Genomic DNA, 104226 nt, shown 5'->3' with positions numbered 1-104226 from the left:
CGACAGCGACCTGGCCGCGCTCGCCGAAGCCGCGCTCGCCGCCGCCCAGGCCCAGCACGTCACCGTGCCCGGCGAAGCCGTCGCGGCCGATCTCGCCCGCGGCCTGGCCCGCGAGATGCTCGCCGGCCGCGACCAGCTCACCCAGATCGACAAGAACATCGCCGCGGTCCTCGACCGCCACCCTGACGCGGCCCTCATCCGCAGCCTGCCCGGCATGGGGGCCACCCTGACCGCCGAGTTCCTCGCCGTCACCGGAGGCATCGGCCGGTTCCCCAGCGGCGACCARCTCGCCGCCGCAGCAGGCCTCGCTCCCGTCCTGCGCCAGTCCGGCAGGGTCCGCTACCTGCGCCGACCCACCGCCGGCGACAAGGCACTCAAACGCGTCTTCTACCAGTCCGCGTTCGTCGCCGTCAGCTGTGACCCCACCAGCAAGGCCTACTACCGGCGGAAACGAGACGAGGGCAAGACCCACCACCAGGCCGTCCTCGCGCTCGCCCGCCGACGCGTCAACGTCCTGCACGCGATCATCCGCAACCGGACCCCCTACCAGGCACCCAACGCAGCCGTCGCCGCTTGACAGACGCATTAGGAAGCCACCACCGCCAGCACCCCCAACACCGCCGTCACCAGTAGAGCAGCCAGTGGTCGGCGTTCCAGATGCCGTGGCCCTGCAGGGTGAGCCGCTCGTCGCCCTCGCTCACCGACGGGCTGGGCGCCACCTGGTGCAGCAGATGGCCGGAGTGGACCACCAGCTCGCCGGCGGTGTAGGGGACGTAACGCAGCGGGTGGAAGCGGCGCAGGTCGCCGGCGCCGTCGATCCAGCCGCGCCGCTGCGCGTCGAGGAACGACTCGTAGCCGACGTCCCAGGTGTTCAGCCCGCCGCCCGCGACCGGCATCCGCAGCGGCAGGGTGAAGGACAGCACCCTGGCCCGGTCGACGGTGCCCGGCCAGTCGAAGAACTGGTACTGCAGGTCGAAGTGCACCGGCGCGCGAGGCCTCAGGAAGATCGCCTCGGTGCGCCAGAGGTGGAAGCCGGGCAGCGCGAACGTGTCGGTGTAGCGGACCGGGGCGGCGAGCAGCTCGGTGAGCGTCGCGCCGAGCCGGTCGTAGAGCCGGCCGAACCGGTTTCGCAGCAGCGGCCGATGCAGCGCCGCGAGCCGGTCGTACTCGCCGGGGCGGGCCTCCGGGGCGAGGTCCAGGTAGCTCGGCGTGCCAAGCGTGTGGAAGGCGTGGCCGCGGTCGAGCCAGGCGGGCCGTTCCCGGTACACGTCCGCGCGGACCTCGTCCGCCTCCTCGGTCGACAGCAGGCGGGCCGTCGCGAGCGAGGTCTCGCCCAGCTCGGCGGCGTCCGTTCCCGCGTCCGTTCCCGCGTCCGTCTCCGTGACTCTCGCGCCGGTCGCGGCCGTCTGGAGAAGTCTCGCGGCGGTCACGCGCGGACCGCCTCGCGTGACTCGGCCGGCACGAGGGCGCCGAGGAGGGCCGCGGTGATCTCGTCGCCGGCGCGGCGGTCGTACCAGTCGTAGCCCGGCATGGGGTTCGCCTCCAGCACCCAGTAGGCGCCGGTCTCCTCGTCGGCCCTGAGGTCCCAGCCGGCGAACAGCAGGCCCGACTCGGCCGTCGCGGCGACGAGGCGTCGACTCAGGCCGGCCGGCAGGTCGACGGTGGCGAAGTCGAGGCCGGTGGCGTCGAGCTCGCGGTAGTCGACCACCGGCGGCGTGTCCGCGCCGTGCGCCGCCTCCGCGTCCGGCCGCGCGGTGATCCGCTGGGCGTACGCCGCGTCGCCGCAGACGTGGACGCGCAGGTCGACGCCGGCGACCCGCCGTTGCAGGTGCACCGGGCCCTGGGCCGGCGTGAAGCCGGCCGCCGCGGTGAACTCCGCGGGGCTCGCGGCGCGCGCGGTCGCCCGCACCCCGGACAGCGCCTTGACCACGGTCGGGCCGGCGGCGGCGAACGCCCGCAACGCCTCCGGGTCCGAGCTGGTCAGGCTCGCCGGGACGGCGAACCCGGCGCGGGCGAGGCGGGCCTCGTGCAGCGGCTTCGTGCCGTTGTCGGCCCAGGCGGTGGGGCGGTTCGCGACCGCGCCGGGGACGTGGTCCAGCCACGCGGCGAGCGCGCTCGTGAGCGCGCGCCAGCGAGCGGCGAGACGCGGGTCCGGCTCGACGGCCGACAGGTCGACGAGCCGCGCGAAGTAGCCGGCAGCCGGGTCGAGGTCGACCGCCCCCCGGGCCGTGACCAGCCGGCTCGCGCCGTCGTCGGGAATCGCGAGCCGCCAGTCCCCCTCCTCGGCGACCTCGGCGAGGTCGACCGCGACGACGTCCGCGGCCAGCCGCGCCCCGGCGGCGCAGAAGTGCCGGAACGTCCCGTCCGTGCCGATGCCGAGCGCGACGACGCGCGCGGCGGCCAGGTCCGGCCCGTCGCGGCGGACGTCATGGGCCTCAGGACTCATGTCGGATCACCTCCGTCACCGAACACCTCGGTCACCGAACAGCTCCGTCGCCGAACAGCAGGGCGAGCAGCCGCGGGCCAAGGCCCAGCCAGACCATGCGCAGCAGCTGGACGCCGGGGAACGGGTCGACCTCGACGAGCCGTGCCCGGCCGCCGTCGGCGTCGACCCGCCAGACGACAACCGCGAGGGTGAGCCCGAGCCGGCCGGCGAGCGCGACGCTGCGCGCGGTCAGCTCCAGGTCGTCGATCTCGGCGGTGGTGCACCGCCACGCGTCGGCGCCGAGGACGACGACGACCTCGAACGCCGGGTCGGCGGCCGACCAGCGGGCGCGGTACGGGCCGCCACCCGACGGGCGGCCCGGCCAGACGGCGGTGTGCCCGGTGACGGCGTCGCGCACCCACCAGCTCTCGTCGACCTGCTCGGCCGGGTCGGGAAAGGTCGCGGCGAACACCTCGACCGAGCCGGCCGGTTCCCCGGCACGCCGCTCCGTGAGCGCGGCCGACTCGGACAGCGCGCCGCCGAACGCGCGGGACGTCGGCCGGTTCACGACCGGAGCGTCCGTCAGCGCCGCGGCGGCCCACAGCTGCGCGACGCATTCCTGGTACTGGAACCGCGCGTCGAAGCTCGCCGCCGCGTCGGCCAGCTCCGGCACCCGCAGGAACATCGGAACCGGCGGGACGACGCTGACCATGACCTGGGCGCCGACCTGGGCGTCCGCCTGGTCGGGTCGCTCGTCGGCCGTTCCGCCGTCGGCCGCTCGGCTGCGGACCTCGACGGTGAACAGCTGGGCCGCGTCGAACGGGTCGAGCGTGACCGCCCGCCGGCCGTGTTCGGCGAGGTAGGCGGCGACCTCGGCGGCGACGGGGTCCGCGGGGTCGGCGACGATCAGGAGGTCGTCGGCGGTGAGGGGGGCGGCGGCGGTCGGTGCGTCGCCGGCGGTCCGCGGGGCACCGGCGTTGAGGTCCGGCCGCGCCGGCGGCGCGTGCTGCTCGGTGGGCATCGCTGTCCTGTCTCGTCCGCTGGCGCGACGGTCAGATCACGATGCCGGCGTCGCGCAGGTACCGGTTGACGCGGGAGGCGCGCAGCACTGCGCCGATGTCGTCCTCGTCGACCGCGGCGGGCCGGAGCGGATCACCGCCGGTGGCCGGGCTGGCGCCCATCCCGGCAGCCGCCGGGTCGACGGCGCTCTCCGGTCCGGGACCGGCCGCCCGGTCGCGGGGAGCGCGCCCCGCCGAGGTTCCGGCCTGCGCGCCGTCGATGCCGTCCTTGAAGTCTTTGAAATCCTTGCTGTCCTTGGTGTCCTTGAAGTCCTTGCTGTCTTTTCGGTCCTTCGTGTCCTTGAGATCTTTCCAGTCCTTGAAGTCCTTGTTGTCTTTGTGGTCCTTGAAGTCCTTCCCGTCCTTGAAGTCCTTCCATTTCGGCGCCTGCGCGCCCGGGCCGCCCGGCAACCCGTTGGCCGGGCTCGCGCCGGTGAGACCGCCGCGGCCAGGCGCGATGCCGCCGGCGCCGTCGCCGAACGTCTCACCGCCTCCGAACGTCTCGCCGCCGGCGCCAGCCGGGCGCCGTAGCAGGGCCAGCAGGTCCCGGCGGTCAGCGGCGGCCAGGAACGGCCGGACGCGGGCCTCGTCGATCATCCACGACATCGGCGGCGCTCCTCGGTGTGTCTCGGGTGTCCAGGCGGCGGTCGGTCGGGCTCCCCGCCGGGGCGGCGGCGGCGGCCGTGGGCGGCGGGAGGGCGGGTTCGCGAGCGGGGCCGGCGTTGTCGTCGGCGCGGTACAGGGACAGCGCGGTGGCGAGCAGGCGCTGCGCCTGCGGGTGGTGCGGGTTGAGGTTGCAGATCACGTGGTCGACACCGAGCGCCTCGTAGCGGCGCAGGCCAGCGGCGATCACGTCCGGCGGGCCGGCGAGCATCGGGTAGTCGGGCGGCGGGTGCGGCGACGGGTGGCCGGGGGTGAGCGGCGTGACGTTGACGCCGACGGTGACACCGAGGGTCGCCGGGTCGCGGGCCTCGGCGGCGCAGGCGGAACGCGCGGCGGCGAGCACGCGGACCAGGTCGCCCGCCCATGGGCTGGCGGCGGCGCTGGCCTCCTCGGCGCTTCCCGACGGGTCATCCAGCGGGCCGTCCAGGGGCGGCGGGCCGACCGGGGGCGGCGCGCCGTACCAGCAGGTGTTCCACAGGTCGGCGTACCGGGCGGTCAGCCGCAGGAGCCGGGGGCCACCCCCGCCGACGAGCACGGGGATCCGCCGGCGCGGCCCGGGCCGCAGCTCGGCGTCGCGCATCTGGTGGAAGCGCCCGTCATGGTCGGCGTGGCCGGTGCGCAGCAGCGCGGTGATGATCTGGAGCTGCTCGGCGAGCCGTTCGGCGCGGTGGTCGAACGGCAGGCCGAAGGCGTCGAACTCGGGGCGGTGCCAGCCGGCGCCGAGGCCCAGGACCAGTCGCCCGCGGGAAATCTCGTCAAGCGTCACCGCCATCTTCGCGAGGACGGCGGGGTGGCGGAACGCCGCGCACAGCACGAACGTGCCGAGCGTCACCCGCGAGGTCGCCTCCGCGAGCGCCGACAGCGTCGTCCACGACTCCCAGGCGCCCTCGGTCTGCTCACCCGGCCCGCGGAACAGAAGATGGTCGAACACCCAGACCGAGTCGAAACCGGCGATTTCTGCCTGGATGGCCAGGTCACGTATTTCGAGGTAAGAGGGTTGTTTCCAGGGATACTCGGTAAGCGGGAGTACGACGCCGACCCGCATAGCGCCAGTGCGCACTCACGCCTCCCCCCAAAACGGGCGGACCTGAGCGTACGCCGGCGTCCCCGGCCACCGGTACCTTTTCGGCCGAGATTACGTGGCAGCACTGAGCCCGCCATTCATCCGGCGGTACCGGAGGCGGCGGGCATGGGCATGGCGTCGCCTTCACGGCTGGACGGTGACGCCTCGCCCCGCCTACTGGTGGGAGCGTGTCGCGGGGCCGGACGGATGCCGGCCGGGCGGGGCACGGAGGCCCGTCACGAGCGACGGGGTCCCCGCGGAATCGGCGAAGCCGATTCCGCGGGGCGTGACGTGAACCCGCCGAGGGTGCTGCTTCGCATCGGCGACGGCAAAGCGGTCCGCAACCATGCTGGCGCGAAGGCGCGCCTCCGCGGAGGCCCGGCCCACGAGCGAAGCGACGTGGGTTGGGCCGCAGCGGAGGTCGCCGGAGCGCCCGTGAGCGGAGGAGGACACGGCGCGGAGGTCCCTTGGGAGCGAAGCGAGCAAGGGGCCGGAGTGCCGTGCCCGGACGGAGCGAACCAGAAACAGAGCCTAAATCAGGCCGAGGGAACGGATCGCGTCGCGCTCCTCGACGAGCTCGGCGACCGAGGCGTCGATGCGGGTGCGCGAGAACGCGTTGAGCTCCAGGCCCTGGACGATCTCGTACTTGCCGTCCTTGACGGTCACCGGGAACGACGAGATCAGGCCGGCGGGCACGCCGTAGGAGCCGTCCGACGGGATGGCCATCGAGGCCCAGTCGCCGTCGGCCGTGCCGTTCACCCAGGTGTACACGTGGTCGATGGCGGCGGAGGCGGCGGAGGCGGCGGAGGACGCGCCCCGCGCGGCGATGATCGCGGCGCCGCGCTTGGCGACGGTCGGGATGAACTCGTCGGCCAGCCACGCCTCGTCGACCTGGTCGGCGACGGGCTTCCCCGCGACCTCGGCGTGGAAGACGTCCGGGTACTGGGTGGCCGAGTGGTTGCCCCAGATCGTGATCTTCTTGATGTCCGCGACCCCGACGCCGAGCTTCGCGGACAGCTGCGAGATGGCGCGGTTGTGGTCCAGGCGGGTCATCGCGGTGAAGCGCTCGGCCGGGACGTCCGGGGCGTGGGTCTGGGCGATGAGGGCGTTGGTGTTCGCCGGGTTGCCGACGACGAGGACCCTGATGTCGCTCGCCGCGCCGGCGTTGATGGCGGCGCCCTGCGGCTTGAAGATGCCGCCGTTGGCCTCCAGCAGATCACCGCGCTCCATGCCGGCGGTGCGCGGCCGGGCACCCACCAGCAGGGCGACGTTCGCGCCCTCGAACGCCTTCACCGGGTTGTCGAAGATGTCGACGCCGGAAAGCAGCGGGAAAGCGGCGTCGGCGAGTTCCATCGCCGTTCCCTCGGCCGCCTTGACCGCCTGCGGGATTTCCAGCAGGCGCAGCTTGACCGGGGTGTCCGCGCCGAGGAGCTGCCCGGACGCGATCCGAAAAAGGAGCGCATATCCGATCTGCCCGGCGGCGCCGGTTACCGTCACATTAACAGGTGTACGTGCCATGGCCCGGATGCTATCCTTCCGCGCCCGTCCTCGCCCCTCCCACGGGCCCTCGCGCGTCCGCGCCACGGCGTGGCACCGCCCACACTCCCCTCGCGGCGGCCGCCGCCGCGCACCGGCCTGTCGCGCGCCGCGCGGGCTCCCCTCCGGCCCCGGAACCGCGTCCGGCTTCGAGGAGGGGCCGACCGGCCTGAAAGCGCGGAAACGGGACGGCGACGGCTTTAGCATGCGGAAGCGGCGGTGCCGCCCGGTGACGCCGCGATCGCCGGCGGTGCCGGTGGCCGGCTCTGACCCCGCCTGGAGGTTCGTTGACCGGCGTCGTCGAGACCAGGGTTGTCGAGACCACAGTCGGAAAGGTGCGCGGGCGGGTCGAGGAGAACGGGACGCTCGCGTTCCTCGGGATTCCCTACGGCGGGCCGACGTCCGGAGCGGGACGGTTCCGCCCGCCGGCACCGGCCGAGCCGTGGGCGGGCGTGCGGGACCGCGTCGACTGGGGACCGCGGTGCAAACAGTCGATGCTGCGGCTGGGTKCCCGGTACGGCGCGGACGAGCCCGGCCTCGACCGGGCCGCCGCGATCGCCCGCGGCATCGCGCTGGTCACCCTGTCCGGCGGCGGCGACCGCGGGCGGGTCAGCGAGGACTGCCTGAACCTCAACCTCTGGACCCCGGCCAGCGACGATGCCCGCCGCCCGGTCATGGTCTGGCTGCATGGCGGCGGCTTCTCCAGCGGCAGCGCGAACAACGCCGCCTACCTCGGCGACCGGCTGGCCCGCCGCGGCGACGTCGTCGTGGTCACCGTCAACCACCGGCTCGGCGTACTCGGCCACCTGCACCTGGCCGAGCTGGGTGGCCAGCGGTGGGCCGGGTCGGGAAACGCGGGGATGCTCGACGTGGCCCTGGCCCTCGCCTGGGTCCGCGACAACGCGGCGGCCTTCGGCGGGGACCCGGGCCGGGTGACGGTGTTCGGCCAGTCCGGCGGAGGGGCGAAGGTCTGCACCCTGCTCGCCATGCCGGCCGCCGCCGGTCTGGTGCACCGCGCGGCGATCCAGAGCGGCCCCAGCATCGGAGCCGTCACCGCCGAGACCGCCGACCGCGCGGCGCGCGCGCTGCTGCGTGCCCTCGAGCTCGACGCCACCCGCCTCGACCGGCTTCAGGAGATCCCCGCGGGCGTGCTCCTGACGGCGGCCGCCGCCGTGGCCAGGGCGGGGGAGAGCGCCGGTTCGCCGGGCTTCGCCCCCGTCCTCGACGGCGTCGCGCTGCCGGCCCATCCGTTCGACCCGGTCCCGGCGGCGACCCAGCGGGACGTACCGCTGCTGGTCGGCGCCACCGCGGACGAGGCGACGTTCATGTCCGCCTTCGACCCCCGGTTCGGCGCGCTCACCATGGCGGACGTCGCTCCCGGCCTCGCCGGGGCCTGGGGCGAGCGCGCCGACCTGCGTGTCGAGCTGCTGCGGGACCTGCGCCCGTACTGGACGCCGTCGTTCCTGCGGGCCTGGAGCAAGGGCATCGGCTTCCAGGTCGCCACGTCGCTGCTCGCCGAGCGCAAGGCCGCGGCGGGCGGCGCACCCGTGTTCGGATACCTGCTCGCCTGGCGTTCCTCGGCGCTGGGCGGGATCCTCGGCGCCCCGCACTGCCTGGACCTGCCGCTCGTCTTCGACAACCCGGACCGGGCCCGGATCGGCGGGGACGCCGCCGACCTGGGCCGCCTCATCGACGAGGTGGCCGGCGCCTGGATCGCCTTCGCCCGATCCGGCGACCCGAACCATTCCGGCCTGCCCGCCTGGCCGGCGTACGGCACCGGTGACCGGGCCACGATGGTGTTCGACCGTCCCACCCGGGTGGTGCGCGACCCGGAGCCCGAGATCCGCGCCGAGTTCGCCCCGTCGCCCCTGTTCTTCTGACCTTCTCTCGTCTGGCTTCCTTCGGCGGAGACCACGTCGTCCGGGGTGGCGGGGTGGGGAGCCGCGCGAACGTGGCGAACGGGGTGTCCAGGCTCGGCTACACTCGGCCGCAGGCCGTACGAACGTGCCTGAGAACGCGCCCGAGACGGGCCAAGGTGTTCGCCGGCCAGTGATGTGGCTGGCTTCCCCCGGCCCGCGATGTCTGCCCGGGGGGATGACGTCCCCGCCCGGTCTGCCGGTCCCGACGGAGCGGTGCGGCCCGGGTTCTCCCCGAGGACCGCCGGCTTGGCCGCCCTGCCGGCCGTTGACCGTGTGACGCCTCTCATGCACCGTGATGCGGTCGTGGTTCGGGCTTATCGGTGTTTTCGGGGTGATGTGTGCGCACAGGCAGGGTCCTGAGGTTTGATCAGGTGCGAGGCTACGGCTTCATCGCACCGACCGGGGGCGGCGAGGACATCTTCCTCCATGCCAATGATCTGCTGGTAGACAAGCACCTGGTGACCGCTGGCGTGACGATGGAGTTCGAGGTCGAGCAGGGCGACCGGGGACCGAAGGCGACCGGCGCGCGGCTGGTGCGCGCGGCGCAGGCCAGCCCGTCACCGGCCGCCGGCGCGGACGCCGCCGAGGGGCCGACGCGCGAGGCGGGGGACGACACCGAGGACTTCTTCTACGTCCCGTCGGCGAAGGAGTTCACCCGTGAGATCACCGAGCTCCTGCTGCAGGCCGAGCCGACGCTGACCGGCGCGCAGATCCTGGCCGTCCGCCGTGGTCTGACCAGGCTCGCCGAGAAGAACGGCTGGATCGACGGCTGACCAGCCGCCGGCGGCGACGGCTCCCGGCTAGGTCAGCGAGCGCGGGTCCGCCGGCACGTCGACGGCATGCTCCCGCAGGGCCTCGATCGGGACGATCTCCAACGCGCGGGCGTTCGTCGAGGCGAGCACCACGGGCGCCGCGGCGCCCGCCCGGTAGGCCTGCAGCCAGCGGGCCGCGACCACGCACCACCGGTCGCCGGGGCGCAGGCCGGGGAAGGCCCACTCGGGGCGCGGGGTGGACAGGTCGTTGCCGACAGCGCGTTGATGGTCGAGGAACTCCTTGGTGACCACGGCGCAGACGGTGTGGTTGCCGAGATCCTCCGACCCGGTGCTGCAGCAGCCGTCCCGGAAGAAACCGGTCATCGGGTCGGTGCCACACGGCTCCAGCGGGTCACCGAGAACGTTGCGCTCGTCCGTCACGCCCCCAGTGTGCAGGTTCCTCGCGTAGGAGCGCAGCATGGTCCCCTTACCCCGGAGGGGTGACGCGCCGAGCTCGCGGGCGCGAGGACCAGAGGTACGCCAGGGGTACGAAGGTGGTAGTCGCCGCAACGACGGCGACCGCAACGCTCACAATCTGACGAGGTTGTAAGGTATTCAGCGGTCGACTACTGACGACGACCGCCGTCAGACGGGCGAGGCGACCGCGTAGGCCCCGAGACAGCCGGCTATGGCCGGTTGGTACCGAGCGGTCGACGCGGACGTGCTGGCAGCGTCGAGCGGCCGGCATCGATGGTCGCCCGGGCTAGGGGAGCCTGGGCGCCCGGGTGATGCCGGCGTGCGGGGCGGCGGCGTGGGCGGGTTGGCCATCGGTGTCGTCGACGTTTCACAGGCGACAGGTACGGGCGACGAGCACGTGCGCGGCGGCGGGAGCCCCGGCGTCGCGGAAGGGAGTCGGGCCATGGGGCGGGGTCGGGCCAAGGCAAAGCAGACGAGGGTCGCTCGAGACCTCAAGTACCACTCGCCGAACATCGATCTCGACCGGCTGCGGGCCGACCTTGGCGGCGCACCGGACGACGATCTTGACGGCGAGGCCGAGGCGACGGCGGGTTCCGGCGGCTGGGCCGATCTTTACGAGCAGGACGACGAGGAGGACGAGGCGCGAGCCTCGTCCTACTGATCGCCACTGATCGCTAGAGGCGGCGCATCGATCTGACCGGTCGGTGCCGAGCAGGAGCGGCGGGCGTCCTGGACGCCCGCCGCTCCTGCCGGTGCCTCGGTGTCTCGATCTCTTGCTGTCTCGGTGTCTCGGTGTATGTGTGGCTCGGTGTCTGATCGTGACTGGTTCGCGGCGGTGCGTGTCAGGGTTGGGCGGCGAGAAGGTCCCGCAGGATTTCCGCCTGCTCGTTGAGGACGCCGGTGAGGATCAGCCGCGTCTGGTCGAGCAGCCCGGCGATCAGCGGCGTCGCCAGCGCGTAGTAGACGGTCGTGCCCTGCTTGCGGGTGGTCACCAGGCCGGCGCGGCGCAGTACGCCGAGCTGCTGGGACAGGTGGGAGGCCTCGAGGCCGACCTCGCCCACGAGCTCGCCGACCGAGCGCTCGCCTGTGCGAAGCAGCTCGAGAACGCGGATACGGGCCGGATGTGCCAGGGAACGAAAGAACTGGGCTTGGAGCTCGTAGAGCTGGGTCGCCATCGGACTAGCCACCTCGCCGGCATACCCGGACCGCCAGTCCTAGCCCGGCCGTGGGGGCTCGCCCCCCGGCCCAGATCGATCGCAAAAAAAGTGGTCGACGGGAAGGCAACACCTGCGAATCTTACGACATTGTCAGGTAGCCGGCCCTGACCTCCTCGAACGCGCACACCGCACGTCAGCCCAGCCCGCCTGAAGCGTCGAGAGAAGACCCGCTGCCGCGGCGTTAGTCGCGGCGAGCGCGGTGGCGCGACAGGACACTCGCGCCGGCGGTCTCGCGGCGCGTACGGCGCAGGCGCGCCGTGCCGGTCGCCGCGGACGGGCCAAACCCGCTCGCCTCGCCCCTGGTCGGTAGTGGCTCGCCGGTCGTCGGCATCCGAATCGGCCGAAGTGACGCGAGATATCGCGAGGTACGCCGATAGCCGTGCGTCCACCGGTAGTGATCGTCGAGGTCCCCTGACGACTCGAACAACGCCTTGCAGTGCAGGTCAGCTCGTGGGCACCGATACAGCGTCATGAGCCATCCCTTCCAGCCACCCCGACTAACTGCGCCGGCCAGCGGCCTGTCCGCGGCGTGTTCCAGACGCCACCGCACCACCGCGTACCGCGTGGTGCCGCTGCGGGGTCGGCCGGTGTGTACCCGAAAGCCAGGCGTCCGAAGCCGCGTGGATCCGCGCCCCGTGGCTCGCCAGACCGACCCGCTGCCGGGACACCGCTCGGCCCGTACGGTCGAGTGACGTTCGTCTCAGTGTTGCCGGCAGATTGCCGAGATCGGGTTGTTTCCATGGCCGATCCGGCGTACGTGGGAAGCCAGGGGCAGACTGTCAGGCATGGCGAGCGACTCGACAACCTACCCGGGGACACCGGCCGGATCCGGGCCCCTGACCACCGTGACCGCGGCGGAAGTGCCGAGCACGGGCGCGCAGGACGAGGTCGTCGAACTGTGTAGGGACCTGTTGCGGATCGACTCGACCAACCGTGGCAACGGCGACGGGTTCGAGCGCACGATCGCCGAGTTCGTCGCCGCCAAGCTCGCCGAGGTCGGCCTCGAACCGACGCTGCTGGAGTCGGAGCCTGGCCGCACCAGCGTCATCACCCGGGTCGAGGGTGCCGACCCGAGCCGCCCGCCGCTGCTGATCCACGGCCATCTGGACGTGGTCGCGGCCGACCCGACCGAGTGGACCCATCACCCGTTCGGCGGCGAGGAGGCCGACGGCTGCCTGTGGGGCCGCGGCGCGATCGACATGAAGGACATGGACGCGATGACGCTCGCCGTCGTCCGCGACCTGATGAGGACCGGCCGGAAGCCGCCGCGCGACCTGGTCGTCGCGTTCGTCGCCGACGAGGAGGCCGGTGGGCCGCTCGGCGCGAGCTGGCTGGTGAACAACCACCCCGGCCTGTTCGCCGACTGCACGGAGGCGATCAGCGAGGTCGGCGGCTTCTCCTACACGATCAACGACGACCTGCGGCTCTACCTCATCCAGACCGCCGAGAAGGGCATGGCCTGGATGAAGCTGACCGCGCGCGGCCGCGCCGGCCACGGCTCCATGCTCGCCTCGGACAACGCGGTGACGGCGCTCGCGGAGGCGGTCACCCGGGTCGGCCGGCACCGGTTCCCGATCGTGCTGACGCCGACCGTGCACCAGTTCCTCGACGAGGTCGGCGAAGCACTGGGCATCGAGATCGACACCGACGACCTGGAGACGACCGTCGCGAAACTCGGCGCGCTCGCGCGGATGATCGGCGCCACCATCAGCAACACCGCCAACCCCACCCAGCTGAACGCCGGCTTCAAGGTGAACGTGATCCCCGGCGAGGCGACGGCCGGCATCGACGGCCGGTTCCTGCCGGGCCACGAGGAGGAGTTCATCGAGCAGATCGACGAGCTGATCGGGCTGGACATCCGCCGCGAATGGGTGGTGCTCGACCGGGCCGTCGAGACGCCGTTCGAGGGGCCGATGGTCGACGCGATGGCCGCCGCGCTGCGCGCCGAGGACCCCGGCGCCCGCGCCGTGCCCTACATGCTCTCCGGCGGCACCGACGCCAAGTCGTTCTCCCGCCTCGGCATCCGCTGCTTCGGCTTCTCCCCGCTGCGTCTCCCGCCCGACCTGGACTTCTCCGGCATGTTCCACGGCGTCGACGAGCGCGTTCCCACCGACGCCCTCCGGTTCGGCGTCCGCGTCCTGGACCGCTTCCTCGCCGCCAGCTGACCCCGTCCGCGCGGGGCCTTCCTTGTGGCCTGGCCGTGGCATGCGAGAGTCCGGCTGAGCGGCATGCGGACCTGGTGCCTGGGGCATCCTTTGCGTAGCCGCCGCGTGTTTGAGCCTGAATCGCGCGGCCTCGCGTGGCCGGTGGCCGCACGGTAGAGCAGGGGGGCGAGGGCTGGGGTGGCGGCGCGACGGCCGGGGCCGATCGGGTGGCTGTTCATCGGGGCGGTGCTGTTGGGACTGGTCGCGGTCGTCAGCAGGCCGGACGGGGGCGGCGACGGCGGAGGCCGGAAGGTGGCGCTGTGGGGGGACTCGCTGGCCTGGGAGGCCCAGGGGTCGTTCAAGGCGGCGGTGACCGCGGCCGGCGGCACGTCCCTGCTGGTCCACACGTACGGCGGCACGGCTCCCTGCGACTGGCTCGACGACATGCGCAAGCAGTCGCGCAAGTGGCACCCGACCGTGGCGGTACTGTCCTTCTCGGGTAACACCGGGTCGCGGTGCATGAAGAACCGCGACCTCGTCGAGGCCTACCGGGAGGACGTCACCAAGGCGGTCGCGCGGCTGACCCGGGGTGGCTCCCACGTCCTGCTGGTCGAGGCCCCGCCGCGGCTCGACCAGCAGGTCAGCGACGGCGGGTTCACCCCGCTCGACCAGGTCTGGCGCGACATCGCCCACGACCTGCCGGACACGAGCGTCGTGCCCGCGGGCAGCGAGGTGACCCTGCCGGACGGGCGGTTCACCTGGACGCTGCCGTGCCGCCCGGGCGAACAGTGCGGGCCCGACGGAATGGTGACGGTGCGCAGCCCCGACGGGGTGCACTTCTGCCCGCGCCAGATGGCGCCGGTGACACCCTGCCCGCTCCCGTCGGCCGGCGCGGATCGTTACGGGCGGGCGATGGCGGCGGCGGCCGTCGCCGCCATCGGCCCGGCTCCGTCGCCGTCGGGCACGCCGCCAGCCTCCGCCCACCGGTCCACGCTGGGCGTGCCGTCGAGGCCGGTCAGGGTGACGCGCCTGCGCCCGGCCCCGCGGCGTGCGGGCACGCGGCGCGGGCACCGGTCAGCGCGGGCGACCGCCGACGGATAGCCGCCGACGGATAGCTGTGCCGCGAGCACCATGCCGACGCGGGTGGGTCCGAGCAGGCTCATGGACGGGCACGCTCGCCGTACCGGTGGTCCGCGTCCGACCAGGAAGCGACGGCCTGCCCAGGCCCCACCGAGACCTTTCCGCCGACCGCCTCATCGAACAGGAGAACGATGGCCACCGTACGTGTACTTGCCATCCCGGCCGTGGGCGCGAACGTCGAGCCTGCCACCGTCGAGCGCCGCGACCCGCGCCCGGACGACGTCGTCATCGACATCAGGTACGCGGGGATCTGCCACAGCGACATCCACCAGGCCAACGAGGACTGGGGCCCGGTGATCTTCCCGATGGTGCCCGGCCACGAGATCACCGGCGTCGTCGCGGCAGTCGGCGACGAGGTCACGGCGTTCGCGGTCGGTGACCGGGTGGGTGTCGGCTGTTTCGTCGACTCCTGCGGGACCTGTGAGCCGTGCGTGGCGGGCCTGGAGCAGTACTGCGTCGCCCATCCGGTGGCGACGTACAACGGCAGGGAGCGCGACGGCACGCCCACCTATGGCGGCTACAGCGAGCGGATCGTCGTGCGTGAGTCGTTCGTGCTGCGCATTCCGGACGCGCTGGCGCTGGACGCCGCCGCGCCGCTGCTGTGCGCGGGGATCACGACCTACTCGCCGCTGCGGCACTGGAAGGTCGGACCCGGCTCTCGGGTGGCCGTCGTCGGCCTGGGCGGGCTCGGGCACATGGGCGTGCAGCTCGCGCACGCGCTGGGCGCCGACGTCACCGTGCTGAGCCAGACGCTGGCCAAGGAGAAGGACGGCCTGCGCCTGGGCGCCGACCGCTACCGGGCGACCGGCGACCCGGCGACGTTCGACGAGCTGCGGGGAAGCCTCGACTTCATCCTGAACACGGTGTCGGCCAGCCTCGACCTGGACGCGTACCTGTCGCTGCTGCGCCTGGACGGGACGATGTGCAACGTCGGCGGCCCGGATGAGCCGCAGAACCACTTCGCCTACTCGCTGATCCAGACGCGGCGCAACCTCGCCGGCTCGAACGTCGGCGGCATCCGCGAGACCCAGGAGATGCTCGACTTCTGCGCCGAGCACGGCATCGCCGCCGAGATCGAGCTGATCGGCGCCGGCGACGTCAACATCGCCTACGAGCGGGTCCTGGCCAGCGACGTCCGCTACCGCTTCGTCATCGACATCGCCACGCTCACCTGAGTCGCCCGCCCGTCGGGCGCGCCTCCGCGGCCGACGGGCGAGCCATGGTGTCATCTCCCGAGCAGGCGGCGCAGCCAGAGCAGCCGGGCGTCCTTGGCCTCGCGGGCGAGGGCCGTCTGGGGGGCGAGCATGTCGAAGCCGTGGAAGCCGCCGGGCCAGACGTGCAGCTCGGCCTGCCCACCGGCCCGCCAGATGCCGCTCGCATAGGCGACGTCCTCGTCGCGGAAGGTCTCGGCCGAGCCGACGTCGACGTAGGCCGGCGGCAGCCCGGACAGGTCCGCCGCCCGGGCCGGCGCGGCATAGGGGGAGACGCCGGGCCCGCCGCGTGCGGAGCCGAGAAGCGCGCCCCACCCGGTCTCGTTGGCGGAGCGGTCCCAGACGCCGCGGCCGGTCATCTGGAACGCGGACGGGGTGTCGTTGCGGTCGTCGAGCATCGGGGACATGAGCACCTGGCCGGCGAGCGCGGGGCCGCCCCGGTCGCGGGCGAGCAGCGCCAGCGCGGCGGACAACCCGCCGCCGGCGGACAGGCCGGCGAGGACGAGGCGGTCGGGGTCGCCGCCGATCTCGCCGGCGTGGTCGGCGGTCCAGCGCAGGCCCGCGTAGCAGTCCTCGACCGGCGCCGGGTGCGGGTGCTCGGGCGCGAGCCGGTACTCGACCGAGACGGCCACCAGGCCCAACTGCTGGGCCCAGTCCAGGATGTTCGCCAGTCCCGTCCGGAAGTCCCCGACGATCATCCCGCCGCCGTGGGAGTGGTAGATCACGGGCTGGGCGGCCTCCGGGTCGGCGCCGGCCGCCTCGATGGTCGCCGGCGTCGGGCGGCAGACGAGCAACGCCACGTCCGGCGCCCCGGACGGGCCGGGCACGGACACCTCGCTGACCTCGAACGCCCCGTCCCTGGCCAGGTCCTCGTTCGTCAGGCCAGGGCCGACCCCGCCGTTGCCCCGTAGCCGCGGGATCATGTCCGGGGTGATCGCCGCGGGTAAGAACTCGGCGATCGACTCCACGATGGCGGCCATCTCCGCGTCGAACGGCGGCGGCGGGCCGACTGGCGCGGGCTCCGCGCCAGGCGCGGGGACGGGCGGCGTTGCGGTCGTCATGGCTGCTCCTCGGCTCCTCTGCTGCTCGCCGACACGGGTCGCGGCTGGTCTAGCAGCATCCATCCGCCGGCGCCGGGGCGCGACAAAACCAGGCAAGTGCCTTCGGCTGGGTCCGGACTGGCCCGCGGCTGTCTGTTCGGTCTGGGCGAACAGGCGGGGCGGGTCGACGAGGAACAATGGCGGGCTCCAGTGCCTTGAGTCGGTCAGTGTCAAGTTCCTTGGTCTTGGCGATGACTGGTCTGTTGACCGTGAGGGATGTGCTTCGTGACCCAGACTCGTGTGCTGCCTGTTCTGCCGCTCGACGACGCGGTCGTGCTGCCCGGCATGGTCGTTCCGCTCGCGCTCTCCGACGTCGAGACACGCGCCGCGGTGGACGCGGCCAGGGCGTCCGCCCAGTCGCGCTCTCCCGACAACGCCGGCTCCGCCGCCTCCGTGGGCTCCACCGCCTCGGCTGACGGCCGCAAGGCGCAGGTCCTGCTGACCCCGCGGCTGGACGGCAGGTACGCGCCGGTGGCCGCGCTCGGCGTCATCGAGCAGGTCGGCCGGCTTCCCGGTGGCGAGCCCGCCGTGGTCGTCCGCGCGGTGGCCCGCGCCCGGATCGGCACCGGCAGCACCGGTCCCGGCGCCGCGCTGTGGGTCGAGGCGACCGTTCTCGACGACGTCACGCCGGTGAACGGCAAGATCACCGACCTTGCCCGCGAGTACAAGGCGCTCGTCACCACCCTGCTGCAGCAGCGCGGCGCGTGGCAGGTCGTCGACTCGGTGACCTCGATCGAGGACCCGTCGGCGCTCGCCGACACCGCCGGCTACGCCCCGTACCTCACCGCGGCGCAGAAGCTGGAGCTGCTGGAGGCCGCCGACGTCGCCGCCCGGCTGGAGAAGGTCCTGGGCTGGACCAGGGAGCACCTGGCCGAGCTCGACGTCGCCGAGACCATCCGCAAGGACGTCCAGGAGGGCATGGACCGCCAGCAGCGCGAGTTCCTGCTGCGCCGCCAGCTGGAGGCCGTCCGCAAGGAGCTGCGCGAGCTGTCCGGCAAGGGCGGTGAAGGCGCCGCCGACGGCGACGAGCAGGACGACTACCGGGCCCGCGTCGAGGCGGCCGATCTGCCGGAGAAGGTCCGTGAGGCGGCCCTCAAGGAGGTCGACAAGCTGGAGCGGACCTCCGACCAGTCACCCGAGGGCGGCTGGATCCGGACCTGGCTGGACACCGTGCTCGACATCCCGTGGAACGAGCGCACCGAGGACTCCTTCGACATCGCCGGCGCCCGCGCGGTACTGGACGCCGACCACGCCGGCCTTGACGACGTCAAGGACCGGATCGTGGAGTACCTGGCCGTGCGCCGCCGGCGCGCGGACGCGGGGCTCGGGGTCGTCGGCGGGCGGCGCAGCGGCGCGGTGCTGGCACTGGCCGGCCCGCCAGGCGTCGGCAAGACCTCGCTCGGCGAGTCGGTCGCCCGCGCGATGGGGCGCAAGTTCGTCCGGGTCGCGCTCGGCGGCGTCCGCGACGAGGCCGAGATCCGCGGCCACCGGCGCACCTACGTCGGCGCGCTGCCCGGCCGGATCGTCCGGGCGATCCGCGAGGCCGGCACGATGAACCCGGTCGTGCTGCTCGACGAGGTCGACAAGCTGGGCGCCGACTACCGGGGCGACCCGACGGCCGCCCTGCTGGAGGTGCTCGACCCGGCGCAGAACCACACGTTCCGCGACCACTACCTCGAGGTCGAGCTGGACCTGTCCGACGTGCTGTTCCTCGCGACCGCCAACGTCGTCGAGGCGATTCCCGAGCCGCTGCTGGACCGCATGGAGCTGGTCCGGCTCGACGGGTACACCGAGGACGAGAAGGTCGTCATAGCCCGCGACCACCTGCTGCCGCGCCAGCTCGAGCGGGCCGGCTTCGCCGCCGCGGACGTGACGATCGACGACGGGGCGCTGCGGCTGCTCGCGGGGGAGTACACCCGCGAGGCGGGCGTGCGTGACCTGGAGCGCTCCATCGCCCGGGTGCTGCGCAAGATCGCCGCGAAGGTCGCGCTGGAGACGGCGCGCTCCGCCAGCCCCAGCCCCAGCGTCGGCGCCACCGTCGGCGCTGACGCCGCCGATGGTGGCGAGCCCGCGACGACGGACGTGCCGTCCGGGGGCGCGGCGGCGACGCCGGTGACGGTCGGTGCCGGCGACCTGGTCGACTACCTCGGCAGGCCGCGGCACACGCCCGAGTCGGCCGAGCGCACCGCGCTGCCCGGGGTGGCGACCGGGCTCGCGGTCACCGGCGCCGGGGGCGACGTGCTGTTCATCGAGGCGTCGCTGGCCGACAAGGAGACCGGCGCGACCGGCCTGACGCTTACCGGCCAGCTGGGCGACGTGATGAAGGAGTCGGCGCAGATCGCGCTGTCCTACCTGCGCTCGCGCGGCGCCGAGCTGGAGCTCCCGGTCGGGGATCTGGCGGAGCGGGGCATCCACGTCCACGTTCCGGCGGGCGCGGTGCCCAAGGACGGGCCGAGCGCCGGCGTCACGATGACCACGGCGCTGGCGTCCCTGCTCTCCGGCCGCCCGGTGCGCGCCGAGGTGGCGATGACCGGCGAGGTGTCGCTGACCGGCCGGGTGCTGCCGATCGGTGGCGTCAAGCAGAAGCTGCTGGCGGCCCACCGGGCCGGCCTCACCACCGTCCTGCTGCCGAGCCGCAACGGCCCGGACCTGGACGACGTGCCGGCGGCGGTGCGCGACGCGCTCACCGTCCACCTGGTGTCCGACGTCCGCGAGGTCCTCGACCTGGCCCTCGAGCCGGCCGCGGCGTTCGAGCGGGGCCGCGGCGCGATGGCCGCCGCCTAGCCGGCGCCGGCACCCGGTAGCTGACGGTCGGTAGCTGACGGCCGGTCGACGGACTCCTCGTCCGCCGACCGGCCGTTGGCGATGTGTTCGCCACCATGGTCCCGGCGCGTTCGCCTCGCGTCACGTCTCGTTCGCCAACGTCGCTTTTGGTGGACGGAAAATCACAGTGAGATGATGGGGCTATATTGGTGTCGGCAACATGGGACGGTGGGGGAGTGCTCGCTGACGCTGAGATGATCGCCTTTGTGCCGACGGTCGATCTCGACCGGGCGCTGGACTTCTATCAGGGGGTCCTCGGCCTCCGGCTGGTCGAGGAGACGCCGTCGGCGGTCGTGTTCCAGGCGGACGGCACGATGCTGCGGGTCAGCGCGGTGCGCGAGGTCGTGCCCCAGCCGTTCACGGCGCTCGGCTGGCGGGTTGACGATCTCGCCGACGCCGTGCGCTGGCTCACCGGCCGAGGTGTGCGGGTCAACCGCTATGACGGCCTCGATCAGGACCGCCTCGGCATCTGGACATCGCCGGACGGTGATCGAATCGTGTGGTTCAACGATCCCGACGGTCACACATTGTCGGTAACCCAGTTCTCCAGTTAACCCGGTTCTCCAGTTGTATGGAGCTGTCCGCCGGCGGCGACCGTCCAGAAGCAATTCTGTCGCCTCGGCGTCTTTGCCGGCCAGAATGGTCGAAGATCGCGCGGCGGGGCACCTGGACGAGTATTCGCCCCACCCGTTCAGCGGACGGAACGCGCGTATCCCGTGCGGGGCGCGGCGCCCGGCGGGCTCATCGGGACCGGCGGGGGGCCCACGGACGGGCGTAGCAGCTGCGCCGGCACGCCCGCCCAGACCTCGCTGTCGCCGATCCCGCGGATCACGGCCGCGCCCATGCCGATCATCGACCAGGAGCCGACCGTCAGCCCCTCGCGGATCGCGCAGCTCTGCCCCAGGTAGGCCCCGGCCCGCACCCGGACGGCGCCGGCGAGGGTCACCGACGCGCAGACGCTCACGTAGTCCTCGACGACGACGTCGTGGGCGAGCACCGCGTTCGGCATGATGGCGACGTGCCGGCCGACGGTCACGTCCGCGGTGAGCACGGCACCCGCGAGCAGCACCGACCCGGCCCCGACCGAGCAGGAGGGCGGCACCACGGCACGCGGGTGGATCACGTTGGTGTAGCGGTCGTCGCCGACGCCCATCTCCTCGAGCCGGTGCCGCAGCACGGCGCGCGAGCGCCCACGGCCAGGCCCGAGCAGCAGGCGGGCCCGCGGGTACTGGGCCACCCGGTCCAGGCCGCCGAGCACCTGGGCGCCGCCGATCGGTGCGCCCCACAGCGCCGGGTTGTCGTCGAGGAAGCCCACGACGTGGTGCTCACCGGACGCGCGAGCCGCCTCCGCCGCCTCCCGAGCCAGGCCACCGGCACCGACGATGAGCAGCGGGACTGGCCCGGCGGCGGTCATGCTGTCCTTTATACGGCCTTTCTCACCCGAAGGCGCCCCGGGGTATTCCGGCTGGGCATGGTGGACCGTCGTTCATCCCGGTCGAAGACCGTACGAACGTCACGGGGCGCCCCGGTATGGCTGCGCACGGAACATCCTCGTCGCCGGCCCACGCCCCGCCGGCGGTGAACCGGCGGGGGTGAGCTGGTGGCGGTGAAGCGGTGGCGGTGAAGCGGTGGGGTTCCGAAACGATCTCCCGCCGTTTTCCGCCTCTTTCCGCGCGGCCGCGGTCAGCTCGAGAACAACGTGTTGAAGAAGCCGCCGTGACCGCGGCGGCCGTGGCTGGACCCATGGCCGAACATGCCGTGCCCACCCTGACCGCTGTGGCCCCAGGCGGGCTGGCCGTAGGGCTGGGCGGGGTAGGGCTGCGCGGGCTGGCCGTAGGGCTGCGCGGCCGGCGGAGCGGGCGGGATCGGCGGGGCGGGCTGCGCCCACTGCGCCTCCAGTCGGGTCAGCGCCTCCAGCTCGCCGTAGTCGAGGAAGATGCCGCGGCAACCGTCGCACTGCTCGATCTGGACGCCGTTGCGGCTGTAGGTCCGCATCGCCGAGTGACACTTGGGGCACTGCATCGTCGGGTGGTTCACGTGTACCTACCCATCCTTGGGGCGGACTCGTCGGGCCCGTAGCCTACTGAGCCTTCATCCTCTACAGCGCTGTCAGATGTACGACTCGGGGGGTACAGCCTGGGCCGCGCCTCGTGCGGCGCCGCGCCGCACAGCGAGGTGCGTTGCGGTGCGGTGACCACGGCTACGACAGCATCCGGCGGCAGCAGGTGACGAACGCCTGGCCCAGCGGGTCCAGCCCGTCCGGATCGTCCGGCCCCGCAAGGGCGTCGGACCCGTCAGGGCCGACCCGCTCGTCACTGTCTGGCCCGATCTCACCGCCGCTCCCGCCGCTTCCGCCGGGGGATGTCGGCAGCGACGCGGTCAGGGCCCGGGCGGCGTACTCGACGACGAAGGTCCGCGCTGGCAGGTCGACGGCCGACCAGGGATCGCCGCTGGGCGGCAGCGCCGGGCCGCCGGCGGCCCGGTAGGCGTCGACGAACCGCGTCCACACCGCCGGCGGCAGCAGCCCGGCGGCGAACCAGGCCGCGGGCCTGGCCAGATCCCAGGCCGGGTCGCCGATCCCGAGGTCGTCGACGTCCACCAGCCGCCATCCGTCGGCGTCGGTCCTGACCAGCTGCCCGAGGTGCCAGTCGCCGTGGATCAGCGTGACCGGCCGGCCCGGCCGCGCGGTCATGACCACGTCCCGGTCCGGCAGCGCGCGGTAGGCAGCCAGCACCGCCGTCCGGGCCGAGCCGCCAGCGCCCGGGTCGCTTCCCGCCACGGCCGCGCCCCCGGTCGTGTCCGTGGCGTCGGCCTCGGGCTCCTTCGCTGGACGGCGGGTCGGCGCCTGACGCTCCAGTGCCCCGATCGCGGGCGCGAGCCGTCGGCGCGGGTGCGCGGCGAGGCCCGAGATGCCCGCGGGGCAGGGCGCGGTGTGCAGCCGGGCCAGCAGCGTGGCGGCCTGTTCCCACGGCGCGGCATCGGCGTCGGCGGGCCCCAGCGCCAGGCCGAACGGCCAGGCGCTCACCCAGCGCCCGGCCACCTGGGCCGCGTAGCCGGCGAGCTCGGCGTCCGGGATGGGCAGCGGCGCGAGCAGGGCGGTGGTGAGGCACGGGTCGGCGGCGGCGAGCAGGCGGGCCGCGAGCGCGGCCGGGTCGACATTCGCCTGATGCGCCTTCAGCACCGCGCCCCCGCGCCGCACGACCAGCCGGTCGTGCCGCTCCGAGAGCACCTCGACCGCGCCGCCGTCTCCTGCCGCCGCCAGGCGCGCCGTGAGCGCGGCCATGCCGTCCAGAAGCGCCCCGGTACCAGTTCTCGGCTCCTGCGCGCCGACGGTCGTGGCAGCTCCCGTCCGTACCGGAACCGCCCGGGGCAACGCGTCATCCACCTGGCGATTCAACCAACCGCGATCGAACCAACCGTGAGTGCGGCGCGAATGTCCTCCCGGCGGGTGATCCCGAGCTTCCGGTTGACGCGGCCCAGGTGGTACTCGACGGTCCGTACCGACACGGCCAGCTGGTCGGCGATCTCCCGGTTCGTCAGGCCGTCGACGGCGAGCAGGGCGACCTGCCGCTCGCGCCCGCTCAGCGAGGCGGCGCCAGCGGGCCACGGCCGGGATCCGGCCTCGTCCGCCGGGCCGGAGCCCTCGCGACGGCCTCGCCGGTGCCCGCCTGGCGCGCCGCGGCGCCCACCGGCCGGGCCGTCGACGGGTGGACGGCGCGTCGGGCCGAGGGCGCCCGGCCGCTCGGGAAGGCCGATGCCTCCCGGGCTGGGCGTGGCGGGGACGCGGGCGCCGGCCGGGAGCAGCCCGGCGTGCTGGGCGCGCAGGACGGCGGTGAGCCGGTCGGAGGCGCCGAGCTTGCGGTGGATCGGCTTGGCGCCTCCGACCGGAGTGCCCGGAGTGCCCGAGTGCGTGAGCGCCCGGAGTGCCTGGAGCGATCGCGGCGGACTTCGTCGGCAACCGGGGCTTGCCAAGCGTCCTAACGCGATATATCGTGAGCGTGTCACTGAAACACTGGCCCGCTCCAGACAGGCAAACGCCGGGAGCGAGCTCGGTGCCCGTGGCACTCGCGGGAGGCGCCGGGCTCGGCCGGTGCGCCTGGTCGCGCCGATCGGACACCCGACGGACGCCCCCGCACCCCTACCTCCATCAGCGCGTATGCGCACACATTCCGCAAGGAGAAACACCATGAAGTTCGATCATCGTGATTGGCCCGAGCCTCGCTCGGAGGAGCACGGTCCGCGCGGCGGTGGCCGACGGCACCACGGCCCGTTCCGTCGCCACCACCACCAGGGGTTCGCCCACCACCCCGGTCCCGGCATGGGCCCGTTCCCCGGTCCCGGCATGGGTCCGTTCCCTGGCCCCGGCCTCGGAGTGTTCGGGGGCCCGCCGCCCCTGGGCCCGGTTCCCCCGGGCGGTCCGGTCCCCCCGGGCGGCCCGGGGCCGTGGGGACGACGGGGGCGCCCAGGCGGTGGCCGCGGCCGCGCCGGCCGCGGCGACGTCCGCGCCGCCGTGCTGCTGCTGCTCGCCGAGGCGGACGGCCCGATGCACGGTTACCAGCTGATGCAGGCGATCGCCGAACGCACCGGCGGTGCCTGGCAGCCCAGCCCCGGCGCCGTCTACCCGACGATCAGCCAGCTTGAGGACGAGGGCCTGGTCACCGTCACGGCCGAGGGCGGCCGGCGCCTGGTCACCCTCACCGAGGCCGGCCGGGAGCACGTCACCGCGAACCGCGGCACGCTCGGTGATCCGTTCGCCGGGTTCACTGCCCGCGCCGGCAGCGGCGCCAGCCTGCTCGGCCCGGCCCAGGAACTGCACGCCGCCATCTGGCAGGTCGCCAGGACCGGCGACGCGGACCAGGTCGCGGCCGCCAACAAGGTCCTCACCGAGGCCCGGCGCGCGCTGTACCTGATCCTCGCTGGCGAGCCCGCCGCCGAATCGACTGCCGAGTCGACCGACTCGGCCGCCGAGCCGGCGCCGCCGGCGGCATCCGCCCCGGATGACGCCACGCCCGCCGCCGAGTAGCTCGCGGCCGTCCAGCCCGCGCCCCTCTCCCGTCCGGCGAAGCCACGGAGGAGGGGCGCGGCCAGCTCAGCTCGCCGTCCGCGGCCGGGTCTGGCCGTTTAGCCAGCCCAGCGGCTAGGGTGGCCGGCGGCCGGCGGCCGGCGGCCAGTCGCCGGTGGCGTGCCGGCGCGGCCGGCGTGGACTCGGCCGCTCGTCAGCAGCTCTACAGCTTTTCTTAAGGCGCAGCCAAGACTCCGCCTCCATGCTGCATGGCGAGGCCCTTCTCACACCCGGTCGGTCGTCGCGTAGAGCTCCCTCCACGCGACGCCCGGCCGGGTCCCCCCACCAGCCCAGCCCGGCGCCAGCCCATCGAGGCTCGCGCGGCCGGTCTGCTACGCCGGGGGGCGGGCCGGACTTACCCCCGCGGACCCGCCTGAAGCGTGGACACATCCGGTAGTGACCGCCGTTTCGGCGGCACCGCGGTCCACACCGACGCCTTCACCGAGACTCGCCGGGCCATCCCGCGTCGAGCCATCCCGCGCCGGTCCCCGACCTAACCCGTTCTGACCGGCGGACCGCTCGGCGATCGGAGCGGGCGATCTCTCTAACGATTTACGAATTCTCCGGTTGTCGCGCCGTTCGACGGCCGCATGATCGAACAGGCCGGCGCCCGGAATCTTCCCGTTGGGGTCCCGTCGCGGCGTCCGGTTCGGCGGCGCGGTTTTCGAGATCGTGTGGCTGATTTGTCGCCCGGCTCCATCCTGGCCGCGCGATGGTCCACGGGTGGCCGCGGACGGTTTTGGCCGCGACGGGTGTGTAGACGGCCCACAACAAAGCAGCGCGCGACCGCCGGGCCGCGCGCTGCTCTGTCTGAGGTCGAGGGGTCGTCAGACGGGCTGAACCTTGTCAGCCTGCGGACCCTTCTGGCCCTGCACGATCTCGAACTGCACGTTCTGTCCCTCGTCAAGCGACTTGTAGCCGTCCGACTGAATCGCCGAGAAGTGGACGAACACGTCCGGACCGCCACCGTCCACGGAGATGAATCCGAAGCCCTTCTCCGCGTTGAACCACTTGACGGTACCCTGAGCCACGAGCGTTCTCCTTGCTACTTTCCCGGTAGACGTCCTTCGTCTCCCGGTCTCGCGCCAGCCGCGGACCGCTCCACGGCCGGCCGTTCCCGTTCGACGATGCATGACGTTCATACAGCGGAGAACCGGTAACACCACCACCCTACCCGCCGTCGGCGCTGGCAGTCTCACCACGGCGGAACCACGGTCCCTCTGTTTGCGCGGCCAGGACGCACGAAAACGGGGCAATCGGCTGTGCCCGTGGCCTACTTGGCGTCTCTGGGCAGGGCCGGTCGGACGGGGCTCAGAGCGGGGCGAGGACCACGACGGGGATTTCGCGGTCGGTCCACCCCTGGTACCGCGCGAAGTCGGCGTAGAGATCGACCAGCCGCGGCCACAGATCGGCGCGCTCCTCGGGCGAGGCGACCCGGGCGCGGACGGGGATGTCGCGCCAACCCTTCATGTGCACCCGCGTCTCCGGGTGGGCGACGAGGTTCAGGTACCACTGCGGGTTCCTCGGCAGCCCGCCCTGGGAGGCCACGACGACCAGGTCGTCACCGGATCTCAGGTACAGCAGGGGCGTGGTGAACATCTTTCCGGACCTGCGGCCGCGGTGCTGGAGAAGCAGCGTCGGCACCGGCCGGCGGAAACCTGCCCCGACCCGCCACTTGCCGCCGATGCGCCCATTGGTCATCCTGAAGATCTTCACCTGGGTCCTGGCCAGGTACTTGATGGCCTTGGCCGTCGTGGGGGAGTCCAGGCCGCTGGGGGCCTTCTCTGGCAGGGAGAAACGTGCCACCGAAGCTCCTGAAAGTGCCCGATCTACCGACCCGCTGATCTATCGGGGCTGAGGACCGGGGTAGTGGGCGGCTGTGGACCCTCCGAGGGGCATCGGGCTCATGCCGAGCTTGCGATGATCCCAGGAGCGAACGCGCTCGACATCGACGCGCACGGCTACACGCTTGTGGAGCATGAATTCCACCAGCGGCCGCGCCTCGTCGCTGTATGGGCCGTGGTACCGCTCCCAGACATTCACGCCCACGGCCCACAGCGCCTCGGGGTCGTCCACGATCTCGGCCCGCCCCTCCATCGAGACCCCACGCAGTGTGTCGTAGGTCAGGCCGTCCTCCAGCAGGACGGTGACCCGTGGGTCGCGGCGGATGTTGAGCGCCTTCTGCGCCTTGGCCTTGGTCTCGAACCACAGCACCCCGTCGAGGACGGCGAACCACATCGCGACGGCGTGCGGGTGGCCGGTCGGCCCGAGCGACACCAGCGTGGCCGTGCGCCGTGTCGCCACGTAGGCCGAGATCTCCTCGGCCGTCATCTCGATCTGGGATCGCTGGTTGGTGCCCACCCGTCCCTCTCCTGGTCCGCTGTCCGCTGTCGGCGGTGGGAAGTCGGGGGTCCGACCCAGGCCGGTCCGTCCGGCGTCGCCAGAGAATGCCACAGAGTGTGCTCAAGCCGCGCGACTATCCCGGATATCCCTGAATCGCGAGCACCACGGCGGCTTTGCGCGGAAAGGGAGAGTCGAGCAGATCACCACTCCCGATCCCGCCGCCATCGACTGGACCGGGCCTGTCTCAGGAGACGTAACGCAGCCGGAGCGCCTGGCGCGGGCAGGTGTCGGCGGCGCGGCGGGCGTGCGCGGCCAGCGGCGGTGGGACCGGGATGTCGCGGCTGGGACGCCCCGGGGGGCGCTCGCCGTCGCGGGCGGCGGCCGCGCGGGCGGCCTCCTCGCGCGAGATCGGATAGCCCCACCGGTCCTGGGCGAGCACCTCGGGCAGCAGCTCGGCGCACCAGCCGCGGCCGTCGCACGCCGTCCAGTCGACGGTGAGCAGCCAGCTCGACGGCGGCTTCACCGCCGGTCGCGGGCCATCGCCGTGCGCCTGCCTGTCGGGTGCCGAGTGCGTGGGCGCCTGCGAACCGGCTGACGGTTGTGGCAGTCGACTGGTCATCGCTGTGCCCTCCCTGCTGGTCGGGTGGATGTGGTGGCTCGAGACGGTGTCGGCGGTGGGGGGGGGGGAGCGCGGCCATGCCAGGAACTACCCGTTTCGCGGCGCCGCAGCCCTTTCGATGACGACGATCACGCGGCCGAACCCGCGCAGCGGCCGGCGGCGTGGGCGGCCAGGTCGACGGCGAAGGCTCGCAGCGCCGTGCGGACGAGGCGGGCGGCGCCGTCGGGATGGCGACAGGCGCCCCGCCCGTCGACCAGTTCGGCGAGCTCGGCCGCCTGCCACGCCCAGTGGCCAGTCAGGCCGCCCGTGGCCGGCAGGCTGGGCATCGCGGCCATCGCTCCCATCGCGGCCAGGCCGGACATCGCGGCCGCCAGCTCCGGCAGGCCGTCACGGCACGGCCCGCACTGCCCCGCGCTCTGCCCGGCCAGGTAGCCGACGATCCTGGCCGTCTCCGCCAGCCCGCAGAGCCGCCCGGGCAACAGGTGGACGAGACCAGGCCCGGGACCGGCGCCCCAGGCCGCGAGCCCGGCCCGTGACATCGGGACCGCGTGCGCCCGGCCCGCCGGCAGCCAGCCGCCGCCGTAGCCGCCGACGCGGACCGCCCCCGGCTCCTCGGCCGGGCCGCCCGCGAGCCCGACGATCTCCCTGAGGGTGGCGCCGACCGGCACCTCGACCAGCCCCGGGGAGACGACCGCGCCGCTGACGGTGACGAGCATGGTGCCCGGGTCGTCGGGCGCGCCGGTGCTCCGGAACCAGGCCGCGCCGTACCGGGCGACGAGTGCCACGTGGGCGAGCGTCTCGGCGTTGAGCACGACGACCGGACGACGCAGCCGCCCGGATCGCCCGGACTGCCCGGACTGCCCCGCCCGGCCGGCGCCGCGTGGCGCGGGCGCGGCGAGCGGGACCCACTGGGGGAACGGCCTGGCCGCCTTCCCGCCGACCACGGCCGCCGCGGCGGCGGTCGCCTCGCCCGCGACGAACACCCCCGCCGGGGCCGCTCGGACGACGGGTGGGACACGGTCGAGTCGGGCGGCCCGCCGTTCGGCCAGAGCGCGGGTCACGGCATCGGCGGCTGGGCCTGGCTTGACGTAGACCCGGGTGTCGGCCGCCGCGACGGCCTCGGCGACCAGCGCCAGACCGTCCAGCACCAGATGGGGCGCCGCGGTCAGCAGCCAGGCGTCCTTGCGACTCTCCGGCTCGCCCTCGGCGGCGTTGGCGATCACCGTCACCGATCCACCCACCGCCTGCCCACCGCCTCCTCGCCCGGTGGCCGTCCCACCGTCGCGCGCGGCGGCCAGCTTGCGCCAGACGGGAAAGCCCGCGCCACCACGCCCGGTCAGGCCGGCGGCGCGTAGCTCATCGACGAGCGGGCCGGGACCGCCGCGCAACGGGACGGGGCCCAGCCGGGCAAGGTGCTCCTCGAGGCTCGCGGCGGCGGAGCCGAACAGGCGGGGCTCGTGACCCGGCCGCGCGGGAGATTCCGGCCCCGTGCAGGGCGGCGACCCGGCTGGGCGCGCCGCCCCTTCGGCCGCTCGCCCCGCCGCGGCGGCTCCCGGGCCCGAGGACGAGGCGGACATGACGTCCCCGTTCCGGCCGCGTCGCGGCAGTTGGGCGTCGTTCACGGGCGCCGCGGTCATCGGACCCCCTCCGCGCTGGCGGGGTGGCTCGGGCCTGGGCGCGGTGACGATCTGGCGACGTCCGGGGGAGCCGGTCTCTGGCTCGCCCTCCTGGCCGAAAGGCTCGCCCTGCCGGCCATCGGGAAGGACGTCGAGCATCGCCAGCCGACCGCGAGCAGTACGGCGGCGGCRCAGAGCACGGCGACGAGCAACTGCCAGCGGGTGCCGACGTCGCTGCCCGAGCCGAGCGAGTGCGCGAACGCCAGCGGCCAGGTGGCGTAGGCGGCCCAGTGCAGGGCCCGCCAGGCGCGCGCGCCGATCCGGTGGCGCAGCAGGCTCGTCACGACGAGCGCCACGAGCAGGTCGAGCGCGACCGTCCCGAGCCCCACCCACAGCGACCGGTAGTTGGCGCGGAACGGCAACACCACGTCAAGGGCGCCGATGTGGGCGTACGGGTCGGCGACCAGCGTCGTCACGTGGACGGCGAGCAGCGCCACTGCGAGCAGGCTCGCGTCGCGGTGCACCGTGGCCAGCGCGAACCCCGGCAGCCCGGCGGCCGGTCGCCCCGAGCGGGCCGTGATCCCCAGGACGACCGTCAGCGTCAGGACCAGCAGCAACGTCATCCCGGTGCCGCGGGCGGCGTACCAGAGCGCGTCGTTCGTCACCGCGCGTCGCCTTCCCACGCCGTTGCCGCCAGCGCCGCCGCTGCCAGCGCCGTGTCCGCCGTGTCCGCCGTGTCCGCCGTGTCCGCCGCGGTCGCCGTGACGGCGGCGATGGCGGTGGAGGTGCGATCGGGGGCGGAGGTGGGAGTGGGAGCCGGTGGGGCGGGTGGCCAGCCGGCGACGGCGTGGACGGAGCCGGCCGCGTCGACCAGCCGGGCGGGCAGGCCGGTCCGGCGCAGCCAGCCCACGGCCAGCTCGGCGCGGACGAGGGCGGCGGTGCTCGCGGTGTTCGCGGCGAGGCAGCTGCGCGCGGCGACGGTCACCGTCCGCCAGGTCACCGGGGCAGGCTGGCAGGTGCGCGGGTCCAGGATGTGGTGGAGCATCCGGCCGTCGCGTCGCCAGCGCCGGCCGATCGTGCTCGACGTGGCCAGCGCGCCGCCGGCGGCAAGCGTCACGGCGCAGGCCGGCTCGCCAGGGCGGTCCCGCACCTGGACGCGCCACCCGCCTGGCGGCGCGGCGCCGGCCGTCGCGATGTCGCCGCCGAGGCTGACGAGCGTGCCCACGCCGAGCCGACTCGCGACCAGAGCCGCGCACCGGTCCGCCGCGTGCGCCTTCGCGGTTGCGCCCAGGTCGAGCTGGACGCCGGCTGGCACCGTCAGGACGTCGCCGTCGAGAACGATCCGCCGCCACGCGGGCGCGAGCCGCATGACAGTGGCCGGCGTGCCGTCGACGCCGAGCGCGGCCGTGGCGATGGCGAGCGCGGCGCCCGAACTGCCCGAACTGCCCGAACTGCCCGAAGCGTGCGCGGCGCCGGCGCGCGAGGCCCCGGCGGGGCTGGGCATGACCGCGCCGCCGGGGGCGATCAGGGCGATGTCGCGGTCGTAGCCGAGCGCGGCGAGCGGGCCGCCGAGCGTCGGGTCGACGTCGCCGCCGCTGGCCTCGGCCGCCTTGAGCGCGGCCGCGACCAGCTCGGCGAACAGCGGGCTGACCCTGTGCGGCCGCCCACCGGCGGTCGCGACCTGGCTGAGTTCGGAGTCGTCGCGGAACCGGCTCGCCGCCGCGTCCACGGCCGCGAGCTCCTCCACGACGAGCAGCCGCGCCTCGTCGATCGCCGCGGGGTCGGTGACGACCACCCGTGCCGTCGTGCTCCACACCGCCCACTCGGCGGCGGCGTCCTCGGCGCGCATGTCAGCTCCCGCCCGAGCTGGCGTGGGAACCGCCCGTACCGCCGCCGGAGACCAGGCCGCCGCTGGACCCGTCGTCGAACGACCAGGTCGAGTCGCCGCTCCCGGACGAGGACCCGTCGTCCTGTGTGCCGCCGGTGGTCGTGTTGCCGTCCGTCTCGCTGCCGCCCGAACCGGCCGATGCGGCGGAGTGATCACGCGCCAGGACGCCGAACCCGATGACGGCGGCGGCGCTGACGGCGAACAGGCTTCTGGTCGCCCTCGCCGTGCGCCGGATCCCGTCGTCGCGGGATGGTCGGACACCGTTGTCACGGGTTGGCATGGTCCTGTCCCTCCGTCGGCCCTCGCCGCGATCGCCACCGTGAGCGACCGGCCTCGCCATGGTTGGCGTGGTCGGTGCGGGTGCAACGATCGCTGCATCACCGTCAGAGTGACCGCGAACCCTTGGAGCGGACTGAACGGACGCTGTGCGCAGGCCCGGAGGATGTGTCAGCGACCCGACTCCTCGACCAGGCTTTTCGTACACCGGTCGGCCATCCCACTAGCCGACGAGGATGACCTCCAGCGTGCGGGGCCCGTGCACCCCTTCGACCCGGTGGAGCTCGATGTCGCTGGTGGCGCTCGGCCCGCTGACCCAGGTCAGCGGGCGGGCCGCGGCGCCGGCGGCGCGCAGGCGGGCCAGGGCGTCCGGCACACCTGCGACCACCTGGTCGGCGCGCACGACCACCAGGTGGTAGTCGGGCACCAGGGACAGCGCCCGCCGGCCCTGCCCCGGGCCGCCGTCCAGCACGATCGTCCCGGTCTCGGCGATCGCGAGCGCGCAGCCGGTGAGCACCCCGTCGGTCGCGTCCAGCTCGGCGGCGGTCAGTGGCGGCTCGTCGTCGACCATCTCGATCCCGCGCGCCGCGGCGAGCCAGCCGGGTGGCAGACCCGGCGGGCGGACCAGTCGACGCGCGCCGCGCCCGGTCAGCGCGGCGGCGACGGCGGACGCGATGTTCCCGTCGGATGCGCCGTCCCCGTTGGGTATGCCGTCTCCGTCGAGGGCGCCGTCCCCGCCGGTCGCCGGGCCACCGGGCGAGACCTGCCCGGCCGAGACCCCACGGACGAGTGCGTGGTAGTCGGTGAGTCGGCTGGCCAGCAGCTCGAACAGCGCAGCTGGCGGCGCGTCCGCCGCCAGGCTCGGAGATCCTGCGCCAGCGGTCCGGTAGTCCCGGGTGACGGGAGGCGGGGCCGGCCGGTCGGCGAGCGCCGCGCGCACCCGGGCCAGGACCTCCGCCCGCGCGTCACCGGACGGCCGCGGCGGCAGCGGGTTCGTCGGACTCATCGCGGCGTCCCTTCGTCCAGCGTCCCCTCGTCCGCCGCGTCGGTCGCGTCCGGCGCTTTCGGACGGTCGGAGCCGGGCCGCTGACGCGACCAGCGGTCGCGGAAGCTCTCGGCCGGGGGGAGCGGCAGGTCGCGACTGACGGTCCAGGCGGCCAGCGGCGGTGGCAGCCGGCCGATCGCGCCGCGGCGGCGCCCGAGCAGCCGGCCGAGGCGGGCGGCGCGTAGGGCGCGTGCCCAGCGGTCCGGTTTCGCCATCGTCCAGGCGGCCGCGGCCATGACGGCCCGTTCGGGCTTCGGCGGGTGGCCGGCGCCTCGTCCGGTATCCACGACTTTGGCGCGCAGGTGGACCAGCATCGACGGTATGTCGATCGCGACGGGGCAGGCGTCCAGGCAGGCCCCACACAGCGTCGACGCGTAGGGCAGCGACGGGTTGTCGGCGACGCCGGCGAGCTGCGGCGACAGCACCGCGCCGATCGGGCCGGGGTAGACCGACCCATAGGCGTGGCCGCCGGTCCGCTCGTAGACCGGGCAGACGTTCAGGCAGGCCGCGCACCGGATGCAGCGCAGCGCCGCCCGCCCGGCCGGGTCCGCGAGCGTCGCCGTCCGGCCGTTGTCCAGCAGCACCAGATGGAACGCCTGCGGCCCGTCGCCGGGTGCCACCCCCGTCCACATCGAGGTGTAGGGATTCATCCGCTCGCCGGTCGCCGAGCGGGGCAGCAGCTGGAGGAAGACCTCCAGGTCGCGCCAGGTCGGGACGATCTTCTCCAGGCCCATCACGGTGATGAGCGTGTCGGGCAGCGTCAGGCACATCCGGCCGTTGCCCTCCGACTCGACGACCGCGAGCGTGCCCGTCTCGGCGACGGCGAAGTTCGCCCCGCTGATCGCGACCCGGGCGGACAGGAAACGCTCCCGCAGATGCCGGCGGGCGGCCTCGGCGAGCGCCCGGGGCTCGTCGGTCAGGCCGGGCGGCGCGGGGACGCCGCCGGAGGCGCCCATCTCCCGGACGAAGATGTCGCGGATCTCGGCGCGGTTGCGGTGGATCGCCGGGACGACGATGTGGCTGGGCCGGTCGTGGCCGAGCTGGACGATCAGCTCGGCGAGGTCGGTCTCCCAGGCGGCGACGCCGGCGTCGGCGAGCGCCTCGTTCAGGCCGATCTCCTGGGTCGCCATCGACTTGACCTTGACGACCTCGGTGGCGCCCGCCGCGTGGACGAGGTCGACGACGATCCGGTTGGCCTCGTTGGCGTCGCGCGCCCAGTGGACGACGCCGCCGCGCGCGGTGACCTGCTCCTCCAGCTGGACCAGGTAGTCGCCCAGGTTCGCGAGCACGTCGTCCTTGATCGCGGCACCGGCGGCCCGCAGTTGGTCCCAGTCGTCGAGCTCGGCGACGACGCGCGCCCGGCGCCCGCGGATCGTGCCCGTCGCCTTCCCCAGGTTGCGACGTAGCTGCGCGTCGCCGAGCGCCCGGCGGGCGGCCACCGGGAACGGCTCGTCGCCGCGCAGCATCCCGACCCCACGCGGCGCCGTCGGCGGCACCACCGCCGGCAGCCCCAGAAACGTCGCCGCGGATGCCCCCGTCGCCCCGCCCGACGCCGTCACGACATCCTCCCGCCAGCGAAGTGTGGCATCTCAGCGTGCCTATGGACCCGCTGAGATGCCACAGTCCCAACCTCAGGCGGCGAACTGTGGTGGATGAGCATGCCTATAGACACCTCCAGATGCCACACTTCGACGTTCGAACCTGGCGGGGATGGGAGGTCACCAGTCGGAGGACGGGCCGGGGTGTGCCCGGCCTACCAGCCCGCCCCGGTTCGCCTGTCCACGGCCCGCTCAGCCGTACACATTTGATCGCTGTGCGTGTCCAGCCCGGCCGGTGACCGCCCCGGCGGCCCCGAGGAGGCCGGTCGGCACCCGGCCGGATCATCGCGCGGCCCGCGTGGCGGATGACGCGGCCGGCGCGGCGACCCGCGACCCGGGGGTGGACGCAAGGATCTCGGCCAGGTGGACGGGGCGGACGCCGGCCCGGAGCCGGGACAGACCGCCACCGATGTGCATGAGGCACGACGAGTCGCCGGCGGTCACGACCTCCGCGCCGGTGGACAGCACATCCCGCATCTTGTCGGCGAGCATCGCCGTCGACGTGTCCGCGTTCTTCAGCGCGAACGTGCCGCCGAAGCCGCAGCACGCCTCGGCGGCGGGCAGCTCCACCAGCTCCAGGCCGGCGACGGCACGCAACAGCCGCGTCGGCGCGTCGCCGACCCGCAGCAGCCGCAGCGAGTGGCAGGTCGGGTGGTAGGTGACCCGGTGCGGGTAGTAGGCCCCGACGTCGGTCACGCCGAGCACGCCGACGAGGAACTCGGACAGCTCATAGGTGCGCGCCGCGAGGTCGGCGGCGGCCTCGGCCAGCGCCTCGTCGCCGGCGGCGGCCGCGAGTGTCGCGTACTGGTGGCGTACCGAGCCGACGCAGGACCCGCTCGGCGCGACGACCGCCTCGTATCCGTCGAACGCGCCGACGTGCCGCCGCACCAACGGCAGCGCCTCGCGGGCGTAGCCGGTGTTGATGTGCATCTGGCCGCAGCAGGTCTGCGCCAGCGGCAGGTCGACCTCGTGGCCGAGACGCTCCAGCACCCGCACGGTCGCGTCGCCGACGTCCGGGAACATCCCGTCGACGAGGCAGGTGACGAACAGGCCGATCCGCATCCGCTCAGCTCCCTCCGGTCGCTCCGGCGCCGCCGCGCCACGGCGTGCCTGGCACGAGGACCGTCCCGCTCCTCGTCGGTTCGTACCGCGTCGGCGGGGCCGTCGCACGGACCAGCGCGCGTAGCGCCGCCAGACTGACGTCATCGCCGCCCGCGCGCTGCCCGCCGAGGGCCCCGTGCGCGCGGGCCTGGACCAGCACGTTGCCGAGCGCGGTCGCCTCCGCCGGGCCGGCGAGCACCGGCAGGCCGAGCGCGTCCGCGGTCAGCTGGCACAGCGGCGCGTTGCGTGCCCCGCCGCCGACGAGGTGCACGACGTCGATGCGCCGGCCGGACAGGCGCTCGGCGGCGCGCACCGCCTGGGCGTATGCGGCGGCGAGGCTGTCCAGGACGCAGCGGACGATCTCGGCGGGGCCCCGCGGCTCGCGCTGCCCGGCGGCCCGGGCGGCGGCGGCGACCCGGGCAGGCATGTCGCCGGGTGGCAGGAACTCCGGGGCGTCGGGGTCGACCACAGGCCCGCCGGGCGGCAGAGCCGCGGCCTGGCCCAGCAGGTCGGCCAGCGCCCAGCGGTGCCCGGCCCGTTCCCACGTGCGTAGGCACTCCTGCAGGATCCACAGGCCCATCACGTTGTGCAGGTAGCGGGTCCGGCCGTCGACGCCCGCCTCGTTGGTGAACCGGGCGGCGCGGCTGTCCTCGGTGAGCACCGGCGCGTCCAGCTCGACGCCGACGAGCGACCAGGTGCCGCAGGAGATGTACGCCCAGTTCTCACCCTCGGCGGGGACGCCGACGACCGCGGAGGCGGTGTCGTGCGAGCCGACCGCCGTGACCGGCGTCCCGGCGGCGAGCCCGGTCTCCTCGGCCACCTCGGGGCGCAGCCCGCCAACGACGGTGCCCGGGGTGACCAGCGGGGGCAGGATCTCGGGCTGGATGCGGGCGAGCCGGGCGAGCGACGCCCACCACGTCCGGTCGCGCGCGCCGAGCAGGCCGGTGGTCGACGCGTTCGTCACCTCCGCGGCGCGCTGCCCGGTCAGCCAGTAGGCCAGCAGGTCGGGGATGAGCAGCAGTGTGGCCGCGGCGCCCAGCGGGCCCCGGCCGCCCGCGGACTCGACGGACTCGACGGACTCGGAGGCGAGCTGGTAGAGGGTGGTGAACGGCAGGAACTGCAGTCCGTTCGCCTGGTAGAGCGCCGCGGGGGAGGCCGCGGCGTGCACCGTGTCGAGAACCGTCTCGCCGGTCCGGGTGTCGCGGTAATGGTAGGGGAGGCCGAGCAGCCGGCCGGCGCCGTCGAGCAGCCCGTAGTCGACGGCCCAGGAGTCGACGCCGATGCTGCGCGGTTGGCCGTGCGCCTCGCCGAGGGCCCGCAGCCCGGTGAGCACCTCGAGGTAGAGGTGCCCGACGTCCCAGTGCAGGCCGTCGGGCAGCCGCAGCGGCGTGTTCGGGAACCGGTGTACCTCGGTCGCCTCCAGCCGGCCGGGGCCGACGTGCGCGGCGAGTACCCGCCCGCTGGAGGCCCCGAGATCGACGGCGGCGAAGAGGGTCATCGCAGGAAGGCGGCGGCGACGCCGGCGTCGACCGGGATGTGCAGGCCGGTGGTGTGGGACAGGTCGCCGGCGGTGAGGGCGAGGACGGCGTTCGCGACGTGCTCGGGCAGCACCTCGCGCTTGAGCAGGGTGCGCTGCGCGTAGTACGCGCCGAGCTCGGACTCCGGGACGCCGTAGACGGCGGCCCGCTTCGCGCCCCAGCCGCCGGCGAAGATGCCGGAGCCGCGGACGACGCCGTCGGGGTTGACGCCGTTGACGCGGATGCCGTGCTCGCCGAGCTCGGCGGCCAGCAGCCGGACCTGGTGGGCCTGGTCCGCCTTGGCCGCGCCGTAGGCGATGTTGTTCGGGCCGGCGAACACGCCGTTCTTGCTGGCGATGTAGACGATGTCGCCGCCCAGGCCCTGGCCGGTCATGATCCGGGCCGCCTCCCGGGCGACGAGGAACGACCCGCGGGCCATCACGTCGTGCTGCAGGTCCCAGTCGGCGGCGGTCGTCTCCAGCAGCGGCTTGGAGATCGACAGGCCGGCGTTGTTGACGACCAGGTCGACCCCGCCGAACGCGAGCGCCGCGGCGGCGAGCCCGGCGGCGACCTGCTGCTCGTCGGTCACGTCCGCGGCCACCGCGACCGCCCGGTCGGCGGGCCGCGCCGCCGCGGCGCCGATCTCGGCGGCGACCTTCTCGGCCGCGGCTCCGTCCCGGTCGGCCACCACCACGCAGGCGCCCTCGGCGGCCAGCCGCAGCGCGATCGCCCGGCCGATGCCGGAGCCGCCGCCGGTGACGAACGCGACCCGGCCGGCGAGCGGGCGCGGCTTCGGCATCCGGGCGAGCTTGGCCTCCTCCAGCGCCCAGTACTCGATCCGGAACTTCTCCGCCTCGTCGATCGGCGCGTAGGTCGAGACGGCCTCGGCGCCGCGCATCACGTTGATCGCGTTGACGTAGAACTCGCCGGCGACGCGGGCGGTCTGCTTGTCGGCGCCGAACGAGAACATGCCGACGCCGGGGACGAGCACGATCGCCGGGTCGGCGCCGCGCATCGGCGGGCTGTCGGGTGTGGCGTGCCGCTCGTAGTAGGCGCGGTAGTCGTCCCGGTAGGTGGCGTGCAGCGTGCGCAGGCGGTCGACGACGTCGTCGAGGGGCGCGTCGGGGGGCAGGTCGAGCACCAGTGGGCGGACCTTGGTGCGCAGGAAGTGGTCCGGGCAGGAGGTGCCGAGGGCGGCGAGGCGCGGGTGTTCGGCGTGCGCGAGGAAGTCGAGCACGGCGTCGTCGTCGGTGAAGTGCCCGACCATCCGCCGGTCCGTGGACGCGAGCCCCCGGATGACCGGGGCGAGGGCGGCCGCCCTGGCGTGCCGCTCGGCCGGCGGCAGTGGGCCGAAGCCGGCCAGCGGCGGGCCGAACGGCTCGGCCTTGCCGCGCTCGGCGAGGAACCGCGCCGCCGTCTGGATGATCTCCAGCGCGTTCGCCTCGGACTGGGCCGAGGTCGCGCCCCAGGCGGTGATGCCGTGCCCGCCGAGGATCACGCCGATGGCGTTCGGGTGCTCGCGGGCGACGGCGGCGATGTCGAGGCCGAGCTGGAAGCCAGGCCGCCGCCACGGTACCCACACGACCCGGTCGCCGAAGCACTCGGCGGTCAGCCGCTCCCCGTCGGCCGCGGTCGCGAGCGCGATCCCGGCGTCGGGGTGCAGGTGGTCGACGTGGGCGGCCTCGACCAGACCGTGCATGGCGGTGTCGATGGACGGGGCGGCGCCGCCGCGGCCGTGCAGGCAGAAGTCGAAGGCGGCGACCATCTCGTCCTCGCGGTCCTCGCCCGGGTAGACGTCGACGAGCGCGCGCAGCCGGTCCAGCCGCAGGACGGCGAGGCCGGCGGCGGTGAGGGTGCCGAGGTCACCGCCGGAGCCCTTGACCCAGAGCAGCTCGACGGGGCCGCCGGTGACCGGGTCGGTCGCCGTGCCCTTCGCCGACGTGTTGCCGCCGGCGTAGTTGGTGTTGCGGGGGTCCGCACCCAGCCGGTTCGACCGGCCGAGCAGCTCGCCGACCACCGTGGTGGCGTCCGTCCCGGCCGCGTGGCTGGCCGCGTGGCCGGTCCCGCTGGCCGCGGCCGGTCGTGCTGGCTGCTCGCTCATCGTTCCCCAAGTCCCTTCGTCTTCTGGCGGTTCTGGGTCTGGTTCTGGCGGGCCTGGATTCCGCGCCTCGGGCCGGTCACGTGCCGCCGCCGGGGCCGACGACGACGAGCTCGATGCCGAGCAGGTCGGCGACGGCGGCGAGGTCGGCGACGCGGTGGCCGGTGCCGAGCGCCCAGTGGTGGTCGACGCCGGTGGCCGACCAGGCGTCGACCCACTCGCCGGGGTCGCGCCCGAAGTCGACGCGCGACGTCGTGTTGCCGATCCGCAGCAGCGGCCCGTCGACGACCGTGCCCTCGGCGGCGACGAACCGGAACGTGCCGTCGCGCAGTTGGCCGAGGCCGAAGGCGGTCACCGGGCCGTGGGCGACGTCGAACTCGACGGACACGCCCCAGCCACGCTTGCCGTGGTAGGTCCCGAGCCCGCGCAGCAGTGGCCGCCGCGCGCTGATCGCCAGGTGCGCCGGGCCGTCGTGGCCCATCTCGACCACGCCGTCGCGGAAGTTCAGCGCCTGGATCTCGGTGAACGAGCCGCCGGCGCCGAGCCGGTCGAACATCAGCATGGCGAGGCTGGCGCGCAGCTCGTACTCGCCGCAGGCCGGGATGCCGCGGGCGGTGAGCAGCGACGCGCCGAGGATCAGCCCGGCGCCGACCCGCTCGTGCTTCTCGCCGTCGAGGCCGCGGTGGTAGTAGGCGAGCGAGTCGAGCGCGAAGTCGTCGACCAGCCGGTCGAGCGCGACGGAGACCCGGGCGCCCCAGCGCAGGTCGTCGCCCGCGACCGACTCGTCGAGGGTGAACACCTCGCGGGCGAGCGCGAGCCGGGCGTCGGTCTCGGCGTCGGTCACCTTCTCGACGCGGACGCGCAGATCGTCGATCTCCAGGATCTCGACGTGCCCGCCGAGCTGGGCGGAGACGAGCGTCGGGTCGGTGGCGACGTCCATCATCCCGGGGTAGAGGTGGCCGAGCAGGCCATGCCGGCCCGTGCGCAGCGCGGCCCGGACCCCGGCGGCGCGTACCCAGCGCTCGATCCGGCGCCAGGCCCGCTCGTCGGCGAGGTAGCCCGAGACGGACCGGAACTCGACGCCGCAGCGGCGGAACGCGTTCGCCATCTCGGGCAGCGGGCAGGCGCCGCAGTAGGCCAGCCAGTCGCCGGTGTCGAAGGTGTCGTGGTCCATCGCCTCGGTCGGCTGCAGGTTGAGCAGGAGGACCGGGGCCCCGGCGCGCTGCGCGATCGGGACCAGCATGCTCGCGGTCATGTAGGTGGTGAGGAAGCCGACGATCAGGTCGCAGTCCGCGGCCCGCAGCCGGTCGGCGGCGCGGGCGCCCTCCTGCGCGTCGGAGATGAAGCCGACGTCGACGACCTCGCAGTCGAGCGCGGACAGCCGGGCCGAGACCTCGCGCGCCGACTCCTGGAGCCTGGGCAGCAGCGCCGGGAACTGCGGCCAGTAGGCGCCGAGCCCGCCGGCCACCAGGCCCACCCTGGTCGGGCGGGGCGTGACCCGCGCCAGCCCCGCGTCCGTGGATGACATGGTCAGGCACCCCAGCCGGCCTGCTGGCCGCCCGCGCGCTCGGCGATGATCCGCTCGGCGTAGCCGGAGCGGCGGTAGGCGGCGGTCGGGTCGGGGTCGAGGCCCGCGTCGGCGCGCAGCTCGGCGAGCAGCGGGCGGACGTCGGTGTTGTAGGCGTCCATCAGGATGGCGTTCGAGCCGAGGACGTCACCGGCCCGCTGGGCGGCGCGCAGCGCGTCCCGGTCGACGAGCAGCGCCTTAGCGGTCGCCTCCTGGACGTTCATCACCGAGCGGAGCACCGCGGGAATCTTCGGCTCGATGTTGTGGCACTGGTCGAGCATGAACGCGATGCCACCCGCGAGGGCGTCGGCGCGGACGATCTCGTACATGATGCGGAACAGCTGGAACGGGTCCGCCGAGCCGACCATCAGGTCGTCGTCGGCGTAGAACCGCGAGTTGAAGTCGAACGCGCCAAGCCGGCCGGCGCGCAGCAGGAACGCGACGATGAACTCGATGTTGGTGCCCGGCGCGTGGTGGCCCGTGTCGATGCAGACGGCCGCCTTCGGCCCGAGCTCGACGCAGTGCGCGTAGGAGGTGCCCCAGTCGGGGACGTCGGTGGCGTAGAACGCGGGCTCGAACAGCTTGTACTCGAGCAGCATCCGCTGCCCCGCGCCGAGCCGGTCGTAGACCTCGCGCAGCGCCTCGGCGAGCCGGTCCTGGCGGTCGCGCAGGTCGTCCTGGCCGGGGTAGTTCAGACCGTCGGAGAACCACAGCTTCAGGTCGTTCGAGCCGGTGGCGTCCATGATGTCGACGCATTCCAGCAGGTGCTTGACCGCCTTGCGGCGGATGCGCGGCTCCGGGTTGGTGACGCTGCCCAGCATGAAGTCCGGGTCCTGGAAGACGTTGGAGTTGATGGCGCCGATCCGGACGCCCTGGTCGCGGGCATAGGCGGCGAGCCCGGCGTAGTCGTCGACCCGGTCCCAGGGGATGTGCAGGGCCACGCTGGGCGCGGTCCCGGTGAACCGGTGCACCTGCGCGGCGTCCGAGATCTTCTCGAACGGGGTCCTGGGCACGCCCTGCTGCGGGAACACCTTGAACCTGGTCCCGGAGTTGCCGTAGGCCCATGACGGGGTCTCGATCTGCAGCGAACGCAGGCCTGTCTTCACGACATCCGTCGGGTTCGCCATCGTCATCACGCTCCTTGAGGTCCGGCGCCGCCGGGGCGCTGTGGGTGGCGCCGCGGACGTCGGCGGGAAAGCGACCCGGGTTGGTCGGTTGGGTCTGTCCGGGAGGGCGGGCCGGGTCGGGCCGAGCCGGGCCGAGCCGGGCGGGCGCACCGAAAGCCACCGATGCGGGCGCGGGTGCGGTACCGCCAGGCAGGCCGGACAGAAGAGGGAGGGGAAAGGGGGAGGGGGTCAATCGAGGTGGAAGACCTCGGCGAGCGGTCGCATGGCCTCGTCGGGCCCGCGGCCGTCGATGCCGGTGAAGAAGTCGGCCATCTCCTTCTGCCAGCGTGCGTTCACCTCGGTCGCGGCCATCGCCGCCTGGGCGGCGGCCAGGTTCGGCGACTCGACGTACCCGATGAGCAGCCCGTCGTCGCGCAGGAAGAGCGAGTAGTTGTGCCAGCCTGCCGCCCGCAGCGCGTCGAGCATCTCCGGCCAGACGGCCCGATGGCGCTCGGCATACTCGGCCAGGCGGTCCGGCCGAACCCGCAGGGTGAAGCAGTACCGTCGCACCGCGATCTTCCCCTCCGATGTCCCGTTCAGGCTGGTTCGCACCCCCCGGCAATGCCGGTAGTGCCGGTGACTCCGGTAGTGCCGGTTGTCGTGTCGCCGGTCCCTACCGTCGCGTCGGGCGCGTCCGCCGCGACGGTCCCGGCCCCCGCGACGGACGCGCCCGACGCGACGGGAACGCCGCGGCGAGGCCGGCCCGCCGGCCGCCCGGGTGGGGCGACCGGCGTGCCGGACGTGCTCAGAAGTCGAACTTGTCGATGTTGTCGGCGTCGAAGACCGTCGGCGGGCCGAGGACGATCTCGCCGTCCTTGCCGATCGTGTACTTGCCGAGCTTGCCGGCGGTGAACGTCTCGCCCTCGGCGCCGGTGATCTGGCCGGAGGCCAGCGCGACGCCCGCGTAGGCCGCCAGGTAGCCGATGTCGGCCGGGTTCCACAGCGCGAACTGCTTCACGGTGCCGTCCTTGACGTACTCGCGCATCTGGTTCGGGGTGCCGAGACCGGTGACGACGACCTTGCCCTTGTAGCTGGAGCTGCTCACGTACCGGGCGGTGGCCGCGATGCCGACGGTGGTCGGCGAGACGATCGCCTTCAGGTTCGGGTACGACTGCAGCAGGCCCTGCGCCTGCTGGAACGACGTCTGGTCGTCGTCGTTGCCGTAGGCGATCTTCACCAGCTTCAGGCCGCTGTACTCCGGCTTGGCCAGCTCGGTCTTCATGACGTCGATCCAGGCGTTCTGGTTCGTCGCGTTCGGGGTGGCCGACAGGATCGCGATGTCACCCTGGCCGCCGACCAGGTCGCTGGTCATCTTCACCAGGCCCTCGCCGATGCCCTGCGTCGTCGCCTGGTTGATGAACACGTCGCGGCAGTCCTTCGCCGCGTCCGAGTCGAAGGCGACGATCTTGATGCCGGCCGCGGACGCCTGCTTCAGCGACGGGCAGACGGCGTTCGGGTCGTTCGCCGCGATGCCGATGACGTCCTGCTGCTGCTGGATCAGCGTGTTGATGTAGCTGACCTGCGACGACGCGGACGCGTCGTTCGGCCCCACCAGCTTGTACTCGCCCTTGAGGTCGCCGAGCGCAGCCTTGCCGCCGCTGACCTCGATGTCGCTGTAGGGGTTGTTGAGCTGCTTCGGCAGGAACGCCATCTTCACGCCGGTCTTCAGCGTCGCGTTCGGGTTGGCGGACGCCGCGGTACCGCCCGAGGTGGCAGCGCCGGCGGTCGCCGTGTCGTCCTTCGACGTGCCGCCGCAGGCCGTCAGGCCGACGGTCAGCGCGACTAAGGCCGCGGCGGGCAGCAGGAGTTTTCTGGATCTGTGTGGCTGCATGGCTGGGGATCCCTTTCGGAGTGGCCGCCAGGCGGTGGTGGGTGATGGAGAAGCGGCGGTCGGGCGACCCGGCGGTCAGGAACCGGGCAGCGGAGGGGAGAGGGCGCTCGACCCGCGGCGCCGGGCGCGGGAGACCGCGGCCCTGGTCCGGCGGATGAGGTTCGGGACGAGCACCGACACGATGAGCAGCGCGCCGGTGACGACGTTCAGGGACTCGTTCGAGACGTCCGACAGGCGCATGGCGTTCTGCAGCGCCGCCAGCAGTACGACCCCGCCGAGCACCCCGGGCAGGGTGCCGCGGCCGCCGAAGATCGAGACCCCGCCGAGCAGGACGGCGGCGACGACCGCGAGCTCCAGACCGGAGCCGTTGTCGGCGCGGGCGCTGGAGTAGCGCAGCGTCCACAGCACCCCGGCGAGCCCCGCGACCGCGCCGGTCACGACGTAGAGCCAGAACTTCAGCCGACCGACGCGGATCCCGGCGAACCGGGCCGCCTGCTCGCTGGCCCCGGCGGCGAAGGCCCAGCGGCCCACCGGCGTCGCGTGCAGCACGACGGCGAACACCACCGCCAGCGCCGCCAGCGGGATCAGGACGTTCGGCACCGCGGAGCCGCCGATCGTGCCCGTGACCCAGGTCGTGTAACCGCCCGGGAAGTCGGCGACGGCGGTGTCGCCGAGGACGACGAGCGCCAGCCCGCGGAAGAGCGCCAGCGTGCCGATCGTCACGGCCAGCGACGGCAGCCGGAACACCGTCACGAACAGGCCGTTCACCGCGCCCAGCACCGCCCCGAGCACGACGCACAGCGGGATGATCGTCTCGATGGTCAACCCGTGGTTCCACAGGCTGCCCATCACGGCGCTGGACAGGCCCAGCGTGCTGGCCACCGACAGGTCGATCTCACCGGTCACGATCACGAACGTCATCGGCAGCGCGATCAGCGCGATCGGCAGCAGGTCGAGGACGAGGAACGTGAAGTTGCGCGACGTCCCGAAGTTCTCGACCGACGCGGAGGCGACGACGATGACGAGGACCGCGAGCACGATGACGCCGACGTCCCAGCTCGCGAGCCGTCCCAGCTGCGCTCGCCGTCCTGGCTGCGCTGCCCGTCCCAGCTGCGCTGCCCGTCCTGGCTGCGCTGCCCGGCCCGCGGCCGGCTGGTCGCTGTCAGCGGACATGGGATCCCCTCTTCTTCAGCGCCGCCGCGACCCGCGCGGCGATCAGCCGGTCGATCCCGATCGCGAGCAGGATCAGCGCGCCGACGATGGCCTGCTGCCAGAACTGGTCGACGCCGAGCACGGGCAGCGCGCTGCCGATCGTCGTGAGCAGYAGCGCCCCGAGCGCCGCGCCCCACACCGAGCCGCTGCCACCGAAGATCGCGACACCGCCGACGACGACCGCCGCGACGACGTTCAGCTCGTAGCCGTTGCCCGCCGCGGCGTCGACCGTGCCGAACCGGGCGGCGAACAGTACGCCGGCCAGGCCCGCGAGGGTGCCGCTGGCGAGGAAGGCGGCCAGGGTGCGCCGGCCCACCGGGATGCCGGCGAGCCGTGCCCCGTCCGGGCTCGACCCGAGCGCGTAGAGCTGGCGCCCGGCCGGGTAGGACCGCAGCACGATGCCGGCGACGACGAGCACGGCGACCGCGATCAGCACCAGGTACGGCACGCCGAGCACGGTCGCGGTGCCGAACTTCAGGAAGCCGTCCGGCAGCTCGTCGGCGTTGATCTGGCTGCCGCCCGCCCACAGGTAGGCGACCCCGCGGTACGCGTACAGCGTCCCGAGCGTCACCACCAGCGCAGGCACGTTGCCGAACCGGACGAGCAGGCCGTTGACCAGGCCACAGCCCGCGCCGACCGCGATCCCGACCAGGACCGCCACGATGATCGGCACGCCGGGGTGGTCCATCAGCAGCGTCCCGGCGGCGAACGCCGACAGGCCGAGCACCGAGCCGACCGACAGGTCGATGTTGCGGGTGATGACGACGATCGTCTGGCCGACCGCGAGCACGCCCAGGATGGCGGAGCCGAGCAGGATGTCGCGGATCGACTGCGAGTGCACGAAGCTGGGATGGCCGACGGCCGTCACGAGGACGAGCAACGCCAGCGCCAGCACGATGCTGATCTCGCGCGCCCGCAGCACCCGCTGCAGCACGGACGTCCGCGTGGGCACCGCGCGCGCCGGCGCCGTGCGGACGGGGCCCTCGACGACGGAGTCCTCGACGGTGGTCACAGCGCGACCTCCACGTCCTGCTCGGCCGGCTTGCCATCGGTGGGCCGGCCCCCCGCGGATGCCTTGCCGTCGATGGCCTTGCCTTCCGCGGATGCCTTGCCGTCGGCGGCGTTGCCTTCCGCGGGCGCTTCGCCGTCGACGGCCGTGGGCGTCGTCCCGGTCGCCGCGGATCCCGGCCGTCGCTGGCCGACCGCCGCGAACATGACGGACTCCTCGGTGGCGTCGGCGCGGTCCAGTTCGGCGACCAGCCGGCCCTCCCGCATCACCAGCACCCGGTCGGCCAGGCCCAGCACCTCGGGAAGCTCGGACGAGACCATCAGGACAGCGACGCCGTCCTCGGCGAGGCCCGAGATCAGCCGGTGGACCTCGGCCTTCGTCCCGACGTCGATGCCGCGGGTCGGCTCGTCCACGATCAGGACGCGGGGCAGGGTCGCGAGCCACTTGGCGAGCACGACCTTCTGCTGGTTGCCGCCCGACAGGGTCGACACCGTGTCGGCCAGCCGGCCGTACTTCGTCTGCAGCCGGGCCGTCCACTCGGCGGCCGCGCGCCGCTCGGAGCCGCCGAAGAGCAGCCCAAGGCGGGCGAGCGCCCCGGAGCGCGGCAGCGTGACGTTGCGGGCGATCGAGGCGTCCATGACGAGGCCCTGCAACCGCCGGTCCTCCGGCACGAGCGCGAGCCCCGCGGTCATCGCCGCGCGTGGCGACCCGGCGCGCAGCTGGCGGCCGTGGACGCGGACGGTACCCGCGTCGCGCGGGTCGACGCCGAAGACCGCCTGCGCGACCTCGGAGCGCCCGGAGCCGACCAGGCCGGCGAGCGCGACGATCTCGCCGGCGCGCACCTGGAAGGAGACATCCCGGAAGACGCCGTCGCGGCGCAGGCCGTCGACCTCCAGCACGACGTCGCCCGGCGTCGCCGACCGCTGCGGGTAGAGCGTCGACAGGTCGCGGCCGACCATCCGGCGGACCAGGTCGTCGACGGTGAGGCCGGCGAGCGGGTCCGTCGAGACGTGCCGGCCGTCGCGCATGACGGTCACCCGCTGGCACAGCGCGGTGATCTCCTCGAACCGATGCGAGATGAACAGGACCGCCGCGCCTCGGTCGCGTAGCGAACGGGCGACGGTGAAGAGGCGCTCGACCTCGACGGTGGACAGGGCGGCCGTCGGCTCGTCCATGACGAGTACCCGCGCGTCGGCGGACAGCGCCTTGGCGATCTCGACGAGCTGCTGGTCGGCGATGGAAAGGCCGCGCGCCGGCCGGGCCGGGTCGATGGCGACGGCGAGCCGCTCGAACAAGGCCTCCGCGTCCCGGACCATGCGCGTGCGGTCGATCGCGCGGAACCGGCCGCGAGGCGGGTTGGCCATCGCGATGTTCTCGGCGACGGAGAGGTCGGGGAAGAGGGTGGGCTCCTGGTAGATCACCGCGATGCCGGCCGCTCGGGCGTCGGCGGGGGAGCTCAGTGCGAGCGGGGCGCCGTCCAGCTCGATCGCGCCGGTGTCGGGGCGGTGCACCCCGGCGAGCATCTTGACGATCGTGGACTTGCCGGCGCCGTTCTCGCCGACCAGCGCGTGCGCCTCGCCGGCGTAGAGCGGGAACGAGACGTCGCGGACCGCGGCGACCGCCCCGAAGGACTTGGAGACGTCGCGCACCGCTAACAGCGGCGCCTGCTCTGCGGACATCTCACCCCTTCAATGAAAGGTTTCAATGAGCGTGACCAGCGCAACGTAGCCGCGCGTCCCGAACGGTGTCAAGGTCCAGGTTCGGGCCCGGTTGGGCGCTTCGGTTGCGTTGTCGCAGCGGACCGTCGGTACTATCCGCTGGTCGGGCGGCGCGCTTCGACGCCTCGCCCGCCCGGTACGGCCAGCTCGGTTCGTCGACTGGCTCGGGTCAGCTGTCCGGATCAGTTGGCGCGGTTCGGCTGGCACGTTTCAAGGGTCGGGAGCGGTGTGGACGACGGCGAGCAGGCACCACCCGCGGCCGGGGCCGAGCGCCCCCACCGGGCGGCCGCCGTGCCCGCGCAGCCCGCTCCTCGAGACGCGGACGGCGCTGCCGATCGGGCCGCGGACGTCAGCCGCGCGGCCGGTGCGAGCCGGACGGCGGATGCCGGCCCGGCCGCAGGCGCGGGCCGCGCGACGGATGCGGGCTCCGTCTCGGGTGCCGGCCGGCCGGCCGGCACGGCCCGGCCTGGGGATGTGCGCCGGCCCGGTGGTGCGGGCCGGGCCACGGCGGTGAGCCGTGCCGCCGGCATCAAGGAGGTCGCGGCGGCGGCGGCGGTGTCGCTCGGCACGGTCTCCAACGTCCTGAACCGGCCGCAGCTGGTCAGCCCCCGGACCCGGGCCCGGGTCGAGCGGGCGATGGAGGAGCTCGGCTTCGTCCGCAACGAGTCCGCGCGGGCTCTGCGCGCTGGCAGCAGCCGAATCCTCGCGTACGTCATGCTCGACCCGTCGAACCCGTTCTTCACCGATGTCGCCACCGGGATCGAGGAGGTCGCCGAGGCCGCGGACCTGTCGGTGTTCCTGTGCAACAGTGGCGAGGACGCGGACCGCGAGGCCCGCTACCTGGACCTGCTTCTCGAACAGCGCGTCCAGGGCGTGCTCATCACCCCGGTCGACGCGGCGAACGAGCGGCTGCGCACCCTGCCCGCCCGCGGTACCCCCGTCGTGCTCGTCGACCGCGTCGCCGGCGCCGGCGAGGGCTGCTCGGTGTCCGTCGACGACGTCCTCGGCGGTGAGCTCGCCGCCACCCACCTGCTCGAACGCGGCCACGAGCGCATCGCGTTCATCGGCGGCCCCGACACCCTCAGCCAGGTCCGCGACCGGCGCGCTGGCGCGCTACGCGCCCTGGAACACGCCGGCCTGCCGCCGGACCGGCTGACCGTGCTCGCGACCGGCGCGCTCACCGTCGCCGAGGGCCGGGGCGCCGCCGAACGACTCGTCGGCCTGCCCGCCGCCCGCCGCCCCACCGCCGCGTTCTGCGCGAACGACCTGGTCGCGCTCGGCCTGCTGCAGATGTGCGTGCGCCTCGGCGTCGCCGTCCCCGGCGACTGCGCGATCGTCGGTTACGACGACATCGACTTCGCCGCGGCCGCCGCCGTCCCGCTGACGTCGGTCCGCCAGCCCCGCCACCTCCTCGGCCGCACCGCCGCCGAGCTTCTGCTGGACGAGGCCAACAACCCCGCCCACGAGCACCAGGCCGTCCAGTTCACCCCCGAACTGGTAGCCCGCGCCTCGACCGTCGGCTGACCGCGGCCTGGGTCAGCCGGCTGACCGGGGGCGGCGCGTCGTCCGGGACCGGCGTACCCGCCGGCGCGCGAGCGCTGGTCCGGGGCGAGACGGCACAGCAAGAGAGGGGCCTCCAGGGAGGACCCTGGAGACCCCTCGTCGTACCTKAGGTGAACCCTCTCGACCGGTGCGGCAGACCAGTGGGTCCGCGCTCCCGGTCACCTGAACCTGCGGGTCATGGGATCACCCGAAGCTGCGGAGCTGGGCCGAACCGATCGTCGGCCGGTTGATGGTGAACGCCTTGGTGAAGGTCCCGTCGTCACAGACGATCCTGGCGTTCGCCMGGATTCCGTTGGGGGGGATCTGGTTGAAGGTGACGCTGTAGCTGCCGCTCTCGGGGTCGGGAAGCGCGTTCTTCGTCTCGAAGCCGGTGGAGATGGTCAGCCGATTCGCGGGGTCGGTGCTCGGRCACAACGCGGTACCGAAGACGGTGACCTGGGGGCTCTGCGGAAGGGCGTGGGCCGGTGCGGCCACGGTCACGGCAGCCGCGACACCGACGGAGGCGGCGAGTACACGGGCGGTTCGACGCATCATCATCTACGAGTCCTTTCCTGACGTGTTTCGCTCGTCGATCGCGGTTCACCTCATGCACATGACCCAAGGGTTACCCGGAGTAATGCTGCGCGATATCTTTTTCGGGACCACTGTCGGTCATTTCTTGCCTGAGGTTTGGGTGACGACTGCGGTGGCCAGCGCGGAACGTCCGTCATCGACCCGTCGGTGACGCGACGGATGGTGCGGTGACGGAATATGTCGGGCGGGCCCTTCGCCGTCATTCCGGTTTCGTGGTGGCCCGACGACGCCGTCGCTGAACTGGTTCTCGCGGATGCGCGCTGGCCTGTGAACAGGCGCTGGCCGACGCCTGCGCCCGGGTCGCCCCGCCGCGCCCTCCGGGCGACATTGTCCCGGGAGTCCTGGCCCGACGTAAGTTTGATCAGCGGTTCTGCACCCGGATCCGAACTGGCGATGGCCCGTAGTTCGGATTCCGGTGCAGGCCTGGCGATCTTCTGAGGTGAAGGTGGCCGCCAGGCGGCGGGTCAGGGGAGGCGGGTGGTGGCGAGTTCGCCGAGGTGGCGGGCGGCGTCGGGTGGGGCGCCCGCGCCGATCGTGATGAACAGGTAGTTCTTGTCCTTCAGGACATACATGTCCTGAATGTTGGCGCCCGTCGTGCAGACATAGGCCCGGTAGCGGACGGTGTCGGCGTGTTCGAGCTGGCCGTCGCACCGCGGGTCGTCCGGCCAGACGAGGGCCATGGGCACCTCGGCATCGGTGTGCTTGGCCCAGGTCGCGGTCCAGACGGTGGCCCAGCCCTTCGGGGACTGGTACGTGCAGCCGAGGACCTCGTGGTCCGCCTCGGACGGGAACTCGTGCCCCTGGACGAAATCCGAGCCGGCGGCGGCGCTGACCTCGGCCGCGGTGAGCAGCGAGCACGGCGGAACGGCCGCCAGCCTCGATCCGGCAGAGCCGCAGCCGGTGGCGAAAAGCAGCACCATCGCCAGTCCCACCGTCGCCACCGACCGCATTACCGTGGCCCCGCTCATGGCGCGATCATGGCGAACCGTCGCCTCCGTGTGCGGGCTTGTCCTGATCCCGACACCCCGACCGTGGGCCCGGGACGCGAACGCGCAGGTGGTCGATGTGGATGGGCCCGGGTGTGGCTCGCGCCGCATCAGGGCGTCGTCGGTTGTCGAGGGGCGGCGGGTCGGGCTGAATGAGGCGCCATGAGGACGTTGGTGCGGGGTGGGGTCGTGCTGCCGATGGCGCCGAGACGGGCGCTGCTGCAGCCGGGGTCGGTGCTGTTCGACGGGACGGAGATCCTCGCCGTCGGGACGGTGGAGGAGGTCGACGCCGACCCGCGGGCGGCCGGGCCCGGGGTCGAGGTGATCGACGCGGCGGGGTTCGCCGTGCTGCCGGGGCTGCACAACTGCCACCTGCACTCCGGCCTGTTGCGTGGGACGGCCGAAGGGCTCGCCCTGTTCGACTGGCTGCAGACCTACGTCGACCCGGCCCACCGGGCCCTCACGCCCGAGATCGCCGAGGCGGCGAGCTGGCTGTGCTACGCCGAGGCGGTCCGCTCCGGCACCACCTCGGTCATGGACATGTGGCGTTTCCTCGACGGCTCGGCGCGCGTCGCCGGGGAACTCGGCATCAGGGCCACGCTCGTGCCGTACGTCGCCGACGAGGAGGGATATGACTACTTCGAGTCGATCGACTCGACCCGCGCGCTGCTCGCCGCGCACCGCTCGTCCTTCGGCGGCCGGGTTCGCTCCTGGGTCGGGCTGGAGCACCTCTTCTACTGCACCAAGCGCGCCTTCGCCGACGCGGCGGCGCTCGCCGCCGAGTACGACACCGGTCTGCACGTGCACTCCAGCGAGAGCCGCTGGGAGGTCGAGGAGTCGCTGCGCCGTTATGGCCACCGCCCGCTGGCGGAGATCGCCCGGCGCGGCGCGCTCGCGGACGGCCGGGCGGTCGTCGCGCACTGCGTATGGCTCGACGACGCCGAGATCGAACTGATCGCCTCGACCGGTACCCGGGTCGCCCACTGCCCGGCGTCGAACATGAAGCTCGCCTCCGGCGCGGCGCCCGTCCCGAAGCTGTGGTCCGCCGGAGTCACCGTCGGCATCGGCAGCGACGGGGAGAAGGAGAACAACAACCTTGATCTTCTCGAAGAGGTGAAGATGGCGTCGCTGCTGCAGAAGCTCGTCGCCCTCGACCCGACCGCAGGCGACCCGTGGGACATCCTGGCCATGGCCACGATCGAGGGCGCCCGCTGCCTCGGCCTCGCCGACGTCACCGGCAGCCTCGAACCCGGCAAGCGCGCCGACCTCATCACCGTCGACCTGCGCAAGCTGCACACCACGCCGCTGCTGTCCGGACCGGACGCCAACGTCGCGGCGCATCTGGTCTTCTCATCGTCCGGCCAGGACGTCGACAGCGTCTGGGTCGACGGCCGCCGCCTGCTCGCGGCCGGTGAGCTGCTGACCTGCGACGAGACCGCCGTCCGCGCCCGCGCCCAGTCCGCCGCGGAGGAACTGTTCGCCCGCCGCGCCGCCCTCACTCCCCGTTAGTAGCGTGCCCTACAGCGAAGGCCTGCCCTACCACGGAGGGGTCAGAGCGCGGCGGCCGCGGCCCGGGCGACCGCCTGGTCGTCGTCGGTCGTGCCGCCACTGACCCCGACCGCGCCGACGACGAGCCCGTCGCGTATCAGCGGGACGCCGCCGACGGGCCGCGCGGACCGTCCGCGGCCGCTGACGCCGTCGAACCGGTCGTCGTCGACGGCGGCCTGGTCGCGAACGGCGTCCGCCCGGTAGCCGTTCTCATGGCGGCCGCCCTTCTCGTACCCGCCGCCTTCCTCATACTCGCGATACTCGCGCTCGTCGTATCCGCCCTCGTCCTGCCCACTCCCGCGGTGCCCGTCCCCGTCAGGCCGGTCCGAACGGAATCCGTCGGAGCGGAATCCGTCGGAGCGGTAGCGGCCCGGGTGGTAGCCGTTGTCGGCGCGGTCGGATCCGCCGAAGCGGGACACGCCGGCCGCGGCGAGGTCACGTGCCCGTTCCTCGGCCGGCCGGGTGCGGCCAGCGCGCGCGGTGACCGCCTTGTTGATGGACACGTCGACGCTGCCGACCCAGGCACCGTCCATCCGCACGTGCGACACGAGGTTGCCGCCATCGTCGACGACGGCGATGTTCATCGGCTGGCCGAGTTCGCGCGCTCGCCGCTCGCCCGCCGAGATGACCCGGCGTGCGTCGGACAGTGACAAGGTCACAGTCCCCCCTCACCTTCCACTGACGGGTCTCGTCGCCCCGTCGGCGCCGCCCCCGTGCGTTGCTGTGAACCTGGGCGGTTTGCCCGTCGCCGACGCTAGATCCGTCGGCGCCGCCGGGCGCCGTTCGCCACGTGGCACACCTGTCGCCCTGCTGGTGGCGGCGGTGTGTTGGTGGTCGGGGAGGGTGCGGTGGCCGTGGAGGGTGCGGTGGCCGTGGGGGAGGACGCCACAGCCACCGCGGGTGTTCGGCCGCCGGTTGGGCCGCCCGGTGGCCGGGCCACCAGACCGCCCGGTCAGGACGCCGGCGGGGCGAAGAACTCCAGCGCGATGTCGTCCGGGTCCTTGATGGCGAGGCCGGAGCCGTAGTGCGCGTCGACGATGCCGCCGTGCTTGATGTCGAGCCGCTCCAGCCGGTCGCACCAGGCCTCCAGCTCGGCGCGGTCCGCGCAGCCGAACGCGACGTGGTCGAGGCCGACCCGCCGCGGGCTGAACTCGCCCGCCACGGTGCCCTCGGGGAAGTGGTGCAGGCCGAACAGCTGCCCGCCGTCCAGGGCGAAGACGACGTGGCGGAACGGACCGGTGTCCTCGTCGAGCACCGGCTCGGCGCCGAACAGGCGGGTGTACCAGGGGACGCTGGTCTCGAGGTCGGTCACCGTGACAGCGACGTGCGTGACCGCGGGGAAAGACGTCATCGGACGTCTCCTCTCTTGAATCTCGTCTGAATCTCGTCGAGGGATCTCGTCGGGTCGTTCCGGTGTGGAGTACGGGAACCGGACGTCGCTGAAGCTAGGGACGGTCTCTTCCGCCAGGCTTCTTCCTGCCTGTCGCGGCCGTGACCGTGCCGGGGAAGATCCAGAGAAGGCGCGCGTATGTCGGCCCGCGCGGGCGGTTTTGGTGGAAGACGCCGGTCGGCGGCGGGGAAGGTGTCGGGAAGGCGACCGCCACGGCGGTTTTACGGTGGGTCCGACGGCCCTGCCTCGGCCGACAATCGTCGTCATGACACTCGCTGAGCGGGAACCGGTCGTCTCGGCGCGGCCCGAGGTGGAGATCCGGCTGCTCGGCGGCTTCGAGGTGACGCTGCGGGCCGGCCTGGACGGCGGCGACCGGCGGCGTGTCGAGGTGCTGCCCGAGGAGGTCTGGCGCCGGCGGCAGGCCGCGGCGCTGGTGAAGCTGCTGGCGCTCGCGCCGGGGCGGCGGCTGCACCGGGAGCGGGTGCTCGACGCGCTCTGGCCCGACGTTCCCGTCGACGAGGCGGCGCCCCGGCTGCACAAGGCGGCGCACTACGCCCGCCGCGCACTGCGTGACCCGGAGGGCATCCTCCTGCGCGGCGAGGTCGTCACGCTCTGCCCCGACCGGGACGTGACCATCGACGTCCGGATCTTCGAGAACCTGGCCGAGCAGGCCCTAGGCCCGGCCGGCGGGCCTGGCACGACGGAGCCGTCGCCGGCGGCGCGGGCGGCGGACGCCTACGGCGGGCCACTGCTGCCGGATGACCTGTACGAGCCGTGGACGCAGGCCGACCGCGACCGGCTCCGGCTGCTCTACCTGCGGCTGCTGCGCGCCGCCGGCCGCTGGGAGCGGGTGCTCGCGGAGGACCCGGCGGACGAGGAGGCCCACCTGACGCTGATGCGCGGGTACATCGCCCGGGGTGAGCGGCATGCGGCGCTGCGCCAGTTCGAGCGGATGGACAGGGCGCTGCGCCGCGAACTTGGCTTCGGCCCAGGGCCCGACGCCCTCGCGCTGCGGGCCGCCGCCCTGGTCGACCCGCCACTGCCACCGTCGCCAGCCTCCGCGCCGCCGCCACCACCTGCGGTCGCCGCCGCGGCGGCGCGTCCACCCGCCGGCGAGCGGACCGACGGACGGCAGGAGAGTGCCAGGGTTGGCAGGCTGGCTTCTTCGATCCCTCGTGACCGCGCGGCGGCCGCGGACGCGGACGGCCTGGTCGGGCGGGACGCTGAGCTGCGGCTGGTCGAGCGGGTGCTTGCCCGTGCCGGCGTCGAGAGCCTCGGCAGTGGCAGTGGCAGTGGCAGTGGCAGTGACAGCGGTGCCGGCGGCGGCGCGAGTGCGTCGGCGGGCGTCGCCAGTGGTCGAGCGGGCGGCGCGGCGGTGCTGGTCAGCGGCCCGGCGGGCGTCGGCAAGTCGGCGCTGCTCGACGCCGTGGCCCGCCGCGCCGCGGCGGCGGGCTGGCAGGTGGGCGTGGGCACGGCGGCGGCGGTCGAAGGCGGCTGGCCTTACGCGCCGGTCCTGGAGGCGCTCGCCGATCTGTGCCGCCGCCGCCCGGCGTTGCTCGGTGGGATCGACGAGCGTTTCCGCTCCGAGCTGGAGCGCGCCATGTCCGGCCGCGACCTGGACTGGCCTGGTGCCGGCGGGCACCAGCGGCTGTTCATCGCCGCCGCGGAGCTTCTGCGCGCCGCGGCCGAGGGCACCGACCTCGCCGCCACCGACCTCGCCACCGCCAACCCCGCCGCTTCCAACCCCGCCGCTTCCAACCCCGCCGGCGCCGCTCACCCCACCGGACCCGCCGCGTCCGGCACCCGCCCGGGCGCGCTGCTCGTCGTCGACGACCTGCAGGACGCTGACGACGCCAGCCTGCGGCTGGTGCACTACCTGGCCCGCTCGCTCGCGGGACGGCCGGTCGTGCTGCTGCTCGGCCACCGTCCGGTCGCCACCGGCCCGGCAGCCCTCGCCGAGATCCGCGCGAGCCTGCTCGCCCGGGAGGCCGCCGTCGCCGTCGACCTCGGCCCGCTCGACCGGGCGGCCACCGCCGCGCTCGTCACCCGAGAGTCGGCACTTGCCGGCCCGCTGGTCGAACGGATCTGGGAGGCGTCGGGCGGCGTGGCGTCCACGGCCCTCCAGCTCGCCCGGAGAGCGGCGCTCGACCCGGAGGGTCCGCTGACCCTGATCCTCGACGCCTCGGTGATCGCCGGCCTCGCGCCCGCTACGCGCGATCTGCTGCGCCTGCTCGCCGTCGCTGGCGCCTCGTTCGACACGGACGAGTTCGTCGCCCTGTCCGGCCGCCCCGAGCCCGACGCGTACGTACTGCTCGACGACCTGCTCGACCGCGGGGTTCTCGACCGGACCGAGGGCGGCTTCCGGTTCCGCCATCAGCAGGTCCGCGATGGGCTGCTCGCCGAACTGGCGGCGCACCGGCTGCGGATGGCGCACCGTGAGGTGGCCGACCGGCTCGCCGCGGCGGCCGGTTCGCCCGGCCGAGTCGGACACCACCTGGTCCAGGCAGGGGAGCGCGCCCGCGCCGTGCCGTACGTGGTGCGCGCCGCCGAGACGAAGGCCGCGCTCGGGGCCTACCGGGACGCGCTCAACCAGCTCGACGAGGTCCGCGAGCACGCCACCGGCACCGACGCCGTGGCGCTCGCGACGCTGCGCGCGGACCTGCTGGTCGCGCTCGCCGACCCGGGCGCCCCGGACGCCTACCGGGCGGCGATCGTGCTCTGCTCGCCGGTCGATGCCCGGGTACCGCGCGCCCGCCTCGCCCGTGCCCTGCTCGTGGCCGGTGACCTCGACGGAGCCGCCGCCGCGCTCGACGGGCTGGAGCCGGACGGTGGTCCCGCCGACCTGGCGATCCTGCTGGGACGGGGACACCTCGCCTACTTCCGGGGCGACATCGACGCAGCCGCCGCGATCGCCGACGAGGGCGGTCGTCGGTTCGTGTCCACCCCGACGACCCGGTTCGGCTTCGACCTCGTCAGCCTGCGGGGACTCGTCTCACACAGTCGCGGCGAGTACTTCGCGCAGCTGACCGAGGACCTGCGGCACAGCAGCCGCCTGCCGGCGCTCGCGACGACCTTCTTCGACGCCCACCTGTGCGTCGCCGAGATCATGCTCTACGGGCCGACGCCCTACGCCGAGGTGATCAGCATCGCGGATCGGCTGGCCGAGGCGGCCGAGCAGACGGGCGCGGCCAGAGGGCTGGCGTTCGCCGCCTGCCTCGCCGGAGAGGCGAGGCTGCTCGGCGGCGACCTCGAACGGGCCGAGCGGCGGCTCGCCGAGGCGGTCGACCTGCACCGTCACATCGGGGCGACGTCGGGTGAGGCGCACTCGTTGCAGCGGCTCGCCGAGGCGCGGCTCGCGCGTGGCGACGCCGCCGGCGCCAACCGCCTGCTGCTGCGCGCCCTGCCGCTGGCCCGCTGGTCGCCGATCGCCGCCCACCTGCTGCACCGCATCCACGGAACGCTGATCGCGGCCGCGCCGGACACCGCGGCCGCCGAGGTCGCGCTCACCAGGGTGGAGGAGACGCTCGGCGTCGAGGACGGCTGCCTGTTCTGCTCGGTGACCTCGGCGGTGCCGGCGACCATCGCGTCCGCCCGGTCGGGCGACCTGGCCCGCGCGCACCGCCACCTCGCCGTGGCGCGCTCGTCGGCCGCGCTGTGGGACGGTACGGCGTGGCAGGCCGCGACGCAGGAGGCCGAGGCATACGTCGCCCGCCTGGAGGGTGACACGGAACGGGCCGGAGCGCTGTTCGTCGCCGCCGGCCGGCTGTTCGACTACGTCGGCCACCCGCTCGACGCCGCCCGCTGCTACGGCGCGCTCACCGCCGCCGAGGCCGGCCTCAACCAGATCGGTGGCAACATCGTCCGCTGAGTGTCCGCGCGCCGACGCAGGGTGGAGGGCCACCGACCGGAAACTGTCGGCCAGCTGTCGGAAAAGGTGTCGGCTACGCGCAGGGCATGTCAGCCGGGCGTCGAACAGGAGACGGGACACCCTCGGACGGGATTTCATGACGATGCGCCCCAACGCCGAGGCGCACCGGAAAGAAATCCTTCGCGGCCACGGCCGCGGGGCTAGCCACAGAAAGCAGGGGAGCTCAATGACGCGCTCATTTCCGTCCGTGTCCCGGATCGGTGGCGTGCTCCGCGGCCTGACCCACTCCGACGCCGCCGCCCACGGCGCCACCAGCGGCGAGGGCGACGTCCCGGACTGGCTGGTCGCCTCGATGGCGCCGGGCAGGCGAGGCGAGGCCGGTTCCTCCGTGGACCGTTCCTTCTCGCTCCCGCCGCGGCTCGGGGTCTTCTTCTGACCGGATGACGAAGGCGCGGCAATCAGGCTGCGTTTCCCAGAAGATCGGCCGGCACCGATCCTCTGGGGACCCGGCGGCGACAATGGTGTCGACCGCACCGCCGGAGGCCTGAGGAAGCATCAGGGGGGCCGCACCTACGACGACAAAGGCCGGCAGCCAGGCTGCCGGCCTTTGTCGTTTTCGCGCTTGTCGCGCTCGCGATATCCCGCGGGCCGGCCTATCCGGCCTCGCGGGTTGTTCTCACCGGCCCCACCGTCAGGTGGGGGACCGGGTCGTGCGCCGCGCGCGGACCGCCCTCGCCGCGTGGGTCGCCCTCACCGCGCCATGGGCGGGCGAGCGCCAACAGGGACGCCACCGAGCACAGCAGCGCGGCCAGCATGATGACCGCCATCGGGGTGGCACTGGTGGAGCCGAACAGGCCGACGAGCGGGGCGGCGACCGCGCCGAACGCGAACTGGGTGCCACCCTGCAGCGCGGCCGCGGCGCCGGCGTTCTCCCGGCCGAGCGTCTGGCCGAGGCTGATGCTCGCCGGGAACATGCCGCCGATCCCGGCCTGGACGACGACCAGGCTGACCCACGTCCCGGCCATGCTCGCGCCGACGGTTGCCAGCAGCAGGGCCTGCAGGACGGCGCCCCCCGCGGCCACCGCCACGGCCCCGGACAGCAGCGTGGTCAGCCGGACCCGGCGCGACAGCCGGCCGAACAGCGAGTTGGCGGCGAGCATCGACGCGGCGTTCGTCGCGAACACGAGGCTGTACATCGCCGCCGACGTCCCGTAGACGCGCTCGAAGACGAAGCTCGATCCGGAGATGTAGGTGAACATCGCGCCGGTCGCGAACGCGCTGGTGAGCACGTAGCCGACGAACGCGCGGCGGCGCAGCAGCCGACCCATCGACGCGAACGTCCCGCCCAGGCCGCCCGCGTGCCGGCGCCGCGGCGGCAGCGACTCGGGCACCGCGAACACCACCGTCGCGACGAGCAGCACGCCGATCACCGCGAGCACCACGAACACGGTCCGCCAGCCGGACAGGGTGAGCACCAGGCTGCCGATCAGCGGGGCGACCACCGGCGCGACGCCGAGCACCATCGCCAGCAGCGCGAAGTAGCGTGGCAGGTCGGGCCCGTGGAACCGGTCGGTGACGACGGCCCGGCTGAGCACCATCCCGGCCGAGGCGGCGAGACCCTGCAGGAAGCGGGCGGCGTCCAGCGTCGCGATGTTCGGCGCCAGCGCGCAGACCACCGACAGCACCGCGAACAGCGACGTGCCGACGAGCAGCGGCCGGCGCCGGCCGATCTTGTCGGACAGCGGGCCGACGAACAGCTGCCCGAGGACGATGCCGGCGAAGAACGTCGTCATCGACAGCTGCACCGCCGAGTCGCTCGCGTGCAGCGACGAGCCCAGGTCCGGGAACCCGGGGATGTACATGTCGGTACCCAACGGGGCGAACGCCGTCAGCGCCCCGAGCGCGACGATGAGTGGCCCGGTCCGCCCGGCCCCGGCCTGTCCGGCCGGGGCGGGGCTGGCCGGGGAAGACCGCGCGACAGGGAGAATCCTCCGCGGCGCGGCATCCGCGTCGGGGGCGCGAGGGTCGTCGCCGATTACCATGCCGCAAAGGGTAGAATATGGTCTACCGGTTAACAATCCTCCGGGGGAGCCTGATGGCCGCCACCTCGTCCCCGCGCGAGCGGTGGGCCGCCGCCCGGCCCGACCTCGACACCTCCCCGATGGAGGTGATCGCGCTGCTCAAGCACGTGCAGGCGCTGCGGGACCTCGCACTCGAGCCGCTCTACGACGGCGCCCCCGCCACCGCGCCCGAGGTCGACGTCCTGATCCACCTGCGCCACGCCGAGCAGCCCGTTATCGCCCGCCGCCTCGCGGAGCGGATGCGCTGCTCCCGCGCCGCGATCAGCAAGACGCTGGCGAGACTCGAAGGCCGCGGCTACGTCGAACGCCAGCCCAGCCCGACCGACCGGCGAGCGGCGCTGATCACGATCTCGCCCGCCGGGGCCGCGGTCGTCGACGCGATCTTCCCCCGGCAGCTCGCGATCGAGGCCGAGCTGCTCGCCGGCCTCGGCCCCGACCGCGCCCGCGTCGTCGAGGCGCTCACCCTCCTCCTCGACACCGTCTCCGGCCGCGTCGCCGCCAACGCCGCCGCGCCCTGACCCGCACCGCGAGGCCCGGACCGCGAGGCCCGGCCGCGGGCGTCAGATTCTGGCCCAGGCCTCGGTGAGGACGGAGTGCAGGATGGACTCCATCTCGTCGAAGTGGCTCTGCTCGCAGATCAGTGGCGGGGAGAGCTGGACGACGGGGTCGCCGCGGTCGTCGGCACGGCAGTACAGGCCGGCCTCGTAGAGCGCGCCGGACAGGAACCCGCGCAGCAGCCGCTCGGACTCGTCCGCGGTGAAGCTCTCCTTCGTCGTCTTGTCCTTGACCAGCTCGATGCCGTAGAAGAAACCGTCGCCGCGGATGTCGCCGACGATCGGCAGGTCGGACAGCTTCTCCAGGGTGGCGCGGAACGCGGCGGCGTTGCGGTCGACGTGGCCGACGAGGTCCTCACGCTCGAAGATGTCCAGGTTCGCCATCGCCACGGCCGCCGACACCGGGTGGCCGCCGAAGGTGTAGCCGTGGGCGAAGGACTCGGTGCCACGAAGGAACGGCTCGACGAGCCGGTCGCTCACGATCATCGCGCCGAGTGGCGCGTAGCCGGAGGTCAGGCCCTTCGCGCAGGTGATGATGTCCGGCTGGTAGCCGTAGCGCTGCGCCCCGAACATCGCGCCGGTCCGGCCGAAGCCGCAGATCACCTCGTCGGAGACGAGCAGCACGTCGTATTCGTCGCAGATCTCGCGGACCCGCTGGAAGTACCCGGGCGGCGGCGGGAAGCAGCCACCGGCGTTCTGCACCGGCTCCAGGAAGACGGCCGCGACCGTGTCCGGCCCCTCCTGTTCGATCGCGACGGCGATCTGCTCGGCGGCCCAACGGCCGAACGCGACCAGGTCATCGCCATGCTCAGGTGCCCGGTAGAAGTTCGTGTTCGGGACGCGGAAGCCGCCGGGCACCAGCGGTTCGAACATCTGCTTGAGCGACGGGATGCCGGTGATCGCGAGCGCTCCCTGGGTGGTGCCGTGGTAGGCGGTGGTGCGGCTGATCACCTTGTGCTTGAGCGGCTTGCCGACGAGCTTGAAGTACTGCTTGGCGAGCTTCCAGGCCGACTCGACGGCCTCGCCGCCGCCGGTGGTGAAGAAGATCCGGTTCAGGTCGCCCGGGGCGAGGCCCGCGACCCGCTCGGCGAGTTCGATGGCGCTCGGGTGCGCGTGCGCCCAGATCGGGAAGAAGGCCAGCTGCTCGGACTGCTTGCGGGCGGCCTCCGCGAGCTCGGCGCGGCCGTGGCCGACCTGGACGACGAAGAGCCCCGCGAGCCCGTCGAGCACCCGGTGGCCCTGGGCGTCCCAGATATAGGGGCCTTCCCCGCGCACGATGACKGGCAGTTCGCCGGCGGTGACCGAGGACAGTCGGGTGAAGTGCGGCCACAGGTGGGCCGCGGCCGACCGGGCGAGCGAGTCGGTGGAGGGGGTGAGGTCGGTCGGGGCTGTCACGGCTGTCCTTCCGCCTGGCCGGCAGGGGTCACCGACGTTACGCCATAAGATCCGTCTCATCATACGGTTATCGCGGAACAGAGGTGACCTTACGAGTGTTTCCGCAGCGTATGATCGACATGGCAACGGTTCCCGCATTGCATCCCCGTGTCGCGCGGACCGCGGCCTGGTGAACCGAGCCGCGTCGGCGTGGCGCTGTTACAAGGGAGCCCAGCTGTGAGGATCGCGATTCCCCGCGAGGTCAAGAACCGCGAGTACCGGGTGGCCGCCACCCCCGCGGGCGTCCACGAGCTGACCCGGCACGGCCACGACGTGTTCGTCGAGGCCGGCGCCGGCACCGGCTCGATGATCACCGATACCGAGTACGCCGCCGCCGGCGCGAAGATCGTCGAGGGTGCCGACGCGACGTGGGCCGTGGGCGACCTGGTCCTCAAGGTCAAGGAACCGGTCGAGGAGGAGTACCACCGGCTGCGCCCCGGCCTGGTGCTGTTCACCTACCTGCACCTGGCCGCGTCGCTGCCCTGTACCCGGGCACTGCTGGACGCACGGGTCACCGCGGTCGGCTACGAGACCGTCGAGCTCACGGACCGGTCGCTGCCGCTGCTCGCGCCCATGTCGGAGGTGGCTGGCCGGCTCGCGCCGCAGGTGGGCGCCCAGGCGCTGCTCGCGGCCGCCGGCGGGCGTGGGGTGCTGCTCGGCGGGGTCCCGGGTGTCGACCCGGGCAGGGTCGTCGTCATCGGTGCGGGTGTGGCCGGGCTCAACGCGACGTCGATCGCGGCCGGCCTGCGCGCGGACGTGACCCTGCTCGACCGCGACCTGGGCCGGCTGCGTGCCGCCGACGCCCGCTTCGAGGGCCGGGTGCGCACCGTCGCCTCCAACGCCTACGAGATCGAGCGGGCGGTGCTCGACGCCGACCTGGTGATCGGCGCGGTGCTGATCCCGGGGACGCGGGCACCGAAACTGGTCACGAACGCGATGGTCGCCCGGATGAGGCCCGGCGCGGTGCTCGTCGACATCTCCGTCGACCAGGGCGGCTGCTTCGAGGACACCCACCCGACGACGCACGACGATCCGACCTATAAGGTGCACGACGCCGTCTTCTACTKCGTCGCGAACATGCCCGGCGCCGTCCCGCGCACCTCCACCCACGCGCTGACGAACGCCACCCTGCCCTACGCGGTGGCCCTCGCCGACCACGGCTGGCGCGGTGCCATGCGCCTCGATCCGGCCCTGTCTCGCGGCCTCAACACCCATGCCGGCGAGGTCACCTGTGCGCCGGTGGCCGAGGCCCATGGCCTCCCCGGCGTTCCCGTCGCCGCCGTGCTCGCCGCCGAAAGCTGACGAACGAGTTCGAACGATGCCAGCTGCCGACAAGCCGCCGACCGGTTGGCGACCGGTCGGCAGCTTGTCGGCGACCGGTCGCCGACTGGTCGTCGACCGGTTGTGGATCAACGAATGAGAACTGGAGGTAGTACCCGGGTACCGCTCCTGGTACTGTTCGGCCCGCCGGGCGCGAGTCGTGTCCGGGGGGCTGGTCGCCGAGAGGGGTGGTCGCCGTGCCGGCAGAGCGTCTGTTGCCGTCCGACGAGGCGCGGGAGCTGGTCGCGCTCGCCGCGGACATYTGCGCCAAGGAAATCGAGCCGCGCATCGCGCGGGACGAGGCCGAGGCGCACTTCCCACGCGAGGTGTTCACGACCCTCGGGCAGGCCGGGCTGCTGAGCCTGCCGTACCCGGAAAGGTTCGGCGGCGGCGAGCAGCCGTTCGAGGTGTACCTCCAGGTCCTGGAGGAGATCGCCTACCGGTCGGCGTCCGTCGCCGTCGGCGTCAGCGTGCACGCGCTCTCCTGCTATCCGCTRGCAAACTTCGGCACCGACACCCAGCGCGAGGAACACCTGGCGCGCCTGCTCTCCGGCGACCTGCTCGGCGCCTACTGCCTGTCCGAGCCGCACGCCGGCTCCGACCCGGCGGCGCTGAAGACCACGGCCACCCCGCCGACCGAGACCGGCGGCGACTATGTCCTTTCCGGCACCAAGGCCTGGGTGACGCACGGCGGCGTCGCCGACTTCTACACCGTGTTCGCCCGCACCGGCGAAGGCCGCGGCGGGATCTCCTGCTTCCTCGTCGACGCGGACACCCCGGGCATGACTCCGCACACGCCCGAACGCAAGATGGGTCTCACCGCGTCCCCGACCACCCAGATCGGTTTCGAGAACGCGGCCGTGCCGGCGAGCCGGCTGATCGGCTCCGAGGGCCAGGGACTCACCATCGCGCTGTCGGCGCTGGACTCCGGCCGGCTCGGGATCGCGGCTGCGGCGACGGGCCTCGCCCAGCGCGCACTCGACGACGCCGTTGTCTACGCCAAGGAGCGAGAGGCGTTTGGCAGGCCCATCATCGACCACCAGGGCCTGGGTTTCCTGCTCGCGGACATGGCGGCGGACGTCGAGTCGGCCAGGGCGACGACCCTCGCCGCGGCCCGGCTGCGCGACGCCGGCCGGCCGTTCTCCAGAGCGGCGAGCATCGCGAAACTCGTCGCCACCGACGCGGCGATGAAGGTCACCGAAGACGCCGTCCAGGTTCTCGGCGGCGCCGGCTACACCAAGGACTACCCGGTAGAGCGCTACATGCGCGAAGCCAAGGTCATGCAAATATTCGAGGGAACCAATCAGATCCAGCGGCTGGTGATCAGCCGGCACCTGGCGAAGGCCTGATCAGGGGCTGTTTCCGCAGGTCACAGGCCCCAGTCGGGGTCTGGTGGGGCGTCGGGTAGCTCGGGGCTCATGTCCGGCTGGGTCCGGTTGAGAGCGGCTGTGTCCGGCGGTCTGTGGCTGAGCTGTGGCTGGGAGCGATCTTCGTTTGGGGGCGCCGGTTGGTCGGTGGTGTCGTCGGCGGCTGCCAGGGCGTCGTCGATCCGCCGGCGGGCGATCTCGTCCTGGCCGGCGATGCACTTGGCGTAGACCATCAGGAGGACGCGGACGGAGTGCCCGGCCCATTCGGCGGCCTGGGTGATGGGGACGCCGGCGTTGAGCCAGCCGGAGACCGCGGCGTGGCGGAGGTCGTAGGGGCGGCGGGCGAGTGGTGAGGCCGCTTCGGCCGGGGTGAGGGCGGCGGCGCGGGCGTCGCGCCAGACCGGGAGATAACGGCTCGCCTTTACCGGTCCGTCGAGGCCGGATCGGAACAGCCGTCCGTCGGCGGTGGTGCCGAACGTGTCGAGGTGGCGCCGCAGGATGGCGACGAGTCGTGGGTTCAGCGGAACTGGTCGAGTTTCGCCTTTCGCGCGGTGTTTGAGTTCCCGTGGCTGGCGGGGAGCGTCCGGGGTGTCAGACCAGCGGGGTGAGATCTCGGGATTGTTGCCGGAGAGAAGTACCTCGCCCCAGCCGGAGGTAGGCAGTGTCAGCTGGTCGAGGCGTAGTTCCTGGAGTTCACCGGGTCGCAGGGCGGCGTGGTAGATCGTGGCGTAGAAGGCCTCGAGTTCGGGTGCCCGTTCGGCGACGGCGGCGAACAGGCGGTGTGCCTGGGCGGGATTGACGACGACGCGGCGATCGATGGCGACCAGTGTGCGTGGCGCCTTCCAGCCGAGGCTGTCGAGTGGGTTGCTGTCTAGATCACCGCGCTCGACGGCGTATTTGATCGCCATGCCGAAGACCTGGCGGCGGCGAGTGATGGTGTTCGCGGCTGCGGGATTGCCGTTCATGCGTCGAGACAGCGCCGCGTTGGCTGCGCGGATGATGTCGGGATCGGCGAGGTCCGTGATGGGTCGGCTATGGCGTTCCATCCAGTCGATCACTGTCGACCACGTCGCGGGTGGCGTGGCGTCGCGTCGTCGGCCCGCCCGGTCGGTGACGGTGCGGGCACCGGTGTTGAACGTCCAGCCGGACAGGGCTTCGCGAGCGAGTTCGGCGAGTTCGGTGGGCATGGGCGCGTCGAAGAGGGCGCCTGTGACTGCGCCGAGTGCCTCGGCGATCGACCGTCGACTTCCCGGAGCCTGTCGCTCGTCCCATTTCGCGTCACAGAAACTGCGGGCTACCTCAAGCCATGTTCGTGGCGGCGGCGGGGGTGGTGCCGCGGCGTGCTGAGCGAGCGCCTCGCGTATGGGGAGTCCGGTCGCGATGTCGAACGCCTCGCCCTTGTTCACAGCGGTCAAGATCTCGGCTCGCCGAGACTCGGCTGCTCTCTTGGTCGGAAAGGTGTGGGTGTTCGCGGTCGGGCGCCCCGCCACCCACCAGCGTGCTTGCCAGCTGGATCGGGTCTTGCCTTTCATCTCGCGTAGCGCCCAGACCCGAACATCGAACGAGGTCTGTCGGGCCTCGTCGGCCTCACCGGTTCCGTCGAAGGCGGCGTTCATGTGGCTGGGTCTCGGGTGAGGCCGTCGAGCCAGGTGTTCAGGTCGTCACGGGCGACCCGGGTCTGCCCGTTGGGCAGTTTGATGGTCTTGGGGCCGGTGCCTTTGCGTTGCCAGGCGTGCCAGGTCGATCGTGGCAGTGGGCCGTCGGGTCCGCCGAGTTCGGTGAGGACCTGGTCGAGGGTGAGCAGGATCCGCTGGTCGGTGCGGGGTGTCGCTTTGATGGCCCGGCTGTTCCGCGTTGGTCTACTCGGCTGCCGCTGCTGGTCTTGGTGGCGCTGTTCAGGTCCTACCGGAGCTGCGAAAGGGGCCGATCTGCTTCCCGGGGTTGGTGGTGTCCGGTGCGCCGGTTGGCCGTGCCCGTTCGCCGGGGCGGTGGATGGCGGCGCTCCGAGGGAAGTCTTGTCCGCCCGGTGCGGTGAGGTATGCATAGCGTTGGACCGTCGGCGGTCATGGCATCCCCGCTGTCACCGTGAACTACATCGCTGGTGACACCGCGCCGGACCAATGCATCAGACCCCAGGCCGGGACGACATCCGCACCCGCACCGCGGATGGCATCTCCGCCACGGTCGATGCAGTCCCGATGGTGCTGGAGCGCGAAAGCCGACCCCACGACCGGAGGATTATGAGTCTTCTGCCCTGACCGGCTGGGCTACTGCCGTCGGCTGACGCAGGCTTCCGGCTGCTGCCGATTTGTGCTGCGGTGTCTGGTGATTGGCTGTGGAACAGGCTCGCTCGATCCTTGCTCGTGCCGGCCGGTGTCGGTTCGTACCGTCGTCTGTGCCGCAGGTCGTCACAGGTTTGTCACCGGCCGAGCATCGTGTTGACACATCGCGCCGACGTCACTGAGGGTTACCGTCCGCCATGCTGCAGACGCTCGAAATCGTAGTGGATATTCCACGCGCTGGCGGCCTGTAGTTTCCGGCATCGGTGCCTCAAGGCCGTTGACCAGCTGTCCGATCCGGCCCTGCGGACCGCCCGACTACCTCGCCCTGTGACAACTAGGCGAACCGGCTCCGGCGCGGTCAGCGCAGCGGCGACCGCTCGTGCCATGACGCCGTGGGCGCGAGGACAGACCAAGCTGTGCGGCCGCGGGCTCTCGCGTTTTGCTCTGAATGTGCCGATATGTCCGGCTGTTTAGGAAAGCGCAGGCTTGGCTGTCGGACTCCGTCCGATGTGCGATCGGGTTGGTGACGTTCTGGGGCCTTGCTGTCAGACTGTGTGGGTATGGCCTTGCGCACGGGGGTGCCGGCGGTGCCGATCAGCTCTGTCCCGCGGCCGGGTGCGTTCGCCAAGCGAGATTTTTTCGTCTCGCACGCCGGTCCGGATTCGGACTGGGCGGAGTGGATCGCCAAGACGCTGGTGGACGCCGGGTACAGCGTCGAATTGGACGTGTGGGACTGGGCTGCAGGGACGAACTTCGTCGCGGCGATGGAGCGGGCGTTGGACGGCGCCCGGCGGATGATCGCGGTGATGAGCCCGGCGTACTTTGAGCGGACCTGGACACGGGTGGAACGCTTTGCGGCGTTCGCCGTCGCGGCGGAATCCGACGGATTTCTTGTACCCGTGCTGGTCGCCACATGCGAAGAAGTGCCGCGGTTGTTTCACCCGCTCATTTGGATCGAACTGGTCGGGTTGACCGAGCCTGCGGCCCGGGTCAAGCTGCTGGATGGGGTGGCGCCTGCKGGACGGAAAGCGACGACGGGACAGATCACCTTCCCGGGAGCAGCAGCGTTCCCAGGCGGACTGACCGCAGTACGGAACCTCCCGGCGAGGAATCTGTTCTTTACGGGTCGGCAGCCTCATCTGGAACGATTGGCGGGGCGGCTGTCCGAGGACGGTGGTACCGGCCGCGTCGCGATCTCGGCAGTACGTGGGGTAGGCGGCGTGGGCAAGAGCCAGCTCGCTTTGGAATACGCCTGGCGGCATGCCGATGCCTACCCCACGGCGATCTGGTGGCTCAATGCTGAGGACCCTGCCGGGTTAGCCGCAGGGATGCTCGAACTCGCCGTGGCCTTCGCATTGGTGACTGACGGCGGACCGCGAGCCGTCCGACGTCGGGTTGGTGCCGAGCTGGGCCGCCGCGGTGATTTCCTTCTGATCTACGACAACGTCGAGGACCTCGACCTGCTGGAAGATCTACCTGCAGGGGGTCACATCCTGCTTACTACCCGCCTTCCCACGGTTGCAGAGCAGATGCCAACGCTGTCTCTAGAGGTATTCCCTCGGTCTGAGGCTGTCCAGCTGCTGCGGCGGCGGGTTCCGGATCTGTCCGCCGCGGACGCCGACCGCCTCGCGGTCGCCGTCGGCGACCTGCCCTTGGCGGTCGCCCAAGCCGGTGCCTACCTCGCCGACACAGGTACTACTCCAACGGCCTATCTCACCGAACTCGCCGCCAGACAGGAGGTGAACGAGCCAGACGGCCTGCGGTCAACCGTCACCACGGCGCTGGTGGAGCTAGCCGACCGCGACCCAGCCGCGCTCGGCCTGCTCCGCCAGCTCGCCTACCTCGCCCCCGAGCCCATCCCGTTGACCGCGCACGCCACCGCCGAGGCAAACACCTCCGTCGGCGGGCTGGCCGTTGCCGACCCGGCCACCACCAGCGAAATCATCGACGCCATCACCCGACTCGACCTTGCGCGCCGCTCCGGAACGCACCTGCTCCTCCACCGTCGCGTACGCACCCTCATCGCCGACACCATCCCCGCCGACCGTCGACGATCGGTGCTCACAAGAACCCTGCGCATGATGGCCACCTCCCATCCCGGCGACCCCGTAATCCCAGCCCACTGGGCCGCCTACGCCGATCTCACTCCGCACGTCACCGCCCTGTCCGACCTTCTTCACGACCCGCAGATGTCCGAACCCCCGGGCTTCCGGCGCCTCCTGCTCGACGTATGCCGCTACCTCTCCAGCAGCGGCCAGTACCAGCAAGCCCATCAGCTCGCCTCTCGCACCCGGACGCGCTGGACCACGGCCCTCGGCCCCGACCATCCCGACACCCTGAGCTCAGCAAGCAACGTCGCCATCGATCTCGCCGCGCTCGGAGATAACCAGGCGGCACGGGCGTTGGACGAGGACACGTTGACCCGCCGCCGCCGCGTCCTCGGCGACGACAATCCCGAAACCCTGCGCTCGGCGCACGGCCTGTCGATCCGACTGGCCGCGCTCGGCGACCTACACGCAGCACGGACGCTTACGGAAGACACCCACACCCGCCTACACCGCCTACTCGGCCCAGACGACCCCGACACCCTGCGCTCCGCCAACAGCCTTGCCATCCGGCTTGCCGCACTCGGGGAACTCAAGGCGGCGCGAACGCTGGACGAAGACACCTTGACCCGCCGCCGCCGCGCCCTCGGCGACGACCATCCCGAAACGCTCACCTCCGCATCCAATCTGGCTATCCGCCTGGCCGCGCTCGGAGAGATTCAGGCGGCACGGATCCTGGACGAGGACACGTTGCAACGTCGCCGCCGAGTCTTCGGCGATAGTCATCCCGAAACCCTGCGCTCGGCGAACAACCTCGCTGTCCGCCTCGCAGCGCTCGGAGAGCTACAGGCAGCACGCGCGCTCGCCGAGGACACGTTGACCCGTCGACGACGCGTCCTTGGCGATAACCATCCCGAAACCCTGCGCTCGGCGAACAACCTCGCTGTCCGCCTCGCAGCGCTCGGAGAGCTAGAAGCAGCACGCGCCTTGAACGAGGACACCCTGACTCGCCGCCGCCGACTCCTCGGCGACGACCACCCCGACACCCTCACCTCAGCGCATTTCCTCGCCACAGACCTCGCCGCACTCGGCCAACTCCAAGCAGCGCACACCTTGAACGAGGACACCCTGACACGGCGCCGCCGACTCCTCGGCGAGGACCACCCTGACACCCTCACCTCAGCGAACAGCCTCGCCAGCGACCTCTCCGCACTCGGCGAACATCAAGCAGCACAGACACTGGCCGAAGACACCCTGACCCGTCGCCGGCGCATCCTCGGAGATGACCACCCAGACACTCACCAAAGCGAGCAGCTTCTACGAGAGGTGCAAGAGCATGGTCGCCGTCCCGCAGACCGTTGAGAACCAGCCACGTCCCTGCAGATCATCGAACACCTGATACGGAGTCCTCGCCGCAAGGCGGTACAGGCGGTCGGCCGCCCGACCAGATGGCCGAGACAAGATCGCAAACGAGGCCACCGCTCACGCTCTCCCTCGCCGACCTGTTCCACGGCTAGGCCTATTGCACCGGCCGGGACCATGATCTTCTCGGCGACCACAGCATGATCATCCAGGTGAAGCGTAGCCCGTCTGAGGCCGCGCATTGGCCGCGGCCGGGCTTTGAGCCTCCGTGGTCCGACTCGGTCGGATTGTTCTGCTGGTCATCGGCTGGGGTCTGGCGGAGCACGACGGCAAGCGGTCTCCAGCGGAGGGGATTAAGAGTTACGGAAAGTAACTGTCGTTCGGTGTCGGGGTGGACCGGGTGATGCCGCGGTGTCAATAGCCACAGGAGTCTCCACGGTCTACCCGTAACGCCTGGTGTCGGTGCGTGACGGCTCCTACTTGCGCGTCCGCACCCACCTCGCACCCACAATGATCTTGATGGTGAATTCATTTCGATAGGACACGCAACAGCCGCGACACGCAGGTGGTCGAACGTGACACCGGAAGTGGTCCGGTCGGTCGTCGGGTGAGATGCCACGTCGATTGGATAACAGCGACGCCGCAGGGGCGACGGCTGCGGACCTTGGTGTGGCGCCGCTGCCCCGTGCCGCCTGGTTCACTGGAGACGTGACGAGCAGTCCCAGGCCGACGGCGCAGGAGATGCCCCCTGAAGACGCGCGACCTGTGGACCCGGCATTGGTCGTCTACCTGTTCGCTCCGCTCGGAGGACCGGGCGCCCAGACCGCTTACGAATACCTCCGGGTCGTCTGGGAAGCCTGCCGTTCAAAGCTGCACATGGACCGGCCTATCAAGAAGTTGAGCGCCGGGAGCACCCTGCCTGGCAGCCTTACGGGCCTTGAGACTGTGACTGGCCTCCCGCCGACGGGCAGCGTGTTGGCCGCGCAGGCCGGCAGGGACCCCGAGGCTGGCCGCGGTGAAGCGCTCCTGCGGCTGCACCATGAGATGATCAGCCTGGCGGTTCGCCTAGGGCCGCCGGTGCAGGAACACGACTGGCGTTACCTCGATGCGCGATGGGCCACCGTCGGTGGTCCACCGCCGCCCGCCGTGGACGATGCTCTGCTGGGCAGGGCCTACGTCTATCTCGGGCACACCGGTATCCTGGACGGTCCGGCCGCGGTGGCGCGGCGCCTGCTGCCGTCGCTGCCGGCCGTGGCATCCGACGACTGGGCCGACCGTGGCGCCGCAACCCGCTCGGGCCACGTCGTCTGGGAGTTTGCCGACTTCCCGGACGCACGGGTGACGCGCCAGATTGTCGCGGTGGCGGCCCGCGGTCGCGACACGGCGCTGAGCGCCTGGCTGTGGTCGCGGGGTACCGCTGACATGACGCCCTTCGGCTACTACCTGTTGCAGACGGCGAAGATCCGGTACCTCGCCCGGTTGTGGGACGACGGACGCCGAGTCAGGGCGACCCGGATCGCCCTGGACGCGACCATCGTCGAGTTGTCCCGTCTGCTGGCCGAATTGGCTGAGCCCAGTGTCGACGGGAATCGACTAGACGACCGTAGGGCTCGGGCGCGCGATCTGCGGCTGCGCTCGCAAGCGGCGGTGGCGGCGTTGGCCGTGCAGTCCGCTGAGATCGGTCTTCTCGTCCACGCTGTCGACATCGCGGCGTCCAACGCGCGGGAAGCGCTCAACGCTGAGGCGCCGATCGAGCCGTCCGTCGGCCTGTTTGGCGATGACGCGGCCCTGTCCGCCCTGTTCAGCTGCCGCCTCGCTGACGAGCGGCAATACGCCGAACGGTCGGCAGCCACGGCGCGCGAGGTCGAAGGCTTGGCGGCGGTCGCACTGGGTCCGCTGGCAGCGACACCGGACACCCCGTCCACGACCCCGGCGCCCCGGGAGCCGCGTCGRCTGACCGATGAGGATCGTGATGCGCTGGTTAGCGCCTTGGCGCAGGTCTTCCACCAGCCTGATGCGGCGCTCCAAGTTCTGGAAGATGCTGGGCTAAGCCCCGCGCTGCAAGCACTGACCGGCGTCCTCGGAGCACTCACCGCTTGGCGGAAGAACGTCACCGAGCTTGAGAACGGCCTGGTGCGCGACCCCCACGGCCAGCTCGTCCGTGCCGCCCTCGTGCGCTATCCCCACAACGGGATGTTCCGGACAGCCGCGCGCCGCCTTGGAATCCCCATCGTCGACTAGACAGGACCACGGCGGGCCCGGCCTCGCAGCCCAACGCACCCCGACCATCCGCCGTGGATATCGTCTCACCCATGGGTTCATCGCCGGTACCGGCTGACAACCGCGAGCAGGCGTTGCTCACGCTGAGCCTCGCACGGCGCTGGCGGTTGTCCGCAGAGCAGTGGGACGAAGTCAACAAGACGCTCACCGAGCTTTGGAAGGCGCTGCGCGCGGGCAACCCAGCCGCCTTCGCCGAAGCGGCCGACGACCTGCTCTTCTTCGGGCCTCCCCGGGAGGTCACCGATGTCGACGGCACGGTAGTGGAGCCCGCGCCCGGCAAGATCCAAGAACGACTCAATACGCTGATCCACACGCTCACCGACCCGTCGGCGAGCCTCGCACCCTCCGACAGTCGTCATCCAGACCGAACCAAGCCCTAGCCAGCGCGACTACGACAGATGCTGGACACTTTGCGAGACGGATTTCGTCGGCCGCCGATTCCTGCATTGCGGCGGGCCATATAGCGTCATCTCGACTCCGGCACGGTCCACAGACTGCTCACGACCGTGTCGAGCACACTTGCCCGCCGAGGAACTGAAGCGCCATGATCGGTGCTTCGCGGCCGGACTTGCGCCCAGGGGACGGTCCCGTGATCGGTTCTGGATCGCGACGGCATGTCGATCATGCGGGATCGCGGGGCAGAACCGCCACAGCGGGCCGCCCCGTCGCAGCCCGACGTGCCGCTCCGGGTAGAGCGGACGGGAGGGAACAGACCAGGTAAGGTCAAAGCCGAGTTGTCGGACGGCCGGGGGGCGTCGATGTGCAGGGCTGGTTCGGAACACACGCCACGTGGCTGAGACGGTCGGCGTACCTCGCCGTTGCAGCCCAGTTCTGTTTTTTCTCCGCGCTGAGCCTGGCCRGGTGGGGCGCCAACGGCGGAAATCCGGATCCGCCTAAAATGGRGCGGCTCGGCCCACCACCAGGACTTGCGCAGGTGTGCCAAGACCTGCGCGGGTTGACCTTTCCCGTCGAGAACGGAAACCGCGACGTCGTCGCTGTCGGAGCGTTTGCCGGCTCGTTTGAGACCTGGGCCCCGGAAGCTGGCTCCGACGTGTCAGGGACGGCGCTGCTCGACTTCCTGAGGCCGTCGTCGGACATCGCCCTGTTCGTCGTTCCGGTGGTAGCACTCGCTCAACGTCCACTCGACGTGCGCGTAGCGGGCGCATTCTCCAGGCTGACGGTGGTCGAGATCGACGAGCCGGGGCATTACGCAGTCATGTCTGCGACCGTGGCGGGCGACGCGTGGTCGGCCTTCGACTCGTCGTTGGTCTGGGCAAACCGGGCCATGGCCGTTCCCGTCGACGAACCCCTGCTGGTCGTCAGCGGCGACCCGACGAAACAGTCGTCGGCGGGCTTCGTGCTGACATTCGGCCGGCGGGAGGCGGCATCGACCGGTGGMGAGATCGAAGGAATGGTGACCGGCCCGGCACTCGGCACACCGGTCGCCTCCTTCGACGGTGAACTGGTCGGCTTTGTCGAGGTGGCCGGCGGCTCCATGACGCGGTTCGTCGCGGCCGGGCGAGTCGCCTCGACGCTGTTKGCGGTGGGCAGCGCACACGCGCCCGCCACGGCCAGCACGGCGACGCTCGGCGCCTCGGTCGTCACGACGGAGGTGGCCCGGCTGGGTGGAACCTATGACGGTCGGGCCGTCGGGGCACTCGTCGGGGGCCTCGTTGCGCAAGGCCCGGCGCAGCACTCTGGACTGCGGTCCGGCGATGTCGTCGTCGGTTACGACGACGAGCCGATTCCCTCATCGAGCGCGCTCGTCGCCGCGGTCCGCGCCGACAGCATCAACAGCACACATACCCTGTCCGTCGTGAGCCTGTCGGGAACCACCCGTTCGGTCACCGTCGAGCTTGGAGCACGTCGTTAGCCAGTCATTACTTCGGCGGTCGGTCAGTGGCCACCTGAGAATCAGGTTCACTGGCCCGGTCGAAACGCGTACGGCACGTGCCGGGCTCGCGATCGGTATCGTCGCCGCGGCCGTCCTTGCCCTGCCCGTCCGCGTGCTGTCGACCGGTGCGGGCTGGGTCGACGGGGGAACCGGAAACCACCTCGTCCCGACGGCGTCCTTTGCGGTGGGCCTAACCTGCCTGACAGCGGCGATCTGGGCGGCTGCCCGCGCCGTGACCGACACGTCAGTCGAGCGCGCCAGCCTCGTCGCCCTCGGGTTGACGAGCGCGGCGCCGTTCGGCGCGGTGACCCGGGAATTGCTCCAGGTGTCGGCCCTGCATCGATTCTATCTCTCGGCCGGCTCCGGCGGATTCCTCGCCGCCTACTGGGGCCTGGCCCTGCTCGCCGTCGCGACCCTGAGCTTCTGCCTGCCGCTCATGGTCGTGGCCGCGAATCTCGTCCCCCGCAGATTCAGCAGCGCCCGCGGTCGGCGGAGTATCACGGCGCTTTCCCACCGCCGCGGCTACCTCCTGGCTCCCATGATCGGCGCCGCCCTGCTCATCACGATGTGCGCCGTCGTGCCCGAGTCTCTCGGCGCGACGATGGGGTATTCGGCACCCGGCGCGAACGGCTCGCGAATCGGCGTCACCAACGATGTCCTTAACGAGGCCGTCTGGAACTCGTTCGCCCGGCTGGCATTTCTGCCGCTGCTCGTCGGAGTGTGGGAGGGCATGGAGTCGGCGCGTGCCTGCTTGCTGCTGTCGGGCCCTTTTGGCCTCCGGCGGCTGGTGGACACGGTCGCTAGCAGGGGCAGCACCCGAGAAGGCGGCGGAGGCGGACCTGGTGGCACCCGCGTACTCGCCGGCGCCGCGACCTTCGGGGCCTGCGTCGCCGCCGCTGCGACCCACGTGCCGCTCTCGCTACTGCTCGGGGCCGCTGCGGTGATCGGTGTCGTGGTCTACGCGACCGCGGGTCTCACGCCGCGACTCGCGGCGATCCCGTCGCCGCGCAACGCTGGAACACGCTGGAACGTGTCGGCCGCCTGGCAGGCCACTTCCCCCATCGCGCTGGTGCTGTTGGTCCTCGCGGCCCCGGTGGCGGTACCTCTTGGGTTGGACCTGTGGCGCGGGCTGGAGGCGCCGTTCCGCCTGCCGTCCGACGCCCTGCACTATGTCTATTTCTGGCGCGAACCCGGCCACATGCAGGTACCTTCGGTGACGCCCGGCGGAGTCTTCGGCCATGGCATGTGGCAGGTCGTACAGTGGTCCCTCGCTCTCGCCGTCGTTCTCGCCGTTCTAGCTGCCACCATTCGGCTGTCAGAACACCGACAACCGTCGATCCTGACGCCCACTTTCTGGTTGCTGGTTCGCGTCGCCGTGATCGCGTTGGCGTTCATACCGATCATGAACGCGGCGGCCCGACCAGCCACCGCGTGGATACTGGGTGCCTTCGCCGCCCCCGCCATGCTGGTCGCGCTACGGCTGCGCGCCGATGCCGGAGCTCACGCCGCGCGGCTCGCTGTCGCATCCTTCGCTCTCCTCGGAGCCTGGTCATACCTCATGTGGCAGTACGACTCGCTGCCGTCGTCCGCGGTACTCGCAGCGACCGTACTTTGGCGTTTCGTCTTCAACGCCGGCGAACTTAATGAGATCGAGGACGGGCCCACCCAGTTCCGCCGCATCTGCGCCTTCGCGGCCATCGCGTTCCTCGGACTGGGATTGCTGTTGCTCGACCATGGAGGCGTCAGCGGTGTGTTCGCCACGGACCGGTTCTCCGAAGTCGCCAGCCAGGTCGCGGTGAGCGTCGTCGCGCCGGTCTGGCTGGCGCACCTCGTCCTATTGCAAACTTCACTCGCACCGCGACGAGCTCCGGAACCCACCAGGCGGGCCGGCGCCGAGACACGGTCGGCGTGACCGCGGCCGGAAGGCGCGACGAGCTTCTCGGGCGACTGGAAGAACGGCTGGCCCGGTTCGTCGCCGACCACGACCCGGCACGGCTACTTGACCCGATGGTGGGCGTCGAGGTCACCGCCCTGCTGAAGTCGGTGCCTGATCCGAGGATCGACGTGCCCTTGATGCACGCCGTCGGGCAGGTGATGTGGCACAGGCATCTCCTGGCTGGTGCGGGCGCCGACGAGTCCACCTTCGCCGGCGCGGTCGCCGTGTTCTCGCACGTTTACCCCACCCGCCCGCACCTCGTTCCGGACCCGATCCGGAAGGTCCTCGACGACAGCCGGTCCATCCCGCCGGACGGGCCTGCGGCATGGGCGTTCCAGGCGGCCTCGCTACTGCAGGAATCGCTGCGCGATGGAGGAGTCGAATCTCTGGACACCGCCATCCAGCTGCTACGGAGGGCGCTGCACCGCACGGCCCAAGCGGATCCGAACCGGCTCGATTACCTGACAAATCTTAGGACGGCACTATCGACTCACCACTTCCGAACAGGGAACCTCGCCGACCTCGACGCGGCGGTCGACGCCGCGCATCAGGCTGTGGCGGCCGCACCACCGGGGCACGCCGATCGATCGAGTCACCTGTCCCACCTCGCCGCCATAGCCGTCAGGCGATACGAGATGACGGGCAGCACAATCGACATCGCTGTGGCGGTTGACGCGGCCGGACAGGCAGTAGCAACGGCGCCGGCCAACGACCCGAATCGGCACTGGCACCTGTCCGAACTGGGCCTCGCTGTGTTGGCTCGCCATCGTCGCACCGGCGTGGCCGACGACCTCGAACTCGCGATCAGCACGCTCAGGAACGCCGTCGCGGCCGCCCCCGTTGGCGGGCCCAGCTGGACCGGCGGACTGTCCAATCTGTCGATGGCGTTGCGCAACCGCCACGAGCGAACGGGAAACCTTGTCGATCTCGACGACGCCATTGTCGCGGCCGCACAGGCGGTCAAGGCCATCGACCCTGCGGGGCCCGGCCGTCGCACTGCCTTGACGAACCTCGGCGTCGCACTGCGCGCACGGTTTGAGGTCATCGGCGATCCCGACGATCTGGACGGTGCGATCGATGCCGCTGAGCAGGCTCTTGAGGACATCGCCGACGGGCATCCGTCGCGAGGCGGGTACCTGGCGAATCTCGGCGCGGCACTGCGCGAGCGCTACGAGCGCAGCGGGAACACCGACGACCTCGACGCCGCCGTGGCGGCTGGTCGCAGTTGCGTGGCCACGACGGTGGCCGGCGACGCCCGGCGGCTCGGATTCCTCACCAACTTCGGCGCCAGCCTGCGGGTGCGCGCTGAACGGACAGGGAATCTTTTAGATCTTGAAGAGGCCGTCGCTATCGGACGTGCCTCGGTCACCGAGACCCCGGACGGCCATCCCGACCGCCCTCGCCAACTCTCGAACCTCGCTGGCAGTCTCAATGCCCGCTTCAATCGGACCGGGGACGGGACCGACCTCGATGAAGCGGTCGACGCGTTCCGCGAGGCGGTCTACGCGACGCCGCCTGACCAGCCGGCCGCGGCCGGATACCGGTCCAATCTCGCGGGATCCCTGCGTTCACGGTTCGGTCGGACCGGCCGTCTCACCGACCTTGACGAGGCGATCGACGCTGCGCGTGCAGCGGTCAATGCCACGCCGGACGGGCACGAGAACCGCGCCCGATGTCTGGCTCTCGTCGGTGACGTCCTGCTGGCCCGCTTCCACCGAACGGAGCAGCTGCCCGACATCGATGAGGCAGCCGCAGTTGTCCGGTCGGCGATCGCGGCCGCCCCGGCGGGTCGCACCGCCCGTGCCTCATACCAGAGTGACCTCTGCAATGTCCTGCTGAGGCGGTTCCGGTTCACTTGGGAGGCGGACGACCTCGACGCGGCCATCGTCTCCGGCTCCGCTGCGGTCAACGTCACGGCGCCAGACAACCCGGCCCGCTCCAACTATTTGCACATTCTGGCTACCGCATTGCGAACTCGCTTCGAACGCGGCGGTGACCAGGAGGACCTCGAAGCGGCGATCGACGCAGGTCGCCGCGCCGTCGAGTCGGATGTGGCCTCGCCCCGGGTACGTGCGTTCGCCGCGCGACACTGGGCCTCGACGGCCGCCAGCGTCGGACGCTGGCCGGAGGCGATGGCGGCCTACGAGGCCGCGGTGGACCTGTTGACATATGTCGCGGGTCGCGGCCTCCACCAAACCGACCAGGAACACCAGCTCTCCTGGCTCACCGGCATCGCCTCGGACGCCGCAGCTGTGTGCCTGCGGGCGGGCCGCCCTGACCGGGCTGTCGAACTGTGGGAACACAGCCGCGGCATCATTCTCGGTCAGGCGCTGGACCTCCAGACCGATCTCACTGCGCTGGCCGAACATTCGCCGGCCTTGGCTGAACGTTTCGCCACCGCACGCGACGCGCTCGACCCGAGCCGTGCCCCGGTCACCAGCACCGCGTCACGCCGCGCGGATGCCGACCGCCGGCGGCAGGCAGCCGACGTGTTCGAGAAGGTACTTGCGGAAATCCGCCGGACGGCGGGGTTCGCACGCTTCCTCAGGCCGCCGTCGCTCACCGACCTGCTGTCGGCGGTCGGAGACCACCCGCTGATCGTTGTCATGGTGTCGGAACTCGGTTCGTACGCTCTGATCTTGAAGAACGGGAGTCCGCCGGAACCGGTCGAGCTGCCGAACGTCAACCCCGACGAGGTTCTGCGGCGCGCGTCCGCACTGATCGACGGGCCGCGCGGTGCCACCCGGTCTCTAGACCGGGCGGCGGCCGAGGAGCAGCTCTCCGACACGCTGAGCTGGCTGTGGACGGAGATCGTGTACCCCGTCCTCGACCGGCTCGGCATTGCCGCCCCGCCGCCGCCGGATCGCCCTTGGCCGCGGCTGCGCTGGTGCGCTTCGGGCCTGCTGTCATTCCTACCGCTGCACGCTGCCGGCCTCCACGGGACCCGCTCCGTGCCGTCCTCGGCGACTCTGCTCGACCGGGCTATCTCCTCCTACGTTCCAACCATTCGAGCATTGGGCCATGCCGCCCGACCTCAACAGTCCGGCTCACAGCGGGCCGCGGCCAGGAAAGGCGGGCGGCTGGTCGTCGTCGCGATGCAACACACCCCTCACCGCGCCGAACTGCCCTCCGCGGCACGTGAGGCAGCGGCGCTGGCAAAGCGGTTCCCAGGCCAGGTCAAGCTGTTCGCCGACACCGACGCCACCCGCGAAGCAGTGCTCGCCGCGCTGCCGTCAGCGCGGTGGGCGCATTTCGCCTGCCACGGTTCGTTCGACCTCGGCGATCCGTCGAGCAGCGGACTCTTGCTGAACGACCACGCCCTCACCGTGCTCGACCTGACCCGGCTCCGACTCGACGCAGATCTGGCATTCCTCTCGGCCTGCTCGACCGCCTTGCCTGGCGGCCGGACACCCGACGAGGCAATTCACCTGGTCACGGCACTCCAACTGGTCGGCTACCGGAACGTGGTCGGGACGCTCTGGCCTATTAACGACCAGATCTCCGCCAGCGTCGCTGATCACGTCTACGCCGCACTCGAAGCCGGTGCCGAAATGGCCGCGGCGGTCCACCAAGCAACACGCGCGCTACGGGAGGCCCACCGGAATCGACCAACCGCGTGGGCAGCTCACATCCACGCTGGCGCCTGACCTCTCCTGCGCCCCGACTCTCACGTCCCCTGAGCACGGTGCCGACCACAAGCCAGAAGATCGCCCCTTGACTGTTAGAGCCGTGGGATGTCTATGCGCCAGTGTGGATGTGCGCTGCCCAGGCTGACGGCCGGTCGCGGAGGCTGTCGCGCATCCGGCGGGTCACGGTGTGAACGGCCGCCCCGATGTCACTCGTCATCGCGATGGCCTCGTAGATCTCGTCTGCCACGACCGGTGTGTCGGCGATCGGCCACAGCGTGGCGATGACGTGCCGGTAACCAGCGAGCTGGCACGCCGAGGCTAGGTGGATCGCCTCGTCGGCGAGCCTGTCGCCTGGCCGAGCTGTCGAGCAGGCTGACAGGAACGCGAGCTCCGGCGCCGCGAGGCGCAGTCGGGCGAGGTCCACGACGGTGAGTGGTCGCGTCTCGTGGTCGGCGAGCAGTAGCCGACTAGCCGACGGGTCCGCGATGTCGGTGTGGCCGTGGCAGGCAAAGTGCGCCCACCGCGCGCTCGTAAGCGCAGTCAGAACCGCGTCCMGCGTGGCTCTCGCACCGACGAGGACACGAAGGCGGCCGCGGAAATGCTGGCCGACCAAGTCGGCCTCGGCTCCGGTGCCCGGCAACGACGACGCGCCGGGGGTTTCAGGCATGGCCACCACCAGCGCCTCGCCTTCGTCGAGGCGCGCAGCACTGGCACGGCTGGTTCGGCCAGCACGACGAGTCTCGGCCAAGACCCGAACGGTGGGGGTGTACGAGGAGACCGCCCGGTCGATCACCGCTTCCGAGCTCGGTCCATGCTGCGTAGCGTGGCGTCCGGCCGCGTGCACCGGCAGGAATGACAGTAGGCCGGACAGACACCACCACACCCGCGGCCACGGCTCGCCGTCCTGAGGTGGATCGGTGATCCCGAGCCGCTCCAGTACTGGACCCGCGATCACGTCCCAGAGCCAGTCCAGGGTGTCCGAAAGATCCTCGCCGAGCGGTGCGGAGCTGCCGGCAGCCGTATCGACGATTCGGAGGACTCGCTCGCGCACCTCCTCTTGCGTCAAGCCCTCCAACGGCAGTGCGTCTATCTTTCCGTCCGCTGTGARGATCAGTGCGTGGGCGCCGAACTGGGACACGGTGACCGCGACGACCKGCCCTTGCTCGGCCGCGACAGCAAGCTCCGACACAGTCAGCGGCCGAAGAAATGTCCCGAAACCGGGCATAGATCGAACTTCATCGACGATTCGTTCGAATCCAGCGGCTGCCTCGCGTCGCAGGGCGAGCGACCAGCGGGCCATCTCGGCACCGTCCATCAGCGAGGATCCGTCAGCGCTCATCGACCCCGCCAACGTAGCGGGGTCGGCTCGGTCGATCTCGTCCCGCAACGCGACGAACTGGGACGCCAGGTCGGGATGACGCTCTTGCAGCGCGGTGAGGTCGGTTCGGGTGTCCAGGGCCTGGCCCAGCAGCACTCCGCGGCCCTGGTCAAGCAGTTCGAACGCGCGGGTGACCAGGCCGGCGCGCAGGCAACACCCCGCAGCCTCCGATGCGAGACCGCCCAATTCACCGAGCAAGAACTCCTGGTCCGAGCGATCGAGGCCGCGCGCGGCGACCCGCGCCGTCAACTCCACCCCCGCGCCGAACCCAGCAGCCGCATCTGACCAACGGTTCCGGTTTGCCGCCGCCAACCCCCAGGCCACCGCCGCCGACAACCGAATGATCGCCGACGCGGTGGCCATTCCGGCCGCCTCACGGTGCGCGTCGATCGCGGCGTCCAGGTCCGCCTGGTTGCCAGTTTCCGCGAACCGTAGTTCCAGGTTGGACCCGAGATTGAACAACGCAGTGGCACGGTTGGGGTGGTCGGCCGGGACGGCGGCAATCACCTGTCGGTCGACGAGAATGGCCTCGTCCAACGACGTCATGTTCCGGTCGTGTTCGAACCTCGCGGTCAGGGCGACGCCGAGATTGGTCAACGCCACGATCCGGTCGGGGTGATCTTTCGGTAGCGCGGCTACCGCAGTCCGGGCAGTTTCTGCCGCGGCAACCAGGTCTGCCGCATCGGCAGACTCATGGAACCGAGTGGTCAACGCCGCGGACAGGGCGGCCAGCACCTTGGGGCGCTCGGGATGGTCGTCCGGTATTCCGACTAGTGCGGCCCGGCCGGCGTCGATCGCCGCGTCGATGTCTACCGCTTGGGCGGTACGTTCGTATCGACTGACTAGTGCTTGAGTCAGGTTGACCAATACCAGGACGCGGCTGGGGTGCTCCGCGGGCAGGCTGGCGAGCGACTGGTCGCTGGCCGCTATCGCGGCGTCGAGGTCGGACAGGCTGTTGACCTGTCGAAAGCGACTCAGTAGAGCATTCGCGAGGTTGGCCAGCCAGAACGGGCGCTGCGGATGGTCGGGCTCTGTCGCGGCCACCGCCGTGTACCCGGCGTCGACCGCAGCGTCTAGATCGGCGAGGTTACCGAAGCGTGCAAACCGCATCCCCAAGACAAGATTGAGGTTCGAACTCACTTGAGCGCGTGCATGGTGGTTTGCCGGTAGGGTCTCCGCCGCCCGCCGCACGGCATCGACCGCGCGCTCAAGGTCCGCGACGCTGCCTGTCCATTGAAACCTGGTCATGAGCATCTCGCCCAAGCTGGCTTGCACGGTCGCGTACTCGGCGTGAGTGGCCGGCGCCGCGGTGGCCGCGCCACCGGCTGCCGCTACTGCGTCGTCGATGTCGGCTGCGTCCCCGACTCGCCTGAAGCGGTAGTGCAGCGCCTCGGCGAGGGCCAGGAGCACCTCTGGCTGACTGGCATGGCCGGGTGGCAGCGCGGCTGACCCCTCGCGAGCCAAGTCCACCGCGCTGTCGAGGTCGCCTACGTCGTCGGCTCGCACGCCTCTCGACGTCAGCACGCTGGCCTGACCAGCGAGTAGAAGAGGCCATCCCGGATGGTTGCGAGGAATGGCGCGGAGGGCTTGCCACCCGATCTCAACTGCTCTGTCGAGGACGTCCTCGGTGCCGGTTTCACGGAACTGGAAGCGCAACGTTTCGGCCAGGCTCATCAGCACTATCGGCCAGTCTGGATCGGACTCCTGTGTCACGGCGGCTGCGTGTTCGCCGGCTGCCACGGCTCGGCGCAGATCGTCCTGGTCGCCGGTCTGTTGGAAGCGCAGCACGAGTATGCCCGCCAGCCCCGCCAGCGTCGCACCGTAGCCAGGTTCGTCTTCCGGTGTCTTGGCGAACGCCTGCAAGCCGGCGTCCACCGCATAATTGAGGTCGGTGAGGTCTCCGGTACTCCGAGAGCGCATCGCGAGAGTGGAGCTAATACTTAGCCAGAGTGCACCGCTCTCGTCATCCGGCGTTACTTCGAGTGCCTTCCAGGCGGCGTTCAGCGCCCTTCCCAGATCTTCCGCGTCACCGGTCACCTGGGATCTCAGCAATAGGGCGTTATGAAGTTCGGTCGCCGTGCCGGCGTAGCTTGGACTGTCTACCGGCAATAACGCTATCGCTGTATTGGCGGCCTCCACCGCAACGTTGAGGTCGGCAAAGTCGCCCGCGTACAGGTAGCGTGCCCGCATTCCCGGAGCCAAACCGGCCAGCAGAATCGTCCGGCCGGGATGGTCGACCGGCAACGCCGTCATCGCCGTCACGGCGGCGGTAAGAGCCGCATCGACGCCGGCCAGACCGTCGGTCTCCACCCGCAGGCAGGCGTCCATGACTGCCGTCGATTTCGACTCTGCGTCCAGCCTGATGAGATTTTCGAGGCTGGCCAGCACGGCGATCCGGTCCGGATGGTCCACCGGAAGCCCGGCTACCGAATGGAGCCCGGTCTGCACTGAGAACGCGACCGAGGCGTCCAGATCGGCGGTGTCGCCGGTCCGCTCGTAGCGTACGTGGGAGAAATGGGCAAGAGTGGAGAGCACTTGGCCGCGACCAGGGTGGCCTGTCGGCGTGACAGCCATCGCCGCGTTCGCCGCGTCTATCAGGGCGTCCAGGTCGTCGACGCCGTCGGACTGGGCGAACTGAGTCCGCAGGCCGGCGAGTTGACTGATGAGGAAGGTGGCCTGGTCGGGCCAGCCTGCTGGTGCGCTCACAATGTCCCCCGTTTGCTGTCTAGCCGATGGTTCATGCGCCAGATTCCGTGCGTACAGGACGCCGGCCCCACGGCGAACGACCCCGAACGAGCTTAGCGCCATTTGGTCACGCGGCGACGCTCAAAAGCATAGCTGTACAGGCTCCGAGTGGCTTAGCGCCGGTTTCGGAGTGAGCTTTTTAGGCGGCGTAGGCAGATGATCGTGCAGGCGAGGGTGAGTAGTACCTGGTGGATGTCGGCGCGGCGTTCTCACCGAGTGCGCAGCCGGCGGAACTGGTGCAGCCAGTCGATGGTGCGTTCCACGGGCCAGCGTTGCCGGGCCAGGCCGGAGCCGTGTGGCGCTCGTCGGCGGGCGATGATCGGCGTGATCTGCCAGCAGGTGAGCTTGCGGCGGTAGGCGTCGTGGTCGTAGCCCCAGTCGGCGAGCAGACAGCGCGGACGGTGTCGGGGCCGGCCGGGGCGGCCCCGGATGGGCGGGATCGCCTCGATCAGCGGGATCAGCTGGGTGACGTCGCTGCCGTGCTCGCCGGTGATGGACACCGCCAGCGGTGTCCTGCCGGCGTCGACGATCAGGTGGTGTTTGGAGCCGAGGTGGCCGCGGTTGACCGGGCTCGGACCGTCGCGGTCCCCCTTTGAAGGCGTGCACATGGGAGGAGTCCACCAGCGCCCGGTGCAGGTCGAGGCGGCCCGCGGCATTGAGGCACAGGGAGGTGGTGCGCGTCCACTGGCCATACCCGCCCCGGCGTCGAGGTCGCCGACTCGATGGTTCGCAACGGCGCAACTGGTCCTCCGGCTAGCCCAAGAAACGCCCATTGGGGCTACCTGCGACTCTCCGCGGGATACCGCAAGCTGCTGGTCCAGGTATCGGGCGCCTCGGTCCGACCATCCTGCACCGATGCGCCGTCGGACCGACACCTCGCCACGGCGGCGGGCCAAGCTGGTCGCAGTTCCTGCGCAGCCCAAGCCCACAATCGGCTGGCCTCCGAGTTCCCCACCATCGGCGCCGTCACACCCGCCAGGCTGTACATGCTGTTCTACATCGACTCGACTGYCGATGAGCAGCGCGTGGTGGCACGGCTCAGCGCCGGGTTTCTGGGTCCGCATGGCCTCCGGGCGGCGAGGCAAGGTCGAGGGAGGGCTCGCTAAGGATGTGGATCAAGGTGTTCAGGCGTTCGCGGATTTTCGGTGGAGCCGGCTCGCCTACGGGGCCGTCTACGTCGCTGACGTTCCGATTCGGGCCAAGGAACATCAGGTTGGCAGCGGCCTCGCCGAAGGCGGCGAGGTCTCCGGTGCGCAGCGCGTCGAGGAGGCGGGCGAGCACCTCGGCGACCTCGTCCCACTGGTCAGCGGGCAGCCGCCAGCGGGAGGCCAAGCGCAGTGTCTGCAGGGCCTGGTCGCGCCGCTTGGCAGGCATCGGCGATGTCGAATTGTCGCTGTCCCCCATAGACCAGGACAATAGCGATGCCAGGTTGGGAGGTCATCGCACCTTCGGGGCGTGCCCGGACGCGCCAACGACGGTTGGGGATACTCAGCGAACGGGATCCCGAGGCTCGCTGCGGCGCCCTGGTACGGGTCCGGGCATGGTGGGAGCCGAGATGGGGGCGCTGGCTGCTCGCTCAGTGTCATCGGACCAGCGGGGAGCTGGCGTTCTACGTCTGTTTCGGGCCTCAGCGCACCAGCCTGGCCGGGCTCGCACGGGTGGCCGGTGCCCGCTGACCGATCGAGGAATGCTTCCAACAGGCAAAACAGACCTGAGGCCAGGACGACTACCAGGTCCAGCCACGAACTTGACCCAATCCTTGACGGCTTCGTCCGACCAAGCCTAGGGCGTCGCTGCGGGCTGGCAGCGCGAGCCAGCCGAACACCCACGCCATGATCAGCTGGACTAGCCGCACCACCATGATTACGATCATGCGCCACGGCATCCGGAGACGAAGTCGCAGGTCAGCAGTCGGAACCCGAGTTCTGGTGCGGCATGGGCACGCAGCGAGCCTGACTCAAGCGCTCAGCTGATCACAGAGGTGTGAGGGGTGGACTACTCGGACTCCTGCGCGAGCCGTCATCGCGGCAGGTGCTGTGGAGAGAAGAACGGTGACGTTGCATGCGTCATCGCCTCGATGGGTTAGTCTGGGCTGGTCGGCATACACCTCGGATGAGTCGGCGAAGCCTACGGGGGCTCAAGGTGGCGGTTAATTCTGGTGTGCCCGCATGGACGGTAGCGTCACAGAGTGGGAGTAATCGGGTAGCGCATTCGGGCGGTCGTGGCCGTCCGAAGACAGCAGCGGTGCGCGGCGGGTGGAGAACGGGCCGCTCACGTGGACCAGGGCACAGCAATGCCACGTGAACTGGCGGAACTCGCCAGCTACGCCGAGCTGAACACACTCGTCGGGCTAGACGGAGTCAAGCGCGAGATCCGTTCTCTGCTGACGACGATGAACTACTTTCAACTGGCCACCCGGCGCGGGTACAAGGTCGGTTTCGAGGCGCAGCATCTGGTGTTCGCTGGGCCGCCGGGCACGGGTAAGACTACCGTGGCCAGAATTTTCGCCCGCCTGCTGGCTGAAATGGGGGTCGTTCAGCGCGCGGTGCCAGTGGAGGTGTCCTCTGACTCCTTGGTGGGCGAGCATGCCGGATCGGGTACCAGGCGGCTCGTCGAAGCGTTCGAGAAGGCACAGGGTGGCGTCCTGTTCCTCGACGAGATCCAGAGCCTGGCTCCGGATCCGTCGGGGCATGCCGGGTTCGGCTATGAGATCATCAACGCGTTGGTGAAACTGATGGAAGACCGGCGCCGAGACGTCCTGGTCATCGTGGCCGGATACTCGAGTGATCTGAGCAAGGTCTTCGCGATGAATCCTGGCCTCAGTACGCGGTTTACCCGCACCATCACGTTCCCTTCGTTCAGGCCAGAAGAACTTGCCCGCATTGTCGAGAAACTGGCTTCCGATGCTGGGTTCGTGCTTKGACCAGGGACAGCCGATGCAGTGCGCCACTACTTTCAAAGGGGCCACGGTCGGCGGACACCAGGTAACGGTCGCGCCGCGCGCACACTCCTTGAGGCGATGCAGGGCCGGCTGGTCGGCCGGGTGATGTCCGAGGTTGATGCCGGCCGCGACGTTCCTTTGAACGAGATGCGGCCAGAGGATCTTGATGTCGAGCTCGGCCGGTCCGGGCTGGCAGTAGGCCGCCGTGCCCCCGACGAGGCGCACTTCGCGCGGGTCAGCGCCGAGTTGACCGCACTGCCGGGCCTGCGGCCCGTGAAGGAGGAGGTCGCCCGCCTGCAGGCCAGAGCCGCGTTCGCTGTCCGGCGTCAGGCGAATGGGCAATCTAGCTGCATGGAGAGCTGGCACCTGGTGTTCACCGGCGCATCTGGCACGGGCAAGACGATGTGTGCCCGTCTTTATGGCGAACTGCTCGCCGCGTTGGGGATGCTCGCGCAGGGCCAGCTGGTGGAAGTGACCCGGACTGACCTGGTCGGACAATGGGTCKGGCAGACCGCCCAGCGTACCCGTGACGCCTTCGAACGGGCCCGCGGCGGTGTGTTGTTCATCGACCAGGCCGATATCTTGGCACCGCATCAGGCGTCCGGTTCTGACTTTGGCCACGAGTCGGTCAACACCATCGTAAAGCTGATGGAGGACCTCGGCGACGAGCTGGTCGTCATCGCTGCCGGCCGACCCGACMGGATGAAAACATTTCTGTCAAACAACCCCGCGCTGGCTGACCGTTTCTCCCGGACCGTCCGCTTTCCGGACTATACGGCGGAGGAACTCGTCGCGATCTTCCAGAGGCTGGCAGCCGATAGCCAGTTCAAAATCGATCCCGCGGTATTGACGGCGCTGCTGGCTCGATTCGTACTCCCAGGCGTTGGCGGCCGAGCGGCGAATGCACGACACGTCCAGCGGACGCTGTCTGAGATGGTGGATAGCGTCGCGCTCCGGGCCGCAGCCGACGGCGAGAACGTCGACATCGGCCTGCTGACGGTCGCCGATCTTCCCGAAGAACCCATGGTGTCCGGGCTGTCCCGCCCAGCCGCATCCGCCGGTGGCACAGCTTCTGACGAGGTGACTACTGGGACAGGGGCTGCCAAGGGCATACCTTCACCCGCCCGTGGTGGCTCCGCCGACAGATCAGCACGATCCGATAGTGCAGCTCCTCGGGACACACACCCCAGCCCCGCAGCAAGTGGACCACCTCGCGCGGTACCGGATCCGGGTCCTGCGGCCCGCCCCGCTCCGGGGAGGTGGGACTTCAACGGTCCGGGCGGTGCGGTGCCMAAGCCATGGTGAGCGACGTGCCAGCCCAGCCGAACGAAGACACCACGGAGACCAGAACGCAACCGACAGAGGACGGGAACGCAGACAGCCACCTTGATGCAGGCGCGGTCGCGGACTCTGATGCGGACCAGACAGCAAGACCGAGCCTTGTCGACGCGCTCGTGGCGTTTGTGACGTCGCCAAGCTGGCGGGCTGCCCAGGAACTGCTTGACGAAAATCCAGGATTGCTGTCCGCAGACGCCGCCGCGTTGCTGACCGCGCAGGCCGCACTGTTCCGCGACGATGACCCGGCACGCGCGACGAGCCTGGACGAACACCGCGAACTGCTGAACCGCTGCACGGCGGTCGGCGTGGCAGCGGCCTTCGCCGAGAAGCATGCGACCGCTGAGGGTGCCACCATGGAGCCTCCGTCCGGCGCTCCTGCTGAGATCGATGTGCTCGATGACGTTCCCCTCACGCCCACGGTCGAGGACGCACTCGCGCTTGCTGCGGCGGAACGCCTCTCCAACCAGCCAATCGACACAGCAATGCTGCTGGCGGCGTTGTCTCGGATGGACGTGGTTGGGGAGTGGGATCGGCTGCGCCTGCATACACGCGCCCCAGTTGACCTGCCCGGTTTGGGGCTGAGCGATCAGGATGCCGACCCTGGCGGGCGGTGGAAGGGGGTGCCGCTTTCCGGAACGCTTGTCGCGGCCATACGGACGGCCGAAAGGCAGGCCGGCGAGGCCGGTCTACTGCCTGTCCCAGTCGGTCTGCTCGCAGTCGGGCTGGTCGCCGATGACAGGTCGGCAGCGGCCCGCGGCCTGCTCGCCGAGGGCGACCTCGACCATCCGGCGCTGATCGCGTTGCTGGCCGAGACGCTCAGAGTGCCGGAGGACTTGGCCTTCCCGGACCCGGACCCGGACGCGGAGGTCGAGGCCGCGCGCGTGGCCGTTGAGATGGCGCCGCTCGGGCATCCCGACCGGGCAGCGTTTTTGCACGAGTTCAGCTACGCGCTGGCCGTGCGGTTCGATCGGCAGGGGCGGGCTGACGACATGGACTCCGCCGTCGACGCCGCGCTGGCCGCGGTCGACGCTGCCGCGGCCAGCGACCCTGACATCGGTCAGTATCAGCGGACGCTCGGGCACCTCCTGGCCTGCCGGTTCGACCAGCGGGGGCGGCCGGCGGATCTCGACGTGGCCCTGGAGGCGGCTCGCGCGGCGGTCGACGCGATCGATGCCGACGACCCGGATCGTGCCGCGGTGCTGTCGAGCCTCGGAACCTACCTGAGCGTCCGGTATGAACGCGTCGGCGATCTGGAGGACCTGGACCTCGCGATCGACGCCACGAGATCCGCATTGGACGCCACGTCGGACGACGATCCGGATCGGTTTCTGCGCCTGCTCAACCTCGGTGAGTGTCTCGGCTATCGGCTCCAACGCACCGGAGCGCCGGGCGACCTGGCGGCGTTCAGGGTCGCGTCCGCCGCGGTCCGCTCGGAACTAGGGGCACTGCCGGACGGCCATCCGGCCACAGATTTGCTGCCGGCCTGGGACGCGGCGGCGGCCGCTCTCCAAGGCCTCGAGGCCGACCGGTTGGACATGCGTGATCCTGAGTTCGAAGCGGTGCTCCACAACGCTGTGACGACGGTGGGTGCCGTGGCCGGGGATGCGGCCGTGGTCGGGTTGGCCGGCGCGACCCGCATGGTGGGCTTCGCGCGGACTGGTGACGTGGACGACCTGGGGACGGCGATCGAGTCGGTGCGCGGCGCGCTGGCCGAGCTGTCGGATGACGACCCCGCCGAAAACGCGAACCGTGCGCTGATGCTCGCGAACCTCGCGGGCATGCTGCAGGTCCGCTTCGCCGAGACCGGTGCCATGACCGACCTCGAGGAAGCAGTCGACGCGACACGGACAGTGCTTGCCTCGGCCTGGACCACGCACGGCATCCGTGACCTGCTCGAGGCGGGGTTCGCCGAGCTGCTGAAGGTCCGGTTCGAGCACACCGGGGACCAGGCGGATCTGGACGCGGCGATCGCCGCCGGGTTGGGGTCCCTGCGGCGGGTGGCGGCCAGGAGGTCCGCGGACGACGCCTTCGCCCGCGCGGTGGTGGGCGAGGTCGATGCGATCGCCGACGCCCACGAACACGCCGCCACCGGCGATCCGGACGCCCTCAGGTCAGGCATCGAGGCTCTCCACCGGATAGCCGGTCTTCTTCCGGACTTCGCCGAACGCGGTGCGCTTCTCACCCAGTGGGACGGCCTCGTCCAGGACCTCGACGTGGTGGAGAGTGATGACGAGGAGGCTATACGGCGGGTAGCCCAACGCCTGACGGAACAGCTTCCGGCGGGATCAATCCTCCAGGAGCAGACATCGGCGCGGCTGGCCGCGGCCGAGGCGTTCCTCAGGTACGAGGAGACCGAAGGCCCCACTGATCTCGAGGCCRCCATCGACGCGCTGCGGACAGCCCTGGCCCTGGGCCCGGCCGRCCATCCAACGCATTGCCTGCTGGAAGGCGAACTAGGCACGGCACTGCTGGCGCGATTCGAACGCGGCGGCGACCGGGCTGACCTGGACCAAGCCGTCTCGGCTGCCCGGCGAGCGGTGACCCTCGGCCGGGACGAGGCTGTCGAGCACCGTCTCGCACTGCTCACCCTCAACAGGGCACTGACGAGGCGATACGAGACAAGCGGCGACATGCAAGATCTGGAGGACGCGATCGTCGCGGGCGAGGCGGCCCTCGCCGCGACGCCGGACGGCGACCCGCGCCGGGGCATCGCCCTCAACAACCTCGGCACCACCCTGCTCGCCCGATACCAGCACACGGAAGATCCCGACGATATGTCCAGGGCGTTCGACATCTGCCACGCCGCGGTCGTCGCCATGCCGCCGGATCATCCTGACCGTGCCATAGCGCTGACCAACAAGGCAACCGCGCTGACGTTCCGCTACCAGCGGTTCGGTGATCCGGCTGACCTGGACGCCGCGGTCGCCTCCGGCCAGCAGGCTCTCGACAGCGTTCCGCCTGGACATCGCCACCATGCCGGGGTCGCGAACACGCTCGRCACCGCGCTGCGGCTCCGGGGCGAACACACCGGCCGGCGCGAGGACCTGGACGCCGCCGTCGAGCTCGGGCGCACCGCCGCCTCGGCGACGCCTCCGAACCACTCCGGCGACGCAGGGAACGGCGCCGTGCTGATCGGCCTCAGCGGTGCGTTGATCGCTCGGTACCAACAGTCCGGTGACCTGGCTGACATCGACGCGGCGATCGATGCCAGCCGGCGCGCGGCGGCCGCGACGAGCGACTCGCCCGCGCGGACCGTGACGCTGAGTAATCTAGCGACGGCGCTGGCTGCGCGGTTCGAGCGGACGGGCGAGACGGACGACGCGGACGCGGCGGTCGACACGTTCCGCACCGCGCTGTCCGCGACCTCGAACGACCGCGCTACCCGCCTCGACCTGTTGACGAGCCTGGCGACGACGTTGACCGCCAGGTTCACCCGAACCGGTCATCTGGCCGACCTGGAGGCGGGGATCGAGTCCGCCCAGGAGGCGGTGGACAGGACGCCCGAAGACCATCCCGACCTGGGTAGGCGCCTCTCCGTGCTCAGCTCCGCGCTGACCACCCGGCTCAACCACACCGGCGACCTGGTCGACGCCGACGCGGCGGCCGAGGCGGGTCGGGCGGCGCTCGCCCGGATACCTCCTGACAGCCCCTTGCGCCCCAAACTGCTGTCCAATCTGGGCGCGGGCCTGATCGGCCAATACCAGCGATCCGGCGACCCGGTCGACCTGGACGCGGCGATCGAGATTGGACGAGAGGCGATCCAGGTCACCCCGTCTGATCACCCTGACCTGCCAGCAGGGCTCGCGAACGTGGCAGCCATGTTGGCCCTTCGCTTCGAACAGCTGGGCGACCTCGCCGACCTGAACGCCGCGATAGCGATGGCCAGGCGGGCTGTCGCGGTCGCTCCGCTGGAGCATCCTGGGCGCGTCAGCGCGTTGTCCAATCTGGGGAGCATGCTCGTCATACGGTTCGAGCGGCTCAACGACATGGCCGACCTCGACGAGGCTGTCGAAGCCCTTGAGGCTGTGCTGGTCGCCACCCCGGCCAGCAGCCCCAGCCGCGCTGGCGTTCTGGCAGCGTTGACCGCGGCCTTGCGGGCTCGGTTCGCGTGGACAGGCGAGCCGGCAGACCTGGATCGCTCGATCAAGGCGGCCGAGGCGGCACTGGACAGCCCGCTGAGCTATCGGTATCGCTTCGTGGCGCTGAGCGCGATGGCCGGCGCTCTGCTGGCCCGGGCTCACCACACTGGCGAGCCGGCAGACCTGGACGCGGCGATCGAGGCGGGACGGCAGGCTGCCGCTGCCACACGACCAGACGACCCGGGCCGAGTCGTTTCCTTGATCTCCCTCGCTAATGCGCTGCATGTGCGGTCCATCCGGACGGGGCAGCTAGCAGACGTAGACGGCGCGATCGACGCGCTGCGCCAAGCCCAAACCGCCCTGCCCACCGATCATCCTGAACGCAGTCAACTTCTGCTCGTCCTCAGCGGGTCGCTGATGACGCGATTCGACCGCACCCAGCAGTCGGCCGACGCCGACGCCGCGGTCGAGGCCGGTCAACAGGCGGCCTCCGCGCTGCCTGCCGACCACCCCCTCCTGCCCATGGCGGAACTCCACCTGGCCAACCTCCTGATCACCGTTCTGGACAGAAGTCGAGAATCCGATACACCTCACCGCGCGGTCGAAATGTGCCGGAAAGCTGTCACAGCGCTACCAGCCGGACATGCGCATCGCGGTATGGCCGAGATCGTCCTCGCCCGGGCACTGGCTTTCCGTGCGCTTCGTACTGAACGGCTCGAGGACTACGACGAGGCGCTCGAGGCGCTACGCGCGATCACAGAGGCCGCAGCCGAACACGACGCCCAGACGGCGACCGCCCACCTCATCTTCGCCGCGACCCTGCAGTCCCGGTTCGACAAGTTCGGCGACACTGTCGACCTGATGGCCGCCGCCGAGGCATACCGCGAGACAGCGGCGGCCACGGCCGTATCACCGCGACTGCGTGCGCAAGCCGGGCGGCTCTGTGCCCGGTTGTACGCCGACGCCGCGCAGTGGTCGGACGCCGCTGACAGCTTCGACAAGGCGGTCGAACTGGTCGGCCTCGCCACCGCACGCGGACTGAACAGACGCGACCAGGAACACCTGCTCGGACAACTCGCGGGCGGCCTCGGCAGCGCGGCGGCCGCCTGCCACGTGCGGGCGGGCCGGCCAACCCGTGCGCTCGAACTGCTCGACCAGGCTCGCGGCGTGCTGATTAGCCAGGCCCTGGACACCCGCACTGACCTGGCCAACCTCACACACCGCCACCCACACCTGGCAAGCCGGTTCACTGAACTCGCCGACGCGCTCGACCATGACGTCGACGCCGCAGCGCTCCTGACGTTCGAAGTTCCGGAACCTGGCAGAGTCTCGGCGCTCGACCCCGTTGAGGCAGCCCGATGGGCCGCAGAACATCGACGGCGGACCGCCGCCGCCTTCGACGAATTGATCAGTCATGTTCGACGGTTGCCCGGCTTCGAGGACTTTCTGAGGCCGCCAGGCGTCGACTCACTCGCCGCGGCCGCCGCTGACGGCCCGGTCGTGTCCGTCGCCGTCTCCCAGTTCGGCTCGTACGCCTTGATCCTCACCGCGGACGGGTCGGTCAACGCCGTCGCACTGGACGGCCTGACCCCGGAGGCGATTCTTCATCGGGTGCCACCTGTACCCGATGGCGGGGCCAGGGCCCCGGAGGCCGAGAAACAGCTCGTTGACACCCTTGGCTGGCTGTGGGAGGTACTCGCCGCCCCCGTGCTGGAACAGCTTGGTATTTTGGGGTTGCCTCCGGCGGGTCAACCGTTGCCACGAATCCGGTGGTGTCTCTCGGGTCTGCTGTCATTCCTGCCAGTGCAAGCAGCTGGCCACCACCAGACCCGCAGCGATCCGGTCCCAAATACCCTGGTCGACAGAGCCATTTCGTCGTTCACGCCAACCGTTCGCGCGCTCGCGCATGCCCAATTAGCACTGTTCCGCCCTACTGTGGACGCGCCACCCACAGACTCCAGCGGCGGCGACATGCTGGTCATCGCGATGCCCCACACCCCGGGCGTGTCCGATCTGCCTGGGGCGGGCATAGAGACCGATCTCATCAGTCGGCGGTTTCCCGGCCGGGTCAAAATTCTCGCCGCCGAACAAGCGACTCGCGACGCGGTGCTGACCGCGCTGCCGCGCGCGCGGTGGGCGCATTTCGCCTGCCACGGCCAGGCAGATCTGGACGACCCATCGGCGAGCCGGCTGCTGCTGGACGACCATCTAGACCAGCCGCTCACTGTCATGGATCTGGCGCGGTTGCGGCTCACAAATGCGGAGCTGGCCTTCCTGTCTGCCTGCTCCACGGCACGTCCCGGAGGCCGGCTGGCCGACGAGGTGATCCACCTGGCCTCGGCCTTTCAGCTCGCCGGCTACCAGCACGTCATCGGCACGCTCTGGCCCATTCCGGATACCCCATCCATGGCCAACGACATCTACGCGGCGATTGCCGCAGACGGCGACATGGCCGCCGCAGTGCACATCGCAATGCTCCGCGCCCGCGCCCGCGCCCCCCATCGGCCGTCCTGGTGGGCCGCGTACGTGCACAGCGGCGGCTGATTGCGGTCGCCAGGGTCCCTCCGTACTCGGCAGCGAGGAGCTTGACGCCGTGCGCGGCAGAGACCGAACCGAAGACCGGTGTCGCCGTCGCCGCGCCGACTCCCAGGTGATCGGAAAGGGGGGGCAGGCCCTGTACCGTGCCGGTACTTGAATCGGGAAGACGACCTACGGTTTTGCTGCCCGGTCAGACAGCGCAAATGCGCCTATCTCGCCCGATGATTATCGGGCGGGCCGAGGGGATCGCAAGATCAGCGCCGGACCCTGGAGGCGCCGACGCGGTGACCGAGCTTGAGCAGCTCGCCCTGGATCCTCYTGTATCTCCAGGTCCTGTTTTCGGTCGCGAACCGCTCGATGAGCGCGGGCACCTCTGGAGCGATCTGTGGTCGACCGGTCCGGTTCGGGTGGGTCCACTTCCTGGTGACCAGGCGGCGGTGCCAACGTAGAACGGTGCCAGGGGTGGTCAGCCGGTGCAGTCGTAGTCTTCGCGGCAGGAGTCGGATCAGCGCGGCGAGCACGGCCCGGTCCGCCCAGTCCCATCTCGGCCGTGGCTGGGTGCTGCGCAGTACCGCGATCTCGTGCCGAAGCACGAGCAGCTCGATGTTCTTCGACGCTGACGACCGGCAGAGCAGCACGAGCCAGCCACACAGCCGGACGAAGATCAGATAGAGCAGGCGTACGGACACAGGTGACCATCATGCCGACGGCCGGGCTGTCGCATCGGCCCAGCTCACGGGACCAGTCCGACTTGTGGCACCCCACAGGCAGAACAACCGGACCGAGTCCGGTCACAGCAGGCTCAAGGCCAGGCTACGATCCATACGCGGCTGAAACGGCTGCGCTCCGCTCAGACGGTCAGCAGCGGACACGCCTTGTCCAAAACATTCGCCGCGGCCACTACGACCTCGCCATCGGCACCAATCCGCAGCTGCGGCTATCGGTCGCGTCCACCGAGCTTGCCGCGGCGGTCTGATCCTCGAGCTGGCCAGGACCTCCGCGGGCTCCAAGCTCTCCCAAATGCAACAGACCGGCTCGGGCAATGTTCAACGGATCGGCCCGGACACATACGATATCGCGATCGGTGCGGCGGTAATTCGGTCGCGACGAAGCCTAGACAACGTGAGGACGGCCGTGGACTCGACATCACGTGCTGCGAGCGATACGCGGCGAACGGTAGACGAGCGGGAGTTGCTGTCGCGGGCCGGTCTCGCTCGGTTCGTTCTCGCGGCGGGGCTGGTGTCGTTCGCGTCGTGGCTGACGATCTGGTGTGCGGTCGGCACAGCGATCGCCACCGCGCTGATCCTGATTCTGATTTACTGTTGCTGGCGCACTGCGGCAACCGCTGTAACGCTCCCCGGGGTTTCGCAGGTTCCGCGGTCGTCGACGTGGCGCCTCCGGAACTACGCGCAGCCCGTGCGATTCTTGTGGGTTCTGCTTGCCGTCGCCGCGATGCTGGTAACCGCCCTCGTCTACCGCGAACTGCTCGGTGGAACGTTCATTCTGGTCGTGGCCGTTTGCGGAATCCTGCTCACGTCGCTCCTAATCGCCGGGGGCTTCGAGAGCCCGTTGCCCTCGGCCGTCTCCGAGGCCAGGCGCCGCGACTGGAGACGGCTACTCGAAAGTGGCACACGGCGCCGCGTCGTCCGCAGGTGCAGTGTCGTGGCGGCGGTAAGCGCGTTCGCGTTCGCCCTGATGGCCCGAGTGCTCGTGTTGACGGCACGCCAGCGATTGGAGCAGGGCGTCCGCCCCGGAGCCAGTCGAATCTACTACGACGCGGTGGCGATCACGCGGTGGCTCGACGACGCACTCACTGGCGCGCCGGCCGGCTCGGTCCTGCAACGTTGGGCCTGGCCGGCACTGGTGAGCGGATTTGTCTTCGCCGGCAGTCTCCTGGCGTCGACGGCATTCCTACTCGCTGCCCGAGCGGTCCTGTCCCGTTCCGCTGGCCTCCATACCCGCACGCCGGAGAATCTGCGCTCAAGGCCTGAAAGTGCGGCCCCGAGCGTCAGCTCGGAGGCGCGTGGGAAAAACGAGGCGTACTTCGGACTCTGGCCGATGGTCCGGGCTTGGAGAGGCACGGCTCTTTTCAACAGTTCGATAGCAACCGGAGACAGCGCCCACTTGGACAGGGCAATAGTCCTGCTACGACGGTCGTCCGGGGTGCCGCCTGCCGGCCATCCTGACAGGGCTATGTTCCAGTCCTACCTCGGCGCCGCCTTGCGCCTCCGGTTCGAGCGGACCGCCAGGCAGCCGGACCTCGACGAAGCGATCAGCATCGGCCGAGAGGCGGTGGCAGCCGAGGTCGCCGACCTGAAAGCCCGAGCCAGGCACCTTTCGAACCTCGGCATTTCCCTCCAGACGCAGGCAGAGCAGACGGGAGTGCAAGCCGACCTCGACGAGGCGATCGCTGTCGGCCGGGAGGCCGTTGCAGCCGTATCCGCCGACCACCAGGAACAGGCCATGTACCAGTCGAACCTCGGCGGAGCGCTGCGTGTCCGGTTCGACTGGACCGGGCAGCTGGCCGACCTCAATGAGGCGATCAGCAACTGYCGCGCCGCGGCAGCGACGCCGACGGAACACACCTACGGGGCGATGTACAGGAGCAACCTCGGCCTCCTTCTTCGTATCCGGTTCGACCGGACCGGAGCGCAGGCAGACCTCGACGACGCGATCGCCGCGGGCCGGGATGCTGTGGAGACCGCCGGGGTCGACCACCCGGACTGCCCGATGTACTTGTCGAACCTCGCTACGACCCTCCAGACGTGGTTCGAGACGACGGGCGACCTCAGCGCGATGGACGAGGCGGTCAACCTGGACCGCGCTGCGGTCGCCGCCACGTCCCGCGACCACACCAACAGGGCGATGTACCTGGCGAGCCTCGGCCTCGGCCTGCGTGTCCGCTACGACCGGACCGGACTGCTGCAGGACCTCAACGAGGCGATCGTCGTCGGGCGGAGAGCAGCCGCGGCCACCCCTGCCGACCATCCGGACCGCGCCGGGCGGCTGACCTACCTCGGTGCCGCGCTGATCACGCGGCTTGAGGTATCCCGCCGGCAGCCCGACCTCGACGAAGCGATCGCCGTGTACAGGGACGCAGTTAAGGTAGCCACTGCCCCGCCGCGCACGCGCGCGGCGGCGGCACGGGCTTGGGGCCACGTCGCCGCCAGCGAACAACGGTGGCAGTCGGCCGCCGCCGGTTTCGAAGCCGCGGTCGAGCTGCTCGACCGGCTCGCGCCGCGCAGTCTCGCCCGCGACGATCAGGAACACATCCTCGACGAAGTGGAGGGCTTGGCAGCCGACGCGGCGGCCTGCTTCGTGCAAGCCGGACAGCCAGGGCGTGCGCTGGAGCTGTTCGAACAAAGCCGGGGAGTGCTGTTGAGTCAGGCCCTGGACACACGGACCGACCTCACGGTCCTCACCGAGAAGCACCCGCAGCTGGCGGAGCGGTTCATCGCGCTACGCGACAAGGTGAACGAACCGGCCGACAGGTTCGCCTCCGTCGCGGCAGGAAACGGCGGGCAGTACTCGCCCAGTGCCGAGCGGCGTATGGCGACAGTCGCAGCATTCGACCGGCTGGTTGGCGAGATCCGTGAACTTCCGGAGTTCCGCTCGTTCCTCAAGCCAACGCCGATTCAGGATCTGCTTCCGCTGGCGTCCGCGGGGCCGGTCGTCGTCGTCGCCGTCTCCGAGTACGGTTCGTACGCGCTGGCCCTGACCCTCACCGGCGTCGATCCGCTGCCGCTGACGTCCTTGGCGCCGGAGGTGCTGGCCGACAGGGTGGCTGCCTTCCAGGCGGCGTTGAAGGACAGGGCTTCATCGGACAAACGTGTTCGGGAGGCCGCCGAAAGCCGGCTGACGGACATTCTGGAATGGTTGTGGGATGCGGTTGCTGGACCCGTCCTGCGTCAGCTCGGTGTCTCCGGTTCGCCAGCGGACACCGAGAGATGGCCGCGGCTCTGGTGGTGCCTGTCAGGACTCCTGGCCTTCCTGCCGGTACACGCCGCCGGCTACCACGGACCTCGCGGCGACGCCGTGCCGAGGACCGTCCTAGACTGCGTGGTCTCTTCGTACACGCCAACGATTCGGGCGATCGCCTACGGGCGCCGTACCGTCGTCGCTGACGACGACGGCCGGGAAACGGCAGGAGCAGCCGGGCCGTCAATGGTGGCGGTGGCAATGAGCAGTACGCCAGGTGCGAGTGATCTTCCTGGCGTCGACGCGGAGGTCGCCGCGATTAGGGCGCGGTTCGGTGACCAGGTCCGCGTTCTGGCGGGCGTCGAGGCGACCCGGAAAGACGTGCTCGCGGCGCTGCCCGCAGCCCGGATGGCCCATTTCGCCTGCCATGGTTTCTCCGACCCGATGAACCCGTCTGCTAGTCACCTGCTCCTGCAAGATCAAGCCCTGAGAGTCGTAGACGTGGCCGAGCTCAGGTTGGACGTCGCGGAATTGGCTTTCCTGTCCGCTTGCTCGACCGCCCGTCCCGGAGAACGACTGACCGACGAGGTCATTCATCTCACGTCCGCGTTCCAACTCGCCGGTTACCGGAACGTGATCGGCACGCTCTGGCCGATCGCCGACCGGCACGCCGTGGACCTCGCCGCCGAGATCTATACCAAACTCGTCTCGGATGGCGACGTAGCAGCGGCACTACATTCGGCGACTCGGTGGTCGCGTACGGCGCGGGGTTGGGACCGGCCGTCGACGTGGGCGTCGCACATTCACAGCGGGCCCTGACCTGGCGGCATGGCATTGCTCGGCGTAGCCGATTCAGGGCGACTCCTCCAGTCGGCGCCGCGTTCTGTTTCTCCGAATGCGCCGTCACCAGCGTCGCGTCGAGATCCACGACCAGGGAGTCGTCGCCAGAGGATTGGGAGTGGATGGCCTGGCCCGCCCGAGGGTCCGAGCAGGAGGGTCCAAATTTCTGCTTGCGGGCGCGAGATTTTACCCCGGGGCCAATTAGGTTGCCAAGCAGCGCCATGTTGCAGGAGGTTGTCTAGCTTGAAGTCACCCGCGGTATCCTCGGCGGCAGTGATCGACTCGAGGGAGAGCGCGATGTGGTTGGGACCAATCCACCCCGGTATTGCGGCGTAAGGCTCGGACGATCATGCCAGCCGACCGCGCCCGAGAAGAAGGCCTCACCGATTCGGAGGTCGTCGCGCTTGCCAAGGCATTCCCCGATCAACCGGCCGCAGTGAGACTGCTACGACGAGGTTCGGTAGGCTTCCCGGAAGATAGGATTCCCTGGGCGATATCGAACGGCTACGAGTTCTGGAGCGAGGTTGGTCGGCTTCTTGAGCATGGGGTTATATCGGGTGGGGCGACAAGGATCCTCGTCGCGGCGGGAATGATTTTTCCGGCGAACTCTGTCTTCGGGCAGGCGGATACAGCGCTAGTGGCCGTCCGGCGCGGCGGTTTCAGACGTCGCCGACCGGGGCCGAAGTTTCTGTTTGCAATAGCTGGAACGACGATTGCGGTCGTGGTTGCTGTCGCCGTGCTCGCCGCATTTTGGTCGGGCGACAAATCTAGGGACCTAGTTCCGAATGGTGTTCGATTCACAGCAGGTGACCCGCAAGTAGAGTATCTCTCAGTTGATGGGATGGCCTTCGAGATGTCGCATGCCGACATGTCGGCGCTAGATGCTGAGGGAAACCGTCGAGTAGACGTGGAAGACTCAGCCTATGCGGAAGCGCACCCCGCTCACCTGGACGTGGGAATCTGTGTTCAGCCCGTCGGGCACACTGCGAAGTACAAGTTTACGGGTCAACGAATGCTTCCGGTTCCTACTGGCGAATGCAAGGACCTGAAGAAGGTGCCGACCGCCTGGTCGAAGCAGTATCCCGTGCCCGAAGACGCTGACCTTGAGAATGGARTTCGATTCACGGTGGTTGGCTCGGCTGCGCAATACATATCGATACGTGGAGCGGTTCTTCCTATCATGGATATCGGGGWTGCTGAAATATTCGATCAACGAGAGGGAAACTATAGTGGAGCGACGGTGGAGAGTGGCTACCTAGATCGACACCGCGGCTCGCTGCCAGATGGAACCGTAATTCGCCCTGCTGGAGGTCTGGAGGTGTCTATTTTCAATGAGTCTTCACGGCATCCGGTGGTCGATGCAAGCCAATGCGGAACGGCGCATCGACCAGTGTATGCTGTGCCGCCAAAATGGTTGGCCACCATCCCGATCGGTGCGGCGGTCGATTGTTAATAACGCGATCTGGGATAGTAAGATCGACAATCGTTTCCCAATTGACGGTCTATCTGTGACCGTCGGCGCGCCGCGAGACGGGCTGGCCTGGCAGTCCTTGGGGGTGGCGGCGTAGCCGCCACCCCCATAGGTGCATGGCGGATGGCGGTGACCCGGAGGGGTTGTACGTGCCGTCCCGTGCGGGTTCAGGTTCGGTCGGCCGTTGGCTGGTCAGCAGGTAGGTCGTTGAGGGGGAGCCGCTCCCGCGAGTGACTCTCTGGTGGAGGCCTGAATCAAATCTAACGATTAGAAGCGAGTTCATGATTKTGTTGGCTGCGTGAATATTCGGCTGCCTACATGTCGACTGTGTAGCGCTCCTTGAGTGGCAYACCTGYGRGCCGCTACAGCGGTAGGCCTCGTTCCACCKCGCGGCTACCAATCCCTCGAGTCGGTGCCGCRCAGYGCGRCGAGGTCGYTGRTGGATTCGATGGTGGCGAGGACGGCGTGGCTGGTTTGACGGTCCCGTGCGGTTTTCAGGTGCACGAGTCTCATCCCCGCGTCGGCCAGGGGCGGAGCGTCCCGCGCATGCCAACTGGTGCCGGTTCAGCCCGCTGGGCAGGCGCAAAGGGGGCGAGGAGCGCGCGGAGTAGGCGAGGGTGGCGGCGCGTTGTGCGGCTTCGGCCGTGTGTTCGGCGCGGCGGAGCAGCGCTTGGCGCGGAGACACGGCGCGTGGCGGCGCGGTGCGCGCCGCGGCCGACGGCGCGATGGGCGCGCTCGGCGCGGATGATGTGGCCGGTTCGGTGCGCGGCGGCGCGTCCAAGGAGTGCGGCGAGCTTGGCGGCGCGGCCCACAGCGCCATGTTTGCCGTCGCGCCCTTGGACTCGGCGGTCCTACGTCTATGCGCTGCCGCCGTTCCGCGCCGATGCAGGCGCGGTTCCTGCCGAACCCGAGCCTCGGCCCGTCGAGCGCGGTGTGGTGGCCGATGCCCATCCGGGCCGTCGCCGGTCTTGCCGGTGGGCGTTCACCACCGCGCGTCGGTCCCGGCTGGTGTTTGTCTGCGTGGACTCGGCTGCSGTGTCTGCGGCTGGGGCCACGGCGGCGGGCGATGCCGTGCTGCGGTCCGCGCCGGCCGGCGCGGTCGGCGCGGCGCGGCTGGGCACGCCGTTGCGCGTTCGGCGCGGTGGGCGTGCCGTTCGCGCCGCTGCCCTGCCGGGCCGAATCTCGACCGTTGCGGCGGCAAGCGTCGCCGGGCCGAGGCGGGGTTCGGCGGTGCGATGTCCCCTCCCACGCCAGGCCTGCGCCGCCCGTTCGGCCCAGGTGAGGCGGGGTCCAGCGGGCGCCGAAGCGCCGATGGTCGCGAGCGCGGTCATGGCGGAGGACATCGCGAACGTCATCGCGTACGACATCGCCGATCGAGATGGCGCTTTCGGGCACCACCGATGACATTGCGAGCGACACCACGCGCGACATCGCCACGCTGTAGGACGCCCGCGTGCATCGCGGACGGTATTGCGAGCGATCCCCGCGCGAGCCGTCACTGGGTGGAGGCTGATGCGCCGTGCATCGCTGGCGCATCGCAGCGTCGTGTCCGGTCTGCCACCGTCCCRCTGGCTACGGTCATCCACAACGGGACTGCCGGGACGGGAGCAGATCATGGTCGTGGCAGTGGTGTTCGACGTCGGCGAGACGCTGCTGGACGACACCCGGGAGTACGGCGCGTGGGCGGACTGGCTCGGCGTTCCTCGGCATACCTTCTCGGCGGTGCTCGGTGCCGTCACCGCGGCGGGCCGTAACAACGTCGAGGCCTTCGCGTACTTCCGCCCCGGCTTTGACCTCGTCACTGAACGGCAGCGACGCGAGGACGCCGGTGTCGGCGAGACGATCGGGGACGCCGACCTCTACCCCGACGTCCGCCCCGCCCTCGCCGAGCTGCGGGCACGCGGCCGTGGGTCGGGATCGTCGGCAACCAGACCGCCAAGGTCGCGCGGCTGCTGCGCGCCCTCGACCTGCCGGCCGACGCGATCGCCACCTCGGGCGAATGGGGCGCCGCCAAGCCCGACCAGGCCTTCTTCGACCGCGTCGCCCAGTTCGCCCCCGCCGACCGGTCCGACATCGTCTACGTCGGCGACCAGCGGGACAAGGACATCCTGCCCGCCCGCAAAGCAGGGATGCGGACCGCGCACATCCGCCGCGGCCCCGCCGGCCACCTGTGGGCCGACCACCCTTCGGTCGTCGACGCCGCCGACTGGCGCATCAACTCACTGACCGAACTACCCGCCCTACTCCGCCCATCGACCTAGACAACTGGCAACGACCCGCGCTGCTGGTGCTTGGCTCCAGCGACGGCCCAGTCACTCGGACCGGTTACATGTCCGGCTCGCAAGGAGTCAGCGAGTGTGGCCGGACCGGGGCGGACCTCCGTAGGTGCTGAGGCCTTCGCGGAGGACATCGCGAGCGTCATCGCGCATGACATCGCTGGTCCGGGCGGCACTCTCGCGCATCGCCGATGACATCGTGAGCGTCACCGCGCGGGTATCGCCAGGCGAGGGTCGGCGTGCATCGCCGGCATCGTGGCCTACCACGTTCGGAAAATGAGCCGGGAGTTCAGGCCCGACGCGACCGCGCCCATCGGAATGGCGGTTCTCGACTGGCTACTTGGGTGTGGCCGGGTGGAGAGGGCGAAAGCGCAGGAGGATCTCCACGTCGCCGTAGGCCTCTGTGAAGCGCAGCCCGGCGGGCAGGCTCGCAAGGGCAGCGGTCAGTTGGGTCACGTCGTCGCCGGGGGCGAACGTGATCTCGACGTCGCCGTCCACGGTCACCCGTACCTTGCTCGGCCCGCCCGTGGGAACGACTGACAGGGGGCCGTCTGCCCACTCGGCCTCGCCGTGGCTCGCGGCTGCGAGATGGCCCTCGCGACTGCCGCCGTCGGGCGTGTCGGTGTCGAATGCCAGTGGCCTGATCAGGCTGTTCGTCAGGCCGTGTCGGCGCGCGTAGGCATGGCCCGCCGCTGGCGATTCGAAGGGCAGATGCACTCCCAGTGCGCTCGCACGCTGTGGATCGGCGAAGTTGACGACGCCGAAAAGATGCTCTTCGTTCGCCCCGTCGGACACGTCGTTCCTCCTCATGGTCGGTCTGTCTGCTGCTGTTCGGCGGTGACGTCGGCCAGAGCCTGCCGATCGCTGGGCTCCGCCCGGCCGGTCGACGGCTAGCCGCGACCGTCGGTATCGGCGTCACGCCGCGACCGCCCTGGACAGCGCAGGTACCGGGGCCGCGCTGGCAAGCCAGCCGGAGATCTGGCCGTGATCGGTGATCTCCCAGGTGACCCGCAGCTGCACCGCCTCGTCGGTCACGACCGACACCAGGTGCGGCACGGCGACCCCATCGGACTGCCAGGCGCAGTGAGGCCGGACCGGGCAGAGCACCACCGGCAGCGGGCCGTGCGCGCTGGCCTCGCGCGCGGCGGCGAGGATGCGGCCGACGGCCAGGGCCAGCCGGGTCAGCGCCGGTGAGACCGGCGACGGACAGCAGACCAGCACCCGTTCCCCGCGCGTTGCGGCCAGCGACCGGGCTGCGCTTTCCGGCGGGAACGGATGCGACGCCACGAATACCRGGCCCCGAAGGGTGCAAGTATGCGGTTCCGCTGGCCAGGAGCTTGATCAGGCGGCTCGTTGGTATTCGTGGAGGAGGCCATCGAGGCGGTCGATGCGTCTG

The 104226-nt window shown here is 71.4% G+C and carries 71 protein-coding genes and 5 pseudogenes; 29 read left to right on the top strand and 47 right to left on the bottom strand.

Going from position 1 to position 104226, the window contains the following annotated elements:
- Positions 1-577, top strand: a 577-nt coding sequence (locus tag BCD49_RS33215) for a transposase (RefSeq protein ID WP_131803611.1), incomplete at its 5' end; no start/stop codon positions are given.
- A 46-nt stretch (positions 578-623) separates the two neighbouring features.
- On the opposite strand, the gene BCD49_RS33210 is transcribed toward BCD49_RS33215, so the two are convergent.
- The 6 genes from BCD49_RS33210 to BCD49_RS33185 all read right to left on the bottom strand — a co-directional run bounded on the left by BCD49_RS33210 (position 624) and on the right by BCD49_RS33185 (position 6727).
- Complete coding sequence (locus BCD49_RS33210) at positions 624-1430, bottom strand: hypothetical protein (protein WP_007514503.1); 807 nt, start codon at positions 1428-1430, stop codon at positions 624-626.
- The gene (locus BCD49_RS43800; protein WP_007514504.1) at positions 1427-2446 is read right to left on the bottom strand and encodes an ATP-grasp domain-containing protein; all 1020 of its coding nucleotides are present in this window, start codon (positions 2444-2446) and stop codon (positions 1427-1429) included. The genes BCD49_RS33210 and BCD49_RS43800 overlap by 4 nt, the downstream gene beginning before the upstream one ends.
- Before the next feature lie 31 nt (positions 2447-2477).
- Positions 2478-3446, bottom strand: coding sequence for a hypothetical protein (locus BCD49_RS33200; protein WP_007514506.1), 969 nt, complete (start codon positions 3444-3446; stop codon positions 2478-2480).
- Positions 3447-3477: 31 nt separating this feature from the next.
- On the bottom strand, positions 3478-4089 hold the full coding sequence (locus BCD49_RS33195) for a hypothetical protein (RefSeq protein ID WP_007514507.1): 612 nt from the start codon (positions 4087-4089) through the stop codon (positions 3478-3480).
- The gene (locus tag BCD49_RS33190) at positions 4037-5206 is read right to left on the bottom strand and encodes an LLM class flavin-dependent oxidoreductase (RefSeq protein WP_007514508.1); all 1170 of its coding nucleotides are present in this window, start codon (positions 5204-5206) and stop codon (positions 4037-4039) included. The genes BCD49_RS33195 and BCD49_RS33190 overlap by 53 nt, the downstream gene beginning before the upstream one ends.
- Before the next feature lie 534 nt (positions 5207-5740).
- Positions 5741-6727 carry a malate dehydrogenase gene (locus BCD49_RS33185; protein ID WP_007514509.1) on the bottom strand — a complete coding sequence of 329 codons (987 nt, stop codon included), beginning with the start codon at positions 6725-6727 and terminating at the stop codon, positions 5741-5743.
- Positions 6728-7032: 305 nt separating this feature from the next.
- Between BCD49_RS33185 and BCD49_RS33180 the strand changes: the two genes are divergently transcribed.
- Both BCD49_RS33180 and BCD49_RS33175 read left to right on the top strand, forming a co-directional pair.
- Positions 7033-8625, top strand: a complete 1593-nt coding sequence (locus BCD49_RS33180; protein WP_083401847.1) for a carboxylesterase/lipase family protein — start codon at positions 7033-7035, stop codon at positions 8623-8625.
- A gap of 377 nt (positions 8626-9002) precedes the next feature.
- Complete coding sequence (locus BCD49_RS33175; RefSeq protein ID WP_027140491.1) at positions 9003-9437, top strand: cold-shock protein; 435 nt, start codon at positions 9003-9005, stop codon at positions 9435-9437.
- 27 nt (positions 9438-9464) lie between these two features.
- Here BCD49_RS33175 and BCD49_RS33170 read toward each other — a convergent pair whose 3' ends face one another.
- The gene (locus BCD49_RS33170; RefSeq protein ID WP_007514512.1) at positions 9465-9896 is read right to left on the bottom strand and encodes a DUF2237 family protein; all 432 of its coding nucleotides are present in this window, start codon (positions 9894-9896) and stop codon (positions 9465-9467) included.
- Positions 9897-10335: 439 nt separating this feature from the next.
- Here BCD49_RS33170 and BCD49_RS33165 point away from each other — a divergent pair, with 439 nt between their 5' ends.
- Positions 10336-10554, top strand: coding sequence for a DUF3073 family protein (locus BCD49_RS33165; RefSeq protein ID WP_007514513.1), 219 nt, complete (start codon positions 10336-10338; stop codon positions 10552-10554).
- A gap of 181 nt (positions 10555-10735) precedes the next feature.
- On the opposite strand, the gene BCD49_RS33160 is transcribed toward BCD49_RS33165, so the two are convergent.
- Positions 10736-11068, bottom strand: a complete 333-nt coding sequence (locus BCD49_RS33160) for an ArsR/SmtB family transcription factor (protein ID WP_007514514.1) — start codon at positions 11066-11068, stop codon at positions 10736-10738.
- A gap of 827 nt (positions 11069-11895) precedes the next feature.
- Between BCD49_RS33160 and BCD49_RS33150 the strand changes: the two genes are divergently transcribed.
- From BCD49_RS33150 to BCD49_RS33140, 3 genes are all read left to right on the top strand, one after another.
- Positions 11896-13275, top strand: a complete 1380-nt coding sequence (locus BCD49_RS33150; protein WP_007514515.1) for a M20/M25/M40 family metallo-hydrolase — start codon at positions 11896-11898, stop codon at positions 13273-13275.
- Between the two features lie 177 nt (positions 13276-13452).
- On the top strand, positions 13453-14355 hold the full coding sequence (locus BCD49_RS33145) for a DUF459 domain-containing protein (RefSeq protein ID WP_007514517.1): 903 nt from the start codon (positions 13453-13455) through the stop codon (positions 14353-14355).
- Positions 14356-14525: 170 nt separating this feature from the next.
- Positions 14526-15569 (top strand): NAD(P)-dependent alcohol dehydrogenase, encoded by a 1044-nt coding sequence (locus BCD49_RS33140; RefSeq protein ID WP_007514518.1) that lies wholly within the window; start codon positions 14526-14528, stop codon positions 15567-15569.
- A 50-nt stretch (positions 15570-15619) separates the two neighbouring features.
- On the opposite strand, the gene BCD49_RS33135 is transcribed toward BCD49_RS33140, so the two are convergent.
- Positions 15620-16666: an alpha/beta hydrolase gene (locus BCD49_RS33135; RefSeq protein ID WP_007514519.1), complete on the bottom strand. Its 1047-nt coding sequence runs from the start codon at positions 16664-16666 to the stop codon at positions 15620-15622.
- A 264-nt stretch (positions 16667-16930) separates the two neighbouring features.
- On the opposite strand from BCD49_RS33135, the gene lon reads away from it, so the two are divergent.
- Both lon and BCD49_RS33125 read left to right on the top strand, forming a co-directional pair.
- Positions 16931-19489 carry an endopeptidase La gene (gene lon / locus BCD49_RS33130; RefSeq protein ID WP_007514520.1) on the top strand — a complete coding sequence of 853 codons (2559 nt, stop codon included), beginning with the start codon at positions 16931-16933 and terminating at the stop codon, positions 19487-19489.
- A gap of 215 nt (positions 19490-19704) precedes the next feature.
- Positions 19705-20082, top strand: a complete 378-nt coding sequence (locus BCD49_RS33125) for a VOC family protein (RefSeq protein WP_007514521.1) — start codon at positions 19705-19707, stop codon at positions 20080-20082.
- 137 nt (positions 20083-20219) lie between these two features.
- Here BCD49_RS33125 and BCD49_RS33120 read toward each other — a convergent pair whose 3' ends face one another.
- From BCD49_RS33120 to BCD49_RS45465, 4 genes are all read right to left on the bottom strand, one after another.
- Complete coding sequence (locus BCD49_RS33120; protein ID WP_007514522.1) at positions 20220-20942, bottom strand: NeuD/PglB/VioB family sugar acetyltransferase; 723 nt, start codon at positions 20940-20942, stop codon at positions 20220-20222.
- Between the two features lie 269 nt (positions 20943-21211).
- Entirely contained in the window at positions 21212-21550 is a 339-nt protein-coding gene (locus BCD49_RS33115) for a TFIIB-type zinc ribbon-containing protein (RefSeq protein ID WP_027140494.1), read from the bottom strand.
- Between the two features lie 178 nt (positions 21551-21728).
- Positions 21729-22913: a phosphotransferase gene (locus BCD49_RS33110; protein WP_131803610.1), complete on the bottom strand. Its 1185-nt coding sequence runs from the start codon at positions 22911-22913 to the stop codon at positions 21729-21731.
- 8 nt (positions 22914-22921) lie between these two features.
- A complete protein-coding gene (locus BCD49_RS45465; RefSeq protein WP_027140495.1) occupies positions 22922-23500 on the bottom strand; it encodes a helix-turn-helix transcriptional regulator in 579 nt (192 codons plus the stop codon).
- Between the two features lie 214 nt (positions 23501-23714).
- On the opposite strand from BCD49_RS45465, the gene BCD49_RS33100 reads away from it, so the two are divergent.
- Complete coding sequence (locus BCD49_RS33100; RefSeq protein WP_007514526.1) at positions 23715-24551, top strand: PadR family transcriptional regulator; 837 nt, start codon at positions 23715-23717, stop codon at positions 24549-24551.
- A gap of 866 nt (positions 24552-25417) precedes the next feature.
- On the opposite strand, the gene BCD49_RS33095 is transcribed toward BCD49_RS33100, so the two are convergent.
- The 20 genes from BCD49_RS33095 to BCD49_RS33000 form a co-directional block, all read right to left on the bottom strand.
- Entirely contained in the window at positions 25418-25621 is a 204-nt protein-coding gene (locus BCD49_RS33095) for a cold-shock protein (protein ID WP_007514527.1), read from the bottom strand.
- Positions 25622-25901: 280 nt separating this feature from the next.
- The gene (locus BCD49_RS33090; RefSeq protein WP_007514529.1) at positions 25902-26396 is read right to left on the bottom strand and encodes a nitroreductase family deazaflavin-dependent oxidoreductase; all 495 of its coding nucleotides are present in this window, start codon (positions 26394-26396) and stop codon (positions 25902-25904) included.
- A 39-nt stretch (positions 26397-26435) separates the two neighbouring features.
- Complete coding sequence (locus BCD49_RS33085) at positions 26436-26951, bottom strand: pyridoxamine 5'-phosphate oxidase family protein (RefSeq protein ID WP_007514531.1); 516 nt, start codon at positions 26949-26951, stop codon at positions 26436-26438.
- A 226-nt stretch (positions 26952-27177) separates the two neighbouring features.
- The gene (locus BCD49_RS33080; protein WP_007514533.1) at positions 27178-27552 is read right to left on the bottom strand and encodes a ferredoxin; all 375 of its coding nucleotides are present in this window, start codon (positions 27550-27552) and stop codon (positions 27178-27180) included.
- A gap of 128 nt (positions 27553-27680) precedes the next feature.
- Positions 27681-29189, bottom strand: coding sequence for an NADH-ubiquinone oxidoreductase-F iron-sulfur binding region domain-containing protein (locus tag BCD49_RS33075; protein ID WP_007514536.1), 1509 nt, complete (start codon positions 29187-29189; stop codon positions 27681-27683).
- On the bottom strand, positions 29186-29833 hold the full coding sequence (locus BCD49_RS33070; RefSeq protein WP_007514538.1) for a ferric reductase-like transmembrane domain-containing protein: 648 nt from the start codon (positions 29831-29833) through the stop codon (positions 29186-29188). Before BCD49_RS33070 ends, BCD49_RS33075 begins: the two co-directional genes overlap by 4 nt.
- On the bottom strand, positions 29830-31017 hold the full coding sequence (locus BCD49_RS41370; RefSeq protein WP_007514540.1) for an FAD:protein FMN transferase: 1188 nt from the start codon (positions 31015-31017) through the stop codon (positions 29830-29832). The genes BCD49_RS33070 and BCD49_RS41370 overlap by 4 nt, the downstream gene beginning before the upstream one ends.
- A gap of 1 nt (position 31018) precedes the next feature.
- Positions 31019-31336, bottom strand: coding sequence for a hypothetical protein (locus BCD49_RS33060; RefSeq protein ID WP_007514542.1), 318 nt, complete (start codon positions 31334-31336; stop codon positions 31019-31021).
- A gap of 219 nt (positions 31337-31555) precedes the next feature.
- Positions 31556-32338 carry a LutC/YkgG family protein gene (locus BCD49_RS33055; protein ID WP_007514543.1) on the bottom strand — a complete coding sequence of 261 codons (783 nt, stop codon included), beginning with the start codon at positions 32336-32338 and terminating at the stop codon, positions 31556-31558.
- Positions 32335-33843 carry a LutB/LldF family L-lactate oxidation iron-sulfur protein gene (locus tag BCD49_RS33050; protein WP_106410441.1) on the bottom strand — a complete coding sequence of 503 codons (1509 nt, stop codon included), beginning with the start codon at positions 33841-33843 and terminating at the stop codon, positions 32335-32337. The genes BCD49_RS33055 and BCD49_RS33050 overlap by 4 nt, the downstream gene beginning before the upstream one ends.
- Before the next feature lie 414 nt (positions 33844-34257).
- A complete protein-coding gene (locus BCD49_RS33045; RefSeq protein ID WP_007514545.1) occupies positions 34258-35037 on the bottom strand; it encodes a (Fe-S)-binding protein in 780 nt (259 codons plus the stop codon).
- A 4-nt stretch (positions 35038-35041) separates the two neighbouring features.
- Complete coding sequence (locus BCD49_RS33040) at positions 35042-36574, bottom strand: rhamnulokinase (RefSeq protein ID WP_007514546.1); 1533 nt, start codon at positions 36572-36574, stop codon at positions 35042-35044.
- Positions 36571-38694: a bifunctional rhamnulose-1-phosphate aldolase/short-chain dehydrogenase gene (locus BCD49_RS33035; RefSeq protein WP_007514547.1), complete on the bottom strand. Its 2124-nt coding sequence runs from the start codon at positions 38692-38694 to the stop codon at positions 36571-36573. The genes BCD49_RS33040 and BCD49_RS33035 overlap by 4 nt, the downstream gene beginning before the upstream one ends.
- A gap of 76 nt (positions 38695-38770) precedes the next feature.
- Positions 38771-40219: an L-fucose/L-arabinose isomerase family protein gene (locus BCD49_RS33030; protein ID WP_007514549.1), complete on the bottom strand. Its 1449-nt coding sequence runs from the start codon at positions 40217-40219 to the stop codon at positions 38771-38773.
- 2 nt (positions 40220-40221) lie between these two features.
- Positions 40222-41385: an L-rhamnose isomerase gene (gene rhaI / locus BCD49_RS33025; protein ID WP_007514551.1), complete on the bottom strand. Its 1164-nt coding sequence runs from the start codon at positions 41383-41385 to the stop codon at positions 40222-40224.
- A gap of 228 nt (positions 41386-41613) precedes the next feature.
- A complete protein-coding gene (locus BCD49_RS33020; RefSeq protein WP_007514552.1) occupies positions 41614-41934 on the bottom strand; it encodes an L-rhamnose mutarotase in 321 nt (106 codons plus the stop codon).
- Between the two features lie 235 nt (positions 41935-42169).
- On the bottom strand, positions 42170-43255 hold the full coding sequence (rhaS, locus tag BCD49_RS33015) for a rhamnose ABC transporter substrate-binding protein (protein ID WP_007514553.1): 1086 nt from the start codon (positions 43253-43255) through the stop codon (positions 42170-42172).
- Between the two features lie 75 nt (positions 43256-43330).
- The gene (locus BCD49_RS33010) at positions 43331-44428 is read right to left on the bottom strand and encodes an ABC transporter permease (RefSeq protein WP_007514554.1); all 1098 of its coding nucleotides are present in this window, start codon (positions 44426-44428) and stop codon (positions 43331-43333) included.
- Complete coding sequence (locus BCD49_RS33005; protein WP_007514555.1) at positions 44418-45479, bottom strand: ABC transporter permease; 1062 nt, start codon at positions 45477-45479, stop codon at positions 44418-44420. Before BCD49_RS33005 ends, BCD49_RS33010 begins: the two co-directional genes overlap by 11 nt.
- Positions 45476-47155, bottom strand: coding sequence for a sugar ABC transporter ATP-binding protein (locus BCD49_RS33000; RefSeq protein WP_007514556.1), 1680 nt, complete (start codon positions 47153-47155; stop codon positions 45476-45478). Before BCD49_RS33000 ends, BCD49_RS33005 begins: the two co-directional genes overlap by 4 nt.
- A 513-nt stretch (positions 47156-47668) precedes the next feature.
- Here BCD49_RS33000 and BCD49_RS32995 point away from each other — a divergent pair.
- Positions 47669-48718 carry a LacI family DNA-binding transcriptional regulator gene (locus tag BCD49_RS32995; protein ID WP_051466853.1) on the top strand — a complete coding sequence of 350 codons (1050 nt, stop codon included), beginning with the start codon at positions 47669-47671 and terminating at the stop codon, positions 48716-48718.
- Positions 48719-48940: 222 nt separating this feature from the next.
- Here BCD49_RS32995 and BCD49_RS32990 read toward each other — a convergent pair whose 3' ends face one another.
- Both BCD49_RS32990 and BCD49_RS32985 read right to left on the bottom strand, forming a co-directional pair.
- Positions 48941-49294 (bottom strand): hypothetical protein, encoded by a 354-nt coding sequence (locus BCD49_RS32990; protein ID WP_071042288.1) that lies wholly within the window; start codon positions 49292-49294, stop codon positions 48941-48943.
- Positions 49295-49794: 500 nt separating this feature from the next.
- Complete coding sequence (locus tag BCD49_RS32985) at positions 49795-50298, bottom strand: hypothetical protein (protein ID WP_007513599.1); 504 nt, start codon at positions 50296-50298, stop codon at positions 49795-49797.
- A 180-nt stretch (positions 50299-50478) separates the two neighbouring features.
- On the opposite strand from BCD49_RS32985, the gene BCD49_RS32980 reads away from it, so the two are divergent.
- Positions 50479-51825, top strand: a complete 1347-nt coding sequence (locus BCD49_RS32980) for an amidohydrolase (protein ID WP_007513598.1) — start codon at positions 50479-50481, stop codon at positions 51823-51825.
- Between the two features lie 41 nt (positions 51826-51866).
- Here the strand turns inward: BCD49_RS32980 and BCD49_RS46600 are convergent.
- The 3 genes and pseudogenes from BCD49_RS46600 to BCD49_RS32970 form a co-directional block, all read right to left on the bottom strand.
- Positions 51867-51977 (bottom strand): annotated as a pseudogene (locus BCD49_RS46600) (heme-binding protein); the annotation flags it as partial.
- 357 nt (positions 51978-52334) lie between these two features.
- Positions 52335-52523: pseudogene (locus tag BCD49_RS46595) on the bottom strand (GlcG/HbpS family heme-binding protein); the annotation flags it as partial.
- A gap of 293 nt (positions 52524-52816) precedes the next feature.
- Entirely contained in the window at positions 52817-53215 is a 399-nt protein-coding gene (locus tag BCD49_RS32970) for a VOC family protein (RefSeq protein ID WP_007513594.1), read from the bottom strand.
- Between the two features lie 304 nt (positions 53216-53519).
- Here BCD49_RS32970 and BCD49_RS32965 point away from each other — a divergent pair, with 304 nt between their 5' ends.
- Both BCD49_RS32965 and BCD49_RS43795 read left to right on the top strand, forming a co-directional pair.
- The gene (locus tag BCD49_RS32965) at positions 53520-57122 is read left to right on the top strand and encodes an ATP-binding protein (RefSeq protein ID WP_106410442.1); all 3603 of its coding nucleotides are present in this window, start codon (positions 53520-53522) and stop codon (positions 57120-57122) included.
- 226 nt (positions 57123-57348) lie between these two features.
- Positions 57349-57558: a hypothetical protein gene (locus tag BCD49_RS43795; protein WP_157845205.1), complete on the top strand. Its 210-nt coding sequence runs from the start codon at positions 57349-57351 to the stop codon at positions 57556-57558.
- A gap of 217 nt (positions 57559-57775) precedes the next feature.
- Here the strand turns inward: BCD49_RS43795 and BCD49_RS32955 are convergent, their stop codons facing one another.
- Positions 57776-59164: a multidrug effflux MFS transporter gene (locus BCD49_RS32955; protein WP_007513588.1), complete on the bottom strand. Its 1389-nt coding sequence runs from the start codon at positions 59162-59164 to the stop codon at positions 57776-57778.
- Between the two features lie 53 nt (positions 59165-59217).
- Here BCD49_RS32955 and BCD49_RS32950 point away from each other — a divergent pair, with 53 nt between their 5' ends.
- A complete protein-coding gene (locus BCD49_RS32950) occupies positions 59218-59721 on the top strand; it encodes a MarR family winged helix-turn-helix transcriptional regulator (RefSeq protein ID WP_035924698.1) in 504 nt (167 codons plus the stop codon).
- Between the two features lie 42 nt (positions 59722-59763).
- Here BCD49_RS32950 and BCD49_RS32945 read toward each other — a convergent pair whose 3' ends face one another.
- Complete coding sequence (locus BCD49_RS32945) at positions 59764-61152, bottom strand: aspartate aminotransferase family protein (RefSeq protein ID WP_007513583.1); 1389 nt, start codon at positions 61150-61152, stop codon at positions 59764-59766.
- 216 nt (positions 61153-61368) lie between these two features.
- On the opposite strand from BCD49_RS32945, the gene ald reads away from it, so the two are divergent.
- Both ald and BCD49_RS32935 read left to right on the top strand, forming a co-directional pair.
- Positions 61369-62493 carry an alanine dehydrogenase gene (gene ald / locus BCD49_RS32940; RefSeq protein WP_071042286.1) on the top strand — a complete coding sequence of 375 codons (1125 nt, stop codon included), beginning with the start codon at positions 61369-61371 and terminating at the stop codon, positions 62491-62493.
- 215 nt (positions 62494-62708) lie between these two features.
- Positions 62709-63860, top strand: a complete 1152-nt coding sequence (locus tag BCD49_RS32935; RefSeq protein ID WP_007513578.1) for an acyl-CoA dehydrogenase family protein — start codon at positions 62709-62711, stop codon at positions 63858-63860.
- Between the two features lie 20 nt (positions 63861-63880).
- Here BCD49_RS32935 and BCD49_RS32930 read toward each other — a convergent pair whose 3' ends face one another.
- The gene (locus tag BCD49_RS32930) at positions 63881-65284 is read right to left on the bottom strand and encodes a tyrosine-type recombinase/integrase (protein ID WP_232794020.1); all 1404 of its coding nucleotides are present in this window, start codon (positions 65282-65284) and stop codon (positions 63881-63883) included.
- A gap of 1436 nt (positions 65285-66720) precedes the next feature.
- Between BCD49_RS32930 and fxsT the strand changes: the two genes are divergently transcribed.
- The 6 genes from fxsT (at position 66721) to BCD49_RS32895 (ending at position 79324) form a co-directional block, all read left to right on the top strand.
- Complete coding sequence (gene fxsT / locus BCD49_RS32920) at positions 66721-69567, top strand: FxSxx-COOH system tetratricopeptide repeat protein (protein ID WP_007513575.1); 2847 nt, start codon at positions 66721-66723, stop codon at positions 69565-69567.
- Positions 69568-70344: 777 nt separating this feature from the next.
- Complete coding sequence (locus BCD49_RS32915) at positions 70345-71808, top strand: CATRA conflict system CASPASE/TPR repeat-associated protein (protein WP_131803609.1); 1464 nt, start codon at positions 70345-70347, stop codon at positions 71806-71808.
- A gap of 53 nt (positions 71809-71861) precedes the next feature.
- Positions 71862-72227, top strand: coding sequence for a CATRA system-associated protein (locus tag BCD49_RS32910; protein ID WP_241832443.1), 366 nt, complete (start codon positions 71862-71864; stop codon positions 72225-72227).
- A 380-nt stretch (positions 72228-72607) separates the two neighbouring features.
- The gene (locus BCD49_RS32905) at positions 72608-73720 is read left to right on the top strand and encodes a PDZ domain-containing protein (RefSeq protein ID WP_131803608.1); all 1113 of its coding nucleotides are present in this window, start codon (positions 72608-72610) and stop codon (positions 73718-73720) included.
- Positions 73704-75653 carry a hypothetical protein gene (locus tag BCD49_RS32900; protein WP_007513568.1) on the top strand — a complete coding sequence of 650 codons (1950 nt, stop codon included), beginning with the start codon at positions 73704-73706 and terminating at the stop codon, positions 75651-75653. Before BCD49_RS32905 ends, BCD49_RS32900 begins: the two co-directional genes overlap by 17 nt.
- Positions 75650-79324, top strand: a complete 3675-nt coding sequence (locus BCD49_RS32895) for a CHAT domain-containing protein (RefSeq protein ID WP_007513565.1) — start codon at positions 75650-75652, stop codon at positions 79322-79324. Before BCD49_RS32900 ends, BCD49_RS32895 begins: the two co-directional genes overlap by 4 nt.
- A gap of 91 nt (positions 79325-79415) precedes the next feature.
- Here the strand turns inward: BCD49_RS32895 and BCD49_RS32890 are convergent, their stop codons facing one another.
- The 3 genes and pseudogenes from BCD49_RS32890 to BCD49_RS32880 form a co-directional block, all read right to left on the bottom strand.
- A complete protein-coding gene (locus tag BCD49_RS32890; RefSeq protein ID WP_071042284.1) occupies positions 79416-83390 on the bottom strand; it encodes a CHAT domain-containing protein in 3975 nt (1324 codons plus the stop codon).
- A gap of 152 nt (positions 83391-83542) precedes the next feature.
- Positions 83543-84089, bottom strand: a pseudogene (locus tag BCD49_RS43790) (IS5 family transposase); the annotation flags it as partial.
- Positions 84090-84467: 378 nt separating this feature from the next.
- Positions 84468-84833, bottom strand: coding sequence for a CATRA system-associated protein (locus BCD49_RS32880; protein ID WP_027140505.1), 366 nt, complete (start codon positions 84831-84833; stop codon positions 84468-84470).
- Between the two features lie 889 nt (positions 84834-85722).
- Here BCD49_RS32880 and BCD49_RS32875 point away from each other — a divergent pair.
- Both BCD49_RS32875 and BCD49_RS32870 read left to right on the top strand, forming a co-directional pair.
- On the top strand, positions 85723-87675 hold the full coding sequence (locus tag BCD49_RS32875) for an AAA family ATPase (protein WP_131803607.1): 1953 nt from the start codon (positions 85723-85725) through the stop codon (positions 87673-87675).
- A 212-nt stretch (positions 87676-87887) separates the two neighbouring features.
- Positions 87888-94331 (top strand): CHAT domain-containing protein, encoded by a 6444-nt coding sequence (locus BCD49_RS32870; protein WP_071042282.1) that lies wholly within the window; start codon positions 87888-87890, stop codon positions 94329-94331.
- 248 nt (positions 94332-94579) lie between these two features.
- On the opposite strand, the gene BCD49_RS32865 is transcribed toward BCD49_RS32870, so the two are convergent.
- Positions 94580-95014 carry an integrase gene (locus BCD49_RS32865; protein WP_071042281.1) on the bottom strand — a complete coding sequence of 145 codons (435 nt, stop codon included), beginning with the start codon at positions 95012-95014 and terminating at the stop codon, positions 94580-94582.
- 76 nt (positions 95015-95090) lie between these two features.
- On the opposite strand from BCD49_RS32865, the pseudogene BCD49_RS44405 reads away from it, so the two are divergent.
- The 4 genes and pseudogenes from BCD49_RS44405 to BCD49_RS46590 all read left to right on the top strand — a co-directional run.
- Positions 95091-95301, top strand: a pseudogene (locus BCD49_RS44405) (DDE-type integrase/transposase/recombinase); the annotation flags it as partial.
- A gap of 44 nt (positions 95302-95345) precedes the next feature.
- A complete protein-coding gene (locus BCD49_RS32860; RefSeq protein WP_083401843.1) occupies positions 95346-99062 on the top strand; it encodes a CHAT domain-containing protein in 3717 nt (1238 codons plus the stop codon).
- Positions 99063-99432: 370 nt separating this feature from the next.
- A complete protein-coding gene (locus BCD49_RS43295) occupies positions 99433-100536 on the top strand; it encodes an effector-associated domain EAD1-containing protein (protein WP_131803606.1) in 1104 nt (367 codons plus the stop codon).
- A gap of 1632 nt (positions 100537-102168) precedes the next feature.
- Positions 102169-102815 (top strand): annotated as a pseudogene (locus BCD49_RS46590) (HAD family hydrolase).
- A gap of 351 nt (positions 102816-103166) precedes the next feature.
- On the opposite strand, the gene BCD49_RS32850 reads toward BCD49_RS46590, so the two are convergent.
- Entirely contained in the window at positions 103167-103625 is a 459-nt protein-coding gene (locus BCD49_RS32850; protein ID WP_007513540.1) for a hypothetical protein, read from the bottom strand.
- 120 nt (positions 103626-103745) lie between these two features.
- Positions 103746-104117 (bottom strand): hypothetical protein, encoded by a 372-nt coding sequence (locus tag BCD49_RS32845; RefSeq protein WP_007513538.1) that lies wholly within the window; start codon positions 104115-104117, stop codon positions 103746-103748.
- Positions 104118-104226 lie beyond the last annotated feature (109 nt).

Origin of the sequence: Pseudofrankia sp. EUN1h (assembly GCF_001854645.1) — a bacterium.
Classification (GTDB): domain Bacteria; phylum Actinomycetota; class Actinomycetes; order Frankiales; family Frankiaceae; genus Pseudofrankia; species Pseudofrankia saprophytica.
The sequence above is the reverse complement of the archived record's forward strand: the minus strand, read 5'-3'. Positions and strand labels throughout refer to the sequence as shown.

What these genes read in the sequence shown, in the direction of transcription:
- BCD49_RS43800 (WP_007514504.1), bottom strand. Translation starts at nt 2,446, where the DNA reads ATGAGTCCTGAGGCCCATGACGTCCGCCGCGACGGGCCGGACCTGGCC.
- BCD49_RS33200 (WP_007514506.1), bottom strand. Translation starts at nt 3,446, where the DNA reads ATGCCCACCGAGCAGCACGCGCCGCCGGCGCGGCCGGACCTCAACGCC.
- BCD49_RS33195 (WP_007514507.1), bottom strand. Translation starts at nt 4,089, where the DNA reads ATGTCGTGGATGATCGACGAGGCCCGCGTCCGGCCGTTCCTGGCCGCC.
- BCD49_RS33185 (WP_007514509.1), bottom strand. Translation starts at nt 6,727, where the DNA reads ATGGCACGTACACCTGTTAATGTGACGGTAACCGGCGCCGCCGGGCAG.
- BCD49_RS33170 (WP_007514512.1), bottom strand. Translation starts at nt 9,896, where the DNA reads ATGCTGCGCTCCTACGCGAGGAACCTGCACACTGGGGGCGTGACGGAC.
- BCD49_RS33165 (WP_007514513.1), top strand. Translation starts at nt 10,336, where the DNA reads ATGGGGCGGGGTCGGGCCAAGGCAAAGCAGACGAGGGTCGCTCGAGAC.
- BCD49_RS33160 (WP_007514514.1), bottom strand. Translation starts at nt 11,068, where the DNA reads ATGGCGACCCAGCTCTACGAGCTCCAAGCCCAGTTCTTTCGTTCCCTG.
- BCD49_RS33150 (WP_007514515.1), top strand. Translation starts at nt 11,896, where the DNA reads ATGGCGAGCGACTCGACAACCTACCCGGGGACACCGGCCGGATCCGGG.
- BCD49_RS33140 (WP_007514518.1), top strand. Translation starts at nt 14,526, where the DNA reads ATGGCCACCGTACGTGTACTTGCCATCCCGGCCGTGGGCGCGAACGTC.
- BCD49_RS33135 (WP_007514519.1), bottom strand. Translation starts at nt 16,666, where the DNA reads ATGACGACCGCAACGCCGCCCGTCCCCGCGCCTGGCGCGGAGCCCGCG.
- BCD49_RS33120 (WP_007514522.1), bottom strand. Translation starts at nt 20,942, where the DNA reads ATGACCGCCGCCGGGCCAGTCCCGCTGCTCATCGTCGGTGCCGGTGGC.
- BCD49_RS33115 (WP_027140494.1), bottom strand. Translation starts at nt 21,550, where the DNA reads ATGCAGTGCCCCAAGTGTCACTCGGCGATGCGGACCTACAGCCGCAAC.
- BCD49_RS33100 (WP_007514526.1), top strand. Translation starts at nt 23,715, where the DNA reads ATGAAGTTCGATCATCGTGATTGGCCCGAGCCTCGCTCGGAGGAGCAC.
- BCD49_RS33080 (WP_007514533.1), bottom strand. Translation starts at nt 27,552, where the DNA reads ATGACCAGTCGACTGCCACAACCGTCAGCCGGTTCGCAGGCGCCCACG.
- BCD49_RS33075 (WP_007514536.1), bottom strand. Translation starts at nt 29,189, where the DNA reads ATGACCGCGGCGCCCGTGAACGACGCCCAACTGCCGCGACGCGGCCGG.
- BCD49_RS41370 (WP_007514540.1), bottom strand. Translation starts at nt 31,017, where the DNA reads ATGCGCGCCGAGGACGCCGCCGCCGAGTGGGCGGTGTGGAGCACGACG.
- BCD49_RS33060 (WP_007514542.1), bottom strand. Translation starts at nt 31,336, where the DNA reads ATGCCAACCCGTGACAACGGTGTCCGACCATCCCGCGACGACGGGATC.
- BCD49_RS33055 (WP_007514543.1), bottom strand. Translation starts at nt 32,338, where the DNA reads ATGAGTCCGACGAACCCGCTGCCGCCGCGGCCGTCCGGTGACGCGCGG.
- BCD49_RS33050 (WP_106410441.1), bottom strand. Translation starts at nt 33,843, where the DNA reads ATGCTGCGCGGCGACGAGCCGTTCCCGGTGGCCGCCCGCCGGGCGCTC.
- BCD49_RS33045 (WP_007514545.1), bottom strand. Translation starts at nt 35,037, where the DNA reads ATGCGGATCGGCCTGTTCGTCACCTGCCTCGTCGACGGGATGTTCCCG.
- BCD49_RS33040 (WP_007514546.1), bottom strand. Translation starts at nt 36,574, where the DNA reads ATGACCCTCTTCGCCGCCGTCGATCTCGGGGCCTCCAGCGGGCGGGTA.
- BCD49_RS33035 (WP_007514547.1), bottom strand. Translation starts at nt 38,694, where the DNA reads ATGAGCGAGCAGCCAGCACGACCGGCCGCGGCCAGCGGGACCGGCCAC.
- BCD49_RS33030 (WP_007514549.1), bottom strand. Translation starts at nt 40,219, where the DNA reads ATGTCATCCACGGACGCGGGGCTGGCGCGGGTCACGCCCCGCCCGACC.
- rhaI (WP_007514551.1), bottom strand. Translation starts at nt 41,385, where the DNA reads ATGGCGAACCCGACGGATGTCGTGAAGACAGGCCTGCGTTCGCTGCAG.
- rhaS (WP_007514553.1), bottom strand. Translation starts at nt 43,255, where the DNA reads ATGCAGCCACACAGATCCAGAAAACTCCTGCTGCCCGCCGCGGCCTTA.
- BCD49_RS33010 (WP_007514554.1), bottom strand. Translation starts at nt 44,428, where the DNA reads ATGTCCGCTGACAGCGACCAGCCGGCCGCGGGCCGGGCAGCGCAGCCA.
- BCD49_RS33000 (WP_007514556.1), bottom strand. Translation starts at nt 47,155, where the DNA reads ATGTCCGCAGAGCAGGCGCCGCTGTTAGCGGTGCGCGACGTCTCCAAG.
- BCD49_RS32985 (WP_007513599.1), bottom strand. Translation starts at nt 50,298, where the DNA reads ATGAGCGGGGCCACGGTAATGCGGTCGGTGGCGACGGTGGGACTGGCG.
- BCD49_RS32980 (WP_007513598.1), top strand. Translation starts at nt 50,479, where the DNA reads ATGAGGACGTTGGTGCGGGGTGGGGTCGTGCTGCCGATGGCGCCGAGA.
- BCD49_RS32970 (WP_007513594.1), bottom strand. Translation starts at nt 53,215, where the DNA reads ATGACGTCTTTCCCCGCGGTCACGCACGTCGCTGTCACGGTGACCGAC.
- BCD49_RS32965 (WP_106410442.1), top strand. Translation starts at nt 53,520, where the DNA reads ATGACACTCGCTGAGCGGGAACCGGTCGTCTCGGCGCGGCCCGAGGTG.
- BCD49_RS43795 (WP_157845205.1), top strand. Translation starts at nt 57,349, where the DNA reads ATGACGCGCTCATTTCCGTCCGTGTCCCGGATCGGTGGCGTGCTCCGC.
- BCD49_RS32955 (WP_007513588.1), bottom strand. Translation starts at nt 59,164, where the DNA reads ATGGTAATCGGCGACGACCCTCGCGCCCCCGACGCGGATGCCGCGCCG.
- BCD49_RS32950 (WP_035924698.1), top strand. Translation starts at nt 59,218, where the DNA reads ATGGCCGCCACCTCGTCCCCGCGCGAGCGGTGGGCCGCCGCCCGGCCC.
- BCD49_RS32880 (WP_027140505.1), bottom strand. Translation starts at nt 84,833, where the DNA reads ATGGGGGACAGCGACAATTCGACATCGCCGATGCCTGCCAAGCGGCGC.